80 protein-coding genes, 1 pseudogene and 1 riboswitch (1 of these 82 running past the window's edge) are annotated in these 115,343 nt (G+C 39.0%); of the genes and pseudogenes, 52 read left to right on the top strand and 29 right to left on the bottom strand.

All coding sequences use genetic code 11. From position 1 onward, the window contains the following. The 7 genes from ASE92_RS10790 to ASE92_RS10760 form a co-directional block, all read left to right on the top strand. Positions 1 to 868: the final stretch of a family 43 glycosylhydrolase gene (locus tag ASE92_RS10790; RefSeq protein WP_056850118.1), read on the top strand. The gene continues 1,055 nt to the left of window position 1, outside the view; only the last 868 of its 1,923 coding nucleotides appear in the window; the start codon falls outside the window, past its left edge; its stop codon occupies positions 866 to 868. Positions 869 to 883: 15 nt separating this feature from the next. After that, positions 884 to 3,370 carry a sugar-binding domain-containing protein gene (locus tag ASE92_RS10785; RefSeq protein ID WP_056850406.1) on the top strand — a complete coding sequence of 829 codons (2,487 nt, stop codon included), beginning with the start codon at positions 884 to 886 and terminating at the stop codon, positions 3,368 to 3,370. 459 nt (positions 3,371 to 3,829) lie between these two features. Continuing rightward, entirely contained in the window at positions 3,830 to 7,900 is a 4,071-nt protein-coding gene (locus ASE92_RS10780; RefSeq protein ID WP_056850117.1) for a two-component regulator propeller domain-containing protein, read from the top strand. Positions 7,901 to 7,956: 56 nt separating this feature from the next. Then, the gene (locus tag ASE92_RS10775; protein ID WP_056850116.1) at positions 7,957 to 9,612 is read left to right on the top strand and encodes an alpha-L-fucosidase; all 1,656 of its coding nucleotides are present in this window, start codon (positions 7,957 to 7,959) and stop codon (positions 9,610 to 9,612) included. Between the two features lie 55 nt (positions 9,613 to 9,667). Then, on the top strand, positions 9,668 to 10,009 hold the full coding sequence (locus ASE92_RS10770) for an L-rhamnose mutarotase (protein WP_056850115.1): 342 nt from the start codon (positions 9,668 to 9,670) through the stop codon (positions 10,007 to 10,009). A gap of 121 nt (positions 10,010 to 10,130) precedes the next feature. Further along, the gene (locus tag ASE92_RS10765; protein ID WP_056850114.1) at positions 10,131 to 12,704 is read left to right on the top strand and encodes a helix-turn-helix domain-containing protein; all 2,574 of its coding nucleotides are present in this window, start codon (positions 10,131 to 10,133) and stop codon (positions 12,702 to 12,704) included. A gap of 89 nt (positions 12,705 to 12,793) precedes the next feature. Further along, on the top strand, positions 12,794 to 15,130 hold the full coding sequence (locus tag ASE92_RS10760) for a TIM-barrel domain-containing protein (RefSeq protein WP_056850113.1): 2,337 nt from the start codon (positions 12,794 to 12,796) through the stop codon (positions 15,128 to 15,130). 140 nt (positions 15,131 to 15,270) lie between these two features. On the opposite strand, the gene ASE92_RS10755 is transcribed toward ASE92_RS10760, so the two are convergent. From ASE92_RS10755 to ASE92_RS10735, 5 genes are all read right to left on the bottom strand, one after another. Continuing rightward, positions 15,271 to 15,636, bottom strand: a complete 366-nt coding sequence (locus ASE92_RS10755) for a hypothetical protein (RefSeq protein ID WP_056850112.1) — start codon at positions 15,634 to 15,636, stop codon at positions 15,271 to 15,273. A 186-nt stretch (positions 15,637 to 15,822) separates the two neighbouring features. After that, entirely contained in the window at positions 15,823 to 16,797 is a 975-nt protein-coding gene (locus tag ASE92_RS10750) for a family 43 glycosylhydrolase (RefSeq protein WP_056850111.1), read from the bottom strand. Continuing rightward, on the bottom strand, positions 16,784 to 18,199 hold the full coding sequence (locus tag ASE92_RS10745) for a glycoside hydrolase family 28 protein (RefSeq protein ID WP_056850110.1): 1,416 nt from the start codon (positions 18,197 to 18,199) through the stop codon (positions 16,784 to 16,786). The genes ASE92_RS10750 and ASE92_RS10745 overlap by 14 nt, the downstream gene beginning before the upstream one ends. A 30-nt stretch (positions 18,200 to 18,229) precedes the next feature. Continuing rightward, the gene (locus ASE92_RS10740; RefSeq protein WP_056850109.1) at positions 18,230 to 19,858 is read right to left on the bottom strand and encodes a sodium/sugar symporter; all 1,629 of its coding nucleotides are present in this window, start codon (positions 19,856 to 19,858) and stop codon (positions 18,230 to 18,232) included. Between the two features lie 105 nt (positions 19,859 to 19,963). Continuing rightward, positions 19,964 to 20,986, bottom strand: coding sequence for a LacI family DNA-binding transcriptional regulator (locus tag ASE92_RS10735; protein WP_056850108.1), 1,023 nt, complete (start codon positions 20,984 to 20,986; stop codon positions 19,964 to 19,966). A gap of 482 nt (positions 20,987 to 21,468) precedes the next feature. Here ASE92_RS10735 and ASE92_RS10730 point away from each other — a divergent pair, with 482 nt between their 5' ends. From ASE92_RS10730 to ASE92_RS10700, 7 genes are all read left to right on the top strand, one after another. Further along, positions 21,469 to 22,356: an inositol oxygenase family protein gene (locus tag ASE92_RS10730; RefSeq protein WP_056850107.1), complete on the top strand. Its 888-nt coding sequence runs from the start codon at positions 21,469 to 21,471 to the stop codon at positions 22,354 to 22,356. Between the two features lie 68 nt (positions 22,357 to 22,424). Continuing rightward, a complete protein-coding gene (locus ASE92_RS10725) occupies positions 22,425 to 25,466 on the top strand; it encodes a SusC/RagA family TonB-linked outer membrane protein (RefSeq protein ID WP_056850106.1) in 3,042 nt (1,013 codons plus the stop codon). Positions 25,467 to 25,477: 11 nt separating this feature from the next. Continuing rightward, complete coding sequence (locus tag ASE92_RS10720) at positions 25,478 to 27,076, top strand: RagB/SusD family nutrient uptake outer membrane protein (protein WP_056850105.1); 1,599 nt, start codon at positions 25,478 to 25,480, stop codon at positions 27,074 to 27,076. Positions 27,077 to 27,172: 96 nt separating this feature from the next. After that, the gene (locus tag ASE92_RS10715) at positions 27,173 to 28,153 is read left to right on the top strand and encodes a tartrate-resistant acid phosphatase type 5 family protein (RefSeq protein ID WP_056850104.1); all 981 of its coding nucleotides are present in this window, start codon (positions 27,173 to 27,175) and stop codon (positions 28,151 to 28,153) included. Between the two features lie 49 nt (positions 28,154 to 28,202). Continuing rightward, complete coding sequence (locus ASE92_RS10710; protein WP_056850103.1) at positions 28,203 to 29,417, top strand: acyltransferase family protein; 1,215 nt, start codon at positions 28,203 to 28,205, stop codon at positions 29,415 to 29,417. A gap of 1 nt (position 29,418) precedes the next feature. Then, complete coding sequence (locus ASE92_RS10705; RefSeq protein ID WP_056850102.1) at positions 29,419 to 31,635, top strand: alpha-N-acetylglucosaminidase; 2,217 nt, start codon at positions 29,419 to 29,421, stop codon at positions 31,633 to 31,635. Further along, the gene (locus ASE92_RS10700) at positions 31,635 to 33,935 is read left to right on the top strand and encodes a GH92 family glycosyl hydrolase (RefSeq protein ID WP_082455030.1); all 2,301 of its coding nucleotides are present in this window, start codon (positions 31,635 to 31,637) and stop codon (positions 33,933 to 33,935) included. The genes ASE92_RS10705 and ASE92_RS10700 overlap by 1 nt, the downstream gene beginning before the upstream one ends. Before the next feature lie 149 nt (positions 33,936 to 34,084). Here ASE92_RS10700 and ASE92_RS10695 read toward each other — a convergent pair whose 3' ends face one another. Genes ASE92_RS10695 through ASE92_RS10680 form a run of 4 tightly spaced genes read right to left on the bottom strand, consistent with a single transcriptional unit; the run spans position 34,085 to position 36,768 of the window. Further along, complete coding sequence (locus ASE92_RS10695) at positions 34,085 to 34,354, bottom strand: Trm112 family protein (RefSeq protein ID WP_235527343.1); 270 nt, start codon at positions 34,352 to 34,354, stop codon at positions 34,085 to 34,087. A 9-nt stretch (positions 34,355 to 34,363) separates the two neighbouring features. Further along, on the bottom strand, positions 34,364 to 35,011 hold the full coding sequence (locus tag ASE92_RS10690) for a thiamine phosphate synthase (protein ID WP_056850100.1): 648 nt from the start codon (positions 35,009 to 35,011) through the stop codon (positions 34,364 to 34,366). Further along, positions 35,002 to 36,045, bottom strand: a complete 1,044-nt coding sequence (locus ASE92_RS10685) for an AIR synthase family protein (protein WP_056850099.1) — start codon at positions 36,043 to 36,045, stop codon at positions 35,002 to 35,004. Before ASE92_RS10685 ends, ASE92_RS10690 begins: the two co-directional genes overlap by 10 nt. A gap of 6 nt (positions 36,046 to 36,051) precedes the next feature. Further along, positions 36,052 to 36,768 carry a class I SAM-dependent methyltransferase gene (locus tag ASE92_RS10680; protein WP_056850098.1) on the bottom strand — a complete coding sequence of 239 codons (717 nt, stop codon included), beginning with the start codon at positions 36,766 to 36,768 and terminating at the stop codon, positions 36,052 to 36,054. Positions 36,769 to 36,855: 87 nt separating this feature from the next. Then, a riboswitch (TPP riboswitch) is annotated at positions 36,856 to 36,958 on the bottom strand. A 254-nt stretch (positions 36,959 to 37,212) separates the two neighbouring features. Between ASE92_RS10680 and ASE92_RS10675 the strand changes: the two genes are divergently transcribed. Next, entirely contained in the window at positions 37,213 to 37,755 is a 543-nt protein-coding gene (locus tag ASE92_RS10675) for a hypothetical protein (protein WP_056850097.1), read from the top strand. Between the two features lie 37 nt (positions 37,756 to 37,792). Here ASE92_RS10675 and ASE92_RS10670 read toward each other — a convergent pair whose 3' ends face one another. Together ASE92_RS10670 and ASE92_RS10665 are read right to left on the bottom strand one after the other, a co-directional pair. After that, positions 37,793 to 38,497 carry a response regulator transcription factor gene (locus tag ASE92_RS10670; protein ID WP_056850096.1) on the bottom strand — a complete coding sequence of 235 codons (705 nt, stop codon included), beginning with the start codon at positions 38,495 to 38,497 and terminating at the stop codon, positions 37,793 to 37,795. Between the two features lie 8 nt (positions 38,498 to 38,505). Beyond that, a complete protein-coding gene (locus ASE92_RS10665) occupies positions 38,506 to 39,942 on the bottom strand; it encodes a sensor histidine kinase KdpD (RefSeq protein WP_056850095.1) in 1,437 nt (478 codons plus the stop codon). Between the two features lie 222 nt (positions 39,943 to 40,164). On the opposite strand from ASE92_RS10665, the gene ASE92_RS10660 reads away from it, so the two are divergent. From ASE92_RS10660 to ASE92_RS10620, 9 genes are all read left to right on the top strand, one after another. Further along, positions 40,165 to 41,574: an alpha-L-fucosidase gene (locus ASE92_RS10660; protein WP_157255713.1), complete on the top strand. Its 1,410-nt coding sequence runs from the start codon at positions 40,165 to 40,167 to the stop codon at positions 41,572 to 41,574. Positions 41,575 to 41,627: 53 nt separating this feature from the next. Then, complete coding sequence (locus tag ASE92_RS10655; protein WP_056850094.1) at positions 41,628 to 42,761, top strand: TlpA disulfide reductase family protein; 1,134 nt, start codon at positions 41,628 to 41,630, stop codon at positions 42,759 to 42,761. A 20-nt stretch (positions 42,762 to 42,781) separates the two neighbouring features. Continuing rightward, a complete protein-coding gene (locus tag ASE92_RS10650; protein ID WP_056850093.1) occupies positions 42,782 to 44,488 on the top strand; it encodes a trypsin-like peptidase domain-containing protein in 1,707 nt (568 codons plus the stop codon). A gap of 84 nt (positions 44,489 to 44,572) precedes the next feature. Next, complete coding sequence (locus tag ASE92_RS10645; RefSeq protein ID WP_056850092.1) at positions 44,573 to 47,815, top strand: TonB-dependent receptor; 3,243 nt, start codon at positions 44,573 to 44,575, stop codon at positions 47,813 to 47,815. Positions 47,816 to 47,824: 9 nt separating this feature from the next. Next, positions 47,825 to 49,750: a RagB/SusD family nutrient uptake outer membrane protein gene (locus ASE92_RS10640; protein WP_056850091.1), complete on the top strand. Its 1,926-nt coding sequence runs from the start codon at positions 47,825 to 47,827 to the stop codon at positions 49,748 to 49,750. Between the two features lie 13 nt (positions 49,751 to 49,763). Further along, on the top strand, positions 49,764 to 51,032 hold the full coding sequence (locus ASE92_RS10635; protein WP_056850090.1) for a DUF5000 domain-containing lipoprotein: 1,269 nt from the start codon (positions 49,764 to 49,766) through the stop codon (positions 51,030 to 51,032). A gap of 9 nt (positions 51,033 to 51,041) precedes the next feature. After that, positions 51,042 to 52,250 (top strand): DUF4998 domain-containing protein, encoded by a 1,209-nt coding sequence (locus ASE92_RS10630; RefSeq protein WP_056850089.1) that lies wholly within the window; start codon positions 51,042 to 51,044, stop codon positions 52,248 to 52,250. A gap of 120 nt (positions 52,251 to 52,370) precedes the next feature. Then, positions 52,371 to 53,303, top strand: coding sequence for a hypothetical protein (locus ASE92_RS10625; RefSeq protein ID WP_056850088.1), 933 nt, complete (start codon positions 52,371 to 52,373; stop codon positions 53,301 to 53,303). Positions 53,304 to 53,558: 255 nt separating this feature from the next. Beyond that, the gene (locus ASE92_RS10620) at positions 53,559 to 53,789 is read left to right on the top strand and encodes a LuxR C-terminal-related transcriptional regulator (RefSeq protein ID WP_056850087.1); all 231 of its coding nucleotides are present in this window, start codon (positions 53,559 to 53,561) and stop codon (positions 53,787 to 53,789) included. Positions 53,790 to 53,992: 203 nt separating this feature from the next. On the opposite strand, the gene ASE92_RS10615 is transcribed toward ASE92_RS10620, so the two are convergent. Together ASE92_RS10615 and ASE92_RS21165 are read right to left on the bottom strand one after the other, a co-directional pair. Next, entirely contained in the window at positions 53,993 to 54,790 is a 798-nt protein-coding gene (locus ASE92_RS10615; protein ID WP_082455028.1) for a type 1 glutamine amidotransferase domain-containing protein, read from the bottom strand. A 6-nt stretch (positions 54,791 to 54,796) separates the two neighbouring features. Continuing rightward, positions 54,797 to 54,946: a hypothetical protein gene (locus ASE92_RS21165; protein ID WP_157255712.1), complete on the bottom strand. Its 150-nt coding sequence runs from the start codon at positions 54,944 to 54,946 to the stop codon at positions 54,797 to 54,799. 176 nt (positions 54,947 to 55,122) lie between these two features. Here ASE92_RS21165 and ASE92_RS10610 point away from each other — a divergent pair, with 176 nt between their 5' ends. Further along, a complete protein-coding gene (locus ASE92_RS10610) occupies positions 55,123 to 55,398 on the top strand; it encodes a hypothetical protein (RefSeq protein WP_157255711.1) in 276 nt (91 codons plus the stop codon). A gap of 174 nt (positions 55,399 to 55,572) precedes the next feature. Here ASE92_RS10610 and ASE92_RS10605 read toward each other — a convergent pair whose 3' ends face one another. Continuing rightward, the gene (locus ASE92_RS10605) at positions 55,573 to 57,525 is read right to left on the bottom strand and encodes a glycoside hydrolase family 97 protein (protein ID WP_056850085.1); all 1,953 of its coding nucleotides are present in this window, start codon (positions 57,523 to 57,525) and stop codon (positions 55,573 to 55,575) included. A gap of 453 nt (positions 57,526 to 57,978) precedes the next feature. On the opposite strand from ASE92_RS10605, the gene ASE92_RS10600 reads away from it, so the two are divergent. The 8 genes and pseudogenes from ASE92_RS10600 to ASE92_RS10560 all read left to right on the top strand — a co-directional run bounded on the left by ASE92_RS10600 (position 57,979) and on the right by ASE92_RS10560 (position 66,012). Further along, positions 57,979 to 59,106: a glycoside hydrolase family 88 protein gene (locus ASE92_RS10600; RefSeq protein WP_056850084.1), complete on the top strand. Its 1,128-nt coding sequence runs from the start codon at positions 57,979 to 57,981 to the stop codon at positions 59,104 to 59,106. 28 nt (positions 59,107 to 59,134) lie between these two features. After that, the gene (locus ASE92_RS10595; protein ID WP_082455027.1) at positions 59,135 to 60,361 is read left to right on the top strand and encodes a DUF2264 domain-containing protein; all 1,227 of its coding nucleotides are present in this window, start codon (positions 59,135 to 59,137) and stop codon (positions 60,359 to 60,361) included. Between the two features lie 15 nt (positions 60,362 to 60,376). Beyond that, a complete protein-coding gene (locus ASE92_RS10590; protein ID WP_235527342.1) occupies positions 60,377 to 61,732 on the top strand; it encodes a BNR repeat-containing protein in 1,356 nt (451 codons plus the stop codon). Between the two features lie 365 nt (positions 61,733 to 62,097). After that, complete coding sequence (locus ASE92_RS10585) at positions 62,098 to 62,358, top strand: hypothetical protein (protein WP_056850082.1); 261 nt, start codon at positions 62,098 to 62,100, stop codon at positions 62,356 to 62,358. 745 nt (positions 62,359 to 63,103) lie between these two features. Then, positions 63,104 to 63,946, top strand: a complete 843-nt coding sequence (locus ASE92_RS10580; protein WP_056850081.1) for a cyanophycinase — start codon at positions 63,104 to 63,106, stop codon at positions 63,944 to 63,946. Positions 63,947 to 64,181: 235 nt separating this feature from the next. After that, positions 64,182 to 64,846 (top strand): annotated as a pseudogene (locus tag ASE92_RS21735) (DUF6766 family protein). 368 nt (positions 64,847 to 65,214) lie between these two features. Then, positions 65,215 to 65,751, top strand: a complete 537-nt coding sequence (locus ASE92_RS10565; RefSeq protein ID WP_056850079.1) for a DUF4142 domain-containing protein — start codon at positions 65,215 to 65,217, stop codon at positions 65,749 to 65,751. Positions 65,752 to 65,823: 72 nt separating this feature from the next. Then, positions 65,824 to 66,012: a hypothetical protein gene (locus ASE92_RS10560; RefSeq protein ID WP_056850078.1), complete on the top strand. Its 189-nt coding sequence runs from the start codon at positions 65,824 to 65,826 to the stop codon at positions 66,010 to 66,012. A gap of 159 nt (positions 66,013 to 66,171) precedes the next feature. Here ASE92_RS10560 and ASE92_RS10555 read toward each other — a convergent pair whose 3' ends face one another. Both ASE92_RS10555 and ASE92_RS10550 read right to left on the bottom strand, forming a co-directional pair. Then, the gene (locus tag ASE92_RS10555; protein WP_056850077.1) at positions 66,172 to 68,256 is read right to left on the bottom strand and encodes a hypothetical protein; all 2,085 of its coding nucleotides are present in this window, start codon (positions 68,254 to 68,256) and stop codon (positions 66,172 to 66,174) included. Positions 68,257 to 68,413: 157 nt separating this feature from the next. Next, entirely contained in the window at positions 68,414 to 68,665 is a 252-nt protein-coding gene (locus tag ASE92_RS10550) for a hypothetical protein (protein ID WP_056850076.1), read from the bottom strand. A gap of 176 nt (positions 68,666 to 68,841) precedes the next feature. On the opposite strand from ASE92_RS10550, the gene katG reads away from it, so the two are divergent. From katG to ASE92_RS10535, 3 genes are all read left to right on the top strand, one after another. Then, the gene (gene katG, locus ASE92_RS10545; protein ID WP_056850075.1) at positions 68,842 to 71,115 is read left to right on the top strand and encodes a catalase/peroxidase HPI; all 2,274 of its coding nucleotides are present in this window, start codon (positions 68,842 to 68,844) and stop codon (positions 71,113 to 71,115) included. A gap of 144 nt (positions 71,116 to 71,259) precedes the next feature. Beyond that, positions 71,260 to 71,475, top strand: coding sequence for a hypothetical protein (locus ASE92_RS10540; protein ID WP_056850074.1), 216 nt, complete (start codon positions 71,260 to 71,262; stop codon positions 71,473 to 71,475). Positions 71,476 to 71,484: 9 nt separating this feature from the next. Next, the gene (locus ASE92_RS10535; protein ID WP_056850073.1) at positions 71,485 to 72,003 is read left to right on the top strand and encodes a DUF421 domain-containing protein; all 519 of its coding nucleotides are present in this window, start codon (positions 71,485 to 71,487) and stop codon (positions 72,001 to 72,003) included. An 11-nt stretch (positions 72,004 to 72,014) separates the two neighbouring features. Here ASE92_RS10535 and ASE92_RS10530 read toward each other — a convergent pair whose 3' ends face one another. After that, on the bottom strand, positions 72,015 to 76,841 hold the full coding sequence (locus tag ASE92_RS10530) for a chemotaxis protein CheB (RefSeq protein ID WP_056850072.1): 4,827 nt from the start codon (positions 76,839 to 76,841) through the stop codon (positions 72,015 to 72,017). A 5-nt stretch (positions 76,842 to 76,846) separates the two neighbouring features. Next, positions 76,847 to 78,376 (bottom strand): GAF domain-containing protein, encoded by a 1,530-nt coding sequence (locus tag ASE92_RS10525; RefSeq protein WP_056850402.1) that lies wholly within the window; start codon positions 78,374 to 78,376, stop codon positions 76,847 to 76,849. Between the two features lie 295 nt (positions 78,377 to 78,671). Here ASE92_RS10525 and ASE92_RS10520 point away from each other — a divergent pair, with 295 nt between their 5' ends. Continuing rightward, entirely contained in the window at positions 78,672 to 79,445 is a 774-nt protein-coding gene (locus ASE92_RS10520) for an SDR family NAD(P)-dependent oxidoreductase (RefSeq protein WP_235527339.1), read from the top strand. Position 79,446: 1 nt separating this feature from the next. On the opposite strand, the gene ASE92_RS10515 is transcribed toward ASE92_RS10520, so the two are convergent. Together ASE92_RS10515 and mnmA are read right to left on the bottom strand one after the other, a co-directional pair. Further along, positions 79,447 to 81,264 carry a glycoside hydrolase family 15 protein gene (locus ASE92_RS10515; protein ID WP_056850070.1) on the bottom strand — a complete coding sequence of 606 codons (1,818 nt, stop codon included), beginning with the start codon at positions 81,262 to 81,264 and terminating at the stop codon, positions 79,447 to 79,449. A gap of 155 nt (positions 81,265 to 81,419) precedes the next feature. Continuing rightward, positions 81,420 to 82,511, bottom strand: coding sequence for a tRNA 2-thiouridine(34) synthase MnmA (gene mnmA, locus ASE92_RS10510; RefSeq protein WP_056850069.1), 1,092 nt, complete (start codon positions 82,509 to 82,511; stop codon positions 81,420 to 81,422). A gap of 448 nt (positions 82,512 to 82,959) precedes the next feature. On the opposite strand from mnmA, the gene ASE92_RS10505 reads away from it, so the two are divergent. Continuing rightward, entirely contained in the window at positions 82,960 to 85,245 is a 2,286-nt protein-coding gene (locus tag ASE92_RS10505) for a GH92 family glycosyl hydrolase (RefSeq protein WP_056850068.1), read from the top strand. A 388-nt stretch (positions 85,246 to 85,633) separates the two neighbouring features. Here the strand turns inward: ASE92_RS10505 and ASE92_RS10500 are convergent, their stop codons facing one another. Beyond that, a complete protein-coding gene (locus tag ASE92_RS10500) occupies positions 85,634 to 85,870 on the bottom strand; it encodes a hypothetical protein (RefSeq protein ID WP_157255710.1) in 237 nt (78 codons plus the stop codon). 4 nt (positions 85,871 to 85,874) lie between these two features. Between ASE92_RS10500 and ASE92_RS21490 the strand changes: the two genes are divergently transcribed. The 8 genes from ASE92_RS21490 to ASE92_RS10460 all read left to right on the top strand — a co-directional run bounded on the left by ASE92_RS21490 (position 85,875) and on the right by ASE92_RS10460 (position 93,256). Further along, positions 85,875 to 86,123: a hypothetical protein gene (locus tag ASE92_RS21490; RefSeq protein WP_056850066.1), complete on the top strand. Its 249-nt coding sequence runs from the start codon at positions 85,875 to 85,877 to the stop codon at positions 86,121 to 86,123. Beyond that, positions 86,083 to 86,574, top strand: a complete 492-nt coding sequence (locus ASE92_RS10490) for a phage tail sheath C-terminal domain-containing protein (RefSeq protein ID WP_056850065.1) — start codon at positions 86,083 to 86,085, stop codon at positions 86,572 to 86,574. Before ASE92_RS21490 ends, ASE92_RS10490 begins: the two co-directional genes overlap by 41 nt. A gap of 421 nt (positions 86,575 to 86,995) precedes the next feature. Beyond that, a complete protein-coding gene (locus ASE92_RS10485; protein WP_082455025.1) occupies positions 86,996 to 88,072 on the top strand; it encodes a glycoside hydrolase family 76 protein in 1,077 nt (358 codons plus the stop codon). 12 nt (positions 88,073 to 88,084) lie between these two features. Continuing rightward, complete coding sequence (locus tag ASE92_RS10480) at positions 88,085 to 89,509, top strand: glycoside hydrolase family 125 protein (protein WP_056850064.1); 1,425 nt, start codon at positions 88,085 to 88,087, stop codon at positions 89,507 to 89,509. 157 nt (positions 89,510 to 89,666) lie between these two features. Then, complete coding sequence (locus ASE92_RS10475) at positions 89,667 to 90,854, top strand: GAF domain-containing sensor histidine kinase (protein ID WP_056850063.1); 1,188 nt, start codon at positions 89,667 to 89,669, stop codon at positions 90,852 to 90,854. Further along, positions 90,851 to 91,042 carry a hypothetical protein gene (locus tag ASE92_RS10470; protein ID WP_056850062.1) on the top strand — a complete coding sequence of 64 codons (192 nt, stop codon included), beginning with the start codon at positions 90,851 to 90,853 and terminating at the stop codon, positions 91,040 to 91,042. The genes ASE92_RS10475 and ASE92_RS10470 overlap by 4 nt, the downstream gene beginning before the upstream one ends. A gap of 314 nt (positions 91,043 to 91,356) precedes the next feature. Next, on the top strand, positions 91,357 to 92,574 hold the full coding sequence (locus ASE92_RS10465; protein WP_056850061.1) for a sterol desaturase family protein: 1,218 nt from the start codon (positions 91,357 to 91,359) through the stop codon (positions 92,572 to 92,574). Continuing rightward, positions 92,564 to 93,256, top strand: a complete 693-nt coding sequence (locus tag ASE92_RS10460; RefSeq protein WP_056850060.1) for a lysoplasmalogenase — start codon at positions 92,564 to 92,566, stop codon at positions 93,254 to 93,256. Before ASE92_RS10465 ends, ASE92_RS10460 begins: the two co-directional genes overlap by 11 nt. Before the next feature lie 270 nt (positions 93,257 to 93,526). Here the strand turns inward: ASE92_RS10460 and pbpC are convergent, their stop codons facing one another. Both pbpC and ASE92_RS10450 read right to left on the bottom strand, forming a co-directional pair. Continuing rightward, on the bottom strand, positions 93,527 to 95,899 hold the full coding sequence (gene pbpC, locus ASE92_RS10455) for a penicillin-binding protein 1C (RefSeq protein WP_056850059.1): 2,373 nt from the start codon (positions 95,897 to 95,899) through the stop codon (positions 93,527 to 93,529). A gap of 218 nt (positions 95,900 to 96,117) precedes the next feature. Continuing rightward, positions 96,118 to 101,709, bottom strand: coding sequence for an alpha-2-macroglobulin (locus ASE92_RS10450; protein ID WP_056850058.1), 5,592 nt, complete (start codon positions 101,707 to 101,709; stop codon positions 96,118 to 96,120). 309 nt (positions 101,710 to 102,018) lie between these two features. Here ASE92_RS10450 and ASE92_RS10445 point away from each other — a divergent pair, with 309 nt between their 5' ends. Then, positions 102,019 to 102,441, top strand: a complete 423-nt coding sequence (locus tag ASE92_RS10445) for a nuclear transport factor 2 family protein (protein WP_056850400.1) — start codon at positions 102,019 to 102,021, stop codon at positions 102,439 to 102,441. A 113-nt stretch (positions 102,442 to 102,554) separates the two neighbouring features. Here ASE92_RS10445 and ASE92_RS10440 read toward each other — a convergent pair whose 3' ends face one another. The 3 genes from ASE92_RS10440 to ASE92_RS10430 form a co-directional block, all read right to left on the bottom strand. After that, on the bottom strand, positions 102,555 to 102,959 hold the full coding sequence (locus ASE92_RS10440) for a hypothetical protein (protein WP_056850057.1): 405 nt from the start codon (positions 102,957 to 102,959) through the stop codon (positions 102,555 to 102,557). Positions 102,960 to 103,132: 173 nt separating this feature from the next. Then, on the bottom strand, positions 103,133 to 105,694 hold the full coding sequence (topA, locus tag ASE92_RS10435) for a type I DNA topoisomerase (RefSeq protein WP_056850056.1): 2,562 nt from the start codon (positions 105,692 to 105,694) through the stop codon (positions 103,133 to 103,135). A gap of 133 nt (positions 105,695 to 105,827) precedes the next feature. Continuing rightward, entirely contained in the window at positions 105,828 to 106,898 is a 1,071-nt protein-coding gene (locus ASE92_RS10430) for a serine hydrolase (protein ID WP_056850055.1), read from the bottom strand. A 138-nt stretch (positions 106,899 to 107,036) separates the two neighbouring features. Here ASE92_RS10430 and ASE92_RS10425 point away from each other — a divergent pair, with 138 nt between their 5' ends. Beyond that, a complete protein-coding gene (locus ASE92_RS10425; protein ID WP_056850054.1) occupies positions 107,037 to 107,552 on the top strand; it encodes a glutathione peroxidase in 516 nt (171 codons plus the stop codon). A 79-nt stretch (positions 107,553 to 107,631) separates the two neighbouring features. Here the strand turns inward: ASE92_RS10425 and aqpZ are convergent, their stop codons facing one another. From aqpZ to ASE92_RS10410, 3 genes are all read right to left on the bottom strand, one after another. After that, positions 107,632 to 108,339, bottom strand: a complete 708-nt coding sequence (gene aqpZ / locus ASE92_RS10420) for an aquaporin Z (protein ID WP_056850053.1) — start codon at positions 108,337 to 108,339, stop codon at positions 107,632 to 107,634. A 276-nt stretch (positions 108,340 to 108,615) separates the two neighbouring features. After that, a complete protein-coding gene (locus ASE92_RS10415) occupies positions 108,616 to 109,455 on the bottom strand; it encodes an MBL fold metallo-hydrolase (protein WP_056850052.1) in 840 nt (279 codons plus the stop codon). A gap of 45 nt (positions 109,456 to 109,500) precedes the next feature. Further along, positions 109,501 to 109,944, bottom strand: coding sequence for a MarR family winged helix-turn-helix transcriptional regulator (locus ASE92_RS10410; RefSeq protein ID WP_056850051.1), 444 nt, complete (start codon positions 109,942 to 109,944; stop codon positions 109,501 to 109,503). A 167-nt stretch (positions 109,945 to 110,111) separates the two neighbouring features. On the opposite strand from ASE92_RS10410, the gene ASE92_RS10405 reads away from it, so the two are divergent. From ASE92_RS10405 to ASE92_RS20930, 4 genes are all read left to right on the top strand, one after another. Further along, on the top strand, positions 110,112 to 111,341 hold the full coding sequence (locus ASE92_RS10405) for an MFS transporter (RefSeq protein WP_082455024.1): 1,230 nt from the start codon (positions 110,112 to 110,114) through the stop codon (positions 111,339 to 111,341). 206 nt (positions 111,342 to 111,547) lie between these two features. Next, positions 111,548 to 113,377 (top strand): glycoside hydrolase family 2 protein, encoded by a 1,830-nt coding sequence (locus tag ASE92_RS10400; protein WP_056850050.1) that lies wholly within the window; start codon positions 111,548 to 111,550, stop codon positions 113,375 to 113,377. A gap of 170 nt (positions 113,378 to 113,547) precedes the next feature. Beyond that, positions 113,548 to 115,014 (top strand): glycoside hydrolase family 30 beta sandwich domain-containing protein, encoded by a 1,467-nt coding sequence (locus ASE92_RS10395; protein ID WP_056850049.1) that lies wholly within the window; start codon positions 113,548 to 113,550, stop codon positions 115,012 to 115,014. 170 nt (positions 115,015 to 115,184) lie between these two features. After that, positions 115,185 to 115,343, top strand: a 159-nt coding sequence (locus ASE92_RS20930) for a mannonate dehydratase (protein ID WP_200926402.1), incomplete at its 3' end; no start/stop codon positions are given.

Here is a 115,343-nt window from a genome sequence, read left to right as displayed (position 1 = left end):
TGATCCAGATGTAATTTATTCTAACCAGACAAAAAAATATTACATCTATCCAACCAGTGATGGCTTTGATGGATGGGGCGGTTCTTATTTTAAAACTTTTTCTTCTCCTGATTTAAAAACCTGGATAGATGAAGGCGTTATTTTAGATTTGAAAAAAGATGTGAGTTGGGCAGACCGAAATGCCTGGGCGCCAACAATAGCCGAGAAAAAGGTGAAAGGAAAATATAAATATTACTATTACTTTACCGCTGCGCAAAAAATTGGTGTTGCCATTGCTGATCATCCTGCAGGGCCGTTTAAAGATTCTGGAAAACCATTGGTAAACTTCAAGCCAGATGGCATTAAACGTGGCCAGGAAATCGATCCAGCCGTATTTACCGATCCAAAAACAAAACAAAGTTATTTATACTGGGGAAATGGCTACCTGGCTGTAGCAGAACTTAACGATGACATGATTTCGTTGAAGCCCAACAGCATTAAAACCTTAAACACTGATAAGACTTTTAGGGAAGGTTGTTATGTGTTTTTTAGAAAAGGAACATACTATTTTATGTGGTCAGAAGATGATACGCGAAGTGAAAATTACCGTGTTCGTTATGGAACATCTAAGTCTCCACTTGGCCCTATCGAGATCAAAGAAAATAATCTGGTTCTACAGAAAGATCCATCAAAAGGCATTTACGGTACTGGCCATAACTCGGTGCTCCAGGTGCCTGGGAAAGATGAATGGTATATCGTTTACCATAGATTTAATTATCCAAATGGGATCACAATGGGGGATGCAGCAGGTTTTAACCGTGAAGTTTGCATCGATCAGATGTATTTTGATGCCGAGGGGAATATTATACCCGTGAAGCCTAAACTATAAACAATAATGAAACGAATGAAAAAATATATCATGTTTTTCTTGGCTGCAATCTTGTTGAGCCTGAATACTTTTGCCCAACCAGGTTTTGGAACAGCCGAAAAAATTAATGATAACTGGCGGTTTCATCTTGGAAACATTGATGACAAAGCAGCCTTGGAAGACAATGGCAAATCGTGGAAGAATGTACAGCTGCCTCACGATTGGAGCATTAAACAACCATTAAGCCCAACGTTGGCCAGTGCTACCGGTTATCTCCCGGGAGGCTTGGGCTGGTATCAGAAACAAGTTACCATTGCTAAAGAAGATCAGGAGGAAAAGTTTTTCATCTATTTTGAAGGGGTTTACAATCGAAGCGAAGTTTTTATCAACGGACAATCAATTGGTAAACGTCCTAACGGCTATATTTCATTCGCATACGAAATAACGCCGTTTTTAAAATTCGGCCAGGAAAATAAAATTCAGGTTAAAGTAGATCATACACAAGATGCCGACTCTCGCTGGTACACCGGCTCTGGCATTTATCGCGATGTATGGTTGGTAAAGGCGAATCCGGTTCATTTGGAGCAATGGGGTGTCTATGCTTTCGCCACGGTGCAAGGCGCTAACGGAAATTTAAAAGTGCAAACTACGTTGAACAACGAAATGCCAACAGCGGCCAAAGTAACAGTGATTAATGAGTTGCTTAACCAGAACGGTGCAGTGGTAGCTAAAAAAGAAGCAAAGGCAAATTTAACGGGACAATCTAACCTCGAACTGTCGGTTGATTTGAAAGTTAATCAGCCAAAATTATGGAGTATCGATGAACCAAACCTGTACACCCTTCGAACCACGGTAGTTCAGGATGGTAAAACAATAGACCAAACCAGTACTATCACTGGGTTTAGAAATATTCATTTTAATCCTGATCATGGCATGACGCTAAATGGTAAGGAACTTAAGGTAAAAGGTGTTTGTCTGCATCACGATTCAGGTGTTTTAGGTTCAGAAGTTTACCCCGAAGTTTGGCGACGCAGGTTGCAAACTTTAAAAGGTCTCGGTGTAAACGCCATTCGTACCAGTCACAATCCACAGGCTTCATCGCTTTACGCATTATGTGATGAGCTAGGTATTCTGGTTTTAAATGAAGCTTTTGATGAGTGGGAATTCGCCAAGAGGAAATGGTTGCAGGGTTGGAATGTTGGTACTCCGGGTTTCCAGGGTTCTTTTGATTATTTTAAAGAATGGGGCGAAAGGGATTTAGCGGATATGGTAAAACGCGATCGTAATCACCTTTCTATCTTCGCCTGGAGTATCGGTAACGAGGTTGATTATCCTAACGATCCATATTCTCATCCAATTTTGGCTGGTGCAAAAGAAGGTGGATTTACACAGCCCATTTTTGGAGGCTACAAAAAAGACGCCCCTAATGCCATGCATCTAGGTGATATCGCTAAAAAGCTTGTTTCGGTGGTTAAAAAATACGATCCATATCGTCCGGTTACGGCAGGTTTGGCTGGCGTAGCAATGTCTAACGAAACCGAATATCCTGGAGCTCTTGATATTGCTGGTTATAATTATACCGAAAGCCGTTACCAAACCGATCACCAACGCTATCCGAAACGTGTTCTTTTTGGTAGCGAAAACCGTCACGATTTTGAAGCCTGGAAAGCTGTACGTGATAATGAACATATTTTCGGTCAGTTTTTATGGACGGGTATCGATTACCTTGGCGAATCTGGCCGCTGGCCTGCCCGTGGTTTTTATTCGGGTTTGGTTGATTTTGCCGGTTTTGTTAAGCCACGCGGATATTTCCGCCAGGCGCTTTGGTCTAACAAGCCAATGGCTTACCTGGGTACTTATCCGCTTAAAGATGGTGGAAATGCTCAAGATGCCTGGTCGCTTTTGGAGTCTGGCCAGGGAGCGAAAAAAGATATTGCACCATCAATGGATGCCTGGCCAATCTGGAATTACCAGGAAGGACAGCAAATTCGGGTGGTTTGTTATACCAATGCTAAAAAAGCAAAATTAGAACTCAACGGCAAACAGATTGGAAAAACCAAGCCATACGATGATAAATATGGCATCATTTCTTGGGATATACCTTATGCTGCTGGTCGTTTAGAAGCGGTAGGGCTTGATGAGAATGATAAAGAAATCACCCGTCACGAATTACAAACAAGCAAAAACCCATACGCCATCAAAATTCTACAAGGTTCAGAACTTAAGGTTAAAGGAAATAAAGGCATTGCGCAAATAGAAATTCAAATTGTTGATGAAAACGGCGTCGGCGTAGAACTGTCTGATAATGAAATTACCTGTCAAATTGTTGGTAGTGCAAGGTTATTAGGGATGGAATCTGGAAACAATAGCGATATGGGGGACTATGCCGACAACCGCCAACGGGTTTTTCACGGTAAAATGGTTGTTTATGTACAAGCGACTGGAAAAGCTGATGATGAGGTGTTGGTAAGGTTTAGTTCTCCATGGCTTAATAAAGCCGACCTTAAAGTTAAAGTATTTTAGAATAACTATAATTTAATTGTAGGTGATGAGGTATAAACCGCTAACAACCAAAATGTTAAATTAATTTATATAAAAGTAAAGTGTACATCTTCAATCTTAGTATTTTTGCGTTATTGATGTTAAATTTTTTATTGGGAATAACATTTATTCATGCGCAGAATAAAATTGTTCAGCGATGGCCCGATCAGAAACTCAGCCTTGAGTTGGAGATAAAAGAGGGAAAACCGACCTATCAAATTAACTAAAACGATAAAGTTTTTATGGGTAAATCTCCGCTCGGATTAATCACTTCACATTGGCGTATAGGCAGAAAAAAATTCCCGATATTAAAAGCGTAAAATCAGTCCTTTTATAAATGTTATTTTAACGGTTATTGCTATATTTGAAAAGACCAAATATATCGCTGATGCTAGTTTTCCAGTTTTTTCATGGAAACAAGATAGTCTCAACACAAATGCTATGAATAACAAAATCCACAAAAGTTTTATTAACAGACTGAAAGATTGTGGCTTTTTGAGTGGTTTTATTTTGGTGATGCTATTACACGTGTCCGCTCTCTCGTTTGCTCAGGAAGGAAAAACGAAATACCTTTCTTTACAAGATGGATTATCAAATCAGCAGGTTTTAGATGTCGTTCATGATCACGATGGATTTATTTGGGTAGCAACTGAATTAGGATTGAATCGTTTTTCGAGCAATTCGTTTAAACACTTTTACAAAGCGGAAAAGCCGGATGGTAAATCGGTAAATAGCAGTGAAATAAATACGCTTTTGTACGATAACAAAAAGCTTTATATCGGCACAAGATCTGATGGTTTAAACGTACTGGATTTAAAAACAAACACCTTTTCCTATTTCGTACATCACCCCAAGGATGAAAGTTCAATTTCGACGAACGACATTACTGATATCATCAAAAGTAAAAATGGAAAACTTTGGTTGGCTACATTTCACCAGGGGGTTCAACAATTTAATACGACTTCAAAAAAGTTCCTCCATTTTAACCAGAAGAGTGTTCCGGAAATGCCAGAGAACAGTGTATGGTCGCTTGCTGAAGATAAAAACGGTCTTTTGTATATTGGCCATGTAAATAAAGGGGTTTCGATATTAAATCCGGTAACAAAAGAACTTCAACTGTTGGATGTAAAAACTACGGGTGGAATTCTGCCAGATAATGAAGTAAAATCGCTCTTCTGTGATAGCAAAAATAACATCTGGATTGGCACAAGAAAAGGGCTCACTGTTTATAACCCGGTTTCAAAGAAACTGAATCATGTTAAACTCAGTAGTAAGTCGATTAAACGTAATGAACCGTTTATCTTTTCCATTAAAGAGGTCCAACATCAAATTTGGGTTGGGGCTGAGTCTTCGCAGTTATTTGCTTTGACGCCCAATTTCAATATTAATAATGATGAAATTTCTTACAGCGTATCGACGCCGTTGGCGCTTACTCATGGAAGCAATACCTCCGTACAAAACATCGATCAGGATCAGTTTGGGAATGTTTGGTTAGCCATTTATAGTGGTGGTTTGGCCTTTTCCTCTCACTTAAAACCGTTTTTTTCTATTCTTCCACAGCAAGAATTTTCGAGCGAAAGAAATAAAACGGCTACCGTTACGGCCATCATCAACGATCAGCAACACAAAACCTTGCTGGCTACTACCGGTGAAGGTATTCTACAGATAGATAATAATGGCCGTGTTGATCATATCAATGCCAATAACAGCTTGCTGGGAGATGATTTCCTTTTGTCGGGTTTTGAAGATGAAAGCGGCAATAAATGGTTTGGTTTGCAAAAGGGAGGCGTTTCCTGTTATCAACCAGCTAGCAATAGCTGGAAGAAAATTGATGGCGGAAAACGCATGTCGGAAGTTAGGGCAATTATGCAGGATAGCCGAAAAAATATTTGTTTTGCCGCTCAGGAAGGCCTATTTATTCTTGCTCAGAGGATAGATACGCTGCGGAAAATCACCATCACCACGCCGATGATGGGCGATTTTTCTCCAAGAACTTTGGTAGAAGACCATCTTGGTAATATGTGGGTAGGCACTTACGGCCAGGGGATTTATATTTACGATCGAAACTGGAAACTAATCAAACGCGTCAGCAAAGCGGAAGGATTGGTCAGTAATACAATCAACCATATGTATCGCGATTCGGAAAATACGATTTGGATTGCGACAAATGAAGGTTTGTCTTATCAATTATCAGGCAATCAACTGGGGAAAATTAAAACTGTTCCACTTCATCTCGGAGATGCCTGGCTAACGATAAACGCCATTACGGAAAGTCCGAAAGGAAATATTTGGTGTGCAACGAGACTGGGCTTAATCCGTTACCTGCCGGCTCAAAAAAGGCTTTTAAGCTACGATCAGGCATTTGGATTGCCACTCGGCGGCTTCATCAACAACAGCGTATCCAAAGATAAAAACGGACGACTCTTTTTCGGAATGCCCAGTGGCGCTTGTTATTTTGATCCGGTAAACATCCCATTAAAACTTCCTTCATCACCAATTAACATCAGCCGACTGATGGTTTTCAATACGGATGAACACAGCGCACAAACTGAAAAGTTTCCAGATGCTGAACAGAGAATTCATCTGAAGTACGGCGAAAACAGCTTTCGCATTGAACTAGCTGTGATGGATTATGCCATGAATGATCTTTTGGAATTCAGTTATAAGTTGCAGGGCTTTGATAACAAATGGATTTCGCTTGGCGATGAAAAAAATATAGATTTCCGCAGTATTCCCTACGGCAGTTACGAACTTAAAATTAGAACCAGACAAAAAAATGAGCAGTGGTCTGAAGATTATGAAAGCCTCCAAATCACAATCAAGCCGCCTTTTTACTTAAGCACATTGGCCATTGCATTTTATATCGTTGTGGTTTTGGCCACCATAATTGCATTCTTTTTCTTTTACATTAAACGAATAAATGCAGAAGCGCAACTCAGTTTAAAAAAGCAGCAACTGGAACAAGAAGGAAATTTGCATACCGAGAGGATGAATTTCTACACCAATATTACTCATGAACTACGTACACCGTTAACATTGATTTTGGGTCCGCTGGAAGATCTTTTGCATGAAAACCAACTGTCGCCTAAACACCGGGAACGCCTTTCAATAGTTCAAAAAAGTGCCACCAGGCTTTTTTCGATGGTTAATCAACTGTTGGAATTTAGAAAAGTTGAATCTCAACATAAACCACTTGCTTTGCAGCCTGGATTTTTAAGGCAACTTTTAGAAGAGATTGTTCAAAAATATGTTGAGGCTAGTCAAAGCAAAAATATCAACATCAGTTTAACGGCCAACGGTGAAGATTTCGAAACGATGTTCGATCGAGAAATTGTACAACTCATTGTCGACAATCTCTTATCAAACGCTTGCAAACACACAAAAGCTGGCAGCGTAATGGTTTCTTTAGATTATGAACAAAATAGCCAGGGAAACTTGGCAGTTATAAAAGTGAAAGATACAGGTGGTGGAATAGCGTCAGCACATCTGGAAAAAATATTTGAAAAGTTTTATCAGGTTCCTCAAAATACAGGCGATGGCGCTGGTGTCGGTTTATCACTTGTGAAACAATTGGCCGCCATCCATCACGGGCAGGTGAGTGTGAAAAGTGAATTGGATTGGGGAAGCGAGTTCAGTGTCAGGTTATTGACTAATCCAGTATCGCCCCAAATTCCTTATCTATCCGAACACGATGCAGTGCTTGATGAACAAAAGACACCACAGGTAGAATTGCTGCCAGTGGTTTTGCTAGTAGAAGACGATGTTGATTTGCGGGCTTATTTATCTACTTTGTTAGCATCAAAATACAATGTGATTACTGCAGAGAATGGTAAGCAAGGCTTTCAACTTGCAAAAAGCCATGTTCCGGATATCATTGTAAGCGATTTAATGATGCCTGAAATGGACGGGTTTGCCATGCTCCAGGCTTTGAAACTGGAACGCGAAACCAGCCACATTCCAACAATTTTACTCACTGCAAAAAGTTCTGAAATGGATAAACACCGTGGCTACGAGCTCGGTTTGGATTCCTATCTCACCAAACCGATTAGCACACAATTGCTTTATGGAAGGATAGATAATTTGCTTTCCAAAAGGAAAAGTTTATATGAAGAAGTGCTGTCTCAGTTATCTAATCAAATAAAAAGTACAGAAGTTATACCTGCTGAAGTGGAAGCCGACCCCTGGCGTGAAAACGATTTTGTAAAGGAGTTTGCAAATTTAGTAGAAAAATTAATGCACCAGGAAGTTTTGGACGCTGCTACTTTGGCCGAAAATATGAATATGAGCCAATCGACTCTGTACAGAAAATTGAAAGCGCTAACGGGAAAAAACATTAATCAGCTGGTAAGAAAAGTGAGAATGCAAAAGGCAGCTCAATTGCTTGATTCGGGGAAATACAACATCAACGAAGTATCGTTCATGGTGGGAATAAACAGTTCCATATATTTCAGGCAGTGTTTCAAAGAGGAGTTCGGTCAGCTTCCTTCAGAGTATCAAAAAAATAAAGTGTAAACAAGGAATTATATTGAAGACGCCAATCAAATATTATCCTAAACCTATTAACCACAATGAATAGAAGAGATTTAATTAAGCAGCTTGCCATTGGAGTGCCGGCTTTAGCACTGGGAAAAAATCTCAATGCAGCCCAAAACATTTTCAATGCACCAGGGATAGGATACCTGCCGGGTCCGTTCAAGCCGACCTGGGAATCGCTTTCTGCCTACAAAACACCAGATTGGTTCCGCAATGCAAAGTTTGGAATCTGGGCACATTGGGGTCCGCAATGCGAACCTGAGTATGGAGATTGGTATGCCCGGGAAATGTATATGGAAGGCAGCAAGAAGTATAAATACCACCTTGAAAAATATGGACATCCTTCTAAATTTGGTTTTAAAGACGTAATCAATGAATGGAAAGCCGACCAATGGAATCCGGAGGAGCTGTTAAGCTTGTATAAAAAAGCAGGAGCAAAGTATTTTATGGCGCTTGCCAATCACCACGATAATTTTGATCTGTATAAAAGTACTTATCAGAAAAAATGGAACTCCACCCAAATTGGCCCAAAGAAGGATATTATAAAAGGTTGGGAAAAAGCAGCCCGGGCAAATGGAATGTATTTCGGCGTGAGCGTTCATGCGGCACATGCCTGGACCTGGCTAGAAACTGCCCAGCGTGCTGATTTGAAAGGTGATTTAGCGGGCGTTCCTTATGATGGAAAGCTAACAGCTGCCGATGGAAAAGGGAAATGGTGGAATGGTCTCAATCCACAGGATTTGTATGCTCAAAATCATCCACTTAGCGAAGATAGCCAGGATAACGATGCTTCTGGCAAACAGTGGGATTGGGGTAACGGAGCCGCTATCCCTTCCAAAGCCTACTGCGAAAAGTTTTACAATCGTACCGTAGAACTGATTGATAACTATGGTCCTGATCTTATTTATTTCGATGATACAGCCTTACCACTTTGGCCAGTGAGTGATGTAGGACTGCGTTTAGCATCTTACATGTACAATAAAAGTATTCAGAAAAATAACAAACTTGAAGCGGTCATTTTCGGGAAGATACTGGATAAGCAGCAGCGTAAATGTATGGTTTGGGATATTGAACGCGGCCATAGCAATGAAATTGAACCTTTGCCATGGCAGGCCGATACTTGCATCGGTTCCTGGCACTACGACAGAACCATTTACAATAAAAAAAGCTATAAAAGTGCAAAAACCGTAGTGCAGATTATGGCCGATGTGGTGAGTAAAAACGGTAATTTTCTGCTGAGCATCCCTGTACGTGGCAACGGCAGTATTGATGAATTGGAACGTGCAATTGTAGAGGAGGTTGGAGAATGGATGGAAGCTAATAGTGATGCGATTTATGATACCCGGCCATGGAAAGTCTTTGGTGAGGGTCCTTCAACTGAAAATAATCAGGCTTTAAAAGATCAGGGTTTTAATGAAGGTAAAAGTAAGCCTTTTACACCTGAAGATATCCGTTTCACCACCAAGGGAAATGCGATTTATGCCGTGGTGATGGCCTGGCCAGAAAAGGGTATCGTACAGATAAAATCGATGAAAAAAGGAAGCAGTTATTTGGAAAAAGCGATTAGCAGCGTTGGCTTATTAAGTACGGGGCAAAAGCTTTCTTTTAAACAGAATGAAAATTATCTGGAGATCGACATAAAAGATTATAAACCTAAACTCGCTTACACCTTTGCTTTGAAAATTGTTTAATTGAGCCAAGAGGCAGTTAGCCATTGGGTTATTGATAACATCACGATTTATAGCTATGAAAAAATATGCACTTGCGCTTGATCTGGTAGACGATGAAAAACTGATCAGTGAATATGAGGAATACCACAAAAATGGCTGGCCGGAAATCACCAAAAGTATAGTAGATTCTGGCATTACCTCAATGGAAATCTATCGCATTTCGAACCGTTTATTTATGGTGATGGAAACAACAGATGACTTTACGTTTGAAAATAAGAAGATGATGGACGAAGCAAATGAGAAGGTATTGGAATGGGAAGCGTTGATGTGGAAATTTCAACAGCCTTTGCCAGGGGCGGCGCCAGGAGAAAAATGGCAATTAATGAAACAGGTTTTTGAGTTAAATCCAAATAAATAATACTGCAAACGAAAACCGCATTGATGTTTGAATAATTGCTAAACCTATTAACTGATAGCTGCGACTTAATTTCAACATTTAAAACGAAATCTTTAAAGGCAACAAAACTTAAATCCTATAAATGAAGCCGATTTTACTGACCATTATATTGCTGCTGAATTTAATGCCAAAGCTATTTGCTCAGGATTTCGTTTTTTCACCTTTAACCGTTTCGCAGGGACTAAGTGATAACCAAATACGGTACATCATCCAGCTTCAAGACGGCCGAATGGTTTTTAAAACCAGTGGGAACCTCAATATTTTTGATGGTTCGCGTTTTACCTATATTCATGATAAAAGTAAGCAAGGCTATGCGTTGAAAAGTTACGACGGTTTCTATCGGATTTACCAGAGTGGGGATTCCATTCTCTGGATAAAAGATCATCATAAATTAATGCGGGTTGATTTGTATGAAGGAAAATACCAATCAAACCTTAACCGCTATTTCAAAACTGCTGGCTTTAACGGCGCAATTGATGATTTTTTTCTAGATTCAGATAGTAGAATATGGCTACTTAACAACCAAAAGTTACAGTCGAAAAATCATCAATATTCAATAGATCTAAATCATAATGTTGGGCTACTGCAAGATGTGAGTAATGAAAGAGACGATTTATTTCTTTTTTACAGCACCGGCGAAGTAATTTGCTACAATTTGAAAGCAAAGCGCCAGCAATTTAAACTGGCTGCATATCCTGCTGCTCAACAGTCTAAATTTCAAAGTACATCACTTGTGGTGAAGGCGAAAAATGGATTTTATCAACTTCGGAATGGGAGTAATGGTGGCTGCTTCTTTTTTGATATCCGTAAACGCGATTGGAAAAAAGTATTGGAAACGCCATATCACCTCAACACTCTGGTGGTAGATGGAGATGGAAAAGCAACCATCAGCTGTGCGAATGGAATTTGGATTGTGGATGTAAAGCATAACAAAAGCCAGTATATTCCAGTTATTGAGCAGGCAGATGGAACTAAACTCAATACAGAAATAAGTACGCTATTATACGATAAACAAGGTGGTTTATGGCTCGGAACTGCTAATCAAGGATTATTATACCATCATCCGCATCGGTATTTATTTAACACCGTAAAAAAATCTTCGTTTCTTGGTAGTAGTTTTAAAGATGTGATGGCTCAGTCATTTGCCGAAGATGATCTCAGCAAAATCTATGTTAAAACGCAGTCTGGAATATATTTGTACAAGCCCGGAGTTGGAAACGAAGATTCCCTACGACCTCTGCCCCCAAAGTTAATTCCTTCTGGAGTACTTAAAGGTTTGAAAACGGAGGTATTAAACTTGCCTGGCAACCAAACAGCCAAATTTAAAGATAGTAAGGGTTGGATTTGGACGGGCACCACAGATGGTTTGAGTTTATTAAATCCTGTTACTGGTAAGGAACAATTTTTCTATACTCAAAACGGGCTCTCCAACAACTTCATACAATCGATTTTTGAAGATAGCCGTAAAAATATTTGGATTGCCACTAGTTATGGAATTAACCGGGTGCAACTTAGTAAAGCTGCAAAGGATATCACATTTATCAACTACGATGCTTCAACAGGTGCCTTGGAAGGCGAATACTTGCGAAATGCTGTATTTGAAAGCAAAAATGGAACACTTTACTTTGGTGGCGTAAATGGCTTTTCGGTTTTAAACCAAAATATTGCACAGAATGATAAATTGCCATTTAAACCGGTTTTTACTGATTTTTTGGTGCATGGAAAGAAGATAGATGTTGAAGTGGATAATAATATCTTGGACAAAACGGTGCCTTATACTAGCGGCTTAGTTTTACTATACGACCAAAATTTTCTCACCTTCCGTTTTTCGGCACTTAACTATCAAAATCCTGCCCAAACTTACTATCGTTACAAACTGATCGGTATAGACCAGGAGTGGAGAGAAAACCGAAGTGCACAGGGAAACGATTTTTCTGGAAGGGATGGAGTGCTCACAATATCTTACACCAATCTTCCGCCAGGAAAATATGAACTTCAGGTAATGGCTTCTACTACCAATTTGGAATGGCCAGGAGAAATCACCACAATCAACCTAACCATTAATCCTCCATGGTGGCGAACTACGGTGGCATATTTTTGCTATTTTGGTTTAATGGTTGTAGCCATTTGGCTTAGCATTAGGTTTTATTTGCGTAACGCCAGAAAAAATGCAGAACGAAATCGGAGGGAAGATCTTCTCCTGCTCAGAATCAGAAGTTTAATTGATCAGCAAAATTTATTAAGTGGGAAACTCGAATTTGCAAATCCTTCTTCCCCGCCAAGAACAGAAATTCCTCAGTCCACGGAAAACATGAACCCGATGGAAGCTGCGTTTTTAAAGAAAGCAATGTTGCTGGTCGAGAATAATTTAAATGTAAGCGACTATTCTGTTGAGCAACTTAGCAGCGATTTGAATATGGACCGTACCGGGTTGTATCGCAAATTGATTACCTTACTTGATAAATCTCCTTCGTTATTTATCCGCAACATCAGGTTGGAAAAAGCTGCAGAATTACTTCTTGAAGGAACCCTTAATATTTCTGAGATTGCCGATCGTGTAGGCTTTAGCAGTTCGAGCTATTTGAGCAAATGCTTTCAGGAACGTTATGGCTGTAAACCTTCTGAATATGCTCAAAACGTGAAAAAATCAACCTAAATACAAAAAAATTCAACATTGGTGTTGTCTCTATTGAGGTTGTTGAATCTATTTTTGCTGTCATCAAATACCAAATATAAACCTACAATATGAGAATTTATCAAAGGCTTTATTTTATAACGGCAGCGCTAATGCTGACTTTTTCGGGAGATTTAAACGCACAGTCAGTTCAAAAACTTCCGCAGGGAATTTCCTTTTCCACTCAAGGGATGGATATTAAAATTGAATATTATTCGCCGAGCATTGTGCGTGTGTTTAAAACGCCTGACGGAAAACCATACGACAAAAAGAGCCTCTCTGTGGTTGGTAAAGCGGTGAAAACCCCGGTTGAATTTTCTCAGATGGGAAAAAATACGCTGATTAAAAGTGATTCACTTCAGGTAGAAGTAAACGTAGAAACAGGTGGTATTTATTTTTCAGATCGTTCGGGAAATAAATTGTTGAATGATAAAGATTATGGAACACAATTTTCTCCCATAGATGATGCTGGTACACCATCGTTTAAAGTTCGGAATGGTTTTTTGCTTGATAAAGATGAGGCCATTTATGGGGTGGGACAAATTCTGGATAACAAATTTAATCGACGCAATTCTGCTCATCACATGCAAAATGAAAATATGTCAACCTACTCGCCGTTTTTTCATTCGGTTAAAGGTTATGGCGTTTTTTGGGATAACTATTCCATTTCAGAATTTAACGATAACCCCCAGGAACTTTCTTTTGAAGGTTTAGGTCATTGCTCAGATTACTATTTTATGTACGGTAAAAATGCGGATGGCGTAATTTCAAAAGTGCGAACTTTAACGGGGAAAGCTCCCATGCTTCCATTGTGGGCATATGGTTTTTTTCAGAGTAAGGAGCGATATAATAGTCAGGATGAAAGTTTAAATGTGTTAAAAAAGTATCGCGATTTAAAAGTTCCGCTTGATGTGGTGATCCAGGATTGGCGTTATTGGCCCGAATATAATAAAAGTGATAGTGCATGGAACTCTCAGAGTTTTGATAAAGAACGCTTTCCAGATCCAAAAAAATGGGTGGATCAGATTCATCAGTTAAATGCTAAACTGCTCATTGTTACCTGGCCTGGCTTTGGTCCAAAAACAGATCAGCGAAAGGAATTCGATAGTAAAAAAATGATCATTAATTTTGATACCTGGCCACCAAACAGCGGGGCGAGACCTTATGATGTTTTCAATCCTAAGGCCTTAGATATTTATTGGAAATATCTGGATAAAGGTATTTTTAGCTATATCGGAAACGATGGTTGGTGGCTTGATTCAACAGAGCCGGATCACATCAATAAAAAAGAATCTGATTTCGATTTACCCACTTACCTTGGCAGTTACAGAAGTGTAAAAAATGGTTTCAGCCTGATGCATAATAAGGGGATCGCAACCCATCAGCGGGAAAGGAACAGCCAGAAAAGAGGCGTCATTCTCACTAGATCTGGCTTTATTGGTCAACAGTTGTATGGTTCTAATACCTGGAGTGGCGACGTAAGTTCTACCTGGGATATGCTCGAAAAACAAATTCCTGCGGCTTTAAATTATACGCTTATGGGCATTCCGAACTGGAATAGCGATATAGGTGGCTTTTTCGCCGGTCGCTGGCGTAATGGAGGTGGAAATAAAAATCCTGAATTTCAAGAGTTGTATGTTCGCTGGATGCAGTTTGGAACTTTTAGTCCCATGATGCGTTCTCATGGAACAGAGTTGCCAAGAGAAATCTGGAATTTTGGCGACCGCGGTTCCTGGTGTTTTGATGCTCAGGAAAAGTTTATCAAGCTTCGTTACAGCTTATTGCCTTACATTTATAGCACCTCGTGGGATGTTAGCAAAAATGATGGAACCTTTATGCGTCCGATGGTGATGGATTTTGCTGCCGATAAAAAAACACATGAAATGGGTCATCAATATCTGTTTGGCCGATCGATTTTGGTTGCTCCGGTAACAAAATATCAGACTAAAAAATGGCCTGTATATTTGCCAGAGGGAAGCGGTTGGTATAATTTCTGGACCAACCAATATTATAACGGTGGGAGAGAGGTAAACACTGATGCGCCAATAAACATCGTTCCACTTTATGTTAAGGCTGGATCAATTATTCCAATCGGGCCGGACGTCCAATACTCAACAGAAAAAAAATGGGATAATTTAACTGTTCGTGTTTACGATGGGGCAGACGGTGAATTTGTATTGTACGAAGATGAAAATGATAACTATAATTATGAAAAAGGAAAGTTCTCTACCATCACATTTAAGTGGAATAATCAAGAAAAAACATTAAGTGTAGGCGATAGAATTGGTAATTTCAAAGGGATGTTAAGTACCAGGAAGTTTAATGTAGTATTAATTGCTGATGGTAAATCGCCTGGGCGTTCCAAGTCGATTACCTACAATGGAAAGTTGATTAATATGAAGCTTTGATTCGAGGCTAGCCAATCTCGACTGAACAAATAAAAGTAATTTGAAGGGTTAGCAATTCAGAATGTTGCTAACCCTTAATTTTTGATCCAATTTGTACTGAATATTGTAAATTTTTCTGATAATAAGAAGTAATGGCTGTGCTAATAATGATCTACCAGCTGTTCCTGTTGCGAAGCGATGATCAGTTCCTGCTCTGGCGCCCAATTAATGTCACAGTCAATAAGTTGAACGTAGTTTGCAATGATATTCATCAGCTTGTAATACTCTGCATTAATTTGCGGTTGCAATTTTCCAAAGCTGATTACAAGGGCGTTTTCAATCAATAATGATTGAATATTGAAAGCAAAAGAATCATTTTCCAACCATTCAAAATTCTGATCAGATAATAAGGCTATGGAACAGTCAACTTTCCATTTCCGGCGGGACGCTGTTACGTGGTAAGTTAGCTGGAAATCTAGTATTCCATCATTGGTCGAATCAAAAAGTATATTAACCTTCTTTCTCATTTAAAGTTTACAATAAGCATGTTTCCATATTTTAGAAAGCACCCTTAAAGCGAATTGGGCACAATTAATTTTAAATTATGGCTGGCTTGATGTTTAGTGTAAATTGTAAAAAAAAGACGTTGGTTTACTAAATATGAGTCAGTTTATTTGCGTAAACGTTTACGTAAAAACCCGCATTTGCTTAGCTCAATTAATACGCTTCGTTTTCACCGGAACAACTTTCATGAGTTGGTTTTTATTGTCGTATTTAAGGCTATCCAAACAAAGTTCTCTAAGTACATACTTTTCTTTTTGCGGAACAATGCGATGGTACAAAACGTAATCCTGTTTTCCTAATGTTATAACGGTGTGATGACCGGGGCCTATTGTTGCTGTACCAGGTATGGTTGAAAGAATTGGACTATATTTTCCCTTTTGGAAAGGACCGAAGGGCGTTTTGCCTACTGCATATCCTATTCGATAGGTTTCATCAATTGCCTTTCCTTCAGAAAACATTAGTAAGTATTCGTTATTCCTTTTAATCATGTGTGGTGCTTCGAAATAACCTGTTGGCGTTACCTCCGCTGGCTTATTTACAAAACTGAACATATCTGGCTTTAACTTTACAGCCATGCATTTTCCATTAATCCAGTTAAATCCCGAACCCCAGTAGAGAAAAGCATCGCCGTTATCGTTAATAAAACAATCAGCATCAATGTTATGAACGGCAGGATAATCTTTTGCAGCAATTAGCGGCGTGTTATCTTTTTTTAGGTTTTTCCAAGGCCCTAAAGGCTGATCACTTACTCCAGCCCAAACCTCGCTCCCTACAGATACGTACATGTAAAACTTCTTATCTTTACCTCTTACAACAGAAGGCGCCCATACCATCGAACTATTGGAGGTAGGGCTTGTACACGCTTTTTTGGTAGGCCAGTTTAAATGGTGGCGTGTAAAGTTAACAAAGTCTTTCGTTTCAAAAACAGCCAGTTCATCTCCACCCCATGGATCGATAGTGGCATAAATAAAATAAGTGCCATTTTGCTTTACAACCGTTGGATCGGCAAAATATCCAGGGATAATAGGATTACTTACCTGTTGCGCTATTGATGATAACGAAATAAGCATCAGCATCAGCAACGCTGAAAAACTGCTGATATTTTTGTTTCTATTTATCCGCATCTCTTTCTGTAAAATTAACTGATTTAATTTTAGTTACATTCTTTGTCTCCAATGCTTTACCTGCATAAGAAGGTTTGGCTTTGCCCCAAATTACTTCACTGTTTTGTAAACTGATGTAGCCTGTATTTTCGAAATAAAAACCAGCAATATCACTTTTTACCAGCCCCTCTACATTGCTTGGCCTGCGGTCATAAACTCCGCCAGGCTGCTTAGTTGTTTTCTCCATTGAAACAGTTACCTGATCAAAATAAATGCTCGAAATCTTATCAGAATTTTCGCCGCTAATGTAAACTCCACCTTCTCCGGAGCATCGAATATTGGAGAAATAAATGTTTGTAACAGCACCCACGCGGCCTTTTGTCTCACCTTTCGGTAACCGCCAGCCCGCATCTTTGTTATTGCTTGTTGCTCGTGGGTACGCGGTAATGTAAATAGGCTCGGCTTTGCCCCACCATACATCTGAGAATAATTTGGATTCGATAACCAAATTAGAAAAGATTACATCACTTACCGTTCCTTCATCTCTGTTTTGAATGCCTATGCCTCGATTACTATTAACGATATTACAGTTGTTGATCAGTACTTTGCTAATGCGGTCCATATTTTCTGAGCCGATTTTAATGGCGCAAGAGCTGGAAGTCATGGTACAATTGCTAATAACAATATTTTCGCATGGTCCATATTTTTCAAATTCACGTCTGTTTTTTAAGCAGATACAATCATCTCCCGATTCGATATAACAATTGGTAATCCTTACATTTTTACTATGATCAATATCGATACCATCGCTATTTCTAATTTTGATACTGTTGAGCAACGTGATATTTGAAATCGCAACATCATCACAACCTATTAAATGAACGGTCCAGTAAGCAGAGTTTTTAAAAGTAACGCCGTCGATATTTAATTTTTTACAACCAATTAAAGTGAGTAAATGTGGCCGTGGATCTACAACATTAAAAGGTTTAAGCACATAAGAATCGTCTAGCTCTTCTCCCATAAATGAAATGCCATTTCCGTCAATTTCACCGCTACCCGTAATACTTACCTGCTGTAAATTTTTTCCACCAATCCATACAGTTCCTTCACCTTTGTTATCGCCAAAGGCACTTTCTGTATAAAGTTTTTCATCCGGACTTGCTAAAATTTTGGCTCCACCTTCTACTCTCAACTCTACAAATGATTTTAAGTGGAAGGGGCCCGAAAGATAAACATGCCCGGCAGGAACAACTACCTGGCCACCGCCAGCTTTTGAACACGCATCGATAGCTTTTTGAATCGCCACTGCATCATTGGTTTTGCCGTTGCCAATGGCACCATAGCTTTTAATATTAAATTTTGATTGCGCATTGGCAAAAAAGCCCGAAAGAAGGAAGATTGCAAGAAATAATTTTAACTTCATCTATATTATATTTAGCGTACTATTTAATTTTTACCAAAACACTGTATAAAGGGCAGCCATAATGCCTACAATAATTACAGATGCAACCATAAATGCAGGCGTAACTTTAAACATCGTTTTGTCAATCTCTAAACCCTGCGGATTGTTCTTACCTTTAGGATCGGTAAGTGTGATTAACACCATCACCACGATGATAGTCACAAAAACCCACGACATTCTATTCAGAAAAGGAATATCATCAATTAAACCCTGACTTATTGAGGGCAGGAATTTGAAGAAGATGGAAAGAGGAATGGTTAGCAGTGCGGCACAAAGTGCTGCCCTGGATGTTGTTCGTTTCCAGAAAAATCCAAGTAAAAAAATGGCAAATACACCCGGCGAAATAAAACCGACATATTCCTGGATAAACTGATATACCTGATCAAAGCTTCTTAACGCCGGAGCAACGATAATCGCAATTATCGATGCGATGACCACTGACCATCGTCCAACGGCTACCATCCGTGTTTCGCTTGCAGTAGGATTGATGTATTTTTTGTAGATATCTAATGTAAAAATGGTGGCAATACTGTTTGATTTTCCTGCCAAAGAAGCCACAATTGCTGCCGTTAATGCTGCGAAAGCCATTCCTTTTACTCCAATAGGTAATAAGTTCATTAATACCGGATAAGCATGATCTGGTTTGAGTACACCTGAACTGTCTAGCATTTCTGCCTGAAAATAGCCACGCTGGTAAAGCACAAAAGCAGCAATACCCGGAATCACTACGATAACCGGAATTAGCAACTTTAAAAAGGCAGCGAAAATCAATCCGCTTCTCCCGGTTTTTAGATCTGCCCCTAAAGCCCTTTGAACGATGTATTGATTGCAGCCCCAGTAATTTAGGTTATTGATCCAAAGCCCGCCAACCAATACCGCCACACCTGGAAGTTCGTTGTAAAACTTATCGCCCTTTGAAAATATCATGTGAAAATGATCAGCAGCCTCTGTACGTAACATCGGCAGCGCACCTAAAACAGTGTCTACATTTAATTTTTCTGATACCAGTTTCAGCGCCATGTAACAGGTAATCAATCCACCGATAACTAAAACAAAAACCTGGATAACGTCTGTATAGCCAATCACTTTCATCCCCCCAAGGGTAATTAATGCAGAGAATATGGCCAGAAAAATGATACAGGTGCTAAAAGGAATTCCTGTAATGGTTTCTATGGCGATAGCACCTAAAAAAAAGATAGAGGTAAGGTTAACAAACACATAAACCAGCAACCAAAAGACAGCCATTAATGTACTTACGGTATTGTTATACCGGGTAGATAAAAACTGTGGCATGGTATAAATTTTATTTTTAAGGTAAATTGGCAGGAAGAAAACCGCTACAATAATCAGCGTTGCAGCAGCCATCCATTCGTAACTGGCGATGGCCAGTCCCATGGCAAAGCCAGAGCCAGACATACCGATAAAATGCTCTGCAGAAATATTGGAGGCAATGATGGATGCGCCAATAGCCCACCATGTCAAGGATCCTTCAGCAAGAAAATAGTCTTTAGTATCCGTTTTCTTTTGTTTTTTAGATCTATAAACATAATAACCGTAGGCCGAAACGATAACGAAGTACAAAAAGAAAACGGCACAGTCAAGCGCTGAAAGGTGATTCATAGCGTTGTAATATATTTGGTTTTTTTAAAAGTCAGAAAAAATCCGAATCAAAGCGGACGAAAGAAGGTATTTAATTACGTAAACGTTTTCGGGTTTTAACCGATTTTAAGCAGGTTTTTCCCAGCAACCAGTTGATTCTCTTTTGATGAGCACCGATTTGAGCACAATATTTTGATCATCTCCAATACCACGTTTAGTTAAGATTTTAAACAGGCATTTGGCAGCCTCAATCCCTATTTCAAATGCAGGTTGGGTAATAGTTGTTAAAGAAGGATTGAGCAACTTTGCAGAACTCAGATTAGAAAAGCTGATAATTTTTACATCATCTGGAATTTGCAGTTTCAATTCTTTACAAGCAAGGTAAGCGGGAATTGCAAATTCTTCTATCGAGGAGAAAATTGCATCTGGCTTATGCGATTGGAACAAATTGACAATGTTGGTCACGTTCTCATTTTCTTCCGGCTGATAGTGTAAAATAAGGTTTTCATCGATGCTGATACCATGTGCCGCCAGTGCATCTTTATATCCTGCAAATCGCGTTCGGCCGGCCGGTAATTTTTCCAAACCGTATAAATAAGCAATTTGAGTACACCCACACTCAATTAAATGTTCGGTGGCATTAAAGGAAATCTGGTAATCATCGGTGGTAATTTTAAAGGCATCTAAAGATTCATACACCCGATCGAAAAAAACAAGCGGAATTTTTTTAACCAGATCGCGGTAATAATCATTATTGTATTCGTTGCTCGATACAGAAGTCAAAATGCCATCTACGCGGCCGTTTAGTAAACTGTTCGTAAATAACATTTCCGTCTCAATATCTTCATGTGTTTGATAAATGAGCACATGATAACCATATTGCCTGGCAATTTCTTCAATCCCTTTGATGGCCAGGGAAAAAAAGTTGTTGGCTATGTTCGGTATAATTACCGCAATGGTTTTAGTTTTATTGCTACGTAGATTACTGGCCGCAGGGTTTGGTGTGTAGTTAAGTTCTTTTGCCAGTGTTAATACCCTTGTTTTTGTTTTCAAGCTAATTTCGTAGCTATCATTAAGCGCTTTTGATACAGTTGCTATCGACAGGTTTAACTCCTGCGCAAGTCTTTTGATATTTACCTCTCCCGACATTTGGTTACTCGTTTTGTTAGTTAATCTGGATAACCAAAAACATTTTTCATCTCGTAATGATGATCATTTCAGCTGGATTTATAAACCAAAATTGGAAGATATATATCCAATGCTAATATACCTTGTTTCTCCACGACTCACTTACAGGGATGATTGTCTGGTTATCAAAAACGAATTCGAAAGTTGCATGCAACGTAACAAATCCGTTGCTACTAAACTAAGGAATTATAATAACAATTTGCCTACAGGCTTTAGTTATTTAGCCGCCAGCATTCTTGCTTGCTTAATAAAACCCAACGCTGCATCAATCTGTACAGAGTTAAACTTCAAGAGATTATTAGTCAATTAGTTATATTAGATTATCTTGATTTACTTAATCGTTTACGTAAATAAAAATCCCAAATCATAAAAATCTAAGGTTTCAAAAACTCAACTTTAGATCATCAAACAAAGCATATTTTAACCAAATTATTTCTAGCCTTATGAGAAACGAAGAAATATTTTCGAAGGAAAATCAGAATCCATTGAAGAATATCGATCAATGGGAAGAGGATTTATTAATCCGTTATCCAGACCCGTCCAATATCAATTCAGACAAAAAAGAAGAACAGTTTAGAAACTACGATGAAACCGAAAAAGATGGTGTAAAAGAGTTTTATAAACTGAACCACACTTATCAAACTTATGATTTTGTTCAGCAGAAAAAAGCTAATTATTTGAAGTTTAATAAGGAAGAAATGCCTGTATGGAGTGCTTTTGATTTTCTGAATAAATTAGTTGATGATTCTGATCCGGATACAGATTTAGATCAAATGCAACACCTGCTTCAAACATCAGAAGCCATTAGAAATGATGGCCATCCGGACTGGATGGTGCTTGTTGGTTTAATCCATGATATGGGAAAAGTGCTTTGCCTTTATGGTGAGCCGCAATGGGCAGTCGTGGGCGATACATTTCCAGTTGGTTGTGCTTATTCAGATAAAATTGTTTACCCGGAGTTTTTTGAACTGAATCCCGATTTCAAGAATCCCCAGTACCAAACTAAATTGGGTGTTTACAGTCAAAACTGCGGCCTCGATAACGTTCACATGTCTTGGGGGCACGATGAATATGTTTATCACATGATGAAACCATATATCCCTGAACAGGGATTATATATGCTGCGTTACCACTCTTTTTACTCGCAACATAAAGAAAATGCTTACGATCATTTAATGAGTGAGAAAGACCACGAAATGTTTAAATGGGTAAGATTATTCAACCCTTATGATTTATACTCTAAAAATCCTAATCAAAAAAGCTGGGAAGAATTAAAGCCTTACTACGAGGCGCTTGTTAATAAATACCTACCGGCAACCATCAAATTTTAACACAAAAACAAAACATATATATTAAACAAATTTAACTAACCATTTATGAACCTAAATCTACAAAAATCATGAGGTTTAATTTTACGAGCATAAAGTATGGCGGCTTTCTTTTGCTGTTTTTACTTATCGGCCAGTCTTTCAACATGGCATTTGCCCAAACAGAAAGAAAAATCTCCGGTAACTTAATAGATAATACCAAACAGCCTATTATAGGTGCTTCGGTTTCTGTAAAGGGAACCAGCAAAGTTACCTCAACGGGTGCAGAAGGATCTTTCACGATCTCTGCAAAAACTGGCGACAAAATCCTTTTTAGTTTTTTAGGCTATCAAACCAAAGAACTAACGGTGGAGGCCGCTTCAACTTATCAGGTAACCATTTCAGAAGCAACGGCATCATTAACTGATGTTGTAGTTGTGGGTTACGGTAAAAGCACCCGAAAAGCTTTAACAAGTTCAATATCAACCGTTAAAGGCGAAGATTTAAATAAAGGGGCCATTAGTGATGTTGGCCAGATGTTACAGGGTAAAGTTCCGGGATTAAATATTAGCCGTAGTGGAGATCCAAACCGTAATGCAGCGATTATCATGAGAGGTGCATCTACACTTCGTGAAGGCGCTCAATCTCCTTTATTCGTTATCGACGGTGTAGTTGGCGCAGATATTTCAATTATTGCACCAGATGATGTGGCTTCTATTGATGTATTAAAAGATGCGGCTGCAGCGGCTATTTATGGTAACCGGGCGGCAAACGGTGTAATTATGGTGACTACTAAAAAAGGTGTAAGCGGGCAAACACAGATTTCATATAACGGCTATTTTGGAATTGAAAATGTTTCCAATCGCTATGATATGATGAATGCAGACCAGTTGCGGACCTTTTTAGCGAAAACAAATTCTGCTTTAACACCAGCAAATGATAAAGGTGCAAATACAAACTGGCAGGATGAAGTGCAAAGAAGCGATGCCATGTCTCAAAACCATAACGTTTCATTAAGTGGTGGCACCGAGAAAACAACCTACAATGCAAGTGTTAACTATTTCAATCAACAAGGGATAATTAAAACCAGCGGATTAGATCGGTTTATCGGTCGTATTGGCGTTGAGCAAAAAGCTTTCAATGATAAATTGAAAATCTCTTTCAACTTAAGCAACTCTGTAAGTAATGCAGATCTTGTTCCTTACAGAAACACGATATTATCGCAAATGCTTACTTATTTGCCAACTGCACCGGTAAGAAATGCCGACGGTAGTTATTTTGATAACTTGGTTCAAACCAGTTATTACAACCCGGTTTCGATGTTGGAGAATGCGAAAGAAAATTTAAAAACTAAAAATATTTTAGGAAACTTGAGTGCTAACTTAAAACTTCCTTTTGGTTTTACATATGATGTAAACCTATCTTATCAAAATACCCAAAATGTGTATGGTGCATTTTACAACAGCATTTATACTTCTCGTTATAACAACGTAAGAAACACGCCAGATCCGCCAGCAAACCCAACTTTCGTCTCTTTAGTTGGTCAGAATGGTGTGGCAGTAAGAAACGCTTATCAAAATACCAATAAGATTATAGAAACTTATCTTACCTGGAACAAAAAGTTTGGCGATCATGATATTAATGCGGTAGTTGGTTATTCTTATCAACAATCATTAAATAACGATGGTTTCCAATCAACTTCTACTAATTTTCCTGTAAACGAGGTTGGTTATAACAACTTAAGTTTAGGTAATCCTTACGCGGTAACCGATTTCAGGGTAGATTTTAATCCTGGTGTTACCTATCAGGAAATTCTGTTGATTTCTGATTTTGCAAGAGTAAACTATAATTATAAAAACAAGTATCTACTTCAGGGATCGATTAGAAGAGATGGATCTAACGTATTCGGTATAAATGAAACCTGGGGTTACTATCCATCAGTTGGTGCAGCATGGAACCTTGACCAGGAAAATTTCATGAAAAATCAAAATGTAGTTAGGTCATTGAAATTACGTGGAAGTTATGGTATTGCCGGGAATTCATTGGGTTTTGCGCCACTAACAACCAAACTGATTTATGGTCAGGTAGGGCAGTTTTATTACAATGGTTCACCTAGAGAGGGTGCATATGGCGCCATCCAAAATGAAAACAAAGATTTACGCTGGGAAAGAACAGCAACCACAAATTTAGGTGTAGATTTTGGGTTATTCGGTGGTAGAGTAGGTGGTTCGGTAGATTGGTATAACAAGAAAACTACTGATTTAATTTTAACGTTCGACGTTGATCAAAACCTTTATCCTTCTGGTCAGCTTACCGCAAATGTGGGCAAGCTAAGTAATAAAGGTATAGAGGTAGTTTTAAATGGTACGCCGGTAATTAGCGACAATTTCAGTTGGACAACAGCCATCAATCTTGCCAGAAACGTAAATAAAATCATTACCTTATCTGATACTCGTTTCAATATCGATAACAGGTTGACGGTAACTCCTGATGGCGCAGGTCAAAGTGGTGCATCATTACAGATTTTAGCACCAGGCCAGGCGATTGGAACATTCTATACTTTTAAATATGCAGGGAAAGATGCCAACGGTGTTTCGCAATACTACGATGCGGCAGGCAATATTAAAACGCAGGGTTTACTAAATAGAACTGACTATTATATTTTAGGAAATGCACAGCCAAAAGCATTAATCGGTTGGAGCAACAATGTTCGTTACAAAAACTTCGATTTAAGTATTTTTATGAGAGCTGTTTTGGGTAACAAAATCATGAACGTAACCCGTGCTGATTTATTCCGCCCAAGCACAGCCCAGTTCACCAATATCCCGGTTGAGGTAGAAAACGAATCAGCAGCAGATTTTAACTCTTACAAATATTCAAGCCGCTTTTTAGAAAATGGTAGTTACTTGAGGCTAGATAACGCCACCTTGGGTTACACATTCAAAAAAGGACTGATTCCGGGTGTAAATTCGTTGAGGTTGTATACTACTGCTAACAATCTTTTTGTGATCACTGGTTACAAAGGTATCGATCCGGAAATTAACCAGGGCGGTATTGCTCCAGGTGTAGATACCAATAACTTTTATCCTAAAACCAGAACATTCTTGTTCGGTTTAAATGTATCATTTAATTAAAATCAAAAAAGATGAAAAGTCTTATTAAATATATCGCAGGTGCAGCTTTAACACTAGGTGTGTTAAGCTCTTGTCATAAACTGGATTTAAAAGTTGAAACTCAATTAACCCCAGAAACATTTCCGCAAACGGCACAACACTTTGTTCAGCTTACTGGCCAGGTGTACGTACAGCTTCGTCAGGGATGGAGCACCGATTATTTCTTCATGCAAACACTAAGTACCGATGAGGCAATTATGCCTGCAAGAGGTGGTAACTGGTATGATGGTGGAACTTATGAAATGCACCACAAACACACCTGGACCAAAGATAACGGACATGTGAGTAGTGGTTGGGGATGGCTTTCGGGTGTGATTAGTAAAGCAAACCAGAGCTTGTTTCTACTAAAAGATGCACCAGAATCACCTGCAAAAGTTACCTCAATAGCCGAGCTTCGTGCAACAAGAGCTTTAGCACTTTTTATGATGATGGATTTGTGGGGCAATATCCCTATCGTAACTTCATTCGGTGAAACAACTTCCCCAGAAACCAAACCGAGAGCAGAAGTATTTACTTTCATAGAGGCAGAACTCAAAGATATATTACCAAGCCTAAGCATAGCCACTGGTGCAGCAAATTACGGCAGACCGAACAAATACACCGCTTATGCTATTTTGGCGAAAATGTATCTCAACTCTGAAGTGTATACCGGAACTGCCCGTTATAATGAAGCTGTAGCCATGTGCGATTTGATTACAACAGCAACAGGATCACCTTATAGTTTAGAATCTGATTTCAGAAAGATGTTCTTTATTGATAACGGACCTCAAACAAAAGAATTTATTTTTGCTATCCCCTACGATCCGGGATATAGTAATGGTTTTATGATTTATTCGAGGTATTCTTTACCACGATCATTGCAGGCGAAATATAGTCTTAAACATACGCCAAGTGCACCAATGAGTACTTTGCCAGAATTTTATGCAAACTTCAACGATCCTAATGATAAAAGAAATGCACAATGGATTAGGGGCTTACAAACTTTTTATGATGGCCGCCCGGTTACTGTAGCTACAACCAAAAAAGGTTACGACCAGTTTTACACTGGTGCAGATGCTTCCGCTCCAATTACCTATCAGGTTGATATCACACCTAATGTAACGCTGAGAGATGCATCGAGACCATTCGACGCTGGAAACGATGAAGTGGCCTGGAACATGGGTTACCGCAACAATAAATTTTATTGCGATAGTACTTCCTCAAATAGAAATCAAAATAATGATGTGCCCATTTTTAGGTTATCAGATATTTTGTTGATGAAAGCAGAAGCGATATTAAGAGGTGCTACTCCAACACAAGGTCAAACTGCATTATCTTTAGTTAACCAGTTAAGAGCAGTGCGAACCACTTCACCAGCGTGGACTTCTGTAACATTGGAAGACATATACAAAGAGCGTTGCAGAGAGCTTTCGTGGGAATGCTGGCACCGCAACGATATGATTCGTTTTGGTAAGTACGAAGGGTCGTGGGGTTTCAAAACCGATGCACAAACTTTCCACCGCCTGATGCCAATTCCTAATTCGGCAATGATCTTAAACCCGAAATTAAAACAGAATCCTGGTTACAATTAATTGGATAACATGAAAAGAAATTTCTCTAGGCTTATCTTTAGAGAAATTTCTTTTTTAAAATTTTATCCATTTCATTAAAAAGACCCAATTCAATTCATGAATAAACGACTACTATTTCTTCTTCCTCTTATTTCTGCAGGATCGTTATTTGCACAAATTATCACAAAGAATCCTTCAGAAACGATTACTGCAACAAAAGCCCTCAAAAAAGAAATTGGTACTTTAAATTTCATTGCCATGGGCGATTGGGGCAGAAATGGCGCCGATCACCAGAAACAGGTAGCGAAACAAATGGGGATTACCGCTGCAGATGTTAAGGCTCAATTTATAATCTCCACAGGTGATAATTTTTACCCTAGCGGTGTCATCAGCGAAAGAGACCCGCTGTTTAAATATTCATTTGAAGATATCTACACTGATTTTTCTTTGCAATGGGACTGGTATGTGATTCTCGGTAACCACGATTATAAGTCAAATCCTGATGCCCAGGTTGAATATTCAAAAATCAGCAGACGCTGGAAAATGCCTGCAAGATACTTTTCAAAGAGATTCCCCATCAATGGAGATCTGAACAATCAGGTTTTAATTGCTTTTATAGATACCAATCCATTGATTCCTGAATTTTACAAAAACGCAGAATACGGCCCAAATGTGAAAGGGCAGGATACTACGGCTCAAAAAAAATGGCTCGAAAAAACACTTGCCGAAAAAGATCCCTCCATTAAGTGGAAAATTGTGGTAGGCCATCATCCTATGTTTACCGGCGGTAGCCGAACCGAAGGTTATGATACCAAAGCCATTAGAAATTCACTGAAACCACTGCTAGATCGTAATGGGGTTGATGTATATTTAACCGGGCACGAGCATAGTTTGCAGTATATTAAACCTGAAGGCAAAACCCATCATTTCATTTCTGGTGCAGCTTCAGAGAAAACGCCGGTTAAACTGATTCCTGATGCGCAGATGGTCGCATCAGAGTATGGCTTTATGCTGTTTTCTGTAAGCAACAACAGCCTAAATGTTCAGGTGATTAACGATGAAGGCTACGTGATTTATCAAACTTCAATAAAAAAATAGTTCCTGCGGAAGCAAAAATTAATCAATAATCTTCACCACTAATATTTAAATGAAATTAACCGCCAGGATCGATTTGCCAGTAAGTAAACCAAAAAGATTAATTTCTTTGGATGCTTTGCGTGGCTTCGACATGTTTTGGATTATTAGCGGCGAAGGGATTTTCCATGGTTTAGCCAACGCCGTAAAGCAAAAGCATGGCCTTGCTCAAAATCATGAAGACTGGCAGATTATAGGTACAGAAAATTTGTCACTTTTAGAGCGAATGATGGTCGGTATCAGCAATCAGCTGCACCATTCTCCATGGAACGGGTTCACTTTCTACGATTTGATCTTTCCCCTTTTTATCTTTATTTCAGGCGTATCAATGCCTTATTCGTACCAAAAATATTTTGAAAATAGGGCGAACGATAAAAGCCTTTCTAATCAGGTTTATTATTCGTTAATCAAACGAACCTTGATTTTAATTGTACTGGGTTTTATTGTGAATGGATTATTGCAGTGGAATGGTTTTGAAAATACTCGCTTTGCCAGTGTGCTCGGACGAATTGCTTTTTCTACTTTTTTCGCTGCGCTGATTTATCTTAACTTCTCGCTACCAAAACAAATCATTTGGTTTTTAGGCATCCTTTTTGGTTATTATTTTATCATGATGTATGTTCCGGTGCCTCATTTTGGTGCTGGCGTGCTAACACCAGAAGGCAATTTATCAGCCTATATAGATCGATTACTTTTGCCAGGAAAACTCCATCGCATTGTATACGATCCGGAAGGAATTTTAAGCACTATTCCTGCAATTTGTTCTGCGATGATTGGCATATTTACTGGTACTTTTATTAAATCAGAATCAAGCTCACCCAATCAAAAAGTACTCAAATTATTTCTTGCAGGTATTGCATGTATCGCTTTAGGCTTACTTTGGTCGATCATTTTCCCCATTAACAAAACCATGTGGACCAGTACTTTCGTGTTATTTGCTGGCGGATGTAGCATTTTGTTATTTACGCTATTTTATTATGTTATTGATGTGCAGTCGATTAAAAAATGGTGTGTTCCATTTCTTTGGATTGGCAGCAACTCCATCCTCATATACGTTTGTGCCCATGGCCTTATTAATTTTGAATCTACGGCGGTTTTTATTTTCGGTGGCTTAGTTCAAAAGATTCCGGCAATCTGGCAATCGGCACTTTTGTGGATGGCCATCTTCGGCATCCAATTATTTATCCTTAAATTTCTTTACGATAAGAAGTGGTTCTTAAAAATTTGATATGAAATTGAAATTCCTTTTTGTTCTTGCAATCTGTTTATTGGGCTACGGCAAATCGTGGTCGCAAGATTATTTAAAAACATCAAACGAACTTATTGCAAGGGTGGTTCCAAAGCACCAATCGTATTTTCTCACTGAAAAACTGAATTCGAAAGATGGAAAAGATATTTTCGAAATTGAAAGCAAGGGCAACAAAATCCTATTAAGAGGTTCAAGTGGCGTGGCCATCGCTTCAGCATTTTATCACTATTTAACTGAGTACGCACACTGTCAAATCACCTGGAACGGCACTAATTTAAAACTGCCTGCTACGCTTCCGAAGGTACCTGCTAAAGTGCGAAAAGAAACGCCTTACGAATATCGTTATTATTTGAACTACTGTACATTTAACTACAGTATGAGTTGGTGGGACTGGGCCAGATGGGAAAAAGAGATTGATTGGATGGCTTTACACGGAATCAATATGCCGCTGGCCATTACCGGAGAAGAATATACCTGGTATCTTTTGTATAAAGAAATGGGTTTTTCTGATGAAGAATTAAGTGGCTTTTTTACTGGTCCGGCATATTTTTCATGGTTTTGGATGGGCAACATCGACGGATGGGGTGGTCCTTTACCAGTTTCATGGATGAAAGAACACTTTGATTTGCAAAAGAAAATTTTACAAAGGGAGCGGGCACTTGGCATGAAACCTGTGCTTCCGGCCTTTACTGGTCACGTTCCTGCCGCCTTTAAAGCAAAATACCCGAATGCAAAATTAAAAGCAACCAACTGGACAAATGGTTTTGCAGATACTTATATTTTGGATTCTGAAGATCCGATGTTTGCCCAAATAGGTAAAAAGTTTCTGGAGAAGCAAACGGAACTTTTAGGAACGGATCATCTCTATTCTGCAGATACGTTTAATGAAAATGAGCCACCAACATCAGCACCTGATTACTTAGGTAAACTGAGCGCAAGAATTTATGATGGAATGTCTCAAGCCGATCCAAAAGCCGTTTGGGTGATGCAGGGATGGCTTTTTTATAGCGACAGAAAATTTTGGAAAGAGCCGCAAACCGAAGCTTTGTTAAAAGCAGTTCCGGATGATAAAATGATTTTACTGGATCTTGCTACAGAAATTGAACCCGTTTGGAAAAGAACGGAAGGCTTTTATGGCAAACCTTGGATTTGGAATATGCTTCACAATTTTGGTGGAAACACTAATCTGTTTGGTCGCATGGATGTGGTAGCAACCGCACCCGCCGAAGCGCTGGCAAATCCAAAAAGCGGTAAAATGAAAGGTATCGGTTTGAGTATGGAAGGGATAGAACAAAATCCGGTTTTATATGAGTTGATGATGGCCAATACCTGGCAAAAAACACCAATCGATTTAAATAAATGGCTCCCTAAATTTGTTAACAACCGTTATGGAACCAATGATCGGGATGCACAAGATGCCTGGAAGATTTTACGAAAAACGGTTTACAATGTACCTTCTGACAAATATATCAGAGATGGTGCAGAATCTATAATTCAGGCCAGACCAACTTTAGATTCCCTTTCACGATGGGCGAAAACTACGCTGAACTATGATGAGCAGGATTTACTTCCGGCATGGGATGCGTTGATAAAAGCCAGTAAAAATTGTAAAGCCAGTGATGGTTATCAATACGATATTGTTGATTTAACCCGCCAGGTGCTGGCCAATTATGCCTTGCCGATTCAAAGAAAATTAGTTGCCGCGTATGAAAAGAAGAACCTTCAGGCATTCCAGATTGAAAGCAAAAGGTTTTTGAATTTGATTGATGACATGGACAAATTACTTGCATCAAGACAAGACTTTTTACTTGGTCCGTGGGTAAGCGATGCGAGAAGATGGGGAAAAACTGAAAAAGAGAAGACACTTTATGAAAAGAATGCGAAAGATTTAATCACCCTTTGGGGCGATGCTAAAAGTCCCCTGAATGAATACGCTTGCCGCCAATGGAGTGGATTATTAAGTGATTTTTATAAACCACGCTGGGAAATGTTTATTGCTAAAGCGAGTAATGCGATCATACAAAATAAAAAGCTGGATATTGCAACCATTCAAAGTGAATTAGCAGACTGGGAATGGAAGTGGGTGAACAAACGCCAGGATTATCCTACAAAAACAGTTGGAAATCCGGTAACCCTTTCCGTTGAGATGTATGCGAAATACAGAAAAGAAGTTGGAGGAGCCCATCAGAAAAAATAATGACTCAATCGATTAGCACTAATTACTCGACAGATTTGACCGAAAAAGTGGTTATTGGTTTTTTTAAACATGCGTGTGCATGCTTCGTGAAGATTACGTTGATCATTTGCCTGTTTTCTAGTTCTTCTTTTGCGCAACAAAAGGATTTGATTCGATATGTTCAGCCATTTTCTGGAACTTCTGGCAGTACCACGAAAGCAAGCCAACATATTGAGGATAAAACGGAGCGCTTGGCCAATACCATTCCGGCAGTTGCTCCGCCTTTTGCAATGACGCAGTGGACACCGCAAACACAGCTTAGCGAGAAAAAATGTCTGGCGCCATATTATTACAATAACGATAAAATTTTTGGTTTTAGAGCCAGTCACTGGATTAGTGGTTCTTGTACGCAAGATTATGGCAGTTTCACCATCATGCCAATTTCCGGAAAACTGAAAACTGCTGCCAATGATTATGCCGAAAATTATAGTCATCAAGGGGAAATTTCGCAGCCGGATTATTATAAAGCAGTGTTTCAGAAATATCAATTGGAAACAGAAATCACGGCTACGCTCCGCAGTGGTATGCTTCGGGTAAAGGCACTAAAAGCAGACAGTATTTATCTGTTAATTAGCCCAAATAGCGATCAAGAAAAGGGTTTCATTAAAATTGATCAATCAAAGGGTGAAATCTCTGGCTACAATCCTGTTCATCGTATTTATCAGGGATGGGGAGAGCCTGCTGGTTTTAGCGGCTACTTCTTCATCAAAATTAATAGGAAATTTACTAGAAGTGGTGCTTTTAGCGAAGGCAGAACGGACATTGCAACATCCATAATCAATAAGAAAAACATTGGCGTTTATGCTGGGTTCAAACTGGAAAAAGGCGAGCAAATTGTCATATCTTCCGGAACTTCTTTTACCAGTATAGCAGCTGCAAAAGCCAATCTGGAAGAAGAAATTGGCTCCTTAAGTTTCGAGGAGGTGAAAAGCAAGACCAGAAAAAGCTGGTCTGAATCGCTTGCACAAATTAAAATTGTATCTGGCGATGAGAAAAAGAAAAAAATATTCTACACGGCACTTTATCATGCCCAGCAACATCCAAGGCTTTTTAATGATGTTGATGGCGGTTACCCTCGTTTTGCAGGAAACTATCAACGCGAAATAGCTAAGGGAAATTATTACGATGATTTCTCCATGTGGGATATTTACCGGGCTCAGCTTCCCTTGGTGGAATTGTTGCAGCCAAAGCTGGGCAACGCCTTTGTTCAATCGTTAATATCAAAAGGCGAGCAGGGGGGATGGTTACCTATTTTTCCATGCTGGAATAGCTATACTGCTGCGATGATTGGCGATCATTCGACGGCATTTATCGCTTCTGCTTACAACAAAGGGATTCGGGATTATGATATCCAGAAAGCTTACCAACTCATGAGGAAAAATGCTTTCGAGATGCCAGACTCTGTAGATTATCTAAATGGAAAAGGCAGACGGGGAATAAACAGCTATCTAAAATATGGCTATATTCCGATGGAAGATAGTATTCCGAATGCGTTTCATAAAAAGGAGCAGGTTAGCCGAACGCTGGAATATGCATTTGATGACTATGCATTAGCTACAATCGCGAAAGATTTGGGTAAAACAGAAGATTTTAAGGTGCTAGAAAAAAGGGCATTAAACTATAAAAATGTTTTCGATACCAGTGTCGGGATGATGAGAGGGCGTTACAAGAATGGAACTTGGTTCGAACCGTTTCTTGCCGATCACCGTGAACCTTATATCACAGAAGGGACGCCGAGACAGTACAGTTTTTATGCGCCTCAAGATGTACCAGGTTTGGTTAAGTTAATGGGTGGACCTAAAAAACTAGAGAATGAATTAGATTCATTGTTTAACAAACAGGAATATTGGCATGGAAATGAGCCTGGTCATCAAATACCTTTTCTGTACAATTTTACCGCTTCGCCATGGAAAACCCAGCTGCAGGTTAACAAAATCCTGAATGAAGAATACGATGAGGGGGCAGGTGGCTTAAGCGGAAACGATGATGCTGGCCAAATGTCGGCTTGGTACGTTTTTGCCTCACTCGGATTTTATCCGGTAGATCCGGTTTCAACATTTTATGAAGCAACTACACCCACATTTAATGAAGTATTGGTGCGCTTTCAAAATGGTAAAACCTTAAAAATAAGAAAGATATCAGGACATAAAAGTAAAGGCTACATTGAAAAAATAGTATTCAACGGGAAAACTATAAAAGGCTACCGATTAAATCACGCAGATTTGATTAGAGGTGGTGAACTGACTTACTACACGTTCTAATTTCTTTCTGCGGTTAGCCACAATTTTCTTCAACTGCAAGTTAATTTCAACGTCACAACGATGCCCGTAGCAAGATCTCCTAAAACAAATTGCCTACATTATGCTCTTTTTTATATCGTTGAACAAGATGTAGGCAAAATGAAAATGTTTTAACTTTGATCGATTTGGCCGGGAATAAGGCGGATTTCTTCTAGCCCGTGTTCAATTTTCCAGTTTTCTATAATGGGCTGTTCGAGCTCAATCTGACGATATTCATCGGGCGACATAATAGGCACACCATGTATAATCGGATAGTTTCTTTGGCATGCTGAGCAGGATAAAATACCTTCCAGTACATTCAAGTTAGTGTCTTTTACAAAAATTTTCAACTGAAGATCCGCCTTATCAAAAGGACAGCATAACTTATTTATGGTTTTCATTCTCATATTTTATTTCTTTTGGTTGTTTAGTGCAAGTTGAAAGGCCTTTGCTTCCTTTTCGGGATTGCTCGCTACCAGTATTCCTGAAATTACAGCAACTCCATCGAATGGTATTTTTAGTTTCAACATGGCGGTGTTTTCTGGAGTCATTCCACCTGAAATGAAAAGTGGGATATTGGTGATCGCCTTTGCTTGTTGTACCGTTTCGGGCAAAACGATGTTACAGCTCCCAGCCGAGCTTGATGGAAACATGGCGCAAAAGGAAATATAGTCAAGGTTGTACTGGTTTGCGCTGTGAACGGTATCCAGATGGCCCGAGCAGGTTACTCCGATAATAATTTTTCTTCCTACAGCCTGTCTAATGTCCAGCAGGTCATCTGTTAGTTGATCAAAATGTACGCCAGCGAGGTAATCGGTTTCAAGTAGCAATTTCCAATCCTCATTAATCAATATTGGAATGGAATAAGGGGCGCAAAGTCTGGCGATGTCTCTAATGAGCGATAATTTATCAACTTGCGCAGGCCAGTTGTTCCATATTTGTACGATGTTTATTCCTCCAGCCAATGCCGATTTAATGCTTTTGAGCAATGTTTCCCGTTCCAAAGCAGGATCGACTACCAAATAAACGCCGCCCTCGATTGTGTTAACTATTTCCATCCTTTCTGTTTTGAAGTAAAAAATGCATTCCAATAAGGGTCAGTAGAAAAGTAGGGTAAATCGGTTACCTCGTCGTTGCTGATGAGCTTGTATCCACGCTCTTTTGATGTAAACTTTCCAATGATAGTGGCCTGAATATGCTGATCTGCTAATTTTTTTATAAGTGCATTTGCCTGAAACTTATCTGCTGCCATAACCATGCTGCCGGCACCTACAATGAATCTTGGATCAAGTCCAAACAAGTCAGAAATCTCCTGCACGGTTTCGCTTACGGGAATTGCACTGTTTTCGATTTCGACCCCGTTACCGGAAGCAATGGCCATTTCATAAACCGCTCCTAAAACTCCACCTTCAGTTACATCATGCATGGCCCTAACAGCATTGTGTCCAAATTCTTTTGCGATCAAAGCCTCAGCCAAACTGGATGTTTGATAAAACAAGCTACAAGCCAGATCATAATGTTCCTTTCCGATGGCATTCTTCACTGTTTCGGGGAAACTCATCGCCAAAACTGCTGATGAAGATAACGCACAGGCTTTTGTTACCAGGATCAGGTCGTCTTCTTGCGCATATCGGCTTAACAAAATGCTTTCGCCAGGTGCATACAACATCATGGTACCACCACCAGAAATCGTAGAGTTCTGTCCCTCAATTCTTCCGGTATGCCCGCCTGTTATGGCCACGCCAATCGAGCGGCAATTTTGATGCACAAAGGTCCAATAGGTATTAAAATCCTGTTCGCTGAGTGAAGTCGGCAGATTTAAAACCATCTGTGCATACATGGGTGCAAAGCCGGTGGTAGCCATGTCGTTAGCCATGAGATGCACCGATAGCCAGGCCGACTCTTGCAAACCGAGTGAGGGGATGAGCGTAAGTGGGTCACTGGTCATGGCCAATGCCAAACCATTGGGCAGATTCACCACAGATACATCTACTCCGAAAGCCGGTCCGCAGTGTATTTCGCTACGGTCTTTTCCGTTTTTTTTCAAAATGATATCCTCAAATTCTGCATTGTTGATTTTTCCTGAACTCATATTCTATCAGTCATTAAATCGAACATATAAACCGAAAAAATCGCCAATCGGTAAGCTCCACTGTTGCATAGGAAACCACTTGGGGAGTCCTGTACAAGTCCATTCTATGGTATATTCACGCCCTTTTAACGCTTCATGAATTTTTTGGCTGAGCAGCTTTGGGGTGTAAAATGTCGCAGTAAGATAAAAGGGGTTTTGACCAAAGATTTCCTGAACTCGCCTTCTCAACACTTTTGGTGAGTTTCTGTTCATCATTCCGAATACTATTCCTTTTTTGCCTACCCGAGCAGCCTCCCTGATCACCTGTACGGGATCGCGATAGTATTCGAATGTGGTAATGAAGGCCACCGCATCAAAGCTGTTGTTTTTGAAGGGCATAAAGTGTGAATCGGCATTGACCAGATCGCCATCAAAAAGATGAACTGCCTGCCCCAGCATAAATGGCGAAAGATCTCCTCCAGTGGCTTCAATCCCTATCTCTTTCCACCATCTGGTGAAGCGGGTTGTGCCACAGCCAAATTCCAATAACTCACTGATGTTTTTATCCTTCCCCACAAGTTCAGCCATCACCTTTTTTTGCCAAACTTCGGCACGCTTGTACCGGCCTTCATACCACTGTTCGTAAGTGTCGGTATGTTCACGGTTAAAAAACCATTCCTTTCGGCCCTGCCAGTTGCTGAGCTTTTCGGAAAGTACATTGAAACTTTTTTGTTCTAATTGCATATGCTTGAAAAATTTTAAACGCCTTACTGTTTACCGGATCTCGGATAGTGAACAGCGCTTAAATTCAAACAGCCAGGTGGCCGCAATCTACTTGAGCAAGTGCATCCCTACGCCGGTATTATCCGTGTCAGGTTCGCGGGTATTCATCTCAGCCTTTAACATTTTGTTAAAAGCACCCCGTGCAACAGCAGCAAATATATACATTCTGGTTAAAATTGAAATAATTTTCTGTAATCATTTAATGCCTTACTGCATTTGCTCTTGTTTTCAATTACATGATTTTCAAAACAACATGCTTCCTGCAGAAAAAAAATAAAAAATTTAAACTTTAAAAAGCCTGGGCATGTTTTAATACTACCAGATTTGATCATGATTTTGGGTGATTGTGAATGCAGCTATCCTTGAAAATTTTTAGAAATATTAAACCATCTCAAAACATATTTGATGCGCAGATTAATCAGTAAGCAAATTTCTCTAAAAAAAAGAACGGGTGTTTTCGGACTTCTTTTGTTGATTGGAATGTTAATCAGTGCCTGCCATAAAGAAGATGAAAAAGGCTATGTGATGGATGCTAAACAATTTGCCATGTCTGTAAAACAGGAGCAACTTTATCAAAGCGAAGTATTGGCTAGGTTGGAAAAAGGCCAGGGAAGTCCTGCACTTGCTAACCTTGCGAATATGAGAAGATTATCTTCCGCCGCTTATAATAACGATCTGGCTAGCTTTGATTTTTTAAAGGATACAAATAGTTTCGATCTCTCAGAGAAGCATGTCTTTAACCTGGTGAATGCTGATAATAAGATGGGAGAGGAGCATTTGCGTACGCTCTTGTCAATGCTTATTGATTCTGATCAAACCCTGATCGGACTCCATGTAAAAGCTTCATCTAACCAGGGTGTGCAGGATGAACGGCTGCGGTTTTGGGCAAGAGAAAAGATTTCTTCGTTACAAAGAAATCTTGATGAGGTTCAAAAGATAAAACTATAGCAACCTGAATATAGTAAAAAGAATCGGCTTTGAGATCTTATTTCACCTTCAAGATATAACCGAGTCCATAAACATTTTCTATACTCACCTGTGCAGAAGCTTTAAAAAGCCTTCTCAGCCGGGAAATAAAAACCTCTAGACTTTTGCCATTGAAGTAATCATCATTGCCCCATAAAGCCAAAAGCAAGTCCTTTTTCTTTACCACCTGATTGATATTTGCTGATAGATGATCCAGAACTTCGGCTTCCCTCACGGTCAAAGAGATTTCTTTCTCATCAGGTAAAAGCACAAAAAGCTGATCTTTTTGATAGCTGATGTCGCCAATTCTAATGATGCCTGTCACCTGAGTTTTGGAGATATTCGTGGTGTCTGTGAACTTATTTACGATGTTTCCAATCCTAAGCACGAGTTCCTCAATTTCAAATGGTTTAGAAATATAATCAATGGCACCAATTTTCAATCCGCGTAAACGATCCTGCTTTTCATTATGTGCAGTTAAGAAGAAAAAGGCCTGGTTGGGGTTGAGCTTCATAATTTCTGTACTCAAATCAAAGCCATTCATATCGGGAAGTTGAATGTCCACAATCATTAGCTTATTATCAAGCTGATGCTGGCGGTAATGTTCAAGTGCATCGGTAGCCGTTTTAAACCAGAGTACGCTAAAGCCCCGAAGTTTCAAATACTCCGAAATCACATTTCCTAAGTCAACCTCATCTTCAATAATTATGATATCATATTTCATGTTCAACTTTAGTTTACGTGCTCATTTGTGTTAACAGGATGTTTAGGGATGTGTACCATAAACTCTGTGCCTGAACCGAGATGTGAATTTACTTCAATATTCCAGCCATGCAAATCAAGGCACTGTTTAACATAATATAGTCCCAAGCCCAACCCAGAAACGGTTTTCTCACGGTCTGCTCTAAAAAATTTATCAAATAGCTTTGGCTTGCTACTCTCTTCTATACCTTTGCCATTATCTTTGATATGAAGAATATAGTCATGATCATTTTCAGTAATAAAAATGGAAGTTTTTTTAACGGTACTTTGATTGTGTTTGAAAGAGTTATCGAGCATATTTTGGAGCATCGTTGTAAAAACAAATGGGTCGATTACTAGCAAAATTTCGTGGTGATATGGATCAAAAGTAAGGGAATGTGGTTCTTCAACTTTAATGCTAAAATCGTTAACAATAGTGAGCACCATATAATTCAGATCGGTTTCTTCCAGGTTGATGTTGTTGTTTATTTCAGAAATTTCGAGCATTTGATTGATGTGAGAGTGCAACCGCATTGCTTGTCGTTCCACAATATGAACCAAAGCCTTTACCCGGCTCCTGTCGTTTAGTACTTCCTCTTCATCCAGGCTTTTGCTGGCTACTAAGATGGTCGTAATTGGGGTATTAAACTCGTGTTTAATGCTGTTTAAGAAATCTGATTTTACCTCTGCCTCTTTCTTCTGGCGCATCCAGTTAATGTAGGTGTAATAATTTATGCCCACAATAATTATAATGCATAAGGCCACCAGCAGGAATGTTGGAAGCATTTCCATCGCCACTTTTAATGGTCTGCCTGGAGCATCAACAAACAAATTAAAAGTAATGCGATAATCGTAAACCAAGGTTCCGCTCACAGAGAGGTTAGTTACGCGGTTTTGCAAATTGGGGTCGGCGAGCGTACCATCAATAATTACCCCAAAAGGATTTACCGCCGGAAGCAATGCGTCATTGTCTGTTTTCCTTTTGAAGATGAACACGTTTCCCATTTTCTTGGTAAAAGTAAGTTCAATGGATTCGAAGGTGAGCAGATACTGAAGGTTAGCATCTAAGCCGTTACGTTTAACAATTGATTTAAAGATGCTATCCATCGAGCTATTTGCTTTCAGGTTAAGCAATAGCGTATCACTCACTTTTTGTGATAAGGCATTAAATTCATTTTTATTGGCATAGTAGGCCGCTTTAAGCCGCGACATATTTCTGGATAAAATGGTATCGATGATCTTTCCCCCGCCGGGATACAACTTATCATCAGAAATACTCCGCCCATATTCATCATTTATTAAAGTTTTATCCTTGATGCTGTATTCTCTATCGCGAAGCATGTAAGTATTGTAGGTTAACCTCAGTTGAACCAAAATCAGGATGAGAAAACTAACCAATACGATGGATTTATAGATGCGATCTTTCATTTTATGCCTAAAAATAGGGCTATTATTCCGAAATATTATGCTGTTAAGTTTTTGTTAGGCTTTTGTTAGGTTTCCGTTAGATAAATTATTGCCTTAGCCACACTAGCTTTGGATTATAGAAACACCGATTGTTCCTCTATGCTGATTTACAGTGCATTGTAACCGGTCAGTTGTTTCTAAATGAACCTTTAAAAACCCTACAAACCTAAATTTCCAGTAAAGATGACTATTAAAAAAATCATAGCGCTTCTCCTTCTCGTTTCAGGACTGACTTCTTTTAAGCAGGTTTCTGCCCAGCAAAATGCAAAAAAGAAAAACTTAACCGATTTACAACAAGATTTTGTTGATCTGGGTTTAGGCATGTTTATCCATTATGGGATGCCAACGTTTATGGACCAGGACTGGTCTGATCCAGATGCTGCGCTAAATTTGTTTCAATCGCCAAAGCTTGACGCCGATCAGTGGGCGAAAGCGGCAAAGTCGGCAAATATGACCTACGGTTGCTTAACTACCAAACATCATAGCGGTTTCCCAATCTGGAATACCAAAACAACCAGTTACAATGTGATGAATACGCCACTTAAACGCGACGTGGTTAAGGAATATGCTGATGCATTTCGGAAGAATGGCTTAAAAGTGATGTTGTACTATTCTATTCTGGATACCCATAACGGTATACGCCCAAACCAAATTACACCTGCTCACATCAAATTAATTAAAGAACAGATTACCGAGTTGTTAACCAACTATGGAGAAATTACCGCACTGGTTATTGATGGATGGGATGCTCCGTGGTCGAGAATTTCTTATGATGATGTTCCTTTTGAAGATATTTACTATCTGATTAAATCTCTACAGCCAAACTGTTTGGTAATGGATTTAAATGCAGCAAAATACCCAACGGAAGCACTGTTTTATACGGATATCAAATCTTATGAGCAAGGAGCCGGACAGTTTATCTCTAAAGAAAGCAACAAATTACCTGCTTTAGCCTGCCTTCCTTTGCAGCAAAATTGGTTTTGGAAAACATCATTTCCAACTACGCCTGTTAAAGATGTAAATGAGTTGGTGAACAAATTCATTATCCCATACAACGGTGCCTATTGCAACTTCATTTTAAATGTTGCTCCCAACAAAAATGGTTTGATTGATGATAATGCCCTTGCCGCATTAAAAGAAATGGGAAAACTTTATAAGCCTTCTGCTAATCCGCCAAAATTGCCACAACATCCGGCACCAATTATTTCAAGCAACATTGCAAAAGGCGTAATCAGTAACAGTACCTGGAGTGATGACATGAATCTAATGGATTTCGCAAACGACGACAATTTCAGGTCGAGCTGGTCTTCTAATCCTACTGTTAAAGCACCATGGTATGAGGTAAAGTTTGAAAAATCAATGCCTTGCAATATGATCGTGATTACTGCGGGTAATTCTTCAGGGGCCAGATATGATCTGGAATACTTTGCAGATGGAAAATGGCTACAGCTAAAAGCACAAGCAGCGGGAGAGAAAAAGGTGAGCATTTTCAGATTTGAGAGAATCTGGTGCGAAAAAATTCGGGTTAACCTTTCTGGTTTCAAACATGCGCCGGCAATAGCAGAGTTCGCCGTATTTAATGAACGCAATTAAGTGCCGACCCTCCATTTACCTCAATATTAAACCACGCTTAATACGCTATACTCATGAAATTTAAAACGCTTTTATTACTGTCAGGATTCTTGCCCTTGTTTGCACTCGGGCAAGGAAATGACTTCACGCTATCCGTCAAAATTGGAAACCTTGGTAAGCCTGCAAAAGCCTATCTGGATTATATGGATAATGGCGTGAGCCACGAAGATTCGACCGAAGTGGTGGATGGAGCATTCCAGTTTACCGGGCCGCTTTCAGGAGTGGCAAATGCCAGACTGGCATTGGATCATGATGGTGGAGGAAAGCAAAAAGCAATCTATACCGGCGACGTGGTTTATATCTACTTCGGTAAGGAAAAAATTGTTTTTACTTCGAAAGACTCTTTACAGAATGCTTTAGTAAGTGGTTCAAAAGTTTACGATGAATTTGTAGCATACAACAAAGAAATTGGCGGAACCATCATGGCGCTAACAAAAGCTGTAAATGCAGATTTTAACAGTGGTACGCCAGAACAACAGCGAGACTCTGTTTACATTAAAGCGGTAGATGCCCGTTTCAGGAACAACATCAAAGCCAGAGAAGCAAAACAGTTTTTATTTGCCAAAACACATCCAAATTCATATTTCGGTTTAGTCGCTTTGTCCGAATCGGCTGGAACGAGTGTAGATGTTGCCAAAGTTTCGCCGGTTTATCAGGCACTTGCTCAAAACCTGCGAGATACGGATATGGGAAAAGAATTGGCTCAGCGAATTGCTGCAAATAGCGCCACCGCAATTGGGTCATCCGCACCCTTATTTTCTCAAAATAATGTGATTGGCAAACCCGTATCGCTTGCGCAGTTAAGAGGTAAGGTGGTTCTATTAGAGTTTTGGGCAAGCTGGTGTGGTCCATGCAGAGCGGAAAATCCCAACCTGGTGAAAGACTACAGCAGATATAAAGAAAAAGGTTTCGAAATTCTTGCGGTATCGTTAGATCAATCAAAAGAAAACTGGTTAAAAGCCATTGATCAGGATGGGTTACCATGGCTGCATGTTTCCGATTTAAAAGGATGGAATAATGAAGTTGGCCGATTATACGGAATACGGGCCGTACCAGCCAATTTCCTTTTAGATAAGGATGGAAAAGTGATCGCCAGCAATTTGAGGGGCGAAGATTTGAATAAGAAATTAGCTTCACTATTTAATTAATCTTTGACAGCCAATTCGTTATGCGCTTTAAAAATATGGTATTTCTTCGTTGGGTTTCGATCTTTGGTTGTGTCGCTTTATGCTGCATCCTGAGCACCCTAACAAGTTATGCACAAAAAAATGGCGCAAAAGTATTGGAGCAGCATGTTGCATCAGCAGTGGATAAAGCTTATCCGGCAAGTGTACGGATTTGGGGTTTCGATACGGTAAGAAATGAACGTACGTCCGCACAATTTAGCGGGGTTGTGGTAACTGGCGAAGGCTATATTTTAACTGCCGCACATGTTATTCAGCCAGGAAAAAGTTACAAAGTTTTTTTTCCTGATGGAAAAGATGCTATCGCTCTAGCGCTCGGAAGAATAGATGTGAAAGAAACTCCAGGCATACCAGATGTTGGCATGATGAAGATTACAGGTAATGGAAATTGGCCATATGCCGCAATGGGATTTTCGTCCGCGTTGAAGAATGGTGAAGCTTGCCTCAGCATTTCTTGTACAGAAAGTCTTAATCAGGAATTGCCCACTATTCGTTTTGGGAAGATTTTAGATATAAAGAACCAGTATGGATTTGTACAGTCGTCTTGCAAAATGGAACCTGGCGACTCTGGCGGACCATTATTTGACCTTGATGGAAAAGTAGTTGCGATTCATAGTGCCATTGACGTTTCGGAAGATATGAACTTTGAGATACCGGTAGATATGTACCGGAAATATTGGTCGGCCCTGAAGTTAGAAAAAAATTACATTGCATTACCAGCTACTGCTGATAGCAGCACCGAAAGTTCTCATAACCTCAGCCTAAACAAAAAGTACGCTTTTAACGAGTTAAGTACAGATCAACATCCTAAGCAGGCATTCCTGGTGGTTAATAGTTTTATAGACGGGGAGAAGCTGGAGGTGTCAGCGAGTGTATTTAACCTAAAAAACAATCATGGTAAACCAGTGCAGGTTTTGGTGAGCAAGAGCAGTATGATTGGCGATTCTGCCTGTCTTGTTTACGAAGGTAAACTTTACGACCTGAACATTTTAGCCCGTGATCAAACCAATGATCTGGTCATGCTAGCGACTACCAAATACTTTAAGCATGGAGTAAAGTTGGACAGTAACTACCGCGTTAATAACAAGAAGTTGAAGGGCAAATTTGTTTTTACAAAGCAGGCAGATGGTAAAGTGGTAAGCAGCATCATCGGAAGCGAGGAGATCACTTTGCCCAAAATAATGAGTCAGCCACTTTTGGGTGCAATGGTGGTGTACGAATCTAGTCCGGCAGTTTTTTCATTGATTAAACAAAAAAGCCCTGCCGAAGCACTTGGACTAGAGGTAGGTGATGAGCTGGTGAGCTTCGGTGGGCATGAGCTAAAAAGTAGCAAGGAATTTGCAGCTGCGGTTTCTCACTACTGGCCTGCTGATGAAGTGCCAATAAGCTGGAAAAGAAAAGAAAAGCTTTACAATGGAAAGGTAACTTTTGCATGGCAGGCACAAAGTGTTTCGAAGCATCCGGTAGATCGGTTTGCTGGCGGGAAATCAAAAAGGAGAGATGGTTTTGATGCTGTTTATACCCATGACTTAGCGTTGCTGCCCCGACAAATAGGAACATCTGTTTACGATTTAGAAGGGAATTTTGTGGGAATTAACATCGCCAGGTTTAGCCGGGCTTCCACATTGATCATGCCTTCCTATAAAATTGCAGCTTTCATTCATCAATATAAATTTAAAACCCATTCCTAATTGAAGCCTATGATGTAACCATTACAAGTAACCAATTAACTGTGCTGATGATTCAGTAAAAATAAACTATAACCAACCAAACTTATGAACCAAAATTTTACTATTCTGGTAAGGCGCAGGCCTTATTCAGGAAATCTGTGGATACTATTTGCCATTCTCGGCATCGGGATTCTACAACTTATAAACCCTGCAATGGCGCAACAGGGCAATACATTTAAGATCACGGGAACCGTTAAAGATTCTCTTGGATTGGGCATACCTGGCGTAAGCTTGCAAGTAAAGGGGCAAAGCAATATGGGTAGCGTTACCGATGGCGATGGAAAATTTACCTTGAATGCCATTGCCAATGCAACAGTCGTGGTGTCTTCAGTAGGTTTTAAAACCAAAACATTTATCGCCAGTCTGGATAAAACAAGGGTAGACCTGATTTTAAGCAGCGATGATAATAACCTGAGCGACGTTGTGGTCACTGCTTTTGGCAAGAAAGAACGCAGGGAAGCAATGGTCGGATCAGTAACCAGTATCACCCCATCTAAACTAAAAATTCCATCGAGTAATTTGACCAATGCCATGGCCGGACAAATTGCGGGTGTAGTGGCTTATCAGCGCAGCGGACAGCCCGGCCTTGATAATTCGTCATTTTTCATCAGAGGGGTAACTACTTTTGGATATAAACAAGACCCCTTGATTTTGGTAGATAACGTAGAGCTAACCGCCAACGATCTTGCCCGTTTACAGGTTGATGATATTGCTAGTTTTTCCATTTTAAAAGATGCCAGTGCAACTGCACTTTATGGCGCCAGGGGTGCAAACGGGGTAATATTGGTAACCACCAAAGAAGGTGTGGAAGGTAATGCAAAGGTAAATGTGAGGTTCGAGAATTCTATTTCACAATCTACTCAAAATCTGGATATTGCTGATCCGATTACATTTATGAAGATGTATAACGAAGCGATTACCACCCGTAATCCTCTAGGTGTTCCTCGATTTACCCAAAATGATATTTTTAACCGTGAGCAAACACTTAACAATGCTCCGGGAAGCAATAAATATGTTTATCCGGCTGTAAACTGGATTGATGAATTGTTTAAAGAAAGCACAAATAACCAGCGTTTAAACGGAAGTGTGAGTGGTGGCGGCAAGGTAGCCAGATATTACATCGGAACATCTTATAACCGTGATAATGGAATTTTGAAGGTGAGCCCGGTAAACAATTTCAACAACAATGTGAAACTTGAAAATTATCAGCTGCGCTCTAACGTGAATATCAACGTAACAAAAACTACCGAAATTGTGCTTAGGCTTTCGGGTACTTTTGATGAATATAACGGTCCAATTACAGATGATGGCTCATTCTCTGCCGATCTGTATAAGAAAGCCTTGCATACAAGTCCGGTACTTTTTCCAGCATTTTACCCTGCTGATCCTTCAACCGGTATCGACACACACATCTTGTTTGGAAACAGCTCAACAGAAGGCACGGGTAACACCGTGGGTTATTCAAATCCTTATGCAGACATGATGAAAGGCTATAAGTCATTTTCAAGATCGAGAATGTCAGCTCAGCTTGAACTTAATCAAGACTTAGGATTTTTAACAAAAGGCCTGTCGTTTAAGGGTATGTTTAATACCAACCGCTATTCCTATTTTGATTTAACAAGACAATATTCTCCGTTCTTTTACAATGTTGCTTCTTACGATAGAATCAGCAATCAATATTCATTAAACTGGATCAATAATCAGCCAGGCCAGGCCTCAGAATATTTAAGTTTCGAGCCAGGCTTTAAAGATGTGAACACCTTTGTTTACATGCAGGGGGTGATTGATTATTCGCGACAATTGGGTAACAAACACAATATCAGTAGCACCATTATTGCCACGAGACAACAACGGTTATATGCGAATGCAACCGATCCGCAAACTAATTTACCAAGTTTACAATATTCACTTCCTTACCGAAACGTGGGCCTGTCTGGTCGTTTAGGCTATTCTTATGATAGCCGTTACTTTGCCGAATTCAATTTTGGATACAATGGTTCAGAGCGTTTTGCCGAGAAAAACAGGTTTGGTTTCTTTCCGACCATTGGCGGCTCATGGGTAGTATCAAACGAAGCATTCTGGAATGCCAATGTTAAAAAGGTAATGAATAAGTTAAAGGTTAGGGCCAGTTACGGTTTGGTGGGTAACGATGCCATTGGTGCACAACGCTTTTTCTATCTCTCGAATGTGAATTTAAATGGCGGCAATCCAGCTTTCTTTGGTCAAAATAATGGCGTTACCCGCCCTGGTGTAAGCATTACAAATTATGCAAACGATGCGGTAACCTGGGAAACATCTCGCCAAACGAACATTGGTTTAGAGATGAGCTTTTTTAATAGCCTGAACATTATCGCGGAGGTTTACAAACAACATCGTTATAATATTTTAATGGAAAGAGCTTCTATTCCAACCAGTATGGGGTTAGAATCAGCAGTGAGTGCAAATTTGGGTACAGCTGATTCGAGAGGGATAGATTTCTCTGCCGATTACAGCAAAACCTTCCGCGGTGGCTTCTGGATGTCGGGCAGAATGAACTTTACATTTTCGCAAAATAAATATGGCCAATACGAACAACCGGCTTACCGCGAACCTTGGAGAATACTTTCGGGGCAAAAAATCGGCGTACGCTGGGGTTACATCGCCGAACGTTTATTTGTGGATGATCAAGAGGCAGCGGCATCGCCCGCACAGCTTTTCGGTTCAGGCGCTTCTGCACCAAAAGGTGGAGACATTAAATACACCGACCTGAACAATGATGGCAAAATTACCGAGGCCGATCAGGTTTTCCTTGGTTTGCCGTCTACACCAGAAATTGTGTATGGTGCAGGTTTATCTATGGGTTTCAAAAAAATCGATTTGTCGATGTTTTTCCAGGGTGTAGGCAGAACCAGCTTTTTCATTAATCCATCTGATGTGAGTCCGTTTTTGCAGAACCGCCAGGTGCTACAGGTTTTTGCCGATAGCCATTGGACAGAAGAAAACCAGGATTTGTATGCAAAATATCCACGTTTGGGTACAACTGCGCCAGAAATCAGCAACAATTTGCAAACAAGCTCGTGGTGGATGAGAGACGGTGCTTTTATCCGTTTAAAATCGGTAGAAATTGGTTATACCTTCCCCGATAAACTGGCGAAAAAGGCTTTCCTTTCAAATTGCAGAATTTACTTTAATGCCTTGAATCCATTTACATGGAGCAGGTTTAAAGATTGGGATCCGGAGCTGGCTTCGAACGGCTTTAGTTATCCTATCCAGAAAGTATATAACATTGGAATCAACGTAAATCTTTAAGCAGATCACATGAAACTCAATTATAAAATAATCATACTAATTGCAATTGTTGCGGGTATGGTGCAATCCTGCAAAAAATACCTCGATGTTACGCCAGATAATGTGGCCACCATTGATTATGCTTTCAGAAATAGAAATGAGGCGGAAAATTATCTCTTCACCTGCTATTCTACCTTGCAAAATATGGTGCCATCTAACAATGATGCGGCCTTTACCACTTCCGGTGAAATTTATTTTCCAAATACGCTTACCGAAGCTACTTTGGGGAATAGGGAAGCAGAACAAGGTTTCCATTTAATTAGAGGGGTACAGAATACCGACAATCCATCGCTAAATTACTGGGACGGAGAGCAACTTGGCCAACCCATTTTTAAAGCCATCAGAAGGTGCAATATATTTCTAGAAAATATTAGCAAACCAAAAGATTTACCACAGTTTGAGCGAAACAGATGGATTGCTGAAGTGAAATTTTTAAAAGCCTACTATCATTTCTATCTGCTAAGAATGTATGGGCCTATTGCTTTAATAAGAGATAATTTGGCTATTGATGCAGGAACAGAAGAGGTGAGGGTAAAACGTGAACCAGTTGATGCCTGTTTTCAATACATCACCTCGCTATTGGATGAGGCCACACCAGATTTACCAAGAACAATACAGGATCCAGCACAAAGTTTAGGCAGAATTACCCAACTGATTTCTCTTACTTTAAAAGCCGAGATACTGACCACTCAGGCCAGTCCGCTTTTTAATGGAAACCGTGATTATGCCAGTTTCAAGGATAAAGACGGCGTAAATCTTTTCCCTGCAGCTTTTCAGGCAGAAAAATGGTCGAAAGCGATGTTAGCTTGCCAGGAAGCTGTAAAAGCATGTGAACAAAGCAATATGTCGCTTTACCACTTCGTATCTCCGGGCAATCTTCCAACTATCCCTGCGCCGCTAAAAACGGTTATGGATATCAGGCAGAGTATAACCGAAAACTGGGAAAAAAATTCGGAGGTGATCTGGGCGTTAAATTCCTCTTTCAATTTGCAATCTATGGCAATGCCAAGATTAACCGCTGCGATGGTACAGAATATGGGCGGAGCGCCTGGAAACTTTGCCGTACCTATTGGGATGGCCGAACTTTTCTATTCAAAAAATGGCGTTCCGATCAACGAAGATCCAGGTTACGATTATCGCGGCAGGTACGCCGTTGCAACAGTTGCAGCAGATCATAAGTATTATATGAAAAGCGGTTATCAAACCATTAAAATGCACGTGGATAGAGAGCCGAGATTCTATGCAGATTTATCTTTTGATGGAAGCTGTTTTTTTGGAAACGGTCAAACCGATCCTGAAAATATGCTATTTGTTCAAGCCCGTGGCGCAACGTCTATCGCTGGTCCTAAGGATAACATTCGGGTAAATGTATCAGGGTACTGGCCAAGCAAACTAGTAAACTATCAATCTGTTTTCGGAACTGAAGTTACTCAGGCAGGTTTTAAACTGCCGTTGATGCGCTTAGCTGGCCTGTATTTACTTTATGCAGAAACGCTAAATGAAGTAAACGGACCATCGGCAGAAGCCTACAGCTACATTGATAAAGTTCGTGCCCGTGCTGGTTTAAAAGGTGTTCAGGAATCCTGGTCGTTATATTCATCAAATCCGGGTAAGGCGGCTTCCAAAGATGGTTTAAGAGCTATTATCCAGCAAGAAAGAAGAATTGAGCTTTGTTTTGAAGGACGTATAGGCTGGGATCTTCGCCGCTGGAAAATTATTCAGGATGTTTTAAGTAAACCATTGCAAGGATGGAACATTCAGGATGCTACGCCTGAAGGTTATTACAGACAGCGAAATCTCGTGATTCCATCCTTCGGCCTTAAAGATTATTTATGGCCAATAAAATATAACGACTTAATTGTCAATCCAAATCTTGTTCAAAACCCATACTGGTAATTAAAAAACTAAGATGATGAAAACGAATTCAATAAGATATATTGGTTGGAGCATGGTGCAGCTTATGGCTGCCCTGCTTCTTCTATGCTCGCTTAATGCGTGTAAAGAAACAGAAGGTTTTAACGATGTGGTATCTCAGGATATGGCTAAACCGGGCATCATTACAGGTGTGCGGGTAGATAACCAGGCTGGAGCGGCAGTGCTTTCGTATCAGCTGCCCAATTCTGGAAACCTACTATACGTACAGGCAGAATACCGGATCAATTCGCGTACAGTGCGCCAATCAAAAGCTTCTTATTACAGCGATACCTTAAGGGTAGAAGGTTTTGAAAAAGCTGGGGATTATGAAGTAACGCTTTACGCAGTATCGCGTGCGAATGTTAAAAGCGATCCTATTAAAGTTAATGTAAGGCCAACCACTCCGGCTTACCTGATGGCTTACCCCACTATCCAACTTCAGGCCGATTTTGGTGGTGTAAATATCTCGGCTACTAATCCATCAAAAAAAGCCATTGGGGTTATTGTTATTTCTAATGATAAAACCACTGGAAAATTATTGCCTGTAGAACAGTTTTACACAGAAGCCGAAACCATAAATTTCAGTGTACGCGGTTTTGATACGTTAAAGAGAGATTTCGGCGTTTACGTTACAGATAGATGGGGAAATATTTCTGATACGCTATACAAGTCTATCAATCCTATTTTCGAAACGCTGGTTCCAAAAACAAGGTTTAGCGAGTATCGCCTGGCTTCAGATTCTCCTTTAGGTGCTACTAGTTTGGGTTGGAATACCACCAGGTTATGGGATAACAATACCAACGACCCTGGCTGGCATACCGAAGCTGGATTCGGCAAGCCTTTACAGCTTTGTACTTTCGATATGGGTGTTTTAGCTAAGTTGAGCCGGTATAAGTTATGGGAGCGGGGCGAAGCCTATGGAAATGATTATTCTTATAATCATGGTAACCCAAAAACCTGGACACTCTGGGGTTCATCTAAAACGGCTCCTGTTGATACAAATTTACCGAATACCTCTGCAAAAGGTACCGTAGTGGGTGACTGGGTAAATCTTGGCAACTTCACCTGTCCGCCGCCGCCTTCGGGCAATGCACCAGGGCAAACCACGCCTGCAGATTTAGCAGCCGTAAAAGCTGGTTTCGAATTTAACATCGGCATTGATGCGCCGAAAGTGAGATTTATCAGGTTGGCTGTAAACAGTACCTGGGGCAACGCAGATTTTGCTCACGTAATGGAACTATCATTTTGGGGAAATACCAATTAAAAGGAAAACATGGCAACTAAAAATATAACGCGGATTTTATTAGCCTTGGTGGCTATTGCATTTTTTTACGGGTGTAGCAAAGATGCGCTTGATTATAAAGATTATTTAGACGGTAAGGAAAAGATTTATCCTGGTTTCCCTGAAAAGGTAACCGCCTCTCCCGGAAACTATCGTATTAAGCTTACCTGGAAGGCCAGTCCTGATCCAAGTGTAAGCCGCTATATGATTTATTGGAACAATGCACAAGATTCTCTGGCATTACAGGCGCCAGACCGGTCGGTGACTAACGTTTCAGTAATCATTTCGAATCTGGTAGAATACAATTATTCATTTACCATTTACTCATTCGATAAAGCGGGAAATAAATCAGTTCCGGTTCAAATTAACAATGTTAAAGTATATGGAGATAGCTATAAAACGAGTTTAACAAATCGTTTCCTTGTGACTAGTGCGCCTTACCAGCTTGATGACAACGGTATTACTTTGCAGTTCGAACGCCCCGATACCATCAACATCGGCACCGAAATCCGATATACTTACAAAGATGGAACCGTTCGCCAGGCAAAACTTGGGCCTGATGCAAATTCGATACGTTTAGCAGATTACAAGGTTGGAACTAAAGTGTATTTCAGGTCGTCATACGTTCCTGTTCAATCTGCTATTGATACCTTTTATACCGCAGGTTTCGACTCCTTGAGTAATATCATGGTCCCGGTAGATAAATCGTTGTTTAAACCCTTAAAACTGACTAACGATGTAGGTACCTATAGCAGTGAAACTTCATTATCGAAATTATGGAATGGAAATAAGGCGCCAACAGGTTACCCTGATATTTTTCACAGTGATGATAATACACCATTGCCTCACCACTTTACTTTTGATATGGGAAAACAGGTGGCAAACCTTGCCCAGTTTGAAATCATTGGTCGCGATTGCTGTAACAACCCAACTAAATTTGAAATCTGGGGGATTGCCGATTTAACAGGTGCCCAAACGCAATCGCCGGCAGATTCTCCGGGATGGACAGCCGAATCTAATGGTCGTGGCTGGAAGTTACTTAAAACGGTTGAAAGAAGCGATGACGGATCTGCGCCTTTCAAAGTGGCATTTCCTGATGGATTACCAACGGTAAGATATATTCGAATCAGGGTAATCTCTGTTGCCAGTGGCGATGCTTACTACAGCAACATTAGTGAAGTTTCTTTCTGGAACAAATAAAAGAAAGGGTGGGCACATTGATTTGAATGATCTTGCCCACCTTTATTTTTCAACGGATTATCGTTGCTCTGTTCACCAATTAATTTTCATCTCTGTCATTCTTTAAACACCTATTTTAACATGAACATTTTTTCTAGCGGAAATCATTTCTATTTCGTGCTGCTCCTCACTTTATTTTTTTCTTCAAACGAAATACATGCCCAACAGCTAGCTGTTGATGTTTCTTCTACCAATCAAAAGCCCCTCGATAGCCTATGGCAGGAACATTGGTTTGAGCATAAAAAGCAACTTAGCTTGGTAGGAAGTAATGATGATGTTGCGGTTTACTATGACGAGCAGATGCCAAACTCCGTACGTTGGCCAATAGTTTTGATGGGTAAGTGTTGGGCGTATGTGAAACAAAATTATGGTGCCTTTGGCGCTGATCCAAAGTTATACGTCATTCTACACCAGGTAAATGGAAGAGATTATGGCGGCGGGCATCCTTCACCGTTCTTTGATCGAAGCCATGATTATAAAAACGTAATAGATTGTGGGCTTGGAAACTGGACTAATCCCGTAGGCGAGCAAATTGGTATGCCTATTCACGAAATGGGCCACATCGTAACCAGTGCTAGTCATGGCGCAAAAGGTTCGCCATCCGATGCGCTTTGGGGCGACAGTAAATTTATGGAAATCTTCAATTACGATGTACTGTTAAATATTGGAATGAAAGCAGAAGCGGAAAAGGTGTTTACACAGATGCAATCACAGTATGATGATTTTCCAAAAGCCGAAACGCAATGGTTTAAAAATTGGTTTTATCCGATCTATAGCGGTTATGGAAAGGGTAAAGTTTTAAACAAATATTTCGCGTTGCTGGCACAGCATTTTCCAAAAGGTAGGGGTAACCGCTTTCAACGTGATTTAAACTATGGGGAATTTGTTCATTTTTGGAGCGGGGCTGCGGGCGTAGATTTAAAGAAAACCGCTGAAAAAGCTTTTGGCTGGCCAATGGAATATGAACTCCAATTGCAACAAGCTAAAAAAGAGTTTTCAGGGGTGATTTATTGATCGTATTCAAATCCTAGATATTCCTGTCAGTCAGTGATTTAAAAAAGGTTTATCACATTTGGTCAACCATCACAATTTTCGCGGTTGAAATCGTCGCGAAAATATGATCATTGTCTACTTTTTCGATCTTATTTTGAATGTTAAATATTACACATCCATACGAATAATGATGATAAATGTCAAAAAAACGCCTGTTTTGTAGTTGTAAACAGTCATTTTTACTATTAAACGTTTAATTTTTTTTAAGTTTGAGACATGAACCGAGAAAAAGACGTTGTACCAAGTATTATGGGTATTGATACCCAGGATATTAAAATGATTGAATTAATTGCTGAAGGACGAACTTACAGTGAAATAAGCGAGGAACTTAAAGTAAAGCCAAGCAAAGTTGAAACCCTAAGAAAGCTTTTGATCAGCAAAACAAGAACGAGAAATACCGCTTCTCTGGTTTCATTTGCATATAGATATGGGTTACTAAAGGTATAACAGTTGAAAAAGTGTGGTTAGTTTTTACCAACAAAACCACACTTCAAAGGGTTGCTTTGCAATCTGGAGATCAACCACTGCAACAATAGATATTTGAATATAGTACGATACCTCATCGCAATCGAAATCATTTTATTTCCATCAATACATAAAGGGATTTATTTCATCAATAATCCCTTTATGTATTGCAAAATCTTCCTTATTTAAATTAATTCATCAGGTTTCGCCGCAATGTATTGTTCAGCATTTTCTCTCCATTGCTTTTGATGAGGTAACTTAGTTTCATCATCTCTAATTTGCTGATTTGCCGTTGCCTTATTTTGGTTCAGGAATTCAATAAGTGCTTTTGCGGTTGGGCCAGCGGATAAGGGGTTTTGACCGGTAATAAGCAAACCATCCGTTTCCACATGCGATAAGAAAGGAACCATTGCCGTTTTAACTTCCGCACCTAGTTCCTCGAGTTTTGTTTGCAACAAAAAAGGAACATTTCCACTTCGACCCACCAACGTTTCTTCGGTATTGCTAAAAGCAGAAATAGTTTTCCCTTTCAAAAAGCCTGGGCGTTGGTTTTCTGCGCTAATTAAAGCAGCTGGACCATGGCAAACAGCAGCAACAGGTTTACCGGCATCAATGAAATCAAGAATCAAAATTCCGCTGTTGTTATCTTTAGCTAAATCCCAAATCGGGCCATGGCCGCCAGGATAAAACACGGCATCAAAATCCGAAGCATTAATCTGGTTTAGCTGCTGCGTTTGCGAAAATGCAGCTTTTGTAACCTCATCCTCTTGAAACCTTCTGTTTGCACCCGTAATATTTTCGGTGAGCTCACTCATGGGGTCAACGGGTGGTCTTCCGCCTTTTACACTCGCAAGGGTAACATTAAATCCAGCATCAATAAATTCGTAATAGGGATCTGTAAACTCACCCAGCCACACGCCTGTCTTGCTATCTGTATTTTCCATCTCGCTGTGCGAGGTTAGTATCATCAAAATATTTTTCATCTCTCTTTATTTAATATCTTCTGCATCCAGTTCGTTTCCTTCCTCATCTATACGCTGATGCTCATCCCAATTCGTTTCTTCTTTTTTAGCTTGCGAATCATTAGCTTGCGCTTGTTCGTTCTCCGCCTCTTTGTTTTTGTCTTTTGGGTCTATCATAATTATTAGTTTTAGTACATGGATAACAGTGCTTAAGCTTTAAAGGTTCGCAAAAGTTCAAAACATGACAATTCTAATCGAGTCAATATATATTTCAACCTCAGCTAATATTTGGAAAGATACAACCTGCAAACTTTTTAGCTGATTGGAGAGTTTAATGAGGTAAATATTAAATCATGATGAGCGAAATAAGCAAAGAAACCCAGGCTAAATTTGATCAAGGTATTGTAGAATCAATATGGAGTGAAAATGGAGAACTTAGCTATGTAATTAAAGACGGCCTTAACATCGAAGAATATGCGATAGTGATTAAGGAAGTTTTGGAGTCGCAAAAAGAAATTGCCCATGACTTTGCTGGCACGGTTACGAACGAAAGTAGAACAGCATTTGCCAAATTTGAATATAAATCTGGCTGGTTTCTGGAAGGCTTAGCTGATGGCGAAATCGAATAATCAGTAATCATCGATGAATTGTGCGTGAGTTTATTTATAATCTCGGTGACAAAAAGATAAGACGATCAAATGCAGAGCAGAAAAAGCTGCTGCATATGTCAAGTTTTTTACGTTGACATATGCGATAGCTGAATGATAGATTCGCTTGAACACGAAACTTTTGCTTTAAAAAATTTATTTTCCGATTAATACCGTACCGCCATCAGTCAGGAGCTTCATTTTGATATGGTTGGTGCTGTTTAACAAAAGTTTATTAAGTTGAGGTTCACGGTTTGTGCCATCACTATAAACTTGCAGACTTTTATTCGTTAGCATTGGTAAGGCAATATCAATTTCTTTTTCAGTTTTTTCGGCATTAATCGCAGCAATGTACCAGGTATCTTGATGGCGACGGGCGAGTACTACAAATTTGCCAGGATAACCATCCAGGAAAATCGTTTCATCCCATGTGGTGGGTACGTTCTTCATAAAATCAATTACATGGGCAGGCATATCCGTTAAGTTATTTGGAGTGATACCAAAATTTTGCACAGGTGTTTGAAACAAGATAGCAGTTGCCAGCTGAAAGCTCTCGGTAGTTTTGCGTATTTTCCCTCCGTTATTCTCTTTGTTATGAAGTTTGTTTAACAACACAGGACCAAAATCCATGGCACCTACAGCATTTCTAATAAATGGATGCAAACTGGAGTTATATGCCTCATTATCATTTGCTGCTTGAGTAAAAATTAGGTTTTCTGAGGCCAATACTGCCTCACTACCTACAAAGTTAGGATACATTCTTTCCCAGCCACGCGGTAAGGTACAACCATGAAAAATTACGCTAAGCCCATAAATATTGGCATCCGATAAAATATCTTCATAAAGCTTCATTGTTTCCTGCTTATCGCCACCAAAAAAATCTACTTTAATTCCTTTTATCCCAATACTTTGCATCCAGGCCATTTCCTTTTTTCTGGCAGAAGCACTGTTCATCTTGTTTTTTGGCGTCTGCGGCGCATCGTTCCAAAAACCATTTGAGTTGTACCATAAACACACACCCACGTTTTTGCCTTTGGCATATTCTGCCAGCGCTTCAATTTTTTCTTTGCCGATTCTGGCATCCCACCAATTGTCTACCAATACAAATTCGTAACCCATAGCCGATGATAAATCAACAAACTTTTTCTGGTCATCAAAATTGATACTGTTATCTTGCCACAGTAACCAGCTCCAGGTAGAGCGGCCGAAGCTGTAGTTTTTCGAAGCCTGATATTGAGGTTCTACTACATCAAATGGGATGGTCGTTTCTACAATCGGCTTCAAATCGTTGCCAACAGTAATGGTTCGCCATGGCGTATAACCTGGAAGAGACATTGCTGGTTTAGCACTTCCTAGTCCATTGTTTTCTCCCATTTCCGGGAAAGCGATTTGATACAATCCATCTTTGTTACCCTCGCTAAGTTTAGATCCGCAGTACAAACTGTTTACGCCAGTTTCCGATATCAGCACCCAGCCTTTATTGCCCAGGTGAAAAAGACCAGGAAAGGTATATCCAACGCCGTATTTAGAAGCCGTCCCCATCGGTTGATCTGCAATATATTCTTCTTCGTAGCTAGGTTTGGTTTTCATCCAGCCAATCATTGGGCTGGCTTGTGATGTTAAAAATGTTGTGGTAGCTGCAGGGAAATTGAAACCGCTCAATTCTTTTTCTACCATAAAATTAGCGGGTTCGCCAACCTGCGGAATGTGATAACGGAAAGCTATATTGTTATTGCTCACCCGAAAAATTACTTGTAGTTCTTTTTTATTTGCGGTTGCAAATTTGCAAGTAAGCTCATTGGCCTGGTACCTAACAGTGCTTTTTTTGATCTTGGCTTCCGAATAAGTCTCATCAATAGAACGCGACTGCTGGCTAACAAAATCTAAGCCGGCAGACAAATCTACTTTCGTACCCTTTAAACCCAATGGAGATTTTTCAAGCATTTGTATGCCTGCAAAGTTCACTTCGTAGAAAAGTTTTCCATCTGTTAAAGTAAGTTTAACGTTAAGTTTTTTATCAGGACTAGAAACCATTAGTTCTTGGGCAGATGATGCTAAAAAACTAAGTAGAAGTAAGCATACACAAGAAATTTTTTTGAACGAAGTCATAAAATGGTCGATTAGATAAAATTGGTTAAACCAAAGACTGAATAGTCAGCTTTATAGCACTTGCTTATCCCTGTGCAAAAATTGATTTGAACAAAATCGGTTTTTAGCGCTTATCTGGCTGGTTTTAATATTTGGTTTTATGGCAGAAAAAGTACGGATAATTTTTTAAATGTCACTAACACGTTTATAATTACCTGATTTTTAATGCAGAGCAGCTGATAACTTTTTTGTGATTTAATTCTATTATTTACATAATAAATTGATAACTAGTGTTTTAGCTGCATTTTAAGACTTAGCTTTGAAGAAAAACCGATAAAAAAACTTTTATAACATAACTAAAAACTCATGGATTTGATCGATCTTCAACAAATTAATATAGATAAAGATGAGACAGAGATCTCAGATTGAGTAACGGACAAGCTTGATAACCAAATAAAATGATAAACCAAAACAATGAGAAAAAATAAAACCATCAAGCTGATTTTGTTCCTGGTACTTTTTGCGTTGGCGTTTACCCATGCCCAGGAAAGTGAGGCTGTTCTTGGTAAAATAAATTTGGCGAACCAGTATTGGCAAACCAATAACAAAGCGGAGCAAAGGGCATTTTGGGACCATGCGGCCTACCACACGGGCAACATGGAAATTTATCAACTCACCAAAAATGAAACTTATAGAAAGTATTCGGAAGATTGGGCTAACCATAACGATTGGATGGGTGCCAAATCAACTGATAAATCTCAATGGAAATATACATACGGTGAGAAAGACGATTATGTGCTTTTTGGCGACTGGCAGATCTGTTTCCAAACCTATATCGATTTATACAATATTCAACCTGATGAACATAAAATAGCCCGGGCGAAAGAGGTAATGGGCTATCAAATAAATACGGATAAAAATGATTACTGGTGGTGGGCCGATGGATTGTATATGGTGATGCCGGTAATGACCAAACTTTATAAGCTTACCGGAGATAAAAAATACCTGGAAAAACTCCATGAATACCTTAGCTATTCCAACAGTATCATGTACGATAAGCAGGCGAAGCTTTACTACCGTGATGCCAAATATGTATATCCAAAACATAAATCGAGCAATGGCAGAAAGGATTTTTGGGCCCGGGGCGATGGATGGGTTTTCGCCGGATTAGCGAAGGTGCTCAAAGACTTGCCTAGAAATGATCCGCACCGGAAGGAATATGTTAACATTTATAAAGGCCTGGCCACCGCTATTCTTAATTCGCAACAAAAGGATGGCTATTGGACCAGAAGCATGCTTGATCCACAACATGCACCAGGACCAGAAACCAGTGGAACCGCATTTTTTACTTACGGCTTATTGTGGGGCATTAATAACGGGATATTAAAAGAAAAACAATTTCTGCCATCAGCCAAATTAGCATGGAATTATCTCTCTCAAACTGCGCTTCAGAAGGACGGAAGGGTTGGTTTCGTACAGCCAATAGGAGAAAAAGCCATCCAGGGGCAAATTGTTGATGCAAACTCTACATCAAATTTTGGAGTAGGTGCATTTTTACTCGCTGGCTGTGAATATTATCGTTTTCTAACCAAACACAAATAAATTTTCCATGACTATAAAAAGTAAATACATGATTTTGCTCGTCCTGAGCATGATGACTTCCATCACTTTTGCGCAAAAGAAAGCCAAAATTAAACAAAACCAAGTGCTTAGCGATCGTCAGTTTTGGTTGGCGCAGATGGATAAGATGGTTCGGCCTGTAATCTATCATCTGGCCAAAGACAGTTTACGCATAGCCATGCCGCAGGTAACTTCCATCCATGTGGATAACAAAGCAAATCGGATTAAAGTGCAATATGTGGAGGTTTTAGGTCGCGTATTAAGTGGAATTGCACCCTGGTTACAGCTGGAAGGGGGGAGCAAGCAAGAAGTTGAACTCAGAAATCAATATCGGGAATGGGCCTTGCAAGGTGTGAAAAACGCTTTGGATTCTAATGCCAAAGATTTTATGACCTTTGATATTGGCGGGCAACAACTTGTAGATGCTTCGTATTTGGCCATTGCATTTACCCGGGCGCCATGGCTTTGGGAAAATTTAGATAAAAGAAATCAGTCGTTATTGGTTAAATCAATCGCCACAACGCGAAGGTTTAAACCGGTATTTTCCAACTGGCTCCTTTTTTCTGCGATGAATGAGGCTTTTATGGCCAGGTTTGGCTTTGATTGGGATCCGATGCGTGTTGATTATGCACTACAGCAGATGGAACAATGGTACACGGGCGACGGTATGTACACAGACGGAACAAGTTTCGCTTTTGATTACTACAACAGTTATGTGATTCATCCTTATCTGGCAGAGATTGCTGATATCATTGGTAAAAAGACAAGCGCTTACAATGCGATGTTCGAGAAAATCCGCAAGCGAAATGAGCGTTACGCCATTATCCAGGAGCGCTTAATCAATGCGGATGGAAGTTATCCTGCTACGGGTCGATCTATTATTTATCGTGGTGCAGCTTTTCATCATCTGGCGGATGTTGCCTTAAGAAAAGCTTTGCCGAAACAGCTTAGTCCTGCGCAAGTTAGAGGTGCGTTGACTGCGGTTATCAAGAAAACTTTAGAAAGCCCGACAACCTACAAAGCAGGCTGGTTAACTATCGGATTGTATGGAGCACAGCCATCGTTAGGGGATTTTTACAACAATCAAGGTAGCCCTTACATTGCAACTAACATATTTCTTCCATTGGGATTATCAGAAAATGATCCCTTCTGGGCAAGTCCTGCAGAAAAATGGTCGGCACAAAAGATTTGGAGTGGAGAAGACTTTCAGAATGACCATAGTACGAGTTTAAAGTAATATATATACACTAACATGGATTTAAATTTCACTCTTTCTGCTCGCTTGAAGATCTTAATGAATAAACAATTGCTTATCTGTGCTTTAATGCTGTCTCTTTTGGCAAACTTTGCTGGTGCAAATGCACAAGAAATCAGCACGATTGCTTCCAATGGTTGGGCAAATAACTCTATCAATGCAGTCATTTTCAGGAAAAATTCGCTGGTAACGTTCAAGGGAAATCAATATGCCGCTTATTACGATAACGAACAATTTTTGGTTTTAGCGAAAAGAAAATCCGGAGGTCAAAACTGGACTATCGAAAAAACTCAATACAAGGGCGATGCTACAGATGCTCATAAATCCATCAGTATAATGGTTGATGGTGCGGGTTTTTTACATGTGGCCTGGGATCAGCATAACAATGACTTAAATTACGCAAAGGGTATTTCGTCAGGTTCGATTAAGCTTGGAGAAAAGCAAAGCATGGTTTCGAAAAAAGAAGGAAAGGTGAGTTATCCGGAGTTTTACAAATTGCGTAATGGCGATCTTCAATTTTTTTACAGAGACGGCGGTTCTGGGAATGGAAATTTAATGATTAACCGATATAGTGTTGAGGATAAAACCTGGAAGCGTGTTCAGGATGGAATGATAGATGGCGAGGGCAAGCGAAATGCATATTGGCAGGTAGCCATCGATCAGGCTGGGACCATACATTTATCCTGGGTGTGGCGAGAAAGCCCGGACGTGGCCAGTAACCACGACCTTTGCTACGCAAGATCGAAAGATGGAGGAGTAACCTGGGAGAAATCGACAGGTGAATTATATACCTTACCAATAAAGGCGACGAATGCCGAATATGCTATTAAAATATCTCAGAAGAGTGAACTAATTAATCAAACGTCAATGTTCGCCGATGATGCCGGCAGAGTATTTATTGCCAGTTACTGGCGCAATGCAGCAGATAAAGTTCCTCAATATCACATTGTATTTAACGATGGAAAACGCTGGGCAGTGAACGACCTAGACTTCAGAAAAACAGCTTTCAGTTTGAGTGGAGGTGGAACAAAAAAGATTCCGATTTCACGTCCCCAAATTATCACTTGGAAAAATGGAAAACATCATGCTGCTGGCCTCCTGTTTCGAGACGTGGAAAGAGGAAATAAAGTTTCGATGGCGGTAAATAATGATATCATGAGCCGAAACTGGAAGATTAATGATTTAAGCACCGAGGCGGTTGGAGATTGGGAACCCAGTTACGATACTGAGCTCTGGAAAAGTAAAAAAGTGCTCAACCTATTTTTGCAAAACGTGGTGCAGGTTGATGGAGAAGGTAAAACAAAAGCGGCGCCAACTGCTATACAAGTTTTGCAGTGGAAACCTGATAGATAACTACCTATAATTGGCATGCGTCTTATTCTCATATCATTATTGAGTATGGCTTTTCCAATAAATAAAAACCTGATGCATTAGCATCAGGTTAATCTCAACCAGAAAGTGTCATCCGTCTAAATTAAGGCTGGTTCAAAATAGCATAATTAATTATGCGCTAAATACCGAAAATACTTTTGCTACACTGCGCTAAATACCTAGCCTAAACGTTTGATAAAATAATTTATCTAGAGATTTGCCGCGATGATTTGTAAGTATGCAATTTTGCTTTTAATGTTGTTTTAGAGCAGATTATCGGGTAGGAAAAACCACGATTATTCATCGTTTGGCACGGTTTTGGGTTTAAGTATATAAACAAATTAATTATGGAAAAAATCTTAAATGCTGAAAAGGTTTTGTTTAATCAATTACACCTTTTATCAACTAGTTTTCCAAACATCAACTTAGAATTGAACAGCGATGCGATTAATGGATTAATATCAGCAATGAACATCCATACTTTGCAATACCTAAATCCTGTAAAAGATTTACTAAAGCAATTATCGAAGTTGAAACATATTGATTTGCCAATAGATGAAATAAATGGTTTGCAGAATACAATTGCGACCTTTTTTAATAAGCTATGATAGCTAGAACCAATCGGGCACAATTGCTCATTTCGAAATTTCAATATCCAGGCGCCCTTAGAAGGGCGTTTTTCAGTTAACACAAAAGCCTTCAATATTATTGAAGGCTTTCTAACGTAAACTAACCAAAGTATATGTTTGTCATAGGTACTGACGTGTTAACAACCATTAATTTATCCTTTTGTTTGAGAATTTCTCATTTCCTGATAAAAAATTTTTATAAGTCGAGGTTTGAAGCTCTTTTTCAGCATTTTGATTAACAATCAAGCAAGTTGTCGACTGACTTTTATCGGTGTTGAAATCTATTTCTTGTTGTAGTACTGCCTGTGGTAGTTATTTCGTCTCAGACCTTCATTTACCATTAGCCAACAATTTTTTTTCTGATAAAACCGAGCGACCTTTTATAATGTTGTTTTCATGACCAAAAAAAAGGAGCATGATGAACAGCGCAGAAGGATGGTTAGCGGATTCCACACAACGTCAAGAGTTGCTTCATACGGAGGTTAATAAGATTTTAACATTAACTCCTGTTACGAAGAAAAATCCGTCTTTGGCAGGGTAAACGCCCTAACCCAGACAAAGAGTCTAAACAAAGAGATCACCAGCAAGATGATCAGCGGTAAGTTTAAACCATTGATCACTTTGGCAACAGTAAATGGTCTTCGAGGGCTACTTTAAAGGCGTGGGCGGCGAGACTGCCCATACCTTCTTATTAATTGAAAATTGATTTTCTAACCAAATGCGTATGAATATTAAAGCGAGTTCGGCGCCGATTCCTAACGGTAAGCTGATGGTTATCGGCGGTGCAGAGCAAAAAGAAAGTAACAATCGACCCGAATCACACCAGGATCTTCTACTCCACTTTTTAGAGTTATGTGGAAAACCCAAACACATTGAAATTATTACTACGGCTGGTACAGAAGCCATCGAAGAAACCTATAAGCAATACGATGACTGTTTTCGGAAACTAGGTGCAAAATCAATCGGCCACATTAATCACGATTTGAGAGAGCAGGTTAGTGATGACCTTTTGGAACGTATAAACCTTGCAAACGGGTTCTTTTTTACCGGTGGAGATCAGTTAAAATTGACCTCGATTTACGGAGGAACTAAAATGATGAGTCAGCTTAAGCAACGCTATATCGAAGATAAAATCATTATCGGGGGAACCAGTGCAGGCGCTATGGCCATGTCGACACCCATGATTTTTGCAGGAAGTGGTGAAACTGAAATGGTGGCAGGGGAGGTGAAAATTACAACTGGTTTCGAATTTTTGAAAGATGTTTGCATTGATACTCATTTTGTACATCGAGGTCGTTTTGTTAGAATGGCTCAAGTAATTGCAACTAATCCGGCCTGCATTGGGATAGGGATAGAAGAAAACACCGCAATCATCATCAGCGAAGGGTTGAAAGCACAAGTAATGGGCTGTGGTGTGGTTATTATTATCGATGGCGAAAGGAGCAGGGGTAGTAATATTACCAGGTTTGACGAAAACAGAAAAATAACCATCCGAGATCTTAGGGTTTCCATCCTTTCCGATGGCGAAACATTTGAGTTGCCGGTAAGAAATCCTCCGCATTTGTAAATAGTTGGAGATCTTTCAACTCGGCGATTGCGTCCATTCGCTTTTCAACAAAATCAGCACTCAACATTTACACATCAAAAATTTAACAGAGATGTTCAGAAAAAAAACAAATCAAAAAAAATCCGGAATAAAAATAGTGATACAGGGGCGGTTTTGACAGCGAGAAGTTCAAGCGTGTCTTTTCCCGCTTTTGATCTTAAACAATTAGTCAACTTAAGCCAAAACTCGAATTACGATGGCGAATAAACTCAGGTCTTTTTTGTACAAGAACGGGCTTAGCATCGTTTTTATATCGCTTTTTTTAATTACGCTGGCGGCACAAGCATTAACCGGCTGGAAGCAGCATAACCAGGAACTGATGGAGTTGAAGCAAGATCAGTTAGCGTTTTCAGTTTATTTACAAAGCGGGCACTTTATCTCGGCCACCTTTGAAAATTTTGAAAGCGAGTTTTTGCAAATGGCATTATATGTGCTACTCACGATTTTCCTTCGGCAAAAAGGATCAGCCGAATCCAAAGCCTTGAAGAGAAGGAGGAAGTTGACCGCGAACCTGTTAACAGGCCAGATGCTCCGTGGCCTGTAAAAAAGGGCGGATGGGTGCTGATGTTATACAGAAATTCTCTTTCCATCGCCTTTGGAATTTTGTTTCTGTTCAGTTGGGCAATGCATCTTTATGGAAGTTGGAAAAACAGCAACGTTGAACAGCTTGCGAAGAACCTTCCTCAACAAAGTGTTTTCCAGTACCTCACAAAACCCGAGTTTTGGTTCGAAACTTTTCAAAATTGGCAGAGTGAGTTTTTATCTGTTTTTTCGATCGTATTTCTTACCATTTACCTTCGGCAAAAGGGTTCGCCCGAATCTAAGCCTGTAGATGCACCTCACATGGAAACTGGAAAATAATATTATTTCTAAATGTAGTGATGGCCTCATATAAGCGATAGTAGCGTTAATTTGTCTTCAAGCCAGCACACCTGTGTGGTTATAGAATCTGGTTTAGCGCTTAGCTTAAGGTATTTTCCATTCACCCCATTGATCCCCATAGAATGCCTTAAGTCCCGTATCAAAAAAGGTATTTATGCGGTAAACCAAGTCATTCTCATGCTTGTTTTTGTTACAGGCAGTTACAATGACGCATTTGTATGGACATGTCCATTCGTCTAACTGTCAGACAATAACGCAGTTCAATGGGAATAGTTTGCTATGCAAAATATAGTTTCGAGACTGTAGAGAAGAGGGTAAATGATTTGAAATAAGATAATACAATTACTATGAAAACAACAAAGACCAACACTCGCCGGGATTTCCTGGCAACATCGATCAAAACAGCAATGGTACTAGGTGCCGGCGCATCTATCGTAAGCAATGCTTTAAATCCAATTGCAGCCTTGGCTCAAAGTGCCGATTTGACCTTACAAGCGAAGATTGCGGTATTAGGTACCGCATCGCTTCAAACCAGTCAGCTTGCGTTAACCAAAGCATCTAATCCCGATGTGAAGCTCTTCGCTAAATTCGAGGCTGCCGAACAAGAGGTGATGGGCAAGATTCTGAAGGACATGGGAACGCCAACACCTGCACCAAGTGAAGAGAGAAAAGCGATGCTCTCCAAACTACAAACATTAAGCGGCGCTGCCTTTGATAAAGCGTTTATGCAAGGACAGGTAGACACCCATAAAAAACTGAAGGATGCCGTAAGTGCACTGATGAATGCCAGCAGCAATAAACACATCAAAAATGTAACGGCATTGGCTTTGGCAACTATTCAGGAACATACCGAAAGAGGGCAGATGCTTTTGGGTAAGCTATAGGGGAATTTTGCTCAGTCTTTGCCCGGTAACATTAGCTACTTCACAATTAAGGTATCTATAATAAAAAATTAAATGAAAAAGCAGATGAATGATGAAAACGAACAGACTCCGGAGCAAGATAAGGAGTTGGCGGAGGAACCTGATTATCGTGGTATAGCCGGATCAGGTAGTTTAAATTCAACAAAAAAGAAAGTCCAGTTGGATGATATTGAAGATGAGCCTAACCAAGATCAAGAGAACCCGCTAACCCGTGGAATTTAGCATTAAAACAAAAACTAGCTCGGCATTTTAGTTAAGGCATGCAATAGGTTCTAGTCAGACGACGATTACTTTAGCCGCGTTTTACCTTTTTTAAACCGTAATGAACTCTCGTTTCAATCAACTATTTAAACGAGAGTTCATTAGAAAGGCTTTATCTTCTTAGTTTTCTAACCAAACCATTTGGGTATAGGCGCCATTAGCTGCAATATCCCAGGCTTCAACCCTTATCCATTTTCTGCCTGATAAGTTTATTGGCCAGCTAAATTGTTGTTTTCCGAATGCCCGTGTATTGGATAAAGAAATTCTCTCCCGAAAAATTTCCTTGCCATCGCCAGAGACAATATCTATGTGATTTAAAGGAAAAGTCCAATCAAGATTCATATTCACTCTTACATTTCCATCCTTGTTTAGGCTTAACGTTTCTCCAGATTTTTTTCCATTTACATTGAAAGCTGGAATCAATACTTCACCAGTTGACACGAAGAATTTCCCCTTACGAATGGCATTCAATACGCTTTGCCATCCTTGCTCGTAATTTGGCAGTTTATCCATTTCCAAATAATTCACATTGAGGTGGGCATACATTTCATTCTGATGCGTGATGGTAAATATATCGGCCTCGGAGATTACATGTTTTTTCAATCCCCAATTGGCCATGTCATCCATTAATTTAAGTACCCGTTGACTGAGCGTTGGAATCGAAAGGTCTGCTGGAATAGCTTTCCAGGCAGCTCCAAGAAACGTTTCTGATTTGAAGAAGTCTTCGTCTTTGTAGGCGTCGGGATATCCGGTAGAGGCTTTAGTTCTGGCGTGAGCGGTCCAGGCTAAACCTTTTTCCAATTCCAAGAGTTTCAACATTTCTGCCTTATCTCCGATGTGATATACTTTCCCTAGTTTTGGGTCATTCATTACAAATTGCTCATTTCCCTTTCGCGACATCACCCAATACACTGGCTTAGGAAAAAAAGCAAGCCAATGGCCTCCATAGAAGTTATTTGCTTCTTCACCCGGAAGCAAGAGAAACTTATTATCTGATAATCTTTTGGTTTGCTCAAATAATGCCGTTAACTCTTTCAATCGATCATTATCTGGTCCTTTTGGATGCCCTGGTCCATGAAATTCTGCCAATTTCACAATGTCTAATCCATGTTTTTTAAGTACATCAACAAATTCGGGTTTTTCCGGAATAGGTTTTCCTGCAAGTACCACATCAGATATAAATTCATTATGGAAATGTGTAGCCATTGTTTTATATCCGGAAACTGGTTTGTAAGCATCCTCGTGGGTAAATTTTTTCACCTTTGCCAACGCAGATGCTGCATTTCCTAAATCAAGTAAGCAAAAGAAATTTAATCGCTGCTGGGTTTTCGGTGGCGCATTAAACCATGGTACATATCTGTTATCACCGTAAGGATCCTGGCGGATACCCATCCCAAAACCTGGAATCAAATTATGAAAGTTATTTCCGTACCAGGTAAACTTCAAATTAAAGGCTTCATCCAATGGATAAAAATACTGATGTGGCGCAGGAAACAACGCCAGACTACCTGTAGCATTTTCACCAATAATTGTGCGGTACTTTACTTCCAGATTCCGACTACTATCGGCAGCTTGTGGCGTAGCTTGTTGCAGCTCATCCTGAACGTTTGCCCAAGCCATCTTTTTCCAAATGGCCTTTTTATTCACCAATCCGGCATCGTATAAAATTGCTGTAGAATCTATGTCGGTCGCCATTAGCGCGGCAACATTAAAAAGCGGACTTCCATTATACAACGTAATTTCAACAGTACCTTTAAAACGATCAGCATTTGCGCCATCTATGGTGATAATAGTCCTTTGCCCGTTCGTACTTACCTTCGCGTGCTGCTTGTCTATCGTAACTGGGTAAGATTGAAATGGTTTCTTCGGAACCCGATCAAAAAAAACGTCCCATCCGCCGCTTGATGGACTTAAAGAACGTTTTCCGATGGTCAGTACAAATGCAGCATCCAGATCAGCTCCGATTTCCTTAAAAGATTTATTATTTCCCAACTGAACGCTCTTTAGCATCGGGTGATCTTTTTCTAAGTCGATAAGCATTTTGCCGGTTAAATTGTTTCCGGCAGGCCATGTTAATGTAATTACTTTTTGGTTAACAGTAACTTCAGATCCATTTTTTTTAAATGCCGAAAGATCTACTGATTTGGTTTGTGCACAAACTTTAAGAGAAAAAATTAGTGCACATACAAGGAAAGGTTTTCTCATAATAAACTAAAATAGATAAAATATAAAACAGATAGGATTACCTCGTGTAATAATCTTATTATACAGTTTTAATACTTTCTAAATCGTTTTTATGAGTGATTTTTGGCAGAGATAAATTTGTCCATTCAGGGGCGACATTTAACTCTGCGAAATCAGCTTATTCTTCTTTTTCGTTTCCTTGCTCATAACGCTCATCTCCTTTTTTATCTTCATGTACAATAAGAGAATCGGGAGCTGGGGCAGCATTATTTGAGCCAGTTCCTGAAGTTTTTGGAGTGCTCAGGATGTCATTGTCGCTCTGATCTAGTTGATCATTAAAATCTGTATTACCTAATGCTTTTTGGCTCAATTGTTCTTGATCTGATCTTTCATTTTTAAGATCAACATTGTTTTTATTATCGTTTTCCATATCGATAACAACAGTTAGGGAAAGTTAAAGTTTCAGAAAACCTCCAAACAAGATAATAGATTTTGGCTATCAAATTATAGAATTAAATGATTGGGATTATCAGTGTTAATCCGTTACTTTTATAATACTATCAAAACACAGGTAGTTAGACTGTAAAACCTTAATGTATTATTATAATGGAGAATGACTCAAACGACATCAGTAAGTGCCCTTTTCATAATGGCAGCATGAAGCAAAATGTAGGTGGCGGCGGAACCAGAAATCGCGACTGGTGGCCAAATCAATTGAAAATTAATATTCTACGTCAGAATTCTTCTTTGTCTGACCCACTAGGTAAAAATTTTAATTATGCTGAAGAATTTAAAAGCCTCGACTTAGAAGCGGTTAAACATGATCTTCATGAGCTGATGACCGATTCTCAAGAATGGTGGCCAGCAGATTTCGGTCATTATGGTGGTTTATTCATCAGGATGGCTTGGCATAGTGCAGGTACTTATCGCGTTGGCGATGGCAGGGGAGGCGCAGGTGCAGGACTACAACGTTTTGCGCCACTAAACAGCTGGCCAGACAATGTAAGTTTAGATAAAGCCAGAAGATTGTTATGGCCTATTAAGCAAAAATATGGGCAAAAAATCTCTTGGGCAGATTTAATGATTCTTGCTGGTAACATGGCACTACAATCAATGGGTTTCAAAACTTTTGGCTTTGCTGGTGGACGAGAAGATGTTTGGGAAGCCGACGAATCTGTTTATTGGGGTTCGGAAAAAACGTGGCTTGGAGGTGATGTTCGTTATGCGCATGGATCTGAGGGTGTTAAGGATGAGGGAGTTTTGGTTAGTGATGATAATGCAGATGGAGATGTACATACCAGAAACCTGGAAAAACCTCTTGCTGCAGTTCAAATGGGCTTAATTTATGTTAACCCTGAAGGACCTGATGGCAACCCTGATCCAATTTTAGCGGCGAAAGATATTCGGGATACCTTTGGAAGAATGGCCATGAATGATGAAGAAACGGTTGCGCTAATTGCAGGCGGACACACGTTCGGCAAAACCCACGGGGCGGCATCGTCAGATCATGTAGGCAAAGAGCCGGAAGCTTCTGATATCGAGAGCCAGGGATTTGGCTGGCATAATAGTTATGGGTCTGGCGCTGGTAAGGATACCATAACAAGCGGTTTAGAAGTAACCTGGACCACCACTCCAACGCAATGGAGTAACAATTTCTTCGAAAATCTATTTGGGTTCGAATGGGAATTGACTAAAAGTCCGGCGGGTGCACACCAATGGGTTGCAAAGAATGCAGATGATATTATTCCTGATGCCTTCGATGCAACGAAAAAGCACAAACCTACCATGTTAACTACAGATCTTTCTTTGCGTTTCGATCCTGCTTATGAAAAGATCTCTAGAAACTTTCTGGAAAATCCTGATCAGTTTGCTGATGCTTTTGCAAGAGCCTGGTTTAAATTAACGCATCGCGATATGGGCCCGGTTGCAAGATATCTTGGTCCTGATGTTCCAACAGAGGAATTACTTTGGCAAGACCCAATTCCAGCAGTAAACCATGCCCTGGTAAATGAATCCGATGTAGAATTATTGAAATCGAAAGTATTGCAATCGGGCTTAAGCGTTTCCGAATTGGTTTCTACCGCATGGGCTTCAGCCTCAACTTTTAGAGGATCTGACAAAAGAGGCGGCGCCAATGGTGCACGCATTCGTTTGGCGCCACAGAAAGATTGGAAAGTGAATAACCCGGCGCAACTGCAAAAAGTATTGTCTGTTTTAGAAAATATTCAAAGAGATTTCAATGCTTCACAGGTTGATGGTAAACAAATTTCTATCGCCGATTTAATTGTTTTAGCTGGTTCGGCAGCTGTTGAAAAAGCGATAAGCGATGCTGGCTTTACCAATAAAGTACCTTTTACTGCAGGGCGGATGGATGCTTCTCAGGAGCAAACCGATGTCGAGTCGTTTGGATACCTCGAACCACAAGCAGATGGTTTCCGTAACTACAGCAAAACGCGTTTCACTGTTTCTACTGAAGAGCTATTAATTGATAAGGCGCAATTACTTACGTTAACAGCGCCAGAGTTAACCGTGTTATTAGGTGGTTTAAGATCACTGGATATCAACTTCGATGGATCTAAAAATGGTGTATTAACGCTAAAACCTGGTCAGCTGAGTAACGATTTCTTTGTGAATTTGTTGGATATGAATACCGCATGGAAAGCAGTTTCTGATGATAAAGAAGTTTATTTGGGCAGCGACAGAAAAACTGGTCAGCCAAAATGGACGGCTACACGTGCAGATCTTGTTTTTGGTTCAAACTCAGAGTTAAGGGCAATTGCCGAAGTTTACGCTGGTTCGGATGCTAAAGAACGGTTCGTTGCTGATTTTGTGGCAGCCTGGGCTAAAGTAATGAATCTAGATCGTTTTGATTTGGTTTAAAATAAAGCTTAGACAGATAATTAAGGGCGCCATTCAGGCGCCCTTTTTTGTGTTATAGAGATCTTATTATCGGTGGGATATCATTAACCTTTCGAGATTATTACACTTGAAATTCAGATTATAATAAACATTTTTTCGTTCATTATGTTAGAAATATTAATCAAAACATTTTTAACTATGGATATCAATCACGAGAATCACTACAACAATAGTCAGGAAAATGAATCAGTTTCTAATTCACACAATAAGGAACAAAACCGAACGGTTGCAGGTATTAACGACATCAGTAGAGCATTTTGGGATGAGATTAACAACGAAATCGCATCAAATGATTTGCCGCTGTGGAGAATGTGGCGCTAAATTTTATGCATGGAACATTTGTTTTTTAAAGATTGGCCAGCTGTATTTCACATCATCATCTGTGCAGTAATATCATATATTGTCCTTTTCATATTTATCCGGATCTCAGGAAAAAGAACACTTGCCAAGCTTAATGCATTTGATTTTGTAGTGACCGTTACACTAGGTTCCACGTTATCATCGATGATTTTAAAAAAGGTGCCGCTTGTCGAAGGTTTCGTTGCCCTTATCACCATTATTGCCTTACAATATCTCCTGGCATTCCTGGCTAAAAACTCTTCAAAAATGGAGGATGTGATCAATTCTACTCCTACGCTTTTGTTTTATGATGGAAAGTTTATTCTACCCGCCATGAAGAAGGAAGTGATCACCGAAGAGGAGATTTACTCGGAGATCAGAAAATATCGGCTTGAAAGTCTGGAAGATGTTCAAGCGGTGGTAATGGAGTTAAATGGAACTTTTACGGTAGTTAAAAAGTCAAATAAAGTTGGCCCAAGTTCGCTTGATGATATTGAACTTGAGCACTAAAGTAACTTTCATTAAAGAGGGATTTCAAACCAAAATTCCGACCCTTTATTTTCTTCGCTAATTACGCCAATCTCGCCTCCATGTCTTTCTATAATTTCCGCCGAGATATATAAGCCTAGGCCCAGTCCGGAGAATAAGTGTGAAGATTCTTCTACTCTAAAGAACCTGTCGAAAATATAATCGGCTTTGTCTTTCGGAATTCCAATACCAAAATCTTTTACAGCGACCCGTAAACTTGCTTCTTTTAGCTCTGATTTAATAATTATTTCATCTGAATGTGGCGAATATTTCAACGCATTAGACAGGAAGTTAGAAACCACTTGCTCAATTCGGTTCTTATCAGCATGTACAATCACATCTTTTTCCATTTCCATGGTTACCGAGTGTTTTCCCAAACTTCCTTGCATGCCATCAACTGATTCTTCAATTACCTCATTGATATTGAAGTCTGAAAATGTAAAGACCATTTTCCCAGCCTGAATCCGGGTAACATCCAGTAAATCATCAACTAGCGAAGTCAATTTACCTATTTGTTTAGTAGCCTTATCAATAAAACCCGAAATATGTTCGAACTTTTCTTGTTGAGCCATTTTAAGCGCAAATTGTAAATAACCTTTAATGCTGGTGATAGGGGTTTTTAATTCGTGGCTGGCAATACTCATGAACTCATCTTTTTTGCTCATCAGATCTTTGGTCGCCTCTTGCGCAATCATTAAATCGGTCACTTCGAAGGCAAAAAATGCTACACCATCAATTGCACCATTATCAGAGAAAACAGGGTTAAGGATAATATCGAACCAACTGTCTTTTATTACTCCGGTGTTTTCGTCCTTTTGCTGAAGTTTGTAGGAGTTCGCAATAAATGTTTCTCCGGTAGCTAATACCTTCTTTTCAATATTTTTAAGCTCTTCAGTTTCAAACTGCGATCCTTCCTGAAGTTGTATTTTTCCAATGTAGTTACTGCCTCCGTCAAATTGAATAAAAGCTTCGTTTACAAACTCATATACTAAATCTTTACCTCTTTTGATAGAGATTAAAGCAGGAGCTTTTTTGAAAATACTGTAAAACTCATCCTGCTGCTTTTTGATTAACTTTTGAAGTTCGTTGCGGCGTTTCTCATTGTGCTTTTGCTTGCTAATATCGATAATATAAGAAACAGCGTCTTTTCCATCTTCATCGTCTAAAATAGCCGAGCCCACTAATACATCGATCGTTTTACCACTCTTAGTAATGTATTGCTTTTCAAACGGCGGACAAAAACCTTCGTTCTTAACCATATCAGCCGATATTTTGCTAATCGGAATAAAATCAGGAGGGGTAATGTCATTCCATTTGATTATACCTTTCTCTAGATCCTTCGAAGTATAGCCAAGCATATCAATGAAAACTTTGTTAGCTGTTTCAATTCTTCCGGTTTTAACATCAGAGAAGATCATCCCGATTACGTTCGAATCAAAAATTTTGCGGAATTTCTTTTCTGTTGAGTTCAGTTTTGTTTCTGTGTCAATTAAAACGGTAATATCCAATATAGAGCCTACCATTCGATATGGAACTCCGTTATCATCTAACAAAATGCTGCCGCGGTCGAGAATGGTAGCATAGCTTCCATCGGCTTTTTTAAGTCGATATTGCGAGGTCCACTGCGTTTCAGAATTATTAATGGCTTCGTAAACACTGTCTTTTACTCGTTTTCTGTCATCAGGATGAATATTTTCGAAGAAAAAAGAAATGTTCTGACTACCCGGATTGTTTTCATAACCAAACATTGTGGCAAAGTTATCGTTCCGCCACATGGTGTTATTGGCCAAATCCCAATCCCAAATGGTGTCATTGGTGGCCTGAGATACGAGATTGAAACGCTCTTCGCTCTCGGAAAGCTTAACTGTACGCTCCAGAATTTTTTGTTCCAGTTCTGTATTTAATTCTTTTAAGTTTTCTCTGGTGCCCAGTAACTCGTTATAATTTCGTTTTAACTTTTCTTCAGATAATTTTTGTTTTGTGATATCAGTAATGGTGGCAGCAAAACCGTCGGCCATTTTTACGGCAACAATTTCTAACCAGACCTTTTCGTTAAATTTTAACTCAAATTGTAAAGATGTGCCTTTCTCTACTACATTGATGTATTTATTAAAAATATTTCCATCAGCAATTTCAGGTAAATGCTCGAGAAGTTTTCCGCCAGCAAGTTCTTTTTCATTCTTACCAAGAATTTTTAAGGAAGCATCATTAAAAGATAAACATTCAAAATCGGTGATGAAATGTTGCTTATTTCTTACTGCTTTAAAAGCAATTACACCATTTAAACTGGCATTAAAAACTGCAGTAATGATGTTGCTTAGTTCAGTTAGTTTCGAGATATCAACGAATGTAATCACCACACCATCAATTTTCTTGTCTTTTCTGATGTATGGCATAATCCGCATCAAACTGCTGTTGCCATTTTTGATGTGGATTTCTTTTTCTACAATCTTCCCTGTTTTGATAACTGAATCTATATCCTTATTTAAATTGTCCGTTTTAATGTTATTCGAAATATGTTCAATTGAGCGACCAATATCGGCTTCAATTAAATTAACCATGCTAATTGCAGCAGCGTTAAACTTGCGGATGTACATCCCTGAATCAACGAAAATCTGCCCTATATCGGTACTTCTGAAATAGTTATCCAGGTCATCGTTTAGTTCAATTAACTCCTTAATTTTAACCTGATGCTCGGTATTTAAGGTATGCAATTCCTCATTCAATGATTGTAATTCTTCATTACTCGATTGCAATTCCTCATTTGCAGAAAGTAGTTCCTCATTGGTAGATTGAAGCTCCTCATTGGTGGTTTCCATTTCTTCAACTGCCAATTGAAGATTGTTTCTGGTTTCGTTCAGCTCTGCCTCCAGCTCAAAAATATATTCATTTTGATCGCCGGTATGGTAATTTACCAAGCCTAAATCGTCTTTCTCAGGAATAGTTTCTAAAGTGCTTTCGCCAAAAACCACCAAGGTGAAGGTACTGGTATCTGTAGATTCAGGAGGCTGAACTGAAATATTTAAATAGTTTTCTTTGTCGTTTGAAGAAAATCTAACTCTTTTTAAATGGGTAATTTTGTTGTCTTTCCAGGCGCTTCTCAAAGCCGTATTTAAAATGATAGAAATTTCTTTCGGTACCATTTTCAATATATTCAGCTCCAGTTTATCTTCAGGGAGAAAAAGAAATTTACGATAATCACCAATCGCATCTTGCATCACGTAGGATTTGTCTATGTAAATGCCCACGTAGCCTAAATCTCTAGTTAAAAAGTTATTGAAACTTTTTTCAATTGGGCTAATGGCAAAATCGCTGGAGCTGCTTTTCTTTTTGCCTTGATCCGAAGTCTGTCTCGATCCCGTATTATAGGTATTGTAGCTGGAGTAGTTGATCACTCCGGTTTTCTGATAAATTTTCCATTTGCTCGAAACTTCGGTTAATCCAGCTCGCAAAGACGATGCAGTTTCACTTGAGCCCAGCATTAAATAACCATTCGATACCAACGAAAAGTGGAATATGGACAGTATTTTTTCTTGTAAAACACTATTCACATAGATTAGCATGTTTCGGCAGGTAATCAAGTCATTCTTAATAAACGGAGGCGACTTAATTACATCGTGCTTGGCAAAAACAACTTGTTTCCTAATGCTTGGAATTACTCCATAGAACTTGCCATCTTGATGAAAATATTTTTTGAAATATTTCGCTGGCACTTCTTTACTGATACTCGCAAGATATTGGTTTCTGGAAGCAATTTCGATACTTTTATCATCAATATCAGTAGCAAAAATCTTAACATCAATTTTCTTTTTCGATTTCTCTACACATTCATTGGCTATAATGGCAACAGTATATGCTTCTTGTCCGGTGCTACAAGCACAAACCCATATTTTCAGCGTGTCACCAGCAGATTTCTCTTTTAAAACTTGATTAACCTGATCGGCAAATGCTTCAAAAGCACCTTTATCTCTAAAAAATTTAGTTACTCCGATTAAAAAATCCTGCCCCAAAATGGCAACTTCCTTTTCATTTTTCCTCAGAAATGCGACGTATTGATCGAGGGTTTTAATACCATTCTCATTCATCCTTCGGCCAATTCTCCTGATGATTGTTGGCGTTTTATATAAATTAAAATCGTTGCCACTCTGTAAATGAACGAGTTTAAAAATCTCATCCAAAAGCTTTTCATTTATTTTGCCATTCTCAAGCACTTTCACAGGCTCCTCATTAACATAGTTGAAAAGTTCTTTGTGCATATCTGGCGCAGCAAGTATGTGATCTACATTGCCCGATGAGATTGCACTATTGGGCATTCCATCAAACTTTGCGGTTGAGGGTTCCTGAACGATAACCATACCGCCATTTTCTTTAATCGCCTGAATTCCTTTGGTACCATCAGTACCTGTGCCTGACAGTATTACCGCGATTGCTTTTTCTCTTTTATCTGTGGCTAGCGTGTATAAAAAATGATCTATCGCCGTATTAGGAGCTTTGATAACGGATTTATCTGCCAGTTTCAATCGCCCCTGGTTTACCGTCATTAATTTGTTGTTGGGGATGATATAAACACAATCTTGTTGAATAGCCATGTTATTTGCTGCTTCAAAAACCTTCATGTGGGTATGCTTGGCGACAAGTTCTACCAGCAAACTTTTATAATCTGATGAGAGATGTTGAATAACTACAAAAGAGAAGCTGGTGTTGCTAGGCATGTGATCAAAAAACTCATGTATAGCTTCTAAACCACCTGCCGACGCTCCAATTGCAACAATATATTTATCGTATCTTTTTGAAGTTTCTTTAACTACTTGCTCAGTCATTCCGTTTAATTATAAATTTGTTTAGCCCTAAATTCAAAAAGGAAGTTTCTTAAAGATTCAGCCATTTCCAACTCAGTATCTTGCCAATCGCTAGATTGCCCGTAAATAGTTTGTAACCATTGTTTAAATGAATTTCTTGGATGATAATTAATACCATCTTTTTCGAATTTTATAGCCTGATTAGGATCTCCGCCCCACTTAATATTTTCTATTACCTCAGGCCTAAAGCAAATCAAAAACTCTCCTTTGCTCGCTTCAATTGGAATAACCAGCAAACCACTCGCTACAGCAGCATAGTTTTTCGCCTCCTCGTAAATTTCTCCTAAATTTTCATTCGCAAAAACTTTATTAACCCCTTTTCCTTCAAGCCAAAGGACAAGATTCTCCAAATCATCCATATCAGGTACAGTGCCTAAAGTTTTAATTTTTCCGTCTAAGCTTAAGGCCGCACCAGTAGCATTAAACAACGAAAGCAGGTTTTGGTTTTCGTCTGTTAAAATTCCTTTAACGATGTCGTTTTCGTAATAAACCAAGTCGGTAATTATACTTCGTTGATGCAACAATTTAGTATGATCTATTAACTGCTCATGTTTTATAATGGACGAAATCCGATAGGAAATTTCCATGCTTAACCAATCAAAAACTGATCGGCTTTCTACACTGAGGTATTTGCTGGTAATGTGGTGGCATGAGATTAAACCCCACAAAGCACCATCGACCATAATGCGTATAGACATAGATGCGGTTACATTCATATTGGCCATATATTCCAAATGTACGTTGGCCACACTACGTAAATTACAATCTGAAAGATCTAAGAACCCATTGGTAATAGGATTAATAACCGGGAAAAGTTTAATGGTTTGATAATTTCTATTCGGAATTAAACGAAACGGATTTTTTAAATACAGTGCTCTGGCTTGTTTCGGAACGTCAGAAGCAGGAAACGTTTGTCCTAAATAACTTTCTAAATCACCAGTTATCTCTTCGGCAATTACGGTTCCGTTCCAGTTTTTATCGAAACGATACATTCTAATCCCATCAAAACCAGAAATTCTTCTAATCTCTTTAATACTCGCCTCACAAACATTTTGCAAGCTTTCGGTACTTTCTAACGTAGAAATAAACGATCTTACTTGCTGAAATACTTTGGTAAAACTTTGCTCAGATTCGTCATCTAGCATTTCTATTTCAAGGATGATAAATTCTTTTTTAACATGAGCCAGAATATTTACCGGTTCAGCAAGCGATCCATTTTTTAGTGAAAATTGGAAGGGCAACCGATTTCTCAAACCTTTGCTCACTCCGGCTTTAAAGTGTTCAAAATCTTCATCAGATAAATACTGCTGAAAAGGATTAGATATACATTCTTTGGCGATGCAACCAATTATTTCGTTAACATTTTCACTGGCTTGAATGATATTAAGATTTTCGCTATCTAGAACTAAAAGATATCCAAAATCCTGTATGGAGTTGGTTTGATGGATGGCAAGATTTCCGCAAAATTCTGCATCGTAATTATTTTGTTGAGTCATTTTTTTATTTTTCACGCCCTGTTCTCAGCACGGTTTAGGAGATAGATTTAATGTGATGGAACTACATGTTGTTAGATAGCAATGAATTAAGTTTTAAATTGATAGCAATTGAAGTGTCAGCAGTTCTCAACGCCTAAAAATATGCAAAAGCTATCTAAAAACCATCCTTTATATTCAAAATGGTACTCCTTCTAATTTTAGAAAATGTACTGCCGTTTGCTGAATCAAACGATAGTTGTTTTTTAAATCTTTTAAAACATTATAGGCCAAACAGACCTTTAGTATTTAAAATTTGATGATGAATCGTTACGAAAATAAAATAGCGCTGATTACAGGAAGCAGCCAGGGAATAGGAGAGGCTTGCGCATTGAGATTGGCCAAAGAAGGTGCTGACATTATACTAAATGGGCGCAAATTTGACGAACGCGGAGAAAAATTGATTGCCGAAATCGAAGCCATGGGCAGAAAAGCCAAATTTTTAGCTGCTGATGTGAGTAAGACTACCGAAGTTTTAAAGCTTATTGATGATGCAACAAAAGTTTTTGGATCGCTGGACATCCTAATCAATAATGCGGGCTTAGAAAAAAAAGCAGATTTCTGGGAGGTAACAGAAGAAGATTACGACATTGTAATGGATACGAATTTCAAAGGTGTTTTTTTTGGCATTCAGGCCTTTGTCAAATATTGTAAAAGAGAAAATCGGGCGGGTACCATCATTAATATGAGTTCTGTTCACGAAGAGATCGTATTTCCGCACTTTGCAGCGTATTGCGCAAGTAAGGGCGCATTAAAAATGTTATGCAGGAATTTGGCTACCGAACTTGCACCTCTAAATATTCGAATTAACAATGTTGCACCGGGTGCGGTAACCACGCCAATTAATCAAGATTTGTTAAATAATAAAGCACAGTTAGAGAGTTTGTTAGAGAATATTCCGATGCGGCGCATGGGTAAAGTGGAAGATGTTGCTGCAGTAGTTGCCTTTTTGGCTTCTGATGAAGCTGGTTATGTAACAGGCTCTACTTACTTTGTGGATGGTGGCTTAACCTATCACTACGAAGAACAGTAAGCTAAAGCTTACTGGTTCTTCTTTCTATTTGTTTATTCAATTCTACTGCTGCGCTAATTAAAGCCAAATGTGTAAAGGCTTGAGGAAAATTGCCCAGGTGTTCGCCTTTCTTTCCTAACTCTTCACTGAACAAATGAAGGTGATTGGCATAACCTATCATCTTTTCGAAGTTTTCTACCGCACGTTCTATTTCTCCACTTTTAGCCAAAGCTTCAATGAACCAAAAAGAACACATATTGAAGGTGCCTTCTTCCCCTTCAAGACCATCAATATTTCTTAAGCCATTATTGTAGCGATAAACCAGAACATCAACCAATAATTCTTCGTCGATAACCTTCATAGTAGAAAGCCAACGCGGTTCTATAGGAGAAATAAAATGAGTCAAAGGCATCAGCAGCACGCTTGCATCTACATGTGTCGCTCCTTTGTATTGCACCCACGCACCCAGTTTTTCACTCCAGAAATTGTGATAAATATCGTTGTAGATATCACTCCTGATTTCATGCCATTCATTTTCAGGATAGGGAAAAGAGCGATGTTCAGCTATTTTAATTGCCCTATCGAGTGCAACCCAACACATTAAACGCGTATGGAGAAACTCTTTTTTTTCACTTCTGATTTCCCATATTCCATGATCGGCCTTTTTCCAGTTTTTGATCACCTGGGCAATTTGTTTTTCTATAAGGGTCCAAAACTCATAGGTAATTGGTTTATACGATTTATTATAGATGTAAATCGTGTCAATCAATTCTCCGTAAATATCAATTTGCAATTGTTTTGCTGCCGCATTTCCGATCCTGACGGGCTTAGAAGAACGGTAGCCTTCAAAATGTTTCAGCTCTTTTTCTTCGATGCTTGTTTCTCCATTAATTTGATAAACCAACTGCAAATCAATTTGTTGGCAGAGGCTAAAAATCCAGTCGATGAATGCGGTTGCCTCATCGTTAAACCCTAATTTTAAAAAGGCATACATGGTAAAGGCCGCATCTCTAATCCACGTATAACGATAATCCCAATTTCGGTTTCCTCCAATGGCTTCGGGAAAGCCAAAAGTAGGGGCGGCTACAACAGAACCATGTTTTACAGAAGTAAGAAGTTTTAATGTAATAACCGATCGTCGTATCAGTTCACTGTATCTTCCGCTATAACTGGTTTTGTTAATCCAGTCAATCCAAAAGTTTTTCGTTTGGTGATAGGATTGCTCTTTATAAAACCCAAAGTCTTTTCCTTCTTCGCCATTTTCTAAAAATTCGATTACGATTGTGGCCACTTCGCCCTCCTCTAAGGTAAATTCACTATAACCGTTTTTCTTGGTCACCCTTAAGGCTTTATCCGAAATCATATTGATTTGCAGATTTTCTTTCTTGCAGATAAACTTAATTTCTGTTTCCAAACATTCGGTTTCGTAGTCGCTTTCTGAATAACCAAAGCGAGGAACGCAACTTACCTTGAAATTTATACTTCCGCGTACAGTTTTTATTTGTCTTACAATAGCACTATTAAGCGCAACATTCCCTTTTTCGATAGGCATGAAGTCGGTTAGCTCCGCTATTCCCGCATCAGAAAAATAGCGGGTCAGTAAAATTGCAGTCCCAGGCAAATAGAGTTGTTTACTGGTGAAATTTTCTAAATCGGGTTCAACGGCAAAAAAACCACCTTTTCTCGAATCGAGCATGGTGGCAAAAACGGTAGGAGAATCAAAGTTTGGTGCACACATAAAATCAATCGACCCTTGTAAGGATACTAAAGCAACGGTTTTAAGGTTGCCGATGATGCCGTAATTTTCAATTGGCTGAAAAGGTCGTTTTGTGTGATTCATATCTGCTAATAATGGGTCAATTCCTTTAATAAATAAGTTTAAACGCTTTTTGTTTGCTTACCTCAGCATTTGGCTAGCACCTGCAAGAATGTTTGGGCAAAAAAAATCCCGACTAAACTTTCGTTAGTCGGGATCATTATGTCTTCTGGAGGTGATTACACTAAGAAACCGCCACCCAGTAAATCGTTTCCTTCATAAAAAACCGCAGATTGTCCTGGTGCAATTGCCGATACATTATGATCAAAAACTACACGCATTCTGTCTTTTTCTTGCACAATGGTACTTAACATTCCGGCATCTTTATAACGGATTTTGGTAATGACATCGTTCATTGGTTCTTCAATGCTTGCATATTTGATCAGGTTAATGTTACGCACCATTGCTTCTCTACGTTCCAATTCTTCAGCTTTTCCTAAAACAACGGTATTGCTTTCTGGCAAAATTTGCGTTACAAACATAGGTTCGCCAAATGCCACACCTAAACCTTTACGTTGCCCAATGGTATAGAAGGGATAACCTTTGTGCTGGCCAACAACCATTCCATTGCTTAGAATAAAATTTCCGCCGGCAACTCTGTCTTCCAAATCTTCAACTTTATGTTTCAAAAAAGCTCTGTAATCATTATCAGGTACGAAGCAAATCTCATAACTTTCTGATTTTTTAGCCAATTCTTCCTGGCCCATATCCAATGCCATTTGTCTGATTTCGGACTTCGCAAAACTTCCTAACGGGAATTTAGTTCGCGAAAGATTTTCTTGCGAAACACCCCAAAGCACGTATGACTGGTCTTTATTTTCGTCTTTACCTTTTGAAATAACATAACGCCCGCTATCTTGCTGGCGGATGTTTGCATAATGACCGGTGGCAATAAATTCGCAATCAAGTTTATTAGCACGTTTTAACAACGCTTCCCATTTAATATGCGTATTGCACAAAACGCATGGATTTGGAGTTCTTCCAGCTAAATATTCATCAACAAAGTTATCAATTACATAGTCGCCAAATTCATCGCGGATATCTAAAATGTAGTGTGGGAAACCATAGTTTACCGCAAGTGTACGGGCATCGTTAATACTATCTAACGAGCAACAGCCGGTTTCTTTGCTACTTCCGCCTGCGCTGGCATAATCCCAGGTTTTCATGGTTAAGCCAATTACTTCATAGCCTTGCTCATGCAACATTACTGCCGCAACCGAACTATCAACCCCGCCACTCATGGCTACCAGAATTCTACCGTGTTTACTCATTTCAAAATAATTGGATGCAAAAATAAGGTTTATTTACCTCAATTTTTCTAAAGCAAGTCAGTTACTTGTAAAAAGCAGATCGTACATTCTTTCAAATCTTGACTCAAAAAGCCTTTCTGAATGCCTATTTCCTTATGATTCGCTATTTCTCATTCTACTTTCCCTAAACAAGGGTTTTGGACGCTCGTTAGCAAACCTGATGTTTAGCAGGCCACTTTGTGTCTAAACCTGATCGTCAGCGGTTCCCGATTTTTCATCGGGATAAACAAAGAGCAGGACTGAAATAAACTAAAAGCACAGAAACATGCTTTCCAAATCGAAAATAGACATCCAGGTCAATTGTATTTTTTCTATTGATTAAACGATTTAGTTTAAGATTTTATGCAGATTAGTTTTTTAATTAATACCTTAGAATCTTCAAAATATAAAGTTTCAATTTTAAACAAATATGATTAAAAAAGTTATCCTGCCTTGTTTGTTATTGTCGTCATTTATGGCCTCGGCACAGCAGAATTTAGTTCAATATGTTAAACCAATTATTGGTACCTCAAAAATGGGACATACGTATCCTGGAGCTACGGTTCCGTTTGGTGCAGTACAGTTAAGTCCGGAAACAGATACGCTATCTTACGAGGTAAATGGTAAATATAATGGCGACGTTTATAAATATTGTGCAGGTTATAAATATGAAGATAAAACGATAACAGGCTTCAGTCATACACATTTTAGCGGTACAGGTCACTCAGATCTAGGTGATTTTTTAATTATGCCTACCCAAGGAAAGCTCCAGTTAAATCCGGGTACGGCCGACAATCCAAAAGGTGGATATCGCTCTGCATATTCTCATGCAAACGAAAAAGCTGAAGCGGGTTATTATAAAGTAAAGTTGGATGACGACAATATCACTGCTGAATTAACAGCGACAAATAGAGTCGGGATGCATCAGTACACCTTTCCGAAATCAGATCAATCGCACATCATTCTCGATTTGATGGCTGGAATTTACAATTATGAGGATAAAACCGTATGGACTTATGTTCGCGTAGTTAACGATACTTTAGTGACCGGTTACCGCCAAACTAATGGTTGGGCAAGAACACGTACCGTTTATTTCGCTATGAGTTTTTCTAAACCTTTTAAAAGCTATGGCCGTAAAAGTTACGATGCTAAACAGGCCTATCGCGGTTTCTGGGGTAAGTTTAACCAGGATCAAAACTTCCCTGAAATTGCTGGTAAAAAGCTAAAAATGTATTTTGATTTTGATACGCAGGAGGGAGAAAAGGTCAAAATTAAGTTTGCGCTATCTCCGGTTAGTCAGGAAAACGCCTTACAAAATATGCGTGCTGAAATCTCAGGATGGGATTTTGATAAAGTAAAAGCGCAGGCACAAACTACCTGGAATAAAGAATTGAACAAAATTCAAGTTAGCACTTCGAACGATAATAAAATTAATTTTTATACTGCACTATATCACTCATTTATTGATCCAACAACTTACACTGACGTAAATGGAGAATATAAAGGTTTGGATCAGGGCATTCATAAAGCAGAAGGTTTTACTAATTATACCACTTTTTCGCTATGGGATACCTACCGGGCTTTGCATCCCTTCTTTAACATTATGCAGCCAAGTAGAAGTAATGATATGGTAAAATCTATGATGGCGCATTATGATCAGAGCAGTTTAAAAATGCTGCCGATTTGGTCGCATTATGCAAACGATAACTGGTGTATGAGTGGCTACCATAGTGTTTCCGTTTTAGCGGATGCAATAATTAAAGGCACCTACAACGGCGATGCAAACAAAGCTTTAGATGCCTGTGTAACAACTGCTAAACACCGAGATTATGAAGGGATTGGTTACTACATGGACAAGGGTTATATTCCTGCTGAGAGGAGCGGCGTATCAGTTTCAAACACTTTAGAATATGCTTATGATGATTGGGCGATTGCACAATTGGCAAAAAAATTAAACCGAATGGACGTTTATAACGAATTTATTAAACGCTCTAATAATTGGAGAAACAACTACGATGCTGCCTCGGGTTTTATGCGTCCACGTTTAGCTGATGGAACTTTTAAAAAGGCATTTGACCCTAAAGACACAGAAGGGCAAGGTTTTATTGAAGGCAACAGTTGGAATTACAGTTTCTTTGTGCCACATGATCCAAGTTCTTTAGTGGAAGTAATGGGCGGAAAAAAGAAATTTGCAGCTCGTTTGGATTCTTTATTTAGCATGCATCTGCCTGATGAGTTTTTCGCTCATACTGAAGATATTACACGTGAAGGCATCATTGGCGGTTACGTTCATGGAAATGAGCCTGCACATCATGTGGCTTACCTGTACAATTGGACGGACGAGGTTTACAAAGGTCAGGCACAAATTCGACACATTTTAAATATGCAATATAAACCTACTGCTGATGGTTTGGGTGGAAATGACGATTGCGGCCAAATGAGCGCCTGGTATATGTTCTCAGCAATGGGTTTTTATCCGGTAGCGCCAGGTTCAGATGTTTATTCGTTAGGAAGTCCGCTAGTTAATAATGCTGTGATTAATTTAGAAAACGGAAAAACCTTTACCGTTGAAGCAATTAAGCAAAGCGATAAAAATGTATACGTTCAAAAAGTAATGTTGAATGGTACGGAAATTACAAACCATCAAATAAAGCATACTGACATTACCAATGGTGGAAAGCTAACTTTTTATATGAGCGCTAAACCAAAGAAATAAAATTCAAAATCATATTTATTGTTGTTTAAACCGCTGGCTAGGGCCAGCGGTTTTTTTGTGGGGTTAAACGCCCGAACGATCAATTGGCTGCGTAAGAATATTTTGCGATAATCTATCACTTACAGATCTAGAGAAACCCTATTAATTTTAAAATAACCAATAACATTCGATCAAGAATGAAACACCCAATGAGACTAATCATTTATAATTGATGGAATTCTCTAAGTAAACGAAGATTTTGATTCATAATTTTAAATAATTGTAAATATATTTCATTATTTTCACGGATAAGTTTATGGTAATCATTTGATTAGAAGTATAATCTTAAATGAATTTGCTTATGATCAACACTGCTCTAGATTTCATTTCGAAACAAATTAGTGGGTATCTAAACAATCTTTTTGTAACAGTAAAAAAAGAGTATATTATTATTTCGAGTCTGGTTTACAACGTTTAAGTTTGGAGGAATTGATGGTATCCCTTTAGGAAGCGGGGAGGTATCTGCCGAATCACTTAGGGCAGCTATTGCTGCTAACCCCGATCTTTCTGCTCTGGTAGTTGCAGCTGTAGAGGGCACTATTGCTACCCTAACCGCAGTTACTGAAGGAAATGAAGGCAATACCATCACCATGGTTTATGACCCCAAAGAAAAAATACCCGCTGTTACTTTGAGTGGGCCAGCTTTAACCGGCGGTTTTGACAGCATAGATTTCACCTTATTTCACCAAATTAAGGCTGCATTAAATGCATATACCGTTCCACTCTATCCATCAGGAATGGTGGCTGGAGTAATGGCCAGGATAGATAACAACAGAGGTGTTTGGAAAGCTCCGGCAAATGAAAGCATCAGAACAGTTGATAAACCTAGTTACAATTAGTGATGAGGAACAAGATTATCTCAATGTCGATCCGACCGGAGGAAAAAGTATAAATGCCATTAGAAAATTTGATGGTAAAGGCACTTTGGTCTGGGGTGCAAGAACTTTAGCTGGAAATGATAATGAATGGCGATACGTTCCTATTCGGAGATTATTTATTATGGTGGAGGAATCAATCAAGAAAGGAACCGAGTTTGTAGTATTCGAACCAAATGATGCCAATACCTGGATTCGGGTAAAAGCCATTTGCGAGAACTTTTTAAATCAATTATGGCGTCAGGGTGCACTTGCAGGGGCGAAACCAGAACATGCCTATTTCGTAAATATAGGTTTGGGCGTGACATCCCTAGATATTTTAGAGGGAAGATTAATTATTGAAATCGGTTTGGCTGCGGTTCGGCCGGCCGAGTTTATTATTTTGAAATTCTCTCATTTATTAGCAAAATCTTAAAATAACGAAACCAAATATAAAACTTTGGTGATGAACATGGAGAACCAATGAAACACCTGACATAACCTTTCTCAAATTAGATCAATCCCTAATTTTCATCAAGTGTTTATGGTCAACTTTACAAAAGGCTCAAGATCTGTCCATTTTTCTTTTATACCCATTCAAATTTCGTTGGGTTTAATAGAACTATCCCGTCACAACAAAATTAAAATTTCATATTATGGAAATTTATCACTTATAAGAAAATCGATTTAGGAACGGTTTAATTGGCTTTTTTATTTTGATGTTATAGAAATTATACTAATATTTGTTTTTAGTGCTAACCAAATACTACATAGCTTATTATTAAACGATGGAATTAATTATTAAGTGAAAATTAATTAACACTGAAAAATTAGCCTGCTTAAAAACCGCCATTTTAATGAGATACATCTTTAGACTATTCTTTTTAACACTCATTGCACTTTTTTATGTTGCCTCAAGTTATGCGCAACATCAAACAGAAAAGTATTTGAAGAGGGTAGATATTATCGAAAATAACATTGACAGATATTTTTTAGTAAAAGACAAAGGCTTGTATTTGGAAAACATTGGGAAGCACGAGAAACCGTATTCCTATTTGTGGCCTTTGTGTGCTTTAATCCAGGCGGCAAACGAAAGTGAGGCCCTTGGAAGTAAGCAAGCAATGAAGCCTGTAATTTCTGCGATAGACCGATATTATACCACAGCATCGCCCTCGCCATCCTATCAATCGTATATTAGTAAAAGTTCACGCTTTTACGATGACAACCAATGGATTGCAATCGCATATCTGGACGCATACAGTCGGACAAGAGATTCGATTTATTTAACAAAGGCCAAAGAGATTTACCAATGGCTTTTAACCGGTTACGATGAAGAACTTGGTGGAGGATTATATTGGAAAGAGGATGAAAAAACATCAAAGAATACCTGTTCAAACGGGCCGAATGTTTTGGTTTCACTACAATTATACAAAGTCACTAAACAGAAGAAGTATCTGGATACCGCAATGCTTGTTTATAATTGGACAAATAAAGTGCTTCGATCTCCAGAAGGCATATTTTACGACGCAATCAGCATAAAAAATTCAAAAATAGACTCGGCAACATACACCTATAATACTGGTACAATGTTGCAAGCCAATGTTATCCTGTATCAAATTACAAAAGATAAAAAGTATTTAGATGAGGCGAAGTTTATTGCCGGTAATGCCCAAAAACATTTTTACAGCAATAATAAACTTGGCGATCATTATTGGTTCAACGTTGTTTTAATGCGTGGTTATCTCGAATTGTTCGAGGTTGAAAAAGATCCTCTTCGACTATCCTTTCTAATTAATGAAGGCGAGCGAATTTGGGTGGAAGAACGAGATGACAACGATCTCTTAGGAAAACAGAAAAACAAATCGCTAATTATGCAAGCGTCAATGCTGGAATATTATGCCCGGTTAGCGCAACTTAAATTAACCAAATTATAATAAACATCGATAATGAAAAGACGAACATTTATACAAAATACCGGTTTATTAGGCGCTGGGGTTTTGGCATCAAAATTTTCTCTGGCGGCAGATCTTGTACCCGAGTTTCCAGTAGTAAGGGTTGCGGCGGGGAAGAGACATTTTCAAAGCAAAGCAGTAGATGCTGCTATCAAAACATTCCAATCGAATGTTAAGAATCCAGAGTTAACCTGGCTCTTCGAAAATTGTTTTCCAAATACTTTGGACACTACTGTTTATTACGAGGAAAAAAAAGGCAGACCCGATACTTATGTAATCACTGGTGATATTGATGCGATGTGGCTTCGCGATAGCTCTGCGCAAGTTTGGCCGTACCTTCAATTTATTAATGAAGATGAGCCACTAAAAAAAGTTATAGCTGGGGTAATTATCCACCAAACTCAATGTGTGTTAAAAGATCCTTATGCCAATGCTTTTTATGGCGATCCAAATAAGGTAGGTGAGTGGAAAACTGATAAAACTGCTATGCAGGCTGGTGTGCATGAGCGTAAGTGGGAGATCGATTCTTTATGTTATCCAATTCGTTTAGCTTATCATTACTGGAAAAAAACCGGTGATAAAACTCCATTCGATGCCGATTGGAAAAAAGGCATTGAAGCCACCTTAAAAACTTTCAAAGAGCAGCAACGCAAAGCTGATAAAGGACCTTATCACTTTCAACGCGAAACCACTCAACCGACAGATTCATTGCCAATGGCAGGTTACGGTTTCCCGGTAAATCCTGTTGGCTTAATTTGTTCGGCTTTCCGTCCGAGTGATGATGCAACTATTTTCCCATTTTTGGTTCCATCCAACTTTTTTGCGGTATCAAGTTTAAAACAAGCTGCAGAAATGATCAAGGCATTACAGCCTGATAAAACATTAGAAAGCAACCTGTTAAATCTTTCAAGTGAAGTGAGTGCTGCGCTTCAAAAACATGCCATTATCAATCATCCAAAATATGGCAAAATTTACGCCTTCGAGGTTGATGGTTTCGGAAGTGCCTATTTAATGGATGATTCTAACGTGCCAAGCTTACTTAGTTTACCTTATTTAGGTGCCATGAGTGTTGATGACCCTATTTACAAGAACACCCGAAAATTTGCACTCTCAAAAGATAATCCATACTTTTTTAAAGGCACCGCTGCGGAAGGTATTGGCGGTCCTCACGCTGGTCAAGATATGATTTGGCCAATGAGTATCACCATGAGGGCTTTAACTTCAAAAGACGATACAGAAATTAAATATTGTATCGATACGCTTCTTAAAACTCATGCAGGAAAAGGTTTTATGCATGAATCGTTTAACAAAGATAATCCGGCAAACTTTACTCGTGCCTGGTTTGCATGGTCAAACACGCTATTCGGCGAGCTATTATGGAAAACTTACCACGAACGACCGAACTTGTTAAAAGCATAATATTTGGCTGCCCTATTGTTTTAATTCGGCAGCCAAATATATATTTAGGTTTTGAGAGCTGATCGGGTATCTTATGTAAAACGAATGTTATAAAAGTAAGCGGCTTTTCTTCCCGAATTTATTTTTGTAAATTGTGCAACATTATCCCTATTAACACTTGCAAACAAATAACAATAACATTCTTGCTGATATAGAATCAATTGGCAAAATTCCTGCAGTAGCAAACATATTAGAAATAGTTTGCAATGCTACAGGCATGGGTTTTTCTGCAGTTGCCAGAGTAACCTCAGACAAATGGGTGGTTTGTGCCGTTAATGACAAAATAAATTTTGGGTTGTTTCCTGGCGGGGAATTAGATTTAAAAACCACAATTTGTAATGAAATCAGGCAACATCATGATCCGGTAATTATCGATCATGTTTCCGAAGATGAGCAGTTTGCTAACCATCATACGTCAAAAATGTACGGCTTTCAAAGTTATATCTCTGTTCCAATCGTAAGAAAAGATGGTGATTTCTTCGGTACACTTTGCGCCATCGATCCTAAACCAGCAAAACTTAACAACCCTACTATAATAGGGATGTTCAAGATGTTTGCTGATTTGATTGCCTTTCATTTAGATACGATGGATCAATTGGCGGCATCAGAAGAGCTTCTAAAAATTGAGAAGGAAACCGCTGAAGTTAGAGAACAGTTTATAGCCATTTTAGGTCACGATCTACGCAATCCATTAAATGCAATTTCTAATAGTGCGCAACTGTTGGCCCGTATCAATCACGAAGACCGAACGCAAAAGTTGGTTAACATCATTAAAGATTCTTCATTCCGGATGAATGGCTTGATTGAAAATATGCTCGATTTTGCAAGCGGCAGATTGGGAGGCGGGATTAACATTTCTCCAACTCCTGATGAAGATTTAGAAAAGATTTTGTACCAGGTTATCGAAGAGATTCACGCCATATCTCCAGATAAAAAAATGAAACTGAACTTTGATATTGCACATCCGATTCATGCCGATGGAAAGCGGATTGCGCAACTGTTTTCTAATTTGTTGGGCAATGCCTTAGCTTATAGTTTAGAAGATTCTACTATCGATATCTCGGCGGTAACCAATGAAAGTCAGTTTACACTTTGCGTAGCTAATCCCGGTAAAAAAATACCTGAGGCTGCAATGGAAAGGTTATTTCAACCATTTTCGAGGGGAGAGGTAGAGCCAAACCAAAAAGGACTTGGTTTAGGTTTGTACATTTCTTCTGAAATTGCAAAAGCACACGGTGGATCACTTGAGGTTACCTCTAACGAAGATAATACTTGTTTTACGCTTATTCTACCGACTTTAAAATGATTGTAAACGATGATCTTCCTACATCAACACTGTTAGAACTCAAATTAGGACAATACATTGAAAATGCAGATGCATCTGGTAAAATTGCGAAAATAGAAATTCAGGAAACTGATGAGTTCTTACAGTTTTTATTTGGATTGGATAACCAAAAGCAAATTGTAGTGAGAAAGCTAAAACAGGTTTGTTGATTAAATCCCGTAGCCGAAGATTAAATTACTTATTACAATTTGATAGGTAACAATAGCAAACTGTAAGTCCAACAGGCAATTATGCCGATAATTCATCTTATTTGCGAGTTCCATCCAGCTACTTCAAAAAGCTTCCTCTTCAAGCATTGTAATTCTAATACAAATTGGTGGCGATAGTATTTTTAAACTTCATCGTATTTGATTTTTTGATGAAGTTCCAGCACAAAAGCATCTCATATTCTGATCGATATAATTTAACTAATCGCAAATATTTTTTAAATTGTAAAATAATATCCTAACCAAATATTTTATTTATGAAAGTAGATTACATCGCTTTATCTGTTCCTGTATTTTTTATTCTGATTGGGATAGAGCTTGCTTATAACTTTTATAAAAAGTTGAATTTTTACAGGCTAAACGATAGCATCTCGAACTTAAGTCAGGGGATAGGGCAGCAGCTTACGGGTATTTTCATGAAAACGGCCTTGTTTTTTGGTTATAAATATATTTTTGAAAATTGGCGCTTGTTTGACCTACCGAAAACCATTTGGATTTGGATTATACTTTTCATAGGTGTTGATTTTTTCTATTACTGGTTTCATCGGATGAGCCATCAGGTAAATGCACTTTGGGCAGCACACATTGTTCACCATCAATCAGAGGAATATAACTTGACGGTAGCGCTTAGACAAAGCTGGTTTCAAGGTTGGTTTAGCTGGGTTTTTTATTTGCCTTTAGCCTTTGCAGGTTTCGACCCAATTATGTTTTTAACATTAAGCTCGTTCAATACGTTGTACCAATTCTGGATTCATACAAGAGCGATCAAATCAATGGGTTTTCTAGAATATATCCTAAACACGCCGTCGCATCATCGTGTTCATCATGGCTCCAACCCAAAATACATCGATAAAAATCACGCAGGTACGCTCATTATTTGGGATAAGCTTTTTGGCACGTTTCAAAAGGAAGAAGAGGAAGTTTACTACGGAATCACTAAACCTTTGGCCAGCTGGAATCCCTTTTGGGCAAACCTCCATTATTGGGACGATTTAGTTAAAACTGCTCGGCAATCACCAAAAATAAGCGATAGGATCAAGGTTTTTATCAAGCCTCCGGGATGGTTTCCTGATCATTTGGGCGGTTTTCAAAATGCGCCTGAAATAGATGCAACAAGCTACAAAAAGTATAATCCCGAATTTCAGTCAAAGCTCACGGGATATGTTTTAGGACAGTTCCTAATAGCCTTGACTGCTGGATCAGTAACATTGTTTTCTTATACCAAATTGGATACGATATCACTCGTTTCAGGTGCTGTTTTCACACTTTGTACATTAACAGCTTGCGGTGCTTTGTTAGAGCAGAAACAATGGTTAGTAAAATTTGAATATTTTAGATTAGCACTCGGTTTTCTCTTGGTGATAATTTTAAAATTTCCAATAGGCTATCAAGTAATATTTGCAGGCATACAGTTAATATCCGTAATTTGGTTCTTCAATTTGCAACAGGCAAACCGTAATACTGATGAAAACTAAGTTATTCTCTTTTATTTTTGCAATCGTATTTATTATTCAGCTTTATGCAGAAACAGTTGGCAATATCCAATTGCGTAACTTCTCCAAACCGCTAATTGTTATTACTCTTCTGGCATGGCTTTACTTAAGCACAAATCTTAAAGGCAGGTTCCATAAACGTATTTTTACAGGTTTGATTTTTGCCCTAGCAGGAGATATATTTTTAATGCAGCAAACAGGTCGATCTGGTTTTTTTATATACGGATTAATCGCTTTTTTACTTTGCCACATTTTTTATATCAGGGCATTCATTCTAGATCATAAATCAAACCCTAGCCTAAAAAATGGATTTTTTTTATGGGTTGTAGGTGCTTTGATCATTTTTTGTGTGGGCTTGTTTTTCTACCTACAACCTTTCCTTGGCGCCATGCAATTTGCCGTTTTATTTTACGCCATTATGATCACTTTCATGGCGATAATGGCAGTAAACCGATACGGTAAAGTAAATATCTTTAGTTACAAATTGATTGTTTACGGAGCCTTGTTTTTCCTGCTTTCAGATAGTGCGCTGGCCGTAAATAAATTCGCACAGCCCATTCCACAGGCAGGCGTTTTGATTATGGCAACTTATATGATTGCTCAATATTTAATTGTCTACGGAACAGTAGAAAGGAAGTTAGTGGTGACGAAGACGGAAATTTAAGAAATGCTTTTAGTTTTTGGAAAGCAGTGTTCCGCAATTATCGGTTACAGCAGTCCCGCTATCCTTTCTCCCGATGAAAAATCGGGATTCATTTTATCGGGTTTATTAAACTCAAGAAATTGCAAAAAAAATACCTCTTCATAGCCAACAAGCAACCGTTGACTGAAGTCGACTGCAATGAATAGTAAAATGACAAAAAATAGCGGTAAATCTGTGCTTATCTATGAAAATCTGCGGTTTAATTTCTTAATTTTGATCTTTAAACTTTCTCTACTTTTTCTCCTTATCCAAGACAGTAAAAACCTGTACTAATCTTTCTCCATTTTCATCAACTAAAGTTAAGCTGTGTTTGCCTGGTGCCGGACTAATAGCCAATTGATGGTAATTGCTGGTAGTGGCTACATATTCATTGTCGATATGCCAATATATCTTGGAATTCTGATTCCGATGTGCAGCATTTAATACGATTTTACCTCTGGTTCCATCGAGTTCTAAAGGAATATAAACAACTGCACCGTTTTTAGGATAAATCAATTCCATTACATTATTACCGCCGTTGTTCTCGCAGCCGACCATAAATGCCGGTAAGCTTTTGTAATCGCTATTTTTAATTTTATAATAATATTCCATCGCCGGCGGTAAAATAAACCAGCTTTTGTGTTGCATATTGGTTACGCTTTCGCACTGGTCGGTTACCCGGTAAGTTCCAGTTCTATCTAGGTGAACCAGTTTGTGAAAAGGGCAGGCTGCTGTTTTCTCGCCAGAAGCTGGGATCCATTCATTCACAACTTCAGGGCAATTTTCTCCTGCCTTGTAACCGCTCTGTTTGCAGACTTTAGTTTTTCGAAGTTTTGTAGTTGGGGTTTCAAACCATTTTCCATTGGGTAGCAACCTGAAAATATCGAACAAAACCGGTGCAGCTGCCTCAATACCAACCAAACCTGGGCGACCCTCACCATCGGCATTGCCCACCCACACACAAACAACATAATTCGGTGTCAGGCCAACCGCCCAGGCATCACGAAAACCAAAACTTGTTCCCGTTTTCCACGCCACTCTTTGAGAGGATGAAAATTGCTCCCATAACCCTTCATCACCAGGGCGCATTACTTCTTCCATAGCATTAAAAGTGGCCCAAATAGCACCGTGGTCTAAAAATGAATTGCGTTGATAATCTTTTTCCTCCTTTTTATCTGAAGCAAAATAAGTAGCTTGATTATAATCGTTTGGATTATACAAACCTTTATAAGTGTTGAAGTGGTTCAACGTACGAACCATGCCCATGTAAGTATTGGCTAAATCCCACATCGTCACTTCGCTGCCGCCTAAAATTAACGATAAACCGTAATGGTCGGCAGGTTGATTTAAGGTGCTGATTCCTAGCTTTTTTAGCTTATCATAAAAACGTTCATACTTATATTGCTGCAACATTTTTACCGCTGGAATGTTCAGGGAGCGGCTCAATGCTTTATCAGCTGAGATTGCGCCATCGTATCCTAGATCATAGTTTTGGGGAGAATATCCGGCTATCTGAGTCGGGATATCAGGGACCAAAGTGTGAGGCAAGATAAACCCGTCGTTGAGCATGCTTGCATAAAGGAGTGGCTTCAATGTACTGCCCGGACTGCGTGGTGCTTTAATCATGTCTACATGACTCTCTAAATCGGCATTTTCAGGTTGGTAAATATTTCCAACATAACTAACCACATGCCCGGTTTTTGCATCCAGCACCAACGCAGAGATATTGTTAATGTCGTTTGCTCTATATCGGTTATTGTATCGCTTTAAAATTGAATTGATTTTCAGTTGAATATCTTCGTTCAGTGTCGATCTAATTTTGGTAGAACTTATCTCAAGACTTGCTCTTTCTGCTTTAAACCGGTTAAGTAAATGGGGTGCGTTTTGAGGTAAGGGGAGCGGTTTGCCAGGAACAGGTTCGAGTTTAGATAGGTTCGCAGTAGCTTGGTCTATGTATTTAAGCCTAGCTAATTTATCAAGCAAATCGTTTCGTTTTTTTATTAAACGGGCAGAATTTTTGCCTGGATGAACCAGTGACGGACTATTTGGAAGAACAGCCAGAGTGGCCATTTCGCCCCAGGAAAGTGTCTTAGCGTCACGGCCGTAATAGCGCCAGCTTGCGGCTTCCAATCCGACAACATTACTGCCAAAGGGTGCATTGGCCGCATAAAGATTAATGATTTCTTCCTTTGAATACTTTAATTCTAAGCGTAAAGCCAAAATCACTTCTAATAACTTTTGCCAAATCGTTCGGTCTTGCTGTCGCGATAATCGAATTACTTGCATGGTTAGCGTACTGCCTCCGCTCACTACGCTTTTGGCTTTAAAGTTCTGTCGCATAGCTCTGCTCATCGCTAAGAAGTCAATGCCAAAATGATTGTAAAACCGCTTATCTTCAAAAGCAATAATGCAGGTTTTAAATTTTACTGCAACCGAATCAGCTACGGGGAAACGCCACTGACCATCGCTTGCAATCGCCGCACTAAGCAAATTTCCATTGTTGGCTTCAATAACAAAAGAGGTGGGAGATTTAAAGAGTTTTGAAGGTAAAGAAAAAAGAAAAACCAAAAGCATGACGAAACAAGCGATATCGGCGACTAAAAATGCTTTTGGGATTTTGTTCATTGGTTTTGAAAACCTGTTTTGTGTTTTATTTAAACTGATTAATCATTATCCGTTAGCTTTAGGATTTGTTCGTGACTCTCAATGACGTGTAGAGAAGTCGTCATTTCGAGGCACGAAGCAATCTTACAGCTCAAGTATATTATTAGATAAACTTTGATTTATTAACTTGCAAAGTTCGCCCAGCTAATTGTCTTTCAAAACTTTGCAAGTCAGTTTTCTTATTTCATCACTTGTACCCATTTCCCAGCTTGTGTTGCTGAAATATCGTTGTTGTACATCGCCTCACATTGAACTGCTGATAGATAATATTTTCCAACATAAGATGCGTTAAGCAGTACTTTGTACACCAGGCTTTCATTTTCTCTGATATTGAAGTAGGTGAAAACCCGATCATCACGAATATCTTGATAAGTAAATGGAGATGAAGCCAAAATACTTTGATTATCGTTAACACGGGTATTAATAATTTCCCAACCCGAAGGGAAGATTTGGGTTAACGCCATTTGTTCGTAATAGCCCATTCTTCCTGGATTTTTTACGGTTACTTCAGCATAAAAATCGGTTCCCTGTTTTAACGTTGTCGGATCTAAAGTTGTTCCGTTCAAACGTTTGTAGCTTACGTTCATATCCAAAACTTCAGGTCTGTTTGGTAAAAAGTTGTTCTGACCTGCAACAGGTTGTCCTTCTAAAACTAAACGAACAAACAATACGTTATTGCCATTATTGGTGATCGAAGCTGTACTGCCTTTGAAGCTAACTGGAGTGCTATTCAGATATTGATTTGAATTGACAGGAGCTGATTTTCCATCTAATACGTATTGGTATTGTAGTTTATTTGATGACTGATTAGAACCGCAGAACTTACCAATAGCCAATAAACTATAGGCAGTTGTTTGCGTACTGTACCAGGTATTTTCACCCAGTTTGGCAGCCAATGGTTGAAGTAAACTGGCCGCTTTTGCTTTTTGGCCAAGCAATGTAAGAGTCTCCAAAATCATTGCCTGATCGCGAACGTCAGAACCATAGGTGCCTCCCAACTGTTTGTAAGGCTGAATTGAAGTGTCTAATCCACTAATCATATTTGAGGCAACATTGCCTTGTCCGGCCAATTTGTAAGCCGCTGCTAATCGCCATTTTGCGGCCACTGATAAATATTCGAATGCTTTCAAACGGTTCATTGCAGCCATTTCTGGTTTTTTTGCCAGTGCAAGCATGTATAAACGATATGCCTGAGATAAATCTCCACCGAAAAAATTGTTGCTGTTAGGAGCCCAATTAGCAGCCTTGGTTTTTTGATAACGTAAAAGTTCATCCAGTAAACCAACTGGTAATGTATAGCCAGCATTTTGCGCTTCCACTAAAAAATGGCCAGCATAGTTAGTTCCCCATTCATCAGAACTGCCTTCGCCGGGCCAGTAAGATAAGCCTCCATCAGTAGTTTGGAAACCTTTCAATCGGGTAATTCCAGCCTTGATGTTTTTCTCTGTTTTGGCTTTTTGCTGTTCATTTAAAGGACTTAATCTATCCAGATACAATTGAGGGAAAATACCCGAAGTAGTTTGCTCGATACATCCGTGAGGATATTGGATTAAGTAACCCAATCGCTTGCCTAAATTAATAGCTGGAATTGAAGAAACCTCCAGTGAACCCGAATTGGTACCTGCCATCCCGATAGGTTGATAGTTTATGGCCCATTTGGTATGCGGTTGAACGGTAGCCGAAACCACATTGGTGATATAAGGATTAGGATTTCTGATGTCCATCTCTACATCGTAGTCCGTTTTTTCGTTGCCACTTTGAGCGGTCACTTTCACTTTTGCTATCCCCACTTTATCTGGTGCTTTAACTTCAAAATAAGCCATTTGTTCACCAGTTTTTTGATAGTAGAGTTGTTGTTTATTAGCTCCTTGAACAATTAAATTACTCGCTTGAAGTTGAACAGAAACGTTTTTCAAGTTGTTTTCAGTTGCAAAAACAGTAACCGGTAACGTAAAGGTTTCACCTGGACCAATAACCCGCGGTAGGGTAGCTAAAACCATTAAAGGCTTTTTAACCTGAACAGATTTTTCTGCAAAACCATAGGCGGCATCTTGTCCGGCAACTACCATCGCTCTTACGGCACCAATGTATTGTGGTAATTTGAATTTATGCGTTTTGCTTTCGCCTTTACCAATCGTATACGGGCCCATAAATTTCACCACTGCTTTAAATCGATTTGCCTTTGCAGGGTTTAGATTTTTATTGATGCTTCCATCGCCACCGATACTTAATATGCGTTCCAGATTTCCACCCCAAGCACCCAACACATAATCAAATAAATCCCATGTTTTAACACCTAAACCTTCGCGGGCATAAAATGCACCATGTGGGTCTGGAGTTTTAAAACGTGTTAAATCCAACAGGCCTTCATCAACCAAAGCAATAGTATAGGTCATGGCTTTGCCGTTTTGCTCACCAACGGTAATGGTATTTTCGGTTTCAGGCTTAATTTTATCCAACATTTTAATTGTTGGTTTCAAAATTGTTTGTGGGTCTTCAACAGAAATAGGTATTGCACCGTACATTCTGATTGGTAGATCGTTTACCGTTTGCGCATGAGGCTGTAACAAAGTAATGTTCGCAAAAACATTTGGCGCCATTTCTTTTTCTGCCTTAAATTTATATTGAGTTTGGCCGGCTTTGGTATCAATCCAAAACGTTTTTAAAACGCGACTTCCATTCTCGATAGAAATCAGTGCCCTGCCATCTTTTGCGGTTGGAATAGTTAAAGTAATGTCTTCGCCAACGGTAAATTTTTCTTTGTTAGCTGTAAACGATAACATTGATGCCTCGGTCGGATTTGCACTTTGTTCACGCTGTGCCCATCCCGGCCAATCTACATAAACTGATTTTCCGGTTACGTGACCACCATTTTCATCCCGAACGAGAATCAAATAACGACCCCATTCTGGTTCATCAATTCGTAAATTCCAGCTGCCTTTTCCGTTCGATAAATTCACCTGGTGCGTTTCGACCAACTTATTGTATTGGTTTTGAGTAAAATTTGAATAGGTGTATTGGTTATCTTGTTCCCACCACCAACGCCATTGCGTTTTATACAATTCTATTTGAACAGTTTTACTTCCAGCCAATAATTTTCCATCAGTATTTACATTTACGATTTCAATTTTATGGTCTTTTCCTGTAACCAGCATACCGCTTAGCTTATCGCCTTTTTCCGGACGGACACCTAGATAGCTCTTATAAACATGGTAAGGAATGCTGAAGTTATCGATACTGAAGTTACCACCTGGCTCAAAAACTTTCGTAGTAAAGTTGGCTCTTAAAACCCCCGGAGCAGTATTGTTTTCATTTAAATTGGTGTTGATTTGGGCACTTCCAGCTCCATTTAAAGAACCCTCGAAAATAGTTTTTACCTGAGATTCGAAATTAATGGTAGGATTATCAAAACTAAAACCTTCAAAACCTTTAAACTTGGTCTCGGTAGTATTTAAGTTAACATCAACCTTAGCTTTTAAATTTTGCGCCGGAGAACCGAAAAGCCATTTAGCCGTTAAGGTTGCCGCAGATGTACCAGAACTCAAATAAGTTCTGTTGCCTACATTAAAATCAATTTTTAAACGGTTGGGCATTACCGTTTCAATCTTAAGCGTTTTAGTAAATGTAGCGCCGCCTGCTTTTACTTTTGCCATCCAGTTTCCGGTAGGGGCGGTGTTTTCGGTCGCAGTTTTGAAGCTGTAAAATCCATTTAACGGTTTGCCGTTAATCAACCGTTTATATAACTGCCCTTTCGGGTTATAGAACTCCATGGTAACTGGATAGTTGGCAGGTAATTTTTTCTGCTTGTCTTCCAAAATAAATGATACAAACAAACTATCGCCCGGACGCCAAACGCCGCGTTCTCCATAAATAAATCCTTTCAAACCACTTTGAACAACGTCACCACCCACATCAAAGCGACTCAATGGCAATGAACTTCCATCGTCTAATTTTAAATAGCCACGTTCCGAGCCATTTTTTGCAATTAAAAGAAATGGTTGTCGTTTCAAATCGAATCTGGCAAAACCATCACCATCTGTTTTGGTGGTAAAAATAATTTGCTTTTGATAATCCATTAATTCAAGATCGACACCGCTTAAAGGCTTTGCTGTTAATAAGTCAGTCGCTACGATGAGCATGCTATTGTCATTTCCACGTTTCGCAACCAAACCAATGTTCGATGCAATTAAATTTCTGCTGGCCCAACGTTGAGTGGTATAAAATGAAGAGGTACATGGATTATCCTTATCAGCCCAACGATAATTTTGTGGGTAATAATTGTTATAACGCATCCAAAAATCGTCATCTTCGTCAATTTTCTCCCCGTAACTATCACCATCTCCATATTCTTCTTCGCCGTCTCCATCGCCTGCCGTTTCTTCACCGGCTTTACAGTTATAGGCATTATATTCTCGGCGAAAAGCAATGGTAACCCGATACATAGCACCCTGTTCAGTACGAATCATCTTATCCAAATCTAAGGTGAAACGATTTTTCTTATGAAGGTTTAAAGATTTATCCTCATCTAAACGAACTGTTTTTTGAAGGATTGGCTTAGCTACCCGACGGAGTTCATTACCATCTTTATAACTATTGGTTTGGAAAAATTGAGGGATATTATTTTCGTATATTTTGATTACCGTTACATCTACAGCTTTTAAATTGATGGCCTCAAAAGGCAAAACCAACTTACCTGAATTTGGCAGGATTGTTCCTCCACCGGCTATTGTTACCGAAGGAATTTTATCCTCGAAAACCAGATTTGCTGTTTTTCCACCGGTTAACGTTTTGCCATTAATATTTTCTACGCCATTGTTCACGTTGAAAGTATAATCGCCTTTCAGCTCTTCAGCGGCATAAACTTTAACCTGGCTGGCATCTATGGTGTAACGCAAATCGCTCAGGTTACCAAGTGAAATCAATCCGGTTAAATCTTGCCCTACACCAATCGGCTCCGAAAATTGCACCAAAGCGTAATCTTCTTCACCTTGGATAGCTTTCATATCCAAAATTTCGAACTTGTTTAAAGAAGGAATTCTGATTTCTTCTTCACCTTTTTGGTCAGCATTAATGGCATCTCCATCCCATTCAATTTTCAAAGTTTGATCGGATGCCTTTTTCTTGATGCTATCTATAGTGAATTTCGAAATGTTCTTCGCAGGGTCGTGTTGCCATTTTACTTTTAATTTTTGATCGAAATCCAGCTCAATGATCTTTTCAATCTTCGAAATTTCTTCAGCATCTGCGGTTGCTACTTCTCCGGTTAACTTCATATAATCCATAGAAGTATTATTTTGAGAAACCAAACCATTTTGCGAGAGTATCACGCCAGGTGTAATCACCTTAAACTCAAAATCGAAATCTTCCAAACCTTTTTCGGTGGCAGAAACTTCAGAGAGTCTAAAAGTCGCTTCATATTCTTTGCCTGGTTTCATGGGTTCATCTGGACGGAATTCTACAGTTTGCGGATCTATCCAATAGGTTTTCCCAGAGATGGAAGGCGAAAAATCGAATAAATCTCTTGAATCAGCCTTGCCTAAATCTTGCATACCAGTGGCAGCATTGGCTAGATGAACCCGAATAAAACTCTTTTTTGAGATGGTACCTGATGTATAAGCCTCAATGTATTTTGCATAAGCCTGGTTCTCTTCATTTGTTTTTTTCTTGCGACCGAAATAAATAAAAAGAATTGCGGCAATTGAAATCACCAGTAATCCTATAAAAATAAATTTCTTTTTTGAGGATGATTGATAGGTAGAGGGCTGTTCCATTTTCTGAATGCTGATTAGATGTGATTCAAAATAAACTAAAATTCCCGTTAAACTGAATTTTGTTGAAAATTAGGGTCTTGTTGGGATTTAGCTACTTAAAATTTGTATATCCATAAAGCTATTCTTTTTTAATTATAGATTTTTTCCAGATGTATATTTGTAGAAACTTCTTTATTTTTTGCCCGCTTCGAACTATTATTTGTATTGATTTGCTTGAGACTTTTACACATTTGAACTTCCTTTAGCGTTTTCTATTTGTACTTTTCGTTGGATTTAGATAAGTTTACAAATCAACTAAAGAAACCAGATATGTTTAAGAGACTTCTTATTTTTTCCGTTCTCATTATGATAGTGAATTTTTCTTTTGCGCAAAAAAATGAAGTGGAGAATTCAGTAAATAAGCTAACAGAACTGATGATTACTCCCGATAGTTTAGCCTTAGATAAGTTGATTTTGAATAATTTAAGTTATGGCCACTCCAGCGGAAAAATAGAAACCAAACAACAGTTTATGCAATCGCTGTTGTCTGGATCATCTGACTTTGTTGATATTAACTTAACCGATCAAACGGTTACCATTCAGAATAAAACAGCTTTAGTGCGCCACACGCTAAATGCGAAAACCAACGATAAAAATGTTCCCGGAAATGTAAAATTAAATATCCTGCTGATTTGGAGTAAGGAAAAAGCAGGGTGGAAGTTACTTGGCAGACAAGCGGTTAAGGTGCCTTAGTTAGTCCAAAGTCTCTGGTCCGCAGTCTGAAGTCTTAGATTCAGATACTCTATCAATGGGTCTTTTTTATCAGCCAGGGTTTGATTAATGACTTCTGACTCAGCACTCACGACTCATTTGATCATCACTCCAGGTCTATTTACCAAAGGAATTTTAATCAAATTAGAATCGACAATACTTTCTGGAAGGAAAATAAATTTCTTATCGTAAATGGTTGAGCCGACATAATAGCTTAACCAATATTCATTCGTTAACCCGAAAACTTCGGGATCAATGGCTTCAACGCCCTTGAAATCCTGAGCTTTCATATCGCCAATGAAGTGCCTTAAAACAGAGGTTTTAACTTGTTTGCCATCTTTTTCGCCATACCCTTTTGAGCTGATTAAAACATTTGTAATCGGCTCGTTTTTTAAGTTAATAAGATAAACAGTCCAGTTTTTTACTTCTGGAGTTTCACTCATTAATACAACAGCCATTGCAATATCTTCAACTGAATTTTCTGGTAAATCGGCTTTCATTGAGATTAAGGATAAAAGAACAAGGAACAAAGACCATAGATTTTTAGGGTTTTACTTCTAATCTTTAGTCTTTGTTTATTATTTTTTGTTCTAAATTATTTTTTCTGGATAAAAGAACAAGGGCTATATATTTCTAAGGTATTTATCCTTAATTCTTATTTTTTATTCAAGGTTTACTTCTTACTTGCTACAGTTTTTTTCGCTGGAGCTTTCTTCTTAGCAGGTGCTTTTTTCTTCACTTCAAAAGCTTTGGGTACTTGTTCAACAATCATTTTTTTAATTACTTCCAAATCTACATCAGCCAATTCTTCAGTTGTATATTTTTGTTTAGTAGTTTCGTTGTTTCTTAATTTCAGCATCAATTTCCCAAAACGAATGAAGGGTCCCCAACGGCCATTTTCAATTGAAATTTTCTCAGCGTCCCAGGTTTTGATATAGCGGTTAGCCTCTTTTTCTACTTTTTTGCCAATTAGTGTTTCGATATCAGCTTGTGTTAAGTTATCGAAATCGTAACCTTTAGCGGGAATATTGATAAATAAATCGTTCCATTTGATGAAAGGACCAAAACGGCCCTTGCCTTTAGTTACACCTAAACCCTCATAGTAGGCGATAGGTGCATCGGCATCCATTTTCTCTTGGATAATTTGAACGGCTCTATCATAAGTAACAGAAAGAGGCTCTTCATTTTTGGGTAGCGAAATAAAAGCCTCGCCCCATTTAACGTAAGGTCCGAAACGACCAACACCAATCATTACCTCTTTACCTTCAAAATCGGGTAATTGCATTGGTAATTTAAACAATTCCAGTGCTTCATCTAATGTTATAGTAGCCACTGATTGGCTACGCATTAAACTAGCATAGCGTGGTTTCTCTTCTTCATCAAGCTCGCCAATTTGAACCAGCGGACCAAACTTACCAACCTTTGTGTAAACATTTTTGCCTGTTGCCGGATCCAGCCCTAATAAGCGTTCGCCTGTGGCACGTTCTGCAGTTTCTAAGGTCGTTTCAACTTCGGAGTGAAACGGATTGTAGAATGAGTGTAGCATTTTGGTCCATTCCTGCAAACCTTGGGCAATCTCGTCAAATTCTTTCTCCACTTTAGCCGTGAAGTTGAAATCTACAATTCCTTTGAAATGTTCAACTAAAAAATCATTTACCACTTCCCCAATATCAGTAGGGAAGAGTTTCTGTTTTTCAGCACCCGTAATTTCTAATTTTGTATCCTTGGTTACCTTTCCATCCGCTAAAATAATGGCCGTAAATTTACGCTGTTTACCATCTCTGTCTTCTTTAACCACATAACCACGATTTTGAACTGTCGAAATAGTTGGTGCATAAGTAGAAGGACGGCCGATGCCTAATTCTTCCAGTTTCTTAACTAAACTGGCCTCCGTATATCTTGCCGGCGGACGAGAATAACGTTCCGTTGCCTGCATTTCTTTTAAAAATAATTCTTGGCCTTTGGCTAAAGGAGGTAAAATTGAACCGCCTTCTTTTTCTTCGCCTTCTTCATCATCGGTAGATTCTAAATAAACTTTTAAAAAACCATCAAACTTCAAAACTTCTCCCTCTGCAACTAAATGCTCTTTTCTGGTAGATGCCGTAATTTGAGCAGTTGTTTTTTCGAATAACGCTTCGCTCATTTGCGATGCGATGGAGCGTTTCCAGATTAAATCGTACAAACGTTTTTCAGAAATATCGCCATCAACGGTATGTCGATCGAAATAGGTGGGACGGATGGCTTCGTGAGCTTCCTGCGCACCTGCCGATTTTGTTCTGTAGACTCTTTGTTGGTGGTACTTGTCGCCATACGCTGATTTAATTTCAGCGGCAGCAGCATTTAACGCAGTTTCTGATAGGTTTACAGAATCTGTTCTCATGTAAGTAATCTTTCCGGCCTCGTATAAGCGTTGCGCAACCTGCATTGTCCTTGCAACCGGGAAACCTAATTTACGGGATGCTTCCTGTTGTAGGGTAGAGGTGGTAAACGGCGCAGCGGGATTACGTTTTGCCGGCTTGGTTTCTAAACTAGTGATGTCAAACTTAGCCGAAGCACAATCCTGAAGAAATTTTTCTGCATCGGCTTCACTCTCGAATCGTTGGGGTAATTCGGCCTTAACAATCTCTTTTCCTTTACCTGTAGAAAATTGAGCAGTGATTTTATATGCAGCGGCAGCCTTGAAGTTTTGAACTTCTCTTTCTCTATCAACAATTAAACGAACTGCTACCGATTGCACACGACCTGCTGAAAGAGAGGGCTTAACCTTCTTCCATAATACAGGGGAAAGTTCGAAACCTACTAATCGATCTAAAACACGACGAGCCTGTTGGGCATTAACTAAATTATAATCAATGCTTCGTGGACTGTCTATTGCTTTCAAGATTGCCGGTTTAGTTATTTCATGGAAAACGATACGTTTTGTTTTTTCTACTTTCAATCCTAAAGTTTCAAACAGGTGCCAGGAAATGGCTTCTCCCTCACGATCCTCATCGGATGCGAGCCATACCATTTCGGCATCTTTAGCAAGTTTCTTTAATTCGGCTACCAATGCCTTTTTATCGGCAGGCACTTCATAGGTTTGGGCAAAATCGTTTGCAATATCAATCGCCATATCTCCCTTAGCTAAATCCCGAATATGGCCATAGCTCGATTTCACAAGGAAATCTTTGCCTAGGTAGCCTTCTATAGTTTTAGCTTTTGCGGGAGACTCGACGATTAATAAGTTTTTAGCCATGAAATAACGATTTTGTGCAAATAAAGCTATAATTAAAGTATAAATCCAAACTTGCGCATTATTTAATACAATTTTTTTTTGAATTTTTCTTAAAATTTAACGTCAGTAAAGCTTGATTGACCCAAATCATCACTTAATTTATCACAGCATTTATTTTTTGCCAAAGCGCATTATCAAATCCCGAAACGGCGAACGATGGATTGGCTGGGTCAGATGCATTACCCATACGTACGATCACCATACTTTGGCTCGGTATTACATAAACACGTTGGTCTGATGCGCCCATAGCAGCATACATATCACCTGGTGCATTCGTAACTAAACTGCCTTGAAAAATGCTTTGACTTCCCGGTATCATGTGACTCCCTTTACCATTTAACCACCATAAATAACCATAAGAAGGATTTATATTTTGTGATGTATTTGTGCTTTCAGAGAAGAAGGTTTCATTTAAAATTTGCTCGTTGTTCCATTTTCCCTTGTTTAAGGCTAACAAACCAAATCTGGCCATGCTTCTGGTATTGCTGTTATATATTTTAAAAATAAATCCGTCTTTCCAAAAACCATCCATACCTAGTTTATTTTTTATTTTGGTATTGAAATAGGCTTCAAAACTTTGCTTGCTTGCTGCAGAAACCACATCCATCAGTTTTTGAAAAACATTAGCATAGGCCCACCGATTCCCAGCATCAGCTACATAAGTCAATTTCGATTTGTCAACTAATTCGCTGCTTTCATCCAATCCTGATGTCATAGTTAAGAGGTGTTTTACGCTAATTAGATTTTCTTTAACGAGAGGTTCGCTGGTCCAACCCGTGCCTAGATACTGAGATACTGCATCGTTTAAGTTTAATAGGTTTTCTTGTTGGGCAATACCGGTTGCGGCAGAAACAAGTGTTTTACCGGCACTATTCCATTCCCAGGTGGCGTCTTTTGTATGGCCATTAAAATATTCTTCCAATACAATCCTTCCGTTAACTAAAATCATAAATGATTTAGAATTTTTCTCTGCAAGATATTTTTTTAAGTCCTCTACAGCATTTTGTTTCCAGCCGAGACTCGAAATCGATTTTGTTTCCCAATCGCTTGCATTCGTATGAGGAAAATACATGTGCTCAGAATTTGTCGGAGCTGGTTCATCAATTTTCTTTTTGCATCCGAGAAGTGATACAGATATAATTATAAGTATAAGTTTAATTTTCATAGCAACAAAGTTTGGTTCCTTGGTACGACATAGATTTATACTTTTGGTTTAATTTTGAGGATTATCATTTAATTTACATGCAAATCACATGAGTGAAAACTATTTGTGTCTATATTCGTATATAAAAACAAAAAAACAATGATCAATACTATCCTTATCCTATTAAACTTTCTGGTGCCAAATCCGCCAAAGAATGTTTACGATTTCAGCTTCAAAACTATTGATGGCAAAGAGGTCAAATTATCTAAATTTAAAGGCAAGAAAATTTTAATTGTAAACACAGCCTCCAAATGTGGATTTACGCCGCAATATGAAGATTTAGAAAAACTCCAAAAGCAATACGGCAAAAAAGTGGTGCTAATTGGCTTTCCAGCAGGAAATTTTGGTGGACAAGAGTTTTCTACCAATGCTGAAATTAAAGAGTTTTGCACTGGCAAATACAATGTATCTTTCATGCTAGCCGAGAAAAGCAGTGTAAAAGGGGATGATATTAGTCCGCTGTTTAAATATTTAACTTCGCAAACCAACACCGAAGAACAAGGTGATATTAAATGGAACTTTGAGAAGTTTTTGATAAATGAAAAAGGGGAGTTGGTTCACCGTTTCCGCTCAAAAACAAAACCAATGGATCAGGCGATTGTGAAAAATTTATAAAAGGCTGGAGGGTTGATGGTTGAAAAGCTCGATGGTTAGACCCTCGAGCTTATTACCTTCAACCTTCCACCATTTGCATCTAGCTCTTCTCTAAAACGCTTTTCCAAACTAATGCGCTCAATACTGCACCTACAATTGGTGCCGCAACAAATAACCATACTTGTTTCAAAGCTTCTCCCCCAGCCAATATCGCCGGACCAATGCTACGGGCAGGATTCAAAGACACTCCTGTGATTTTGATGCCTACAATATGAATGAGTACCAATGAAAGACCAATGGCTAAGCCTGCGAAACCACCATTGATATTTTTAGTAGAGGTTGCTCCAAATATCACCAACAAGAAAATAAAGGTGAATACAGCTTCAGCAATAAATGCAGCAGTAGAGTTATACTCTGCTAAATAACCTTTTCCCCAGCCGTTCGAGCCTAAAGCCCATTCTTTCATTTCAAAATTTTCCTGGTTACTTAAAATTAGATAGAGCAAACCAGCACCTGCAATAGCACCCAAAATTTGGGCAACAATATAATATGCTGCTTCTCCGGCCTTCATACGGCCAGCTACAACCATACCAATGGAAATTGCCGGGTTAATGTGACAGCCAGAAATGTGCCCGATCGCATAAGCCATCGCAACAACAGATAAGCCAAATGCAAAGGAGATACCGAGTAAGCCAACGCCCGTAGTTCCATCTGCACCGGCTATCACTGCGCTACCGCAACCCATTAAAACTAATACTAAAGTGCCTAGAAATTCGGCGCTAAATTTTGAGAATTTACTTGTCTCCATTTTATTTTTATTAAAAGATTAAAAAAAACAATAGGGGGAGATTTGGCTCAAATGTAAATTAAAAATTATGATTTTAAAATTAGGGCTTTATTTATTCTGAATTAAAGCGGTTTGGAAAGAGAAAGGGGCTTAAATCCTTAAGCCCCGAATAAACCAAACAAACTATTTATGAAGTATATAGATAACCAATAGCTCAAAAAAAAGTTTGAAAAAAAATAAGATTTTACTATTTTGCTTTGAGAGATTTTTTGTTAAGCCTATATAAACTCCATTTTGTTAACCAAATAAGTTTAGCTGATCAGGAACGTATTCCGTTGGGTTGAAATGGTATGTAGGTTTTTGAACATTGTTATTATTTACGTAAAATAACGGAGTTTCCTGATTACGCGATGCTACCTGTACAAACGTTTCTCCGGCTACGTTTTTGAAAATTTCTTCAACTAAAACGGGGTTATTATTATCTTTTGAAAGGTGACTAAGCAATAGGTGGGTCATAAAAGCAGGCTTATGATTCTGAAAAAGCTCAAGGGCCTGTGTGTTGCTTAAGTGCCCGTGGCCACTTGTAATTCTTCGCTTTAAAAAATAAGGGTAGCTTCCGTTGGCGAGCATGTTGGGACAATAATTTGCCTCTAAAAATGCTGCATGGCAGGTTTTGAACTGCGTAATCAATCTATCGCAAATGGCGCCAATATCAGTAAAAACGCCAACCCGCACATCATTGCATTCTATAGTGAAGCTATACGGATCTGCAGCATCATGAAATTTAGAAAAAGCAAGAATGTTTAATTTGCCAATTTTAATTTCTTGTAAATGAGAAATAGTGAAAACATTATCTTCAATTAAAGTCAGCTTGCTGCTCTTATAAGTGGGCAAACTAATATAAACCGGTAGCTGATATTTCTTTGCAAAAACGCTTAAACCTTTAATGTGATCAGTATGTTCATGCGAAATGAAAATGGCCTTGATTTTTTTTAAAGATAAACCGAGCCGATTGATTCGGGTTTCTACTTCTTTACAAGTCAATCCGACATCTACCAAAACGGCTTCGTCATCGTTACCAATGTAATAACAATTGCCGTTGCTGCCCGAATTTATAGAGGTAAAATATAATGCCATTTTGAACCTGCAAGGTACGGCTTATTTACATAATCATAAAGTAAATTATACCCTTGCGCCATTATGTTCTACCAAACGAGACAGTAAAGGGAGAAAAGCTTGTATAAGCATAATCTCTTCTGATGAGAAAATCTTTTCCATCGTTTGTACCAGCCACTCTTCTTTAATTTTTCTTGTGGCGATGATATGTTTTTCGCCCAGTTTAGTTAAGCTGATAAAAGTTTTCCGTTTATCGTCTGCACTTGGTTGGCGTTCAACACATTTCGCCTCTACCAACCGATTGATGATTTGAGAAATTGCCTGCTTAGAAACCCGTTCCAAATCTGCCAGCTCGGTAGATAACATTTTACCATGCTGTTCCAGTAACGACATCGTCAGTAATTCAGCATTACTAAATGACGAACTCACATTCTGTTTCCGCAACTGTCTAGTTAAACGGGTAACGGTGCTTCTTAATTTAGCGGCAATTTCTTGAGTTTCTGTTGGCATTTTTAGTAAATAAGCTTTACAAATATACGGTAAATATTAATCTATTATTCTATCCTGATCCAAAATAATGTTTCATTTATGATTTTAAAATGATTAAATATTTTATTTTCAATTTCTTGTATCCCTTTTAAAATCTTACTTTTGTAAAGTTACTTTACTATTTAAATATGGGTATTTTTCGTTCATTAAAACACTACAATTATAGATTATTCTTTACAGGCCAAGCCATTTCATTGGTGGGTACCTGGATGCAGCGTGTTGCGGTAAGTTGGTTGGTGTACCAAATCACCGAATCTGCATTTTTACTGGGTTTAATTACTTTTTTGAGTTTGATCCCATCCTTAGTTTTGGCGCCATATGCCGGGAGTTATGTGGATAGACATAACAAGTACAAAATCTTAATGATTACTCAGGTCATCTTAATGCTTCAAGCTGGAGCGCTTGCGGTAATGATTTGGTTTAAAGTTTATGATATATTTTGGATTGCTGCTTTATCGCTTGTTCAAGGCCTGGTAAATTCGTTTGATGTGACTGCCCGACAATCGCTTATGGTTAATTTGGTAGAGGACAAAGAAGATTTACCAAATGCTATTGCGCTTAACTCTTCGGTTTTTAATGCAGCCAGATTGGTTGGGCCAGCTTTGGCAGGAGTAATTTTAAGTGCCCTGGGAGAGGATATGTGTTTTTTGATTAATTTCCTCAGTTTTATCGCGGTAATCGTTTGTTTAGTGATGATGAAATTGACACTACAAGAGCACCCAAAATCAAGAGAAAATATATGGGTTGATCTTCGAAAGGGTTACGATTATTTAAAATCGTCGCCAGATTTAGCATCAATGATTTTAATGATGGCAGCGTCAAGTTTGTTAGTCATCCCATTTACAACCTTATTACCTGTTTTTGCAAAGGATATTTTCAATGGAACAGCCACCACTTTCGGCTGGTTTGAAAGTGCTGCAGGTTTCGGTGCCTTTTTCGGGGCAATTTATATGGCCACACTCAAGGTGAATCAAAACTTACAAAAAATAGTGATGGTTTCAGGCATCCTGCTGGCTGTTTCGGTAGTGGCGTTGGCCATTAGTCCTTCGTTAGTTTTAGCATTAATCTGTACAGGTTTGGCTGCGCTGGGTTTAATGGCGCAAACCTCATCAATAAATACTTACTTGCAAACGCATGCTGATGATTTAATGAGGGGAAGAACCTTGAGCTATTACATTATGGCTTATCAGGGCGTTTTACCAATAGGAAGTTTGCTTATGGGGTATCTTGCACATCAATTTGGTACACAAACAGTTGTAGCTTTCGAGGGCCTAGCCGGGTTGCTTATTGTTGGTGCTTTTATTTACAATGAGAAACATCGAAATGCGATTAAAAAAGATGCTATTTCGCTTACGTAAACAAAGGAAACTTCCTCGTAGAAAACTTGTTACCTTGTTCTTTTAAAATCAAATCCAACTCAAAGCCTTTCAAATAATTCGATATATTTGGCATTGTTATTTGCATTAAATTATCTTATGGGGGGTAGCTTAATCGTCTAAAAATTGCTTTTTTACATTCCGAAAGCATGATAGGTATGTGCTGCTACCCTAAAAATTAAATCATTATGCCCAATTTAAAATTTAGAGTTCTTTTACTTCTATTTACGCTTCTTTCATCTATTTGCTTCTCACAAGTCAGTTCGATACAAAACATTCAAGGTAGAAATATTCAAAGTCTAAACGGCAAGTGGAATTATATTATCGATCCCTATGAAAATGGATACTACGATTATCGTCATCAGCCGTATGATCAATCCAAAACAGGAACAGGCGGTTTTTTTGACGATCGGGAACAGAAAGATAAATCTGAATTGATAGAATACAATTTTACTGGTTCTCCCCAAATGAATGTGCCCGGTGATTGGAATTCGCAGTCGGAAAAACTGGAACTTTATGAAGGCACAATTTGGCTGCGTAAAAGATTTGATGCCAAACCAGAGAAGGGTAAGAAATATTTCGTCTATTTTGGAGCTGTTAATTACGAAGCCCATGTATATTTAAATGGTAAAAAACTCGGTGTGCATAAAGGGGGTTTTACGCCTTTTCAATTCGATGTAACCAATAAATTAAAAACTGGCGAAAATTCACTCGTTGTGAAGGTTGATAATACCCGAAGGCCGGATGAAATTCCAACTGTAAATACTGATTGGTGGAACTACGGGGGCATCACACGAGAGGTGTATTTAGCTGAATTCCCTGATCATTTTATCAGCGATTATAAATTGCAGCTGGTAAAAGGAAACAATAATTTGATTAGTTTTTCTTTAAAATTATCAGATGCCACTGCTGGGCAAGATATCACACTATCAATTCCGGAATTAAAGCTTGAGAAGAAATATAAAACAGATAGTGAAGGAAAAGTTAATGATGAATTTACCTGGAACAATTTAAGTTTATGGTCGCCTGAGAGCCCGAAATTATATGCTGCAAACATTAAATCTGACAAAGAAAATATCGATGATAAGATTGGTTTCAGAACGATAGAGGCTAAAGGCGATAGCATTTTGTTAAATGGGAAATCTGTTTTTTTGAGGGGAATTTCGCTTCATGACGAAAATCCTATACTGGCAGGACGCCTGCGTTCTGATGGAGATATGCGAATGATGCTGCAATGGGCAAAAGATATGAACTGCAATTATGTTCGGCTGGCACACTATCCTCACAATGAAAAAATGCTCCGCTTGGCCGATGAAATGGGCTTAATGGTTTGGGCTGAAGTACCGGTTTATTGGACCATCAGCTGGACGAACCCAGCCACCTATGCCAATGCCAAGCAGCAGCTTACAGATTTAATTGTCCGTGATAAAAACCGGGCAAGTGTAATTATTTGGTCGGTTGGTAATGAAACGCCATTAAGCGATGCCCGTTTAAGTTTTATGAGTAATTTGGTAGAAACTGCCCGCACTTTAGATGACACTCGTTTAATAGCAGCTGCACTTGAGGTGCATCGCGACGGAAACACCATGATTTTAAATGATCCGCTCGGCGAAAAAATTGATTTGGTAAGCTTTAATGAATACGCAGGTTGGTATTTCGGCGGTGTGCCAAGTGAAATTACAAAATACGATTTCAATATTAAATATAATAAGCCAGTGGTAATAAGCGAATTTGGTGGCGATGCATTAGCGGGTTTCCATGGCGATGAAAATACACGTTGGAGCGAAGAATATCAGGAAGCATTGTACAAAAATCAAATTACGATGTTGAGCAAAATAAAATCATTAAGAGGGATTACCCCTTGGATTTTAACGGATTTCAGATCGCCGCGTAGGCAGCATCCAGTGTACCAAAATTTTTGGAATAGAAAAGGCCTTATTTCTGAAACTGGCGAAAAGAAAAAAGCTTACTTCGTATTGAAAAATTTTTATGGTGAAATGCAGGAGAAGTATAAGTAACAATCCAGCCTAATATTCATAGATGTTGATACCTAAATAGTTATCTTAAAACGTTTAAAATAATAAGTAATAATTATCATTTTGTGACTTTAGTGAATCTTTTATTCGGAAATTCGAAGTTTCAAATGAATGACAGCCAAACAAACGGCTGTTGATTTAAAAAATATAAAATGAAACAAAAACTAAGTATCCTATTGGTTTTAGCAACTGCATTTACAGCAGCTGCACAACAAAAAAAATCTAGTCAAACAGTTGAAAAGTATAACATTGGGAATAAAAAAGTAACGGTTTATACTACCGCTGAAAAAACCGACTATCGCATAAGCAAAACAGAAACTTTAAATTTTGTAGAGAATAAGCAGCCTTTTGAAACAGAGCCGACTATTTTTGTAGATCCTACAATTAAGTATCAGACTCTGGTAGGCATTGGTGGAGCACTTACTGATGCTTCTGCAGAAACATTTGCCAAGCTTTCTAAGAAAAATCAGCAAGAATTACTGGCAGCATATTACAATAACGATAAAGGTATTGGTTACACTTTAGCCCGTACCAATATAGCCAGTTGCGATTTTTCGAGCGCAAGTTATGCCTATGTTCAGGATAATGACAAAGATTTAAAAACATTCAGCGTTGCGCATGATGAGCAGTATAAAATTCCATTAATTAAGCAGGCAACTGCTGCTGCCGGAGGAAAGCTAGCGCTTTATGTAAGTCCGTGGTCGCCGCCAGCTTGGATGAAAGATAATAACAGTTTAATTAAAGGTGGACATTTACTGCCTCAGTATCGCCAAAGTTGGGCCAACCACTATGTAAAATTCATAAAAGCCTATGAAGCTATGGGCATGCCAATTTGGGGTTTATCTGTTCAGAATGAGCCAATGGCGAAACAAATCTGGGAATCTTGCGTGTACACAGCAGAGGAAGAACGTGATTTTATTAAAAATTTTTTAGGTCCAACTTTGCAAAAATCAGGATTGGGTAGTAAAAAGTTAATCGCTTGGGATCACAATCGTGATCAGATTTTCCAAAGAGCAAGCACGATTTTAAACGATAAAGAAGCTGCAAAATATGTTTGGGGAATTGGGTTTCACTGGTATGAAACATGGACAGGCAGTGGAATGCAGTTCGGAAACGTTCGCCAGGTGCATGAAGCCTATCCTAATAAAGCGTTAATTTTTACTGAAGGATGTAAAGAGAAGTACGATGTGAATAAATTGGACGACTGGACTTTGGGAGAACGCTACGGTTACTCAATGATTAACGATTTTAATGCGGGTACAGCTGCTTGGACAGATTGGAATATTTTGTTAGATGAAAATGGAGGTCCAAACCATGTAGGCAACTTCTGTTTTGCTCCGGTGCATGCAGATACCAAGAATGATAAGTTGATTTATACCAATGCCTATTATTATATGGGGCACTTTTCTAAATTTATTCGTCCGGGAGCGAAAAGAATAGGTTCTGCTTCTAGTCGTGATCTATTACAATCTACGTCGTTTTTAAATGCCGATGGTAAATTAGTTGTTGTGGTGATGAATCAATCGGATGAAAAGCTAAAGTACAGTTTATGGATAAAGGGTATGGCAGCAACAACAACTAGCTTGCCGCATTCCATCGCTACATTAGTGGTAGAATAACGACATAGAAAAACTAATAGCAGAAATATTCAGCAACGGTTGTCGATCAAAGACAATGTTGTTATGCTAGCCGGAGTTTTAGGCGAAAGATATATCTACCGTCTTTCCGCTGTGTGAGAATATTACCGTTGATGGGGGGTAGTGCTTTTTCGGGAGTTTAAATTATGGAAATGAAATATAAAAAACTGGAACAAACCTGGCGCTGGTATGGTCCGAACGACCCGGTGAGTTTGCAGGATGTTAAACAGGCCGGTGCAACCGGAATTGTAACTGCTTTGCACCACATTCCACACGGCGAGGTTTGGCCTTTGGAAGATATCAGGGAACGC

Source organism: Pedobacter sp. Leaf41, assembly GCF_001422545.1.
Taxonomy (GTDB): Bacteria; Bacteroidota; Bacteroidia; order Sphingobacteriales; family Sphingobacteriaceae; genus Pedobacter.
Note: the sequence above shows the minus strand (reverse complement) of the source record. Positions and strands in the feature narration are given on the sequence as shown.

What these genes read in the sequence shown, in the direction of transcription:
- ASE92_RS10785 (WP_056850406.1), top strand. Translation starts at nt 884, where the DNA reads ATGAAAAAATATATCATGTTTTTCTTGGCTGCAATCTTGTTGAGCCTG.
- ASE92_RS10780 (WP_056850117.1), top strand. Translation starts at nt 3,830, where the DNA reads ATGAATAACAAAATCCACAAAAGTTTTATTAACAGACTGAAAGATTGT.
- ASE92_RS10775 (WP_056850116.1), top strand. Translation starts at nt 7,957, where the DNA reads ATGAATAGAAGAGATTTAATTAAGCAGCTTGCCATTGGAGTGCCGGCT.
- ASE92_RS10770 (WP_056850115.1), top strand. Translation starts at nt 9,668, where the DNA reads ATGAAAAAATATGCACTTGCGCTTGATCTGGTAGACGATGAAAAACTG.
- ASE92_RS10765 (WP_056850114.1), top strand. Translation starts at nt 10,131, where the DNA reads ATGAAGCCGATTTTACTGACCATTATATTGCTGCTGAATTTAATGCCA.
- ASE92_RS10760 (WP_056850113.1), top strand. Translation starts at nt 12,794, where the DNA reads ATGAGAATTTATCAAAGGCTTTATTTTATAACGGCAGCGCTAATGCTG.
- ASE92_RS10755 (WP_056850112.1), bottom strand. Translation starts at nt 15,636, where the DNA reads ATGAGAAAGAAGGTTAATATACTTTTTGATTCGACCAATGATGGAATA.
- ASE92_RS10750 (WP_056850111.1), bottom strand. Translation starts at nt 16,797, where the DNA reads ATGCGGATAAATAGAAACAAAAATATCAGCAGTTTTTCAGCGTTGCTG.
- ASE92_RS10745 (WP_056850110.1), bottom strand. Translation starts at nt 18,199, where the DNA reads ATGAAGTTAAAATTATTTCTTGCAATCTTCCTTCTTTCGGGCTTTTTT.
- ASE92_RS10740 (WP_056850109.1), bottom strand. Translation starts at nt 19,858, where the DNA reads ATGAATCACCTTTCAGCGCTTGACTGTGCCGTTTTCTTTTTGTACTTC.
- ASE92_RS10735 (WP_056850108.1), bottom strand. Translation starts at nt 20,986, where the DNA reads ATGTCGGGAGAGGTAAATATCAAAAGACTTGCGCAGGAGTTAAACCTG.
- ASE92_RS10730 (WP_056850107.1), top strand. Translation starts at nt 21,469, where the DNA reads ATGAGAAACGAAGAAATATTTTCGAAGGAAAATCAGAATCCATTGAAG.
- ASE92_RS10725 (WP_056850106.1), top strand. Translation starts at nt 22,425, where the DNA reads ATGAGGTTTAATTTTACGAGCATAAAGTATGGCGGCTTTCTTTTGCTG.
- ASE92_RS10720 (WP_056850105.1), top strand. Translation starts at nt 25,478, where the DNA reads ATGAAAAGTCTTATTAAATATATCGCAGGTGCAGCTTTAACACTAGGT.
- ASE92_RS10715 (WP_056850104.1), top strand. Translation starts at nt 27,173, where the DNA reads ATGAATAAACGACTACTATTTCTTCTTCCTCTTATTTCTGCAGGATCG.
- ASE92_RS10710 (WP_056850103.1), top strand. Translation starts at nt 28,203, where the DNA reads ATGAAATTAACCGCCAGGATCGATTTGCCAGTAAGTAAACCAAAAAGA.
- ASE92_RS10705 (WP_056850102.1), top strand. Translation starts at nt 29,419, where the DNA reads ATGAAATTGAAATTCCTTTTTGTTCTTGCAATCTGTTTATTGGGCTAC.
- ASE92_RS10700 (WP_082455030.1), top strand. Translation starts at nt 31,635, where the DNA reads ATGACTCAATCGATTAGCACTAATTACTCGACAGATTTGACCGAAAAA.
- ASE92_RS10695 (WP_235527343.1), bottom strand. Translation starts at nt 34,354, where the DNA reads ATGAAAACCATAAATAAGTTATGCTGTCCTTTTGATAAGGCGGATCTT.
- ASE92_RS10690 (WP_056850100.1), bottom strand. Translation starts at nt 35,011, where the DNA reads ATGGAAATAGTTAACACAATCGAGGGCGGCGTTTATTTGGTAGTCGAT.
- ASE92_RS10685 (WP_056850099.1), bottom strand. Translation starts at nt 36,045, where the DNA reads ATGAGTTCAGGAAAAATCAACAATGCAGAATTTGAGGATATCATTTTG.
- ASE92_RS10680 (WP_056850098.1), bottom strand. Translation starts at nt 36,768, where the DNA reads ATGCAATTAGAACAAAAAAGTTTCAATGTACTTTCCGAAAAGCTCAGC.
- ASE92_RS10675 (WP_056850097.1), top strand. Translation starts at nt 37,213, where the DNA reads ATGCGCAGATTAATCAGTAAGCAAATTTCTCTAAAAAAAAGAACGGGT.
- ASE92_RS10670 (WP_056850096.1), bottom strand. Translation starts at nt 38,497, where the DNA reads ATGAAATATGATATCATAATTATTGAAGATGAGGTTGACTTAGGAAAT.
- ASE92_RS10665 (WP_056850095.1), bottom strand. Translation starts at nt 39,942, where the DNA reads ATGAAAGATCGCATCTATAAATCCATCGTATTGGTTAGTTTTCTCATC.
- ASE92_RS10660 (WP_157255713.1), top strand. Translation starts at nt 40,165, where the DNA reads ATGACTATTAAAAAAATCATAGCGCTTCTCCTTCTCGTTTCAGGACTG.
- ASE92_RS10655 (WP_056850094.1), top strand. Translation starts at nt 41,628, where the DNA reads ATGAAATTTAAAACGCTTTTATTACTGTCAGGATTCTTGCCCTTGTTT.
- ASE92_RS10650 (WP_056850093.1), top strand. Translation starts at nt 42,782, where the DNA reads ATGCGCTTTAAAAATATGGTATTTCTTCGTTGGGTTTCGATCTTTGGT.
- ASE92_RS10645 (WP_056850092.1), top strand. Translation starts at nt 44,573, where the DNA reads ATGAACCAAAATTTTACTATTCTGGTAAGGCGCAGGCCTTATTCAGGA.
- ASE92_RS10640 (WP_056850091.1), top strand. Translation starts at nt 47,825, where the DNA reads ATGAAACTCAATTATAAAATAATCATACTAATTGCAATTGTTGCGGGT.
- ASE92_RS10635 (WP_056850090.1), top strand. Translation starts at nt 49,764, where the DNA reads ATGATGAAAACGAATTCAATAAGATATATTGGTTGGAGCATGGTGCAG.
- ASE92_RS10630 (WP_056850089.1), top strand. Translation starts at nt 51,042, where the DNA reads ATGGCAACTAAAAATATAACGCGGATTTTATTAGCCTTGGTGGCTATT.
- ASE92_RS10625 (WP_056850088.1), top strand. Translation starts at nt 52,371, where the DNA reads ATGAACATTTTTTCTAGCGGAAATCATTTCTATTTCGTGCTGCTCCTC.
- ASE92_RS10620 (WP_056850087.1), top strand. Translation starts at nt 53,559, where the DNA reads ATGAACCGAGAAAAAGACGTTGTACCAAGTATTATGGGTATTGATACC.
- ASE92_RS10615 (WP_082455028.1), bottom strand. Translation starts at nt 54,790, where the DNA reads ATGAAAAATATTTTGATGATACTAACCTCGCACAGCGAGATGGAAAAT.
- ASE92_RS21165 (WP_157255712.1), bottom strand. Translation starts at nt 54,946, where the DNA reads ATGATAGACCCAAAAGACAAAAACAAAGAGGCGGAGAACGAACAAGCG.
- ASE92_RS10610 (WP_157255711.1), top strand. Translation starts at nt 55,123, where the DNA reads ATGATGAGCGAAATAAGCAAAGAAACCCAGGCTAAATTTGATCAAGGT.
- ASE92_RS10605 (WP_056850085.1), bottom strand. Translation starts at nt 57,525, where the DNA reads ATGACTTCGTTCAAAAAAATTTCTTGTGTATGCTTACTTCTACTTAGT.
- ASE92_RS10600 (WP_056850084.1), top strand. Translation starts at nt 57,979, where the DNA reads ATGAGAAAAAATAAAACCATCAAGCTGATTTTGTTCCTGGTACTTTTT.
- ASE92_RS10595 (WP_082455027.1), top strand. Translation starts at nt 59,135, where the DNA reads ATGATTTTGCTCGTCCTGAGCATGATGACTTCCATCACTTTTGCGCAA.
- ASE92_RS10590 (WP_235527342.1), top strand. Translation starts at nt 60,377, where the DNA reads ATGGATTTAAATTTCACTCTTTCTGCTCGCTTGAAGATCTTAATGAAT.
- ASE92_RS10585 (WP_056850082.1), top strand. Translation starts at nt 62,098, where the DNA reads ATGGAAAAAATCTTAAATGCTGAAAAGGTTTTGTTTAATCAATTACAC.
- ASE92_RS10580 (WP_056850081.1), top strand. Translation starts at nt 63,104, where the DNA reads ATGAATATTAAAGCGAGTTCGGCGCCGATTCCTAACGGTAAGCTGATG.
- ASE92_RS10565 (WP_056850079.1), top strand. Translation starts at nt 65,215, where the DNA reads ATGAAAACAACAAAGACCAACACTCGCCGGGATTTCCTGGCAACATCG.
- ASE92_RS10560 (WP_056850078.1), top strand. Translation starts at nt 65,824, where the DNA reads ATGAAAAAGCAGATGAATGATGAAAACGAACAGACTCCGGAGCAAGAT.
- ASE92_RS10555 (WP_056850077.1), bottom strand. Translation starts at nt 68,256, where the DNA reads ATGAGAAAACCTTTCCTTGTATGTGCACTAATTTTTTCTCTTAAAGTT.
- ASE92_RS10550 (WP_056850076.1), bottom strand. Translation starts at nt 68,665, where the DNA reads ATGGAAAACGATAATAAAAACAATGTTGATCTTAAAAATGAAAGATCA.
- katG (WP_056850075.1), top strand. Translation starts at nt 68,842, where the DNA reads ATGGAGAATGACTCAAACGACATCAGTAAGTGCCCTTTTCATAATGGC.
- ASE92_RS10540 (WP_056850074.1), top strand. Translation starts at nt 71,260, where the DNA reads ATGTTAGAAATATTAATCAAAACATTTTTAACTATGGATATCAATCAC.
- ASE92_RS10535 (WP_056850073.1), top strand. Translation starts at nt 71,485, where the DNA reads ATGGAACATTTGTTTTTTAAAGATTGGCCAGCTGTATTTCACATCATC.
- ASE92_RS10530 (WP_056850072.1), bottom strand. Translation starts at nt 76,841, where the DNA reads ATGACTGAGCAAGTAGTTAAAGAAACTTCAAAAAGATACGATAAATAT.
- ASE92_RS10525 (WP_056850402.1), bottom strand. Translation starts at nt 78,376, where the DNA reads ATGACTCAACAAAATAATTACGATGCAGAATTTTGCGGAAATCTTGCC.
- ASE92_RS10520 (WP_235527339.1), top strand. Translation starts at nt 78,672, where the DNA reads ATGATGAATCGTTACGAAAATAAAATAGCGCTGATTACAGGAAGCAGC.
- ASE92_RS10515 (WP_056850070.1), bottom strand. Translation starts at nt 81,264, where the DNA reads ATGAATCACACAAAACGACCTTTTCAGCCAATTGAAAATTACGGCATC.
- mnmA (WP_056850069.1), bottom strand. Translation starts at nt 82,511, where the DNA reads ATGAGTAAACACGGTAGAATTCTGGTAGCCATGAGTGGCGGGGTTGAT.
- ASE92_RS10505 (WP_056850068.1), top strand. Translation starts at nt 82,960, where the DNA reads ATGATTAAAAAAGTTATCCTGCCTTGTTTGTTATTGTCGTCATTTATG.
- ASE92_RS10500 (WP_157255710.1), bottom strand. Translation starts at nt 85,870, where the DNA reads ATGGTATTGCCTTCATTTCCTTCAGTAACTGCGGTTAGGGTAGCAATA.
- ASE92_RS21490 (WP_056850066.1), top strand. Translation starts at nt 85,875, where the DNA reads ATGGTTTATGACCCCAAAGAAAAAATACCCGCTGTTACTTTGAGTGGG.
- ASE92_RS10490 (WP_056850065.1), top strand. Translation starts at nt 86,083, where the DNA reads ATGAAAGCATCAGAACAGTTGATAAACCTAGTTACAATTAGTGATGAG.
- ASE92_RS10485 (WP_082455025.1), top strand. Translation starts at nt 86,996, where the DNA reads ATGAGATACATCTTTAGACTATTCTTTTTAACACTCATTGCACTTTTT.
- ASE92_RS10480 (WP_056850064.1), top strand. Translation starts at nt 88,085, where the DNA reads ATGAAAAGACGAACATTTATACAAAATACCGGTTTATTAGGCGCTGGG.
- ASE92_RS10470 (WP_056850062.1), top strand. Translation starts at nt 90,851, where the DNA reads ATGATTGTAAACGATGATCTTCCTACATCAACACTGTTAGAACTCAAA.
- ASE92_RS10465 (WP_056850061.1), top strand. Translation starts at nt 91,357, where the DNA reads ATGAAAGTAGATTACATCGCTTTATCTGTTCCTGTATTTTTTATTCTG.
- ASE92_RS10460 (WP_056850060.1), top strand. Translation starts at nt 92,564, where the DNA reads ATGAAAACTAAGTTATTCTCTTTTATTTTTGCAATCGTATTTATTATT.
- pbpC (WP_056850059.1), bottom strand. Translation starts at nt 95,899, where the DNA reads ATGAACAAAATCCCAAAAGCATTTTTAGTCGCCGATATCGCTTGTTTC.
- ASE92_RS10450 (WP_056850058.1), bottom strand. Translation starts at nt 101,709, where the DNA reads ATGGAACAGCCCTCTACCTATCAATCATCCTCAAAAAAGAAATTTATT.
- ASE92_RS10445 (WP_056850400.1), top strand. Translation starts at nt 102,019, where the DNA reads ATGTTTAAGAGACTTCTTATTTTTTCCGTTCTCATTATGATAGTGAAT.
- ASE92_RS10440 (WP_056850057.1), bottom strand. Translation starts at nt 102,959, where the DNA reads ATGAAAGCCGATTTACCAGAAAATTCAGTTGAAGATATTGCAATGGCT.
- topA (WP_056850056.1), bottom strand. Translation starts at nt 105,694, where the DNA reads ATGGCTAAAAACTTATTAATCGTCGAGTCTCCCGCAAAAGCTAAAACT.
- ASE92_RS10430 (WP_056850055.1), bottom strand. Translation starts at nt 106,898, where the DNA reads ATGAAAATTAAACTTATACTTATAATTATATCTGTATCACTTCTCGGA.
- ASE92_RS10425 (WP_056850054.1), top strand. Translation starts at nt 107,037, where the DNA reads ATGATCAATACTATCCTTATCCTATTAAACTTTCTGGTGCCAAATCCG.
- aqpZ (WP_056850053.1), bottom strand. Translation starts at nt 108,339, where the DNA reads ATGGAGACAAGTAAATTCTCAAAATTTAGCGCCGAATTTCTAGGCACT.
- ASE92_RS10415 (WP_056850052.1), bottom strand. Translation starts at nt 109,455, where the DNA reads ATGGCATTATATTTTACCTCTATAAATTCGGGCAGCAACGGCAATTGT.
- ASE92_RS10410 (WP_056850051.1), bottom strand. Translation starts at nt 109,944, where the DNA reads ATGCCAACAGAAACTCAAGAAATTGCCGCTAAATTAAGAAGCACCGTT.
- ASE92_RS10405 (WP_082455024.1), top strand. Translation starts at nt 110,112, where the DNA reads ATGGGTATTTTTCGTTCATTAAAACACTACAATTATAGATTATTCTTT.
- ASE92_RS10400 (WP_056850050.1), top strand. Translation starts at nt 111,548, where the DNA reads ATGCCCAATTTAAAATTTAGAGTTCTTTTACTTCTATTTACGCTTCTT.
- ASE92_RS10395 (WP_056850049.1), top strand. Translation starts at nt 113,548, where the DNA reads ATGAAACAAAAACTAAGTATCCTATTGGTTTTAGCAACTGCATTTACA.